Source organism: Lacicoccus alkaliphilus DSM 16010, from assembly GCF_900142805.1.
Taxonomy (GTDB): Bacteria; Bacillota; Bacilli; order Staphylococcales; family Salinicoccaceae; genus Lacicoccus; species Lacicoccus alkaliphilus.
On sequence record NZ_FRCF01000003.1, the window covers coordinates 1 to 115,343 of the forward strand.

Below are 115,343 nucleotides of genomic sequence, written 5' to 3' on the forward strand. Positions count from 1 at the left end.
CCCAGGCCCGACGCACGCTTTCAATGAAAGAGAACCGGATGATCTATCAGCAGAGGAAGATCGATATCGAAACGGTTTTCGGCAATTTGAAGGCGAATTTGGCGTTCAAACGATTCTCGGTCCGGGGCGCACGCAAGGTCAAAATTGAAACCGGCCTTGCGTTACTCGCCTTGAATCTGCGAAAGTTCCGGCAGATTCAGGGCGACCCGTCTGCAGGCATCTAGAAAAAGCGGCGATCCATCTGTAAACCCAGATGGATCGCCGCTTTTCTTAGCTGTCGAAGGGCTTTATGTCCCAGCCCCCTTGTCTTGTTCATTTTCAAATTGAGTCACATCATGCCGCAGCCGCTTCTTTCTTCCTCCATTTAATATAATTGAACGCGAACACGATCAGGATGATCACTATACCAGCCACATCCGTGATAGTTTCCGGTACGACGGAAAGTACCGCGGCTGAGATCAAAACGATTCTTGAGATCACATCCAGATGGGTTTTGAAGAAACCTTCAAGGCCCGCTGACAAAGCCGTCAAACCAATGATGGTGGTGAGGACGACGACGCCAATGTCAAGTATGCTTGCCAGCGGATATTCTCTGGCGTTCGTTGCAAGTCCCTCCACGTCAACCATGAGCAGTGCCGGTTCATAGATGAATATGAACGGGATGAGGAAACCTGCGATCGACAATTTCAAAGCCTGGAAACCTGTCCGCATCGGGTCGCCGCCTGAGACGCCTGCGCCGGCAAAAGCTGCCAGTGCAACCGGAGGTGTGACGTTTGCAAATATACCGAAGTAGAATACGAACATATGTGCAAGCAGTATCGGTATCCCGAACTCTGCAAGGGCAGGTGCTGCCATCGTCGCTGTGATGATATATGCGGGAATTGACGGCAGGCCCATGCCGAGCACCATTGAAGCGATCATCGTAAAGAACAGTGTCAGGAAGAGTGAGCCTCCTCCGATGTTCGCGATTGCAGAAGTCAGTACAGAACCGAAGCCTGTCAGGGAGACGACCCCGATGATGATGCCGACCACCGCACAGGCAATCATGACGGAGAGTGCCTGCTGGGCACCGTTCGCCATGGCATCGAATATATCCCTGAACGACATGCGGGTCGTTTTTCGGAGTGTGGCAATGAGTATTGTGAGGCCAATCGTATAAATTGCTGCCCTTGGAATCGGCATATTCATGAATAACATGATGATCAGACCGATGATTGGAATGAGTAGATGGCCTCTTTCTGCAAGCACCTCTTTGACCCTCGGCAGATCGGCTCTCGGTATACCTTTCAAGTCGCGTTTTCCGGCGCGGTAATGGACCTGCAGGATGACGGCGAAATAATATAAGATCGCCGGGAGGACGGCCGCAAGTGCAATCACCCCATAGTTGATGCCTGTCGTTTCAGCCATGATGAATGCACTGGCACCCATGATCGGCGGTAAGATCTGACCGCCGACGGAGGCGCTGGCCTCCACCGCACCGGCGAAGTTCCTGTGATACCCCACTTTTTTCATGAGGGGAATCGTAAATGCCCCGGTACTCACGACGTTGGCGACGGCTGCCCCGTTGATGCTCCCCATGAAACCGCTGGAGACGACGGCCACTTTGGCCGGGCCCCCCTTATTGGCACCGGCAAGCGCCATGGCCAGGTCATTGAAGAATTGTCCCATCCCTGATTTTTGGAGAAAAGCCCCAAAAAGGATGAACAGGAAGATGAAGTTCACTGATGCAGCGATTGCCGTGGAGTATAACCCTTCGGTGCTCAAGTATAACTGGCCGAATATATCGCCCACGCTGTAAGGTCTTGTCAGCATCATATTGGGGAGGAAATCCATATGGCTGAAAAACGGATAAGCTAAAAATACAAGTGCCAGCACCGGTAAAATCAGCCCCGTCACCCTTCTTGCCGCCTCAAGTATCAGCAGGACCGTCATGATCGCAACAGCAATATCCATATTATTCGGTATACCGCCGCGTTCTGTCATGATGGCCTGGTACTCCACCATGATGTATCCTGCCGTAAACAGGCTCAAACCAGCGAATAACCAGTCAAGCAGCGGCAGCTTTGTCCGGTCCTGTTTCTTGAACAGCGGATAGAGCATATAAATCAGTGCCAGACCGACAGCGACGTGGATGGAACGCTGTTGAAGGGCCGGCATGGGATTGAACACCATATAAAGATGGTAGACTGAATAGAGCACTGCAATGATGGTCACCAACCAGAAGATTGACTTGCTGTCGAACTTTCTGGTGACCGAATCCTTGTCGTATTTTTCCAGAATCTCCCGTGTGTCCGGTGCCACTTCCGGTTCTTTTGTCATATTAACCCCCCTCTGAATTGCAAAATAGTGGTTTGTCTCCGATACTGATCTCCACTGAAGTGTTCGTCTCAAACATTTCGTATAGAAGATGTTCATGATCATTTTGGACGATTCTCGTCTTCACATTTTCCGACACATTCATGTACAGCTCGGAATAAGTGTCATTCACCGTAAATTCCACGAACCCGTCATCTGTGATTTTGGGCGGGGTTTCCGAATCTGTCGGCACCCCTGCCCCGAATGTCTTGAAATAAGTTTTGGTGAGCAGCAGGTTCCCGTCATGGATTTCGTATACTTCATACCACTCCTCATGCTCAATGGAGTGAATCCAGTGCAGTTCAAATGTTTCAGCTTTCAGACACAACGGCGCATAGCCTTCTGCTTCTATGACCAGGGCAGATCTCGGCCAAAGGAAAAATAAGAGGAGCACTGTAAAAATGCTCCCCGTGGTCAACCATAGTTTCCTATTGTTCATCGTAGTAGCGCTGAGCACCCGGATGAACTTCTATAACCATACTTTCCATTGAATTTTCAACACTGATGTCTGATGCAGCCTGGTGGGAGTTCTCAAGGGACTCCAGATTTTCAAACATATACTGCGTCATGTTATAAACATCATCTTCGCTGAGATCCGACCTTACCACCAGGGCGTTCATGATGGCGACTGTAGGGACTGCTTCCTCGTTACCGTAAGTATCTTCCGGAATATCAAGTGCTTCGAAGTAGTCTTCTTCCATGGTCTCCACCACTTCCGGTTCGATTGGAACGATCTTCAAGTCCACGGAATTTTCAAGTTCCATCACTGAGGCATTCGGCAGACCGCTTGTCAGGAAAGCCGCATCCAGCTGCCCGCCCCTCATGGCTTCGGCTGCTTCTGCGTAACCCAGGTAATCCACATTGATATCATCGTATGACATATCATGTGCATCCAGAACTGAGCGCGTGGCGATTTCAACGCCTGAGTTTTGGTCGCCTACTGCGACGCGCATACCCTCAAGGTCTTCAACACTTTCGATGCCCGAGCCTTCAGTGGTGATGAGTTGTACGAAGTTGGGATACAGCGCCGCCACCTGCTGTACATTCTCGATCGGCTCACTGAACGTCTCTTCGCCGTTCACTGCCTGGACAAGTGCATCACTCATTACGAATGCCATCTCCACGCTTTCCTGGGCCATGAGATTGAGGTTCTCCGCAGATGCCCCGGTGGTTTCCGTTCTGGAGTTCACTCCAAATTCACTGCTGTACCCGTCAGCCAGCGTCGTGGCAATGATGTTATAGGGCCCGGATGAACCGCCGGTCGCAATTGTGACGATATTGGTTTCCAGCTCTGCCGAGCCGCCGTCACCCTCTTCTGAAGATTCTTCACCTTCGTCAGCAGATTCGTCATCCGCCGGCTCTTCTTCAGCTGTATCTTCTTCGCCTGTATCTTCTGCAGCGTCATCCCCGCAGGCAGACAGGAAAAGCGTTGCACCAAGAATTAAAACCAAAAACAATTTGAAGTTCATGATAAAAGCCCCCTTTTATACTTTATAAGTAAAATTATATCAGAGGTTCAACCAAATGAAAACGCTAACTTTTAAAGTAGTCGTTTTATTCCGACTTCTTCATGCCGAGACTCATATAAAAATAACCATGCCTCAACTACAATGAGTGAAGCATGGTTTGAGCGCCGGCATCAGACGTCGATGATGGCGACCGGGTTGCATATGCTGGCATCCCTGCCGGTGATCCTTAAAGGGGTGCAATAGATCTTTTTGATGGATCGACCCACGACCGGCGCGAGGTTGACATCTTCATAAATCAGGATGGTGTCGTTGGGTCTTGCGGGATCCAGAAATGCTTTATGTGTTCTGAAGTTGTTGGTCTTGCCTGCAGGAATGTTCTCGATGCTGAGCGTATCGATGGCGACGGCTTTCACTTTAGGCAGTTTTTCCCTGATGTATTCTGCGGCTTCAGGGCTGACTGTGCTGAAACCATTGGAGTAAGCTTCAAAATCGACATCCCTTTTCTCATGGGAATGCGTGTTGAATATCAGTATGTCAGCCTCATGCAATTCCTCACCGTACGCTTCGAGCTGTTTGATGGTGATCAGATCATTTTCTTTTTGTGCAGGCACATCCAGAACCAATGGTTTGTCATAAACGAAATTTTCCACGGGTATGCTGTCTATGCCGAGGTTTTCACCGCTGAAATGATGAAAAGGCGCATCAACATGCGTACCTGCATGCAGATAGGTGGTGAGCACACTGCCGTTCCAGTGGTCCCCTTCCTCGAGGTCCTCCCTCAACTCGACTTTCACTTCCGGCAGACCCGGAAACACGGGCATGCCTTCATAAATCGGATAGCCCAGCTCCACATATTTTTCGGACATCAAAATTCCCCCTTGTGTATTGAATATACCATTGATTATACCTCCCCTCCCTTTTTTGTTAAATGGATGAAGACTTCATGAGAAGATGATGTTAAAATTCAACTGACGAAAAACGGGTTTTACGTAAAGCGTGGAAATGTATATCATTGAAGGAAAGGGTATACTTTATATGACGAATGACTACTATCCTTAAAGGAAGTTATATGAATGACCAACAGGTATAAAGAGGCTCAGAGGGCCACAATCATCGGAATCGCCGTCAATCTCCTCCTGGCGGTCATCAAGGGGATCGGCGGCGTCATGGGCAACAGCCGGGCCCTTGTGGCGGATGCTGTACATTCCGCTTCGGACGTCGTAAGTTCGATTGCCGTCTACATCGGCGTCAGAGCTGCACAAAAGCCGCCCGACAGGGAACATCCATACGGGCATGGGAAGTCGGAGAATGTCGCGACACTGATCGTGGCCATACTGCTCGTAGTGGTCGGCTTTGAAATCATGTACAATTCCATCACTTCAATCTGGACAGAGACGGCCAATGAAGTCACATCAATCATGGTGCTGTACATCATCATCTTTTCGCTGATCGTCAAAGAGGTGCTCTTCCAATATAAATTCCGCCTTGGGACCAGGATAAACAGTCCTGCGCTTATTGCTGACGCCTGGCATCACCGCACGGATGCGATATCATCAGCAGTGGCATTGGCCGGTGTCGGACTCACGCTCATCGGTGCCCGTTATGATATCCCCTACCTGAATTATTTCGATCCGCTTGCCGGTGCGGTGATCGCGGTCATAATCATGTATATGGGCTTCCAGCTGGCCAAAGAAGCGGTGAGCATGACTCTGGAAGTGGTGCTTAATGAGGAGGAGACGGTGGAGCTGATGAAGACTGCGACCTCCGTGGATAAGGTGGTGCAGGTGGATGCACTCAGTGCACGCTCCCACGGCTCCTACGTGATCGTGGATATAAAAATTTCAGTCGATGCGAATATCAGCGTGGAGGAGGGGCACAGGATAGGCAGGAATGTGAAACAGAAATTGATTAGGGAACATGACATGGTGAGGGATGTCCATGTGCATGTTAACCCTTATGATTTTGAGAACAGGAACGATTAGAAAATCAGTGATTTTAAAGGAGGCAGGATCCACCATGGCGAATCCCTGGGATGAAAGATTTAAGGAAGAAGGTTATATTTACGGTGTTGAACCCAACGAATGGGTCCGTGCGGTTTTTAATGAGGAAGGAAATTTGAAGATGGCACTGCTCGCAGAAGGGGAAGGAAGAAATGCTGTCTACCTGGCAACGCTCGGGCATGAAATAACAACTTTCGACTACTCCAGGGAAGCCATTGAAAAAACAAAGCGGCTGGCTGCTTCCAAAGGGGTGGAGGTCACAGCCAATCTACAGGATCTCACAACCTGGGAGGCACTTCCCCGGGAAACTTATGACGTAAGTGTCAATGTGTTTGGCCATGTTCCAAAAGAAGGCAAAGCAGCGATGTTTTCCAATATGATCGATTGTGTCAGGCCGGGCGGACGGATCATTTTCGAATTCTATTCGAAAAGGCAGTTGGAATTCATGACAGGGGGCCCTCCAAATCCCGATATGCTGTATGCTGTCGATGAAATCAAAAACTATCTGGGAAAATTCCCTGTAGAAATCATGAACTTGGAAGAAGTGATTACAGAGCGGCATGAAGGCAGGATGCATCAGGGGAAAAGTGCCGTGATACAAGGGGACATTAAAAAGATATGAAAAATCACTGACACATGTTTACTGCTGCGTCAGTGATTTTTCATTTCCCATGAAGTTTCCGGGCACCCGGTGTCATCAGGATGACTATTGACCTGGTGTATGATTGAGCGCCTGATCCAAGTCCTGTTTCAGATCTTCGGCATTTTCGAGGCCGATGGAAAGGCGCAACAGATTTTCAGGTGCTTTTGTCAGCTCTTTCTCAACAGAAGCGCGATGCTCAATATAAGTATGTGTGCCGCCGAGGCTGGTCGCCTGTGTGATGATATTCACAGCGTTTGCGACTTTCAGGGCCTCTGTTTCCCCGCCTTTCACCTTGAAAGACAGCAATCCGCCGAAGTCGCTCATCTGCCGGGCTGCAATTTCATGACCGGGATGACTTTTGAGGCCCGGATACAGGACGGATTCGACCTTGTCGTGTGAGTCCAGGAACTCGACGACCTTTTTGGCATTGCTGCACTGCATCGTCAATCTGGCGGAGAGCGTCTGGACGCCTCTCAGCGCAAGCCAGCAATCGAATGATGACGGTACGGCACCTTTGGCGTGCTGCCAGGTGCGCATGTTCTTGAGCATTTCATTATCCTCTTTCGCAATGACCGCCCCGAGCAGCAGGTCGCTGTGGCCGCCGATATACTTCGTCACGGAGTGCAGGGAAAAATCCACGCCGAGCGCGAGCGGTTGCTGCAGCATCGGTGTTGCAGCCGTGTTGTCGATCACCGTATAGGCACCCGCTGCCTTTGCGATTTCTGTAACGGCTTTTATATCGATGATTTTAATCTGCGGGTTTGACGGGGTTTCCATCCAGATCAGGCCGGTAGGTGCACTTTCAACCACAGTCTTAAGTGCTCCGGGATTCGTCATATCAACTGTCACAATATCATATCTTCTGCCGATATCCGTCTCCATCAGCATGGTGCGGACACCAAAGTACATGTCATCCGCCATGACGATCCTTTTCGGCATATTCTCCGGCAGTGCCTCGATCAATGATGAAATGGCGGCCATACCTGATGCATAAGTCACACAACCATACCCATTTTCAAGTGCCGTCATGCATGACTCCAGTGAGCGGCGATTCGGATTGTCCCCCCTGCTGTACATGTAACCATCGGTGTAGGAACCATCCTCAGCCCTCTCATAGGTCGTCGACAGGTGGATGGGCGTGGTGACAGCGCCAGTCACCGGATCGATCCCGCGTCCGGCGTGGACGGCTTTCGTTTCAAAATGCATATATATCCCTCATTTTTCTTATTATAATGATCATTATATATTTTATTGACTGAGTAATCATTAAATTCACATAAAAAGAGCCTTGAGAAGGCTCTTTTCCCTAAAAATCATGCCGATCAAATATTGAAGGCCAGGCCGGTTTCAGCCAGCTGTATATCTGCCGCACTGTGCTGCGTTGCGCTGTCGAGCAGAGCTTCGAGCGCCCCCCGGTGGGGCAGGTTGGTCAACACGGTCTGGGCTGCATCTGACTTCGCAGCAAGGCGGCCGGCTTCGCTTGCATTCATATGACCTTCAACGCGTGCATCGAAGCCTTCATAAAAGCTGCAGTCGGTGAAGAGGAGGTCGGCCCCGAAGGCAAAACGCACAAGACTGGCATTATAGCTCGAGTCTGAAGTGTATACGAATATCGCTCCGGTATCATCAGTGACCCTGACTGCATAAGTTTCCACCGGATGCGCATTGCGGTGGAACTCAAACTTGAGGGGACCGATCTGAATTTTTTTCTTGGGCTTTAAAGGATGGAATTTGCTGAACCTTGCCCTTCTCATTAATTTGACAGGGTCGCCGGTTTCAGGCCCGTACAGATTCAGGTTTTGTTTTCGGTACTTGAATCTCCTCGCCAGCCGCCGCGCCTGCATGAAAGCTTCCAGGTCCCCTGCGTGATCATGGTGATAATGCGTCAGTATGATGTGGTGGATATCGTGAATGCTCTTATAATCCTGGACATGCGCTGCAACGCCGCTGCCGGCATCAATCAGCACGCTGATGTCATCTTTTTCAACCAGGTAGCCGGAAGACGGCTCATTATTTTTAGGGAAACTGCTCCACATGCCTACGATAGTGACTTTCATCATCTCACCTCCGGCTTGTTTCTAATCTATACCCTCATGAAGATGAAAACAAGCAGATGATTCAAAATTGTGTGATTATTTAATGGGAAAACAGCCCCTGCATCCGATGTACAGGGGCTGTGGATTGAGGTTTTTACTTATCCGATTTCTCATCTTTCATTTTATCTATCAACTTCTGCATCTCTTCAAGATGATCTTCCCGTGACGTCCCATCATCAAATTCTTCAATTTTCGGGGCATCCTCATCATCCGTACCTTGATAGTCATCATCTGAATCTTCCGTTGGGTCCGGTCGCTCTGCCTTACGTTTGTTGGCGTCGATTTCCTTCTGGGTGATGACCTGGCCGTCCGGCGTCACATACTTTTTATGCATGTGACGGGTCTCCTTATCGATATAACTGTAGAAGATGGGTATGACGAACAGTGTGAATATGGTGCTGCTCACAAGTCCGCCGATGACGACCGTACCCATTGGTGCAATCATATCCCCGCCTTCCCCGAGTCCGAGTGCAAGCGGAAGCATACCGAGTGCAGTGGTCAGGGCGGTGATGACGATCGGTCTGAAGCGGTGCCGTACGCTCAGTTCAAGTGCTTCCAGTGTAGGCATGCCCTTTTCCTTCTGCTGGTTCGTGTAATCCACAAGCAGTATGGAATTGTTGACCACGATGCCGAGCAGCAGGATGATACCGACGAAAGCAACCACGCTCAAAGGACTGTCTGTGATGAACAGGGCCGCCATGACCCCGATGATGCTGAGCGGCATGGCGATGATGACGATGAACGGATGCCTGAATGATTCAAATTGGGCCACCATCACAAGGTATATGAATATGATTCCAAGGATCAGGGCGAGCAGCATCTGCGGCAGGGCATCCATAAGCATTTCCAAATCTCCGCCGATTGAGTAGGATGTCTCATCGCTGAAGTCCGCGTCAGCTACGATATTCTCCACATGGTTGCCGGCCTGATCAAGTGACATGGCTGAAGAATAGCTCACCAGCAGCTCGCTTGTCTGCTCTCCGTCATTACGGTTGATGACTGGAAGGATTTCGGCCTCCTCTAGGTCCGCCACTTCGCTGATTGCCATGTACTCGCCTTCATTGTTCGGTATTTCAATATCTTCGAAATTCTCAAGGTTTTCCCGGTATTCGCGGGGATACATGACGATGACGGAAAGGTAATCACCGTCCATTTCCACAGTGGAAGCGGAGACACCGTTTGAAGCATCGTAAAGGGCCGAGCCGATTTCAGCGGGCTGGATGCCGTTCTCCCTTGCCGCCTGTCTGTCCACGACGACCTGCATCTCTTCGACCATATCTTCACGGCTGGACGACACGCTGCCTATATCTGCATCGTCCTCCAATTCCCCGATGATGATCTCCTCTGATTCAATAAGACGTTCCGGATCATCATCCGATATATTCAATGTCAGTGTATCCGGCTCAGAGCCCATCCCTGTCTGGGACATCGGGCTCACATTGATTTCGGCTGATTCATCCAGGGCTTCTATGTCATTCTCAATACTGTCGATGAATTCATTCGTGGTGATGCTGCGGTCCCCCGCACTGACGAGTGTCGCAGTGATCATGGCCCTGTGCGGTTCTTCCGTCATGGACATCATCTGCTGGGATCCGACATTGCTCAGATAAATATCCACTTCATCGTGACCGGCGAGTTCCTCCTCGATGTCTTCGACAAGTTCGAGGGTCTCAGAATAAATCGTGCCCTGCTCTTTTTCGACTTCGATTGTCAGCGCGCCTTCATCGCTTTCAGGCATCAGTGTCAGCCCTTTGACATATATGCCGTAGATTCCGGTGGCGAGCAGCAGGCCAGTGGCGATCAGCACGATCAGGCGATGCTGGAGCGTCCAGTGTGAAAGTCTGCCCAATAATTTCATATATGGTCTTTGACTTCTTGCTTCTTCAAGGTCTTCCTTTGGTGCAGTCAGCACGCGGCTTGCAATCATCGGTACGACAGTCAGTGCAACGAAGAGCGATGCGAATAAACTGAAGACCACCGTGATGGCCAGCGGGGTGAACAACTGGCTCACCAGACCGGTGACGAATACGACAGGCACAAAAACGGCACCTGTGGTGATGGTCGCTGCAGTGATTGCGGAGGCGACCTCTTTTGTCCCGTCTCCCGCCGCCTTTTTGGGATTCTTGCCCATTGAAAGGTGACGGTATATGTTCTCGATGACGACGACCGAATTGTCGATGAGCAGCCCGATCCCAAGGGCAAGGCCCCCGAGCGTCATCAAGTTGATGCTGATATCAGTGAAGAACAATAAGGCGAATGTCGTGATCACCGAAAACGGTATGGCCAGGCCGATGATGAGAGGTGCTTTCAGGTTTCTCAGGAAAGCGAATAAAACCCCCATTGCGAGCACTGCACCAAGAATCAGTGATATGAAGACACTGTTGATTGCAATGTCGATGAACTCACCTTCATCATATAGAACTTCGACATTCAGGTTGCTGAATTCGTCTTCTTCCAGCTTCTCATTCAAAACCTCATTGAATTCGTTATTCACATTCGATGCATTCGCATCGGAAGAAAGCATCACATCGATGGATAAGGCATCTTCCTGGTTCAACCTTGTAATGATGTTGTTCTCTTCTTCACCAATGGAAACCTCAGCCACATCCTCTACAGCAAGTGACCCACCATCAGGGAGATCGGTGATGACAAGTTCCTGCAGCTCTTCGACCCCGTCGATGGTGCTGACTGTCCGGGTGGTGATCGCCTGTCCGGCCTCTTCATCCATTATCGTCGTGTTGGGTATCGTCATGTTGTTGGCTTCGATGATTCCGGCCACATCACTTTGTGAAAGGCCGACTTCGGAAAGTGCATCAGTATCGAGCACGACCTGGATTTCCTCGGTGACTGCACCATTTTCGCTGATTGATGCGACCCCTTGAATATTTTCAAGTTCCGAAATCAAATCATCGACCTGGTCCTGATACTCAATGATCTCTTCCCCGGCTGATGTGGCAGCCAACTGGATACTCGGCAGCATTGATATGTCGAACTCGAGGAATACAGGATCCCCTGCCTGTTCAGGAAGATCGACCCCGTCCAGTGCCCGGGTGATATCACTTTCAACTTCATCTATCGTCATATCGTAGCCGAACTCCATGATGATGACGGAAGAGCTTTCCTGTGACTGGGAGGATATGTTGGTCAGTCCGCTGAGGGACGACAGCTCCGATTCTATCGGTACAGTGACATCCTCCATCACTTCTTCAGGGCCTGCGCCCTGGTAAGTCGTTGCGACTGCGGCAACGGGCGGATTGATATCCGGCATGAGCTGCAGGGGCAGCCGTGTAAATGATACGGCTCCGACCAGCAGCAGGATGAGCATGACTACGATGGTGAATTTGGGGCGCCTTATGGAAAAATCCGATATTTTCAAAATGTTTCTCTCCTTGTATATATGCGGTAGTTTATTTTAAGTAATAGCCGACAACGTGTTGTACAATACTAAATAATAAGCAAATCACCGGCGGCTTTCAATAAACAATCTTCGGTGATATGTCGAAAGGAGCAGAGTTATGTCGAAAATGAGTCAGACTGAAGTGACACGAAGTAATTTGATGGAAGCATTTTGGGAATTATATAAAGAAAAGCCGCTGGCCAAAATCACGGTCAGGGAAATCACGGACAGAGCAGGGTATAACCGCGGCACTTTTTATGCCTACTTCTCTGATGTATACGAAATTCAGGAAGTCTTCAAGAATTCCCTGATTCCGGAAAGGGATATGATCATCGGCCACCTTAAGCACCTGGATGAAGACAACGCAGGGGTATTTGAATCCTTTGATAAGACGAATGAATATATCAGGAGGAACTGGGAGAAGATTGCGGTCATGGTCGGGCCGGAGGGCGACCCCGGATTCATATATGAATTCAAAAAGGAGATCAGGGAAATGATCATGGGTTACGTAGAGGAAATCGGCATCCGGGAACCGGAGAAGTTCGAATATATCATCGAGTACCAAATCTCCGCCTATATCGGCATATTTCAGCTTTGGATTGAAAGGTGCGGCCGATTTGATGAAAAGACACTTGCAGAAATCATGGATGAAGTGGCAAACAAGGGTGCCAAAACGCTGATGGAAAGTATGTTGAATGACAAATCATGAAAAATCCCTATCCGGTGAGCATCCGGAAAGGGATTTTTCATAACAATGGTTCGATCAAGTTTGCGACGCCTTCTTTGAATTTGATCCACAGGCTCCTCTGTTCGTACCTTTCAATCGTCAGAGGCTCGCAATCCTTAATATCCTCCTCAAAAATCTTCCTCTGCCGCACCGCTTCCCCGGAGTCATATATGAAAGCATTGATTTCGAAGTTGAGCAGAAAACTTCTGTTATCTATATTGGTTGTACCGACAGAAACGATTTCGTCATCAATCATGACCATTTTGGGATGAAAGAAGCCGGGTGTATACAGATAGACATCGGCGCCCATCTTTGCCATGGCGCCCGCATTCGAGTAGGACCCCCAGTATACAAGCGGGTGGTCAGTAAAACTTGGCATCATTATATTGACTTTCACGCCGCTCAGAATCGCGACATGGAGCGCTTCGGTCACAGCCTGATCCGGTATGAAGTAAGGCGATTGGATGTAGATGCTGTCCTGTGCACTGTAAATCATCTTTAAATAACCATATTTTATTTCCTGGTGCGTTTCGTCCGGACCGCTTGAGGAGATCTGCATCGCGGTATTCCCGTCGTGTGTATCGTCCGGAAAATATTTTTCTTCATATTCCATCGGCAAGTGGTTGTTATGCGAGTTCCAATCCATCATGAAACGGAGCTGCAGAGCCTGGACGGCGCCTCCCGTCACTCTCAGGTGGGTGTCCCGCCATGCCCCCATCTTCGGGTCCCTGCCGAGATACTTGTCCGCAACATTGCTTCCGCCGATATATCCGATTTGACCGTCGATGACGACGATTTTACGGTGGTTCCGATAGTTCATGCGGGGGTTGATGAGCGGCATCCAGCTTGAAAAAAAAGCCTCCACGGCACCCCCGGCCTCTTCTATGTCCTTGAAATGCCTGAGTGCAAGTGACCTTGACCCGATGTCGTCATATAAGATCCTGACCCTTACCCCTTCCCTCTGCTTCTTCAGCAGGGCATTGTAGATCCGGGTTCCGATATCATCAAGCTTGAAGGCATAGTATTGGAAGTTGATATGATCTTCAGCAGCTTCTATATCTTCCAGCATGGCATCGAACTTATCATGCATGTCGGTAAAAGTCGTAATCTCATTATTAGTGGTGATGAAAGATTGATTGTTGTGAAGGAGCATATGAATCTGCTGCTTATGTTTTTCAGCCACGGGATCCGTAAAATCGAGAGCATCGTCACTGATTTTTTCCAGCTGCTCGGTAACAAGATCTTCAAGTTCAATTTCCTGGGATTTATCCATTTTGAAGATTTTATCACTGCGGATGGTGCCGCCGAACAGGAGGTAAAGTAAGAATCCGATGACCGGCAGGAAAAATAGTACGAGCAGCCATGCCCATATACTCTGGGCACTGCGCCGCTCAAGGAAAATCATACCGATGGCCAGTACAAAGTTGATGCCGAAAACCAGGATCGTTACGACGGTCACGATCAGGGGACTGTCAAGTAAGCTGTATAAAACTCCTGCATCCATGGGCTGCCCACCCTCCTTAAGTATGAGACGTGCATCATTCAAAATTCCATCATTCCACTTATACCCTTTTTATGAAACACGCATGTATACCGGCAAGATGGACATCCATCCGGCATGACGAAAGGCCGGGGTCGAACCCTCCGGCCTTTTTCACCAAATCATCCGTTCAGCCTGGGAAGAGGATAAAATCCATTATAAAGCTGTTCCCATAAAGCCACCGGCAATTCGTACCGGTCTTCCCGCTCCGGGTCGAAAATGTTGTTTATCCTGTCTTCCCTGCCGGCCTTGATTTTGCCGACGAAGTTGTGATCGAGAAGCAGGGCCCTCCCGAGCCCGATGAGTTCCATATTACCGCTCTCAATCGCACCAAGTGCCTGATCGGCTGTGAAGACCGAGCCGATGCCGATCAAAGGCATGCGGCCGTGGGTCCATTCATGGAGGAGTGCGATGCGTTCTTTTCCTCCGTACTTTCCTGTACGGACCTTTGAGTGCACGTCCCCGAGGGAGGCGTGCAGATAATCAAGCGGCTTTTCAGTCAATTTCCTGATGAGCACTTCCGTGATTTCCATGTCGATGCCCGGTGACTGTGATTCTTCGGGTGAGAACCTGTAACCGATGATGAAGTCCTCATCAGCATATTCCTCCTTCGCTTCCAGCACCTCATCCGTCACCGCCATCGCAAACGCATAGTGGTCCTCCCCCCATTCATCGTTGCGCCTGTTGAAATGGGGGGAGACGAACTGATGGATGATATAGTGGTTTGCACCGTGGATTTCGACGCCGTCAAAACCGGCTTCGACTGCCCTTTTTGTGGCATCACCGAAAGCTTTGATCGTTTCCTGGATTTCTTCTTCCGTCATTTCACGTGAGTGATGCGGCTCGGTTTCATCAAAACTCCGCATCGTGATCGGGCTCGGCCCGGCAGAGTCCGAGTCCGGGGTCAGCTTCGGCTGCGCCTGGACGCCGCCGTGATGAATCTGGAGGATCGCCTTTGCGCCGTTCTTCTTCATTTCATCCGCTAAATTTTTCAGCCCTTCGATATCCGAATCGCGGACGACCGAGGGCTGCCCGGGGAAGGATTTACCCAGGTCGGTCACATTGGATGCGGCTGAGATGGCCATCCCGACATCTTTGGACCGCTTACCCATGTATTCGATCTCCTCGACGGAAGCGGTGCCGTCCTCATGTGAGGACACGTGTGTGAGCGGTGCGAGTACGAATCTATTTTTAAGTTCAGCCCCGTTCGGGAGCTGCAGCGTTTTAAACAATGGCTTATATTTATCGTTCATTTTATCATCGTTCCTCCTCATTGAATTTTCATGGTCATATACTTGTACTACCATTACATACCCGCATAGCTCATACTCAAAAACACCGCCCCCCGGCAGGGGGAGCGGTGTCCTCTGTTTTGCATCTTATTGTGCGGGCTCGAGATCTTCAATGGATTCGATGTCCATATATTCAGGTACCACGATACCATTCATCGTATCGGTCGAATTAGGGCCGAGGTCTTCAAAATCACCTTCATGTTCTTCATAATGGTGGCCCTGCGTCACAGGCAGCCATGGGGCGACCGTTGCATCGGCTTCACCATTTGCGATGGCCTGGAAAACCACTGCCGGATCCACGTCGGTGACGGTCACATCATAACCGATTTCTTCAAGGACCGTACGGACCACCTGTGCCGAGGCGACTTCGGATTCCCAGGACATTGAAACCAGCTCAAACTGCTCGCCGTCTACCATTTCAATCCCTTCAACCCATTCTTCCACAACCTCACGGTTGTCATCCACCCAGGCTTCGGCAGCTTCGGGGTAGGTGCTGTCTTCACCGTCGTACATGACCTGTTCCATATCTTCAAGCTCCCAGTGGAATCTGTCGAGCATCTGATAAGCTTCAGGCATATCCTCATCCAGCCCGAGTCGGACGATGGTATGTACATCTTCAGTTTCACCCATTGCGCCTTCAGGATCTTCAAGGTACTTCAAATCAAATTCCACGAATTTGTAGTGCGGAGACCAGCCCGTGATCAAAATGGGAGCCTCATTCTCGATGGAATCCCGGAGGACTGACATCATCCCGCCGGTGGAACTTTCTTCAAGGGTCCACCCGTCCAGGTTGTCATAAGTATCCAAAGTGTTGTAGGCAAGCTCCGTGATGCCCGCCCCGGGCTCTATGCCGTGGATCGTGTAGTCCACCGCTTCACTGACGCCTGCCTCTTCACCGTTGCCGCCCCCGTCTTCCCCGGCACCTTCATCACCATTGCCGCAGGCTGCCAGTATCAAAATTGATGCGAATGCTGTAAACAGACTGAAAAACTTTAGGTTACTAATCAAAAACCCCTCCATGATCTGAAAATTTTTTAAAATTTGTATACACCAATCAGACTATCATAATGAGGTCTGCCGTCAAGCTGGCGGAATCTCTTCCTCCATTTCATGCAGGAAGAGATGAGACGTTACAAACCATGCCGGGATGATATAATTCCGGTAGTGGTCCAATGAGCACAAATCATAAAAAATTGCAGGTGATGCGGCATGGCAAAGATTGAAATTGGAAAAAATGACTTTATGGTTGATGAACCATTGAATATCAGGGTGTATACTTCAGAACCAGGACAGCAGATCACCATACGGATGGAGATGACCGACGATGAAGGCAAAACCTTCCTTTCCCAGGCAGATTTCATCTCGGATGAAAGTTCTGTAATAGATTTGAACACGGCAGTACCGATGAACGGCAGTTACAATCAGGCCGACGGCAGCGGTCTGCTCTGGTCCATGACGGGTAAAAAAGGGGGGCAGGATGATTATTTCGTCAAAAAGTCGGATGAAGATCTGGAAGCCGGTATATATGTGATGACGGAGGACGAAATCCTGGCGACGGCAGTCCTCACATTACAATTTAAAAATGATTTGACCGAAATGATTGAAATTGAAGACCCTGATATCAAAGGGAGACTGTATGCGCCTGCAGAGGACGGCAATTACCCTTCCGTCATGATCCTGGGCGGTTCGGACGGCGGAAACGAGGCACATGCAGCATCTTTTCTTGCAGGCAAAGGATACCTGGTCCTCGCTTTATCCTACTTTAATGACGACGGATTGGGTGAACACCTTGAAAAAGTGGATATGGAGTATTTTAAGAAGGCGTCCGATTTCCTCGCCGGGCACGCAAAAAGCAACGGTAAAGTGAATCTGATCGGATACTCGAAAGGCGGGGAGCTCGCCTTGCTGCTCGGCCGGACATTCAATGCATATCAGTCGATCGTCGCCGGTGCAGCATCGAATTATGTCACTTCGGGTATGAAGGGCGGTATATTCGCCCCCGTTCCCGGCTGGATGCTGGACGGTGAACCGCTGCCTTATTTAAAGATGAAGTTCCCGGTCAGCTTCATGATCTCCACGATCACCAACTACATCAGGAAGCGGCCGATGTATTTCCTTGATATATGGAAGAGGTCCCTCAGCAGGAAAAAAAGCTCTGAATATAAAATTGAAGTGGGTGAAATCAGCGCACCCCTCATGATGATTTCAGGCGGTGAGGACAAGTTATGGCCCTCTGCCGTTTTCAGCGAAGAAATGATGAAAGAAAGGGAGAATGAAGGTGATGTTTTCCTGACCTATGAAAATGCAGGCCATTTCATTGCCTTCCCCTACAGTTTTCATCAACTGCCATCAATAGTCCATATGAACCTCGACGGCATGGTGATAGACTTCGGCGGCACAAAGCAGGATAATGCCGAGGCGGCGAAGAATACGCTCACAGAGATACTGTCATTCTTAAAAAAGAATAATTCCGGTAAAAGTGATTTTTCGAAGTGAATGGGATGGGGACATACGTCCTGAAAAGATATGATGTTTCACACAGAATAGATGAAATCCGTACGTCAGACTCCTTGGGGAACAACATCAGCGTAAGACAACAGGCTTACGCGGTGCCCCGGAAAAGCTGACGTACGGATTACCTTTTGTGAGATATTTATGTCCCGGCCCCCGTCTATGTGAGCTGGGATTTGAACATGTTGTCATAACGTGCCAGCGTGAATGCGGCATAGAATGAGACCAGGGGTTTTTCGACGAGCTGATCTTTCCATGCTTTTTCAAAAGCGTTATCAATATTGTAGTTCAATACTGTTTCATAGTATGTGTCATCGTATACCTTGCTCAATATATGTGGGTTATCATTCACAAGGACCCCCATCACCGTCTGGAACGTTTCGTTGAAATCGCCTGTTTGCTTTTCGATCAGCTGGAGGAACGGCTCGATACTTTTGGTGAATTCGATGATTTTATTTCTGGTTTCCATGCTGATTCTCTCCAGGTCTTCAGGAAGCTGCAGCTCATGGAAATCGATCCCGCTGTCATTCAAAGTGAATTTATCGAGCACTTCATGTTCCATCGGGTAATAAGGCTTTTCGCCGTCAGAAAAAATGCCGTGCGTGCTTTGCATGAGTGACAATTTCATCAGATCCACCCTGATGAATGACCGGCAGAGTTCGACCGCGGAAAGGTGGTTGAACCCTTCCTCCCTGTACGTCTCCTGAATATCCTTGAAGTGTGCGGACTCTTTATCCAGCATACCGGGCAGGTATCTTGAGCGCACTGCAAAACTTCTATAATCCTCTGCTTTGAGCAGATCCTCTTTCGCCTTTTTATAACTCTCCATGGAAGCACCCATCCTTTTCATATCGTTGACAGTATTTTAACATACCTTTTGAGAAGGGATGAAGCCCTGCGTCCATACGACTCCGTCAATTGACAAATTATTTCGCGAAGTAACAATATTTCGTCAATCAAGGTCGATAGGGTTAATTTATTTATCTTAATGCATTTTATAAAGGGAGTGTATATAATTAATTTTAGATTAAGATTATAAACAAAATATTGATTATGCTTAGATAGAGTAAAGTTCAGAGTATCATAGTGGAGGAATGAAAATGGAACTTAGCCCGATGGAAGTGCTGTTCATGTTTTTAGGTGGACTCGGTATATTCCTATACGGTATCAAAAGTATGGGGGATGGTCTGCAGGCTGTAGCAGGAGACCGCCTGCGCGAAATATTGAACCGCATGACCACCAACCCTTTTCTTGGAATATTGGCGGGTATCATCATCACTGCATTACTGCAAAGCAGTTCCGGCACGACGGCAATAACGATTGGTCTGGTTTCTGCCGGATTCATGACATTGAGGCAGGCGATCGGCGTCATCATGGGTGCAAATATCGGTACCACGATCACGGCTTTTGTCATCGGTCTGGATATCGGAGCCTACTCGCTGCCTATACTGGCCTTTGGTGTGATACTGCTCTTTTTCTTCAAAACACCTAAAATCAATAATTACGGACGTGTCATTTTCGGATTTGGCGCCTTATTCTACGGTCTGGAATTGATGGGGGATGGTGTGAGGCCGCTTGCGGACCTGGAAGCATTCTCCAACCTGATGCTGATGCTGTCGGATAATGCATTCCTCGGGTTCGGGGTGGGCACCGTGCTGACGGTCATCGTTCAGAGTTCCAGTGCGACGGTGGCGATCCTCCAGAACTTCTACATGAATGATTTGGTCGACCTGAATGCTGCCTTACCGATTCTTTTGGGTGACAACGTCGGCTCTACGGTCACGGCAGTGCTGGCAGCCCTGGTCGGAACGATTGCAGCGAAACGTGCAGCAGCTGTACATGTCGTATTCAATCTGCTTGGAGCCGCAATCTTCATGCTGATACTGCCGTTCTTCACGATGTATGTGGGGTACCTTGAGTCGGTTCTTGATTTGAACGGGCGCATGACCATCGCATTTGCCCACGGTTCATATAACGTGGTGAACACTCTGATACATCTTCCGTTGATCGGTTTCCTGGCATGGATCGTCACGAAAATCGTGCCGGGGAAAGATTTTTCAGAAGACTATCAGCCTGTGCATCTGGATGAGGCCCTGATGAAGCAGTCACCTTCACTTGCACTGCAGGGTTCCCAGAAGGAGATCCAAAAGCTTGCACAGCTGACGCTCACGATGCTTGAAGACGCCAATGAATTCACCTACAAAAATGATACGAAACTGGAAAAGCAGATACGTGAAAAATCAGACGTGGTCGATGGGTTGAATGAGAGCATCAGGAAGTATCTGCAGGAATTATCGAAGTATGATATTTCAAATGAGGATGCGATCAGACAGACGAATCTGCTGGAAATCAACCGCATGTTGTATAAGGTCAGTGAACAGATCGTTGAATTCACCAACCTGAACGTCAAGAAGTACAGGAAGAATATTTATTTATCGGAATCGGCCGAAAAAGGTTTGAATGATTTCATCAAACACGTGGGGAAATCATACAAAAAAGCTGTGAACGCCATAGATATATATAACCCTCAGGATGTCGAAGTGATTCTCGAGATGACACAGAAATCGACGAACATCGAGAATAAATTGAGGAAGCAGCATGTGAAACGGATGAATAAAGGCATCTGTTCCACAGACGGCGGACATTTATATGTGGATCTGATCAGTACGCTGGAGAGGATCGGTTATAACACCCGTAACATCACAGAATTGAACCTTGGTGATGACGGTTCAGATCCGGATTCAGAAGAAGAACAGAACATTTTGGATCAGTAAGATGAAAACCCGGATATGGAACTGAGGTTCCAGGTCCGGGTTTATCATTTTGAGCACTTCTGCCGGCCGCATCGCCGCTGTATGGTACAATCAGGTTAGTATTAAAAGTGATGTGAGGAAATGTTAATGAATCAATTAATGGATGTATCAGAGGTTGATAAGGTCAGGTTCACCGCCGTCTCTTTCATCGATGATATCGTCGGTCTCGGCGAGAAGAAGATTGCCATCAACATCGAGCATTTCAAACGCCTCGATCTGGAGCGCAATCAGGTGGAACTCGTCATTGACCGTAAATCATTATCCGATTACATGGAAGGACGTAATGAAGTCCTGCTGGAGCATGAAAATTACTCTGAATTCGATCATGCAAACAGCATGATCGTCATGCTGGAGTACGATTTCAACAGCATCGACAGGATCAAGCTGTTTTATAAGGATGCAGACAACCTGTCAGGTGAGTATGTCATCGACACTTCCGATGAGGAATGCGTCGGGATGAGCAGCGAATTATGTGACGGAGCGCTGATCTTGAAGATAAGTTCCAAAAAAGGATGAAGCCATCTGCTTCATCCTTTTTTATATGGTTCAAACCCTGATTTTTTGCGTGTATCTGTTTTCTTTGAATTTCAGACCGAGCTCTCCGCGTAATGTGTCCGTTTCGTACGCCGTATCATAATAGCCCTTTTCAACGAGGATTGGAATCACCTCATTCAGGAAATCATCATACAATTCTCCGAGTACGTGGGGTGTCAGCACGAAACCGTCGGCGGCACCTTCGTCGATCCACGTGATGATGGTTTCAGCAACTTCCTCGTAAGTGCCCATGAAGGGTGTTTCCCGGGTCGTTTCCTGGAGGGCGACTTCACGCAAAGTCAGATCATCTTCTTTTGCTCTCCTTTTGATTTCGTCGGTGGTCGACTGGAAACTGTTCTTACCGATGTCCCCCAGTTCCGGGAACGGGGCATCCAGATCATATTGGGAAAAGTCATGATGATCGAAATAACGCCCCAGGTATGCGAGCGCTTCTTCCACCGTCACAAGGTTTTGGATTTCCTTATACCTTTCCCTGACCGCTTCGCGGGTTTTACCGACAATCGGTGACAATACCGGGAAGATTTTGATATCGTCACCATTTCTGCCCGCTTCAACCGCCTTCTGTTTCATATCCTTGTAGGCGTCTTTGGCCTGCTTCAGCGTACCGCCGTTGGTGAATACTGCATCTGCGTGTTTTGCTGCAAACCCCGATCCTTTTTTGGAAGCCCCTGCCTGGAAAATGATCGGCTGGCCCTGATTTGAACGGTCGATGTTCAATGGTCCCTTCACCTGGAAGAAATCACCTTCATAATTGAGCTCATGCATTTTATCTTTGTCAAAATACTGATTGTTCCCGGCGTCACGCACGAATGCATCATCCTCCCATGAGTCCCATAGACCTTGAACGACTTCGAGGTGTTCTTCTGCGATATCATACCGCAGACTGTGCTCGGGGTGTTTATCTTTGCTGAAATTATCCGCACTGCCTTCAAGGGGGGAGGTCACGACATTCCACCCTGCACGCCCTCCACTCATCTTATCGATGGAGGCAAGTTGCCTAGCAACCGTGAACGGCTCACTGTATGAAGTTGAAATGGTCCCCACAAGGCCGATCCTCGAGGTCATTGGTGCCAGTGCTGCGAGTATTGTCAGCGGCTCGAAGCGGCTCAGGAAATGAGGGATCGACTTTTCATTGATATAGAGGCCGTCCGCGACGAAAACAAATGAAAATCCCGCCGCCTCTGCGCGCTTCGTCACACTCAGGTAATGTTCGAAGTTCGTGCTTGCATCTGAGGGAACATCAGCGCTGCGCCATGCATTCATATGTCCCCCGGGCCCGTGGAGCATCACGCCGAACTGTACTTTCTTCCTCTTCATACTATCCCTGCTTTCTTTGTGTGATGAACTGTTTTGACGGGAGCCAGTGCTTCTAAAGTATGTTCCCGGACTTCGGCATCGGTGGTCGGAAGATGGAACATGAACTCATCGATATCGTTGTTTCTGTTGAGTTCAGCAAGCTTCTCCAGCACTTCGTCGGCACTGCCCATGATGATGCTCGGCTTTTTTCTGCTCACTTCGATTTCCTCATCGGAATTCCTGACGAAATTCTCCGCCTGTGCTTCATTGATGACACGGAGTTTCCTGCCGTCCTTGAACTTCAGCTGATAATATTCATTTTCTTTAAGGGTCGCTTCCCTCATCCTCTCGTCCTCGATGACAAGGACGGACAGCGCGACTATGAATTTGCCGCGCCTGGCACTCTCTTTATACCTCAGGGCGACATCATTCAGCAGGGTGACATCATTATTGATGAAATGTGCAAACATGTAATTCACATTCTGTTCCGCTGCAAAAAGTGCGGAATCCATACTGCCGCCAAGAAGGAACAGTTGTGGCGGATTGGATATATCCGGTGAAACCTTCAATTCTGCAGCTTCCTCATGCGTGTTGTTCAAATATTTCTTCAACGCAACGAAACGGTCATTGAATGGTGCCACATCCCCCCTCAGTTCATGCTGGAGCGCCCTGGTTGCCAAAGGGGTGCCGCCGGGCGCCTTGCCGATGCCGAGATCCACCCTCCCCTCTGCAAGGTGGTTGATGAGCTGGAACTGTTCGGCGACATGGAAAGGGTTGTGATGGGACAACATCACCCCGCCCGCCCCGATATGAATTTTATGCGTATGTGCTGCAAGGTGGGAGACAAGCACTTCCGGTGCAGTGCCGATCAACGTATCGAGGTTATGATGTTCCGAGACGAAAAACCTTTTATAGCCCAGGTTTTCAGCCAGGACTGCGAGCTGGATCGTATTCTGTAGTGATTCTTTGACGGTATGGCCTTTTAAAATGGGGCTTTGATTCAATACACTGAATTCCATATCTATCACCCTTATTATATAACATACTATGTAACTATGGATTAAATCCATACTAACACGATATGATTAATAATCAAGACTTTTTGAAAGAAAAGTCGGAAAATTGGGTGGGGGAACATAATAAAACCGTCATCACATTCCGGGATTCGGAAGCGATGACGGTTATTGCCATTATATTCTTGTAGGTTCAGCCGCTTTCCCGTCGGAGTAGGATTGTTCGCTCTTTTCAGCAGGTACTTTGCCGAATATCAAGCTGCCTCCCACATAAATGACGACGTTGACCATCAGACCCCATACGCCGCTGAATATGCCGAGCGGCGTCAGTCCGAGGAAGGTGAAAGCCGCTGCAACCAATGCACCGATCAGCATCCCCGTAAAAACGGAGCCTGCATGGCTGCGCTCCCAGTACAGTCCGAGTATGATTGCCGGTGCCACCTGGATGAGGATCTCCAGTTTGAGGACGAAAATCTGATACAGCGTACCGGGCGGGTTCCATGCGATGAGGAGCAGGAATGCAACTACAACGACGCCGATGATTTTTCCGACGTGTATTTTCTTCGTATCCGATGCTTCCGGATTGATGTATCTGCCGTAGATATCCTTTGAAATGATGGAAGAAAACGTCAGCAGTACTGAATCCGCTGTTGAAACGATCGCTGCTATGATCCCTCCGAATAAAAGTATCATGGCAATATAAAATATGATGTTCTGATTGGCGATTGTACTTGCCATAATGCCGACAAGCTGTTCCGATTCAGCAGCGGACAGGTCCGGGTAGGCTGTAAATGCCAGGATACCGATGAAGAAGACCACACCCGCCGTCAAAAATGGCATCCAGGCCATCTGGGTGAACGAGCGTTTCAGGGCACGTTCATTTTTGGCTGAGAATATCCTCTGTATGGCGTTCGGATACACAGCAGCCCCGATGCCGACGAGAATCAGGAAGTTGCTCCATCTGACAAGGCCGCCCCCTTCGGGCACCCCAAGATTCTCAGGGGAATAAGTGCGCATGTAGTCCCCTGCAGCAGGCAGCCCGCCGAAGTAGAGGATCGTTCCGATCAGAAGCATGAAGACACCGACAAGCAGGGCGATCCCCTGCATCGTATCCGTATAAGCCACGGAACGCATGCCGCCAAGCCAGCCATATGCAATCATGATGATGATGAAGAATATCACTCCGGCCTGGTAAGGCACGGTGCCGCCGGTCAGTCCGGAGACCCCCTGGCCGATGGCGACGAACTGCTCCAGCAGGAAGTTTCCAAGCGCATACAGCATGATGATCGCCGCAAGTATTGAAACGGCCTTCGACTTGAATTTCATCTCCAGCCAGTCGACCGGTGTCACGATATTATGTTTTTTACCGAGCTTGTACATCCGCGGCGCAAAGCTTAAATAAACCAGAATGATCATGATGAAGAACGGTATGGTCACGAGGTTCGCGTAACCGACACGGTACGCCTCGGCTGAATAGCCGACCACCGTATTCCCACTGTACTGGGTGGCGAAGAATGTGAAGAAGAGGACCATGGTGCCAAGCCCCCGGCCGCCCAGATAATACTCGTCCAAACTGCTGTGGACTTTATTATTTTTCATATATGTAACGACGCCTATACCAAGCATGATCAGGCCGTAAAACAGCATGATCAGAATGCCCGACATTCCTGAAAAAGCCAAATCCATATCCATGATCACTTTTCCTCCTCCACAGTGTCTTCTTCATCCAGCGTATCCCAGTGATACCTGATGACGTATGTGATATATAACGATAAGACCATGCTCATTAAAATGATGATGATTGCCCAGAGCGGCACACCGTAAATCAACATCGTCTCGCCGCCGGTCGGGAAATACCATGGTGTCAGCATGATGAATATGGCAAGAAAGCCGAGCCATATCTTTTTGTTCTTGATGGGTTCCTTCATTACTTCTCCTCCAAATCTTGTTTTATCACCTGCTGCCAGGGCCGGCAGCAAGTATAATTATCGATACATTATCATGTTTCAACAGAACTTTCTATACTTTCAGAATTTTAAATGAATGAATGCGCTTACAAATGGAAGAGGTCAAAATTCAAAAATTGGGGGATGTTCAGCATTCCTCCCCGGCCTTGATTATTCCCCGGCAGCAAAGGGAATGTGAATATAAACGAAATGAAGGGAAGGAAGCTTATGAAGACAGCAGCGGATGTGGTCATCGATCTCATTGAAATGTTTGATTTACATGATTCCGGCTCAAAGCGGGCGCATGGTGCTGGGGAATACCACAATGCACATGTGGAATTGAATGGCGAAGGAAAACAGATCTTCGGGAAAACGGAACAGGCACTCGTCAGATTGTCGAATGCCTCCACTTCCCATAAAATACCGGATCGGCTGGTCAATATCAAAGGGTGTTCAGTCAGGTTTAAACATCCCCTCCGGCCGATTGATATCGTCGGGGTCAACTTCCCCTACTTTCCAACCGACTCGGCTGCCGGTGTCCTGGATATCCTCTACAGCATCAATATATATCTAGGCGATAAAAATTTTCGCCGTTTTGTGGATATATTCAGGGCGGGCGGTTTGTACAGGCATATCGGCCGTCTCCTCAAATGGATGCCGAAGCGGACGGATATGGACCATACCTACTACTCGGCCCACAGCTACGGCGGGGCGCATTATAAGATGAAGCTGGATTATCACCCGGGAAATGACCGCATTGAAATATACGCAGAAAAAGATGAGCACCTCACCGATTATCATCCGGGACCGGCGGTGCACCTCGGTTCGATATTCATCAGTCCCCGTTCGACAGGGAAGGAAGTGAAGTATTTTGATGTACTCAATGCGCCTTTGAACATGCCGCCGAACGGGGAGATACCACTGCTACGGCATTACATCTATAAGCGTTCTTTCCTCCGGCGTATGGAAGAACAGCGGATGGACGGTAAAAATCTCGGCCTGCTTGAAGAATTCTGGGCTGAAGAGAAGTATTTCGTCCTTTCGAAAAGCCAGCGGATTTATGATGAAATCCGTGAGCTGATCAAAAAAGGCACGGACATGTCCCCCACACGTTTCAGGGAATTGATTGATGAAGCCTATGCCTTGAAATACGAGGAGAAGCACCTGCGGAATTACCTGCAGCACGTGTGGGGGCATTTCAAGGATGAAGCGGATGAAAGAGAAAAGGAATATTACACGAAGCTTTCGGAACATCCAGATCCCGAAGCGGTCAACACCTTCATCCATGATCTTGCTTTAAAGTATGAAGAGCCTTATATACTCGGCACGACCATGGTGAAGACAAAAGGGCGGTCATGACAATAGGATGGAGGCCACAGCATTTTGACGCTGCGGCCTTTATTTTTTGTGTTTTAATTTAATATTCGGGCAGTTTAACTTACAATATGTGCCGGAAGTTTCATATAATGAAACTGAAGGGGTGCATTTTGTACATATTGGGGCCGCATCCTATACTATAACAGCGAGGTGGGAGCACATGACTAAAAATCATTCGGCCACATTAAAAAAAGGGCTTCGTGTACTGGAGCTGATCAAGAAAAAACCGGGGACGACCATGCGCGGTGTCCAGGAGGCATTCAACCTGAGCAAATCGACCGCGTTCCGTCTGCTGACGACTCTGGAGGACATGGGTTATATCTATAAAATCCAGACGCAGTACTATCTTGATCCGAACAACTTCATAGAGAAGGCGGAGAAGCAGTCCATCCGGGAATGGACATCATTGAATTCCATCTATCAAGTCGCCAAAAATCTGCAAATGAGCACTTACCTCGGGAAAGTGGAAGGGACGGACCTGGTCATGTCACAAGTTTTGCATGCGCCTTTCGAAGAAAAAACTGTAGATGAAATCGGCAACCGGACCGGACTCCACCAGACGGCGCTCGGCAAGGTCATACTTGCGCATTATGAAGAGGATAAGAGAGTATCACTGATGAAAAGGATGAAGCTTGAACCAAAGACGGAAAACACATTCCAGGATCCTCAGTTGTTTTTCTATCATTTAAAGATGATCCGGGAAGATGGGTATGCATTCGATGATGAAGAGGTCGCGATCGGTATCCGGTGCATTGCGGTACCGGTTTACCGTGATGATGAGGTGATTGCCGCGCTCGCCGTGGCCGCCCCGCCGGAGGACATCACCAAAAGCAATATCAGGGAAATCGTGTCAAAATTACATCAGGGAAGCAAAGCAGTCACCGGGGAAATCGAAGCTTTGGATAAATAAAATAATAATCAATCATGAAAGAGGAATTATATAAAATGAGTAAAGAGTACAAGAATTTATTTCAGGATTTTACATTCAAAAGTGGTGTACATGTCAGAAACCGACTGATGATGCCGCCGATGACGACATTTTCAGCGGATGAAAATGATTTTGTTTCGGATGAAGAGCTCGCCTATTATGAAGAGCGGGCGAACGGCGTCGGCACGATCATCACCGCATGTGCCTATGTTTCAGACAATGGCAAGGGCTTCGAAGGCCAGATGAGCATTGCGGGTGATGAGACGATCGGCCGGCTCAGGGCGCTTTCCGATGTGATACATGAAGGCGGTGCGAAAGGTATCGTCCAGCTGTACCACGGCGGTCGCCTTGCAGTACCGCACCTCACTCCGGGCGGGGAGACCGTCAGTGCGAGTGCTGTCGTACCTTTATCCGACCGTGGCTTCTACAGCATCGACCAGACACCGCGGGCACTTGAGACTGAAGAAGTGTATGAAATTATAGAAGATTTTGCCCAGGCGGCCCGAAGGTCGATCGAGGCAGGATTCGACGGCGTCGAACTGCACGGCGCAACAGGCTACCTGCTGCAGCAGTTCGTCTCCCCCCACTCTAATCTGCGGACGGATGAATTCCAGGACAGACATCTGTTTGCATTGAAACTGATCGAAGCGGTCAAACAGGTCGTGGCGGAACATGCAGTGAAACCATTCATGGTGGGCTACCGCTTTTCCCCTGAAGAGCCGGAAACACCGGGCATCACAATGAAGGAGACTTTCGAATTCCTGGATGCACTGATTGAAACGGACGCACTGGATTACCTGCATATGGCGGCAACTGATGCATGGTCCCCGGCAAGGCGTGGTGTGGACAGTGAAAAGTCACGTACGGAATTGATTGCTGGACATGTGGATGGACGCCTGCCTGTGATCGGTGTGGGCAGCATCCTCACTGCCCGCGATGCATCGGCTGTCCTTGAAAAGGGCGGCATGGACTTTGCAGCGGTGGGACGTGCGCTTGTGGTCGATCCGAAATGGGTGGATAAGATCCGTGACGGCGAAGAAGAAGCGATCATAGATCATCTGACGGAGCACGACCGGACGAAAGCGGTCATACCGGCACCATTATGGAAACACATCATGGAAGTGGAAGGTTGGTTCCCGGTCAAGCGGAATGCGGACATCATGAAATAAAAAACTATACTAAGCACCTCCAGACCCAGAGCAGCAGTTCCGCTTTCCGGTCTCTTGAAATCTGACCTGTCAGCAGTCCCTCGCCAAGCGGCGACCAGAATGTATTTCCGATGCCAAGTGCCTTATCTGCAGGAAGAAGTTCATATTCCGATTCACGTGCTTCCGGCGTGTAGTAAATTTGATGGGCAATCGACGGTGCGTAATTATTTCCCACAGCATATGTGTGGGTATCAGCAAGCGGCCACCCACTGTAGTTGGATACCCACCAATAGCGGATGTCCTTTATGGTATAATTTTGTAGCATATCTTTTGATGAGGAGAATGACGATGTCGGCAGCGGTCATACACGGGGTTTTATTATCCATCGGACTAATCATGGCGTTTGGCGCCCAAAATGTCTTCATATTCAATCAGGGCGCATCGCATAAGAAATTGCGGTCCAGCCTGCCTGCTGTCATCACAGCTTCCGTCTGTGATACTATTCTGATCATACTCGCGGTCCTCGGTGTATCGCTGATGGTGATGACCGTCCCCGGATTGCAGATTACACTGTTTGCAGCAGGCTTTTTATTCCTTTTGTACATCGGCTGGACAATCTGGTCGAGCGACCCGGTGAAAGTGAATGATAAGTATGGTGCCATGCGTGCAGATAAGCAGATCATGTTTGCGATCTCTGTATCACTATTGAACCCCCACGCCATTCTCGATACCATCGGGGTCATCGGTGCGAACTCCTTAAGGTATTCCGGTGTCGCCGAACTGGTTGCTTTTGCCGTGGCCTGCATCATTGTATCCTGGATCACTTTCATTATGCTGGCTGTCATCGGCAGAAGCATCCGCTCGATTGACCGGGAAGGGAAGATCGTCATGACGATCAATAAAGTCTCCGCGCTGATGATTTGGGGCGTTGCTTCATATATCGCGTATCAGCTGTATATGCTTGTCTAAACCGGAAACATCTTCAAACTCCCCCATGACCTCAAGGTCATGGGGGAGTTGTTAATCAATATATTCATCCCGCGGGGCGCATTTTAATCAAAATCAATCGGCCTTGAGACTTTATTGATTTGTCCACCGTCGACCATCAGTGTCTGTCCGCTGATGAATGCAGAATCGTCCGAGGCAAAGAACAGGCATGCTTTGGCGATATCTTCCACAGTGCCGAACCGACCCATCGGAATGAATTCGAGGGACTCTTCCATTGCTTTTTCCGGGTTTTCAAGGCTGTCGAATGTTTTTTGGAGCATCGGTGTATCCACGGTGCTCGGTCCGACGGCGTTGACACGTATCTGGTCCTTGCCATAGTCGAGGGCCATCTGGCGTGTCAGAGCAGCGAGCCCGCCCTTTGCACTGGCGTAGGCGGCGAGCCTTGTGATCGTCGTCTCCGCATGCCAGGAGATGATGTTGATGATTGAGGCCCCGTCCTGCTTCTGCATCTCGGGAATGGCATATTTACTGCAGAGGAAAGCACCGGTCAGATTGACATCCATCAAACTGTTCCATTCGTCCAGAGAAGTTTCGTGGACTGCCTTGCGATAATTGACCGCGGCATTATTGACGAGGACATCCACGCTGCCGAACCGTCCGGCGGTAAACCTGATCAGTTCCTTCACATCATCTTCATTACCGACGTCCGTCCGGTGAAAAGTGACTTGCAGATTTTCCTCCTGTAATTCCGTCTCCGTCAAATCCCCTGTTTCGCTGTTGATATCGGCGATGACGACTGTCGCCCCTTCCTCGGCAAACATTTTTACAATTCCCCTGCCAATGCCCTGGCTGCCGCCGGTGACGATGGCCACTTTATTTCTCAATCTCATCTTATCATCCCCCTAAATATCTTTAATCACAATTGTATCATCATCCTCTCCCTCAATGAAATGCAGGTGGTGATGATTTTTTACAGTAAAATAACAACGTTGAACCAGTAGGTCCTCCAGAGAACTTTCGGAAATTTTCAAATACTTGTTGACACCGCTTTCATTTTGCTGTTAAATACAGTGTACGTATAAGATGATTATGTACTATATGCGTACAAAAAATATGGACAGTTATTGAGATGACGAAAAAGGGGAAGATTCAAGTGTCACTAATCTCGAAATTCAGCGATGCAGCATGGAAAGACCATTCCCGATCGAAAGATTTATTTCTTCTGAGGAGGGGCAGAAAAAACAATCAAAATGGAGGCGGCCAGGATGTAAGACAGCCCTCTTATTCAACCTCTCAATTAATCGGACTTTTTCTGGGTCCTCTGGCATTTTTAGCTTTGATGTTCCTTGTACCTCTTGAAGGGTTATCAGGAGAAGGAAAAGCAGTCCTTGCTTTTGCTGCATGGCTGGCAATATGGTGGATTTTGGAAGCGATGCCACTTGGAATCACTTCATTATTGCCTCTGGTGATGATGCCGGTCGTGACTTCGATCACCAGTGCCGAAGTGGCTTCGGCATTCGGGGACCCATTAATCTTTCTATTCCTGGGTGGTTTTGCCATCGCTCTGGCTATGGAGAAGTGGAACCTGCATGAGAGAATCGCTTTGACTATAATCAGCGTGGTCGGTACAAGTTTATCCGGCCTGATTCTTGGCTTTGCCCTCGCTACCGGTTTTCTATCAATGTGGGTCTCCAATATGGCGACGATCATGCTGATGATTCCGATCGGAACGGCAATCATTGCAAAAGTGGTCGAATTAATGAAAGAAGATGGCGTACATACGGCTGAAGAAGAAATCAAGTTTACGAAATCAATCATCTTTGCAATCGGTTTCGGAGGAACCATAGGCGGCAGTGCCACATTGATCGGCACTCCCACCAACCTGATTCTTGCAAGCATGGCCGGGGAACTACTGGGATATGAAATTCCATTTGGAACGTTCCTGATTTTTGCATTCCCGCTCACTCTGATATTAATGGCAGGGTTCATCTTTTATTTGACGAAGATAGCCTACCCGATGAAGGTCAAAACAATCAGCAAAGGGAGGGAACTTGTCGAAGAACGGAAGTCCCTGCTCGGGAAAATGTCCTATGAAGAAAAAGTCGTAATGGCAATTTTCACATTCACAGCTTTCATGTGGTTGACGAGGACATTTATATGGACGGATATCATACCGGGTATCAATGACACGATGATAGCCATGATTTCAGCCATGTTATTATTCTTAATCCCTTCTAAAAATAAAGAAGGCGGCCGCATCCTTGAATCGGATGCGCTTACGAAGATGCCGTGGGGTGTATTGTTGCTTGTAGGTGGGGGTCTTGCGCTTGCTGTAGGGTTCACCGGCACCGATCTCGCCGACTGGATGGGCGGACAACTGATGAACCTGGAAAATGCACCATTGGTCTTCATTATTGCCGTAAGTGCATTACTCGGTATCCTGATGACTCAGATGGCACCAAATACAGCAACGGTGACGATCCTTTTACCAATCACCGCAGCCCTGGCTACAGCGATAAATGTAAATCCACTTCCTATAATGACTGCGACTGCCATGGGAGCGGGCTTTGCATTCATGCTGCCAATCGGTACACCGTCCAATGCACTCATATATGCGACAGGTAAGATCACCATCGTGGATATGTTGAGAAAAGGTACATGGTTGACGATTCTCTCAGTCATCTTAATAGTGGTATTCACGTACTACGTCCTGCCTTTCATATTCAATATTGATAAGTTTGCAGCTTAGAGTATTAAATCAATCCAGATCGACACATGAAAAACCACACCCATCCAAATGGACGGGTGTGGTTTTTTCTTTATAACAAGTGTGATCAAAGTATTTATAATCCGTCCTCAAACATATTTACCCCCATAGATTTTAAGGATGGCAGAAACTGAGTATGTAATGGAAGGTGCAAGCAGCTGGAGCATATTGAATGTTATGAACGCCTCGGCGGCATCGGTTGTGAACCGGGCGGCATCATACGTGAGGACGAGCAGGACTGGGAATACCGTGACCAATGTTGCCATGTAATACGTGATTATCCGTTTCAAAGGGCTCCAGTTTGGGACATGGTAAATCACACTTCCACATCCCAGGAAAAAGGCGATGAAACCATAATAAAGAAAAACCCTTACATTGTCAGCCGGCCCTATGAAAAGACTCCATACAGAAAAAAGAACAAAGATTGAAAATAATGCAGCACCCCTGAAGAACCCCCGTACAAATAAGTTGATAAGAACCCCTCCTTTTTGAATAATTTAACAATTGAGAATCTTTATTACATTATACACTTCAAAGTCTTAAAAAAGCACCCTACTTTCAGCAAATTTTTTCAAATAAATACTTATTCTCACAAATGATGACCTCTGTACTTAATGCTGCCAGGCATTTTGAACGCTCGGTTCGACCCCTTCTGCCGGTTTCAGGGTCAACGTTGCGGCACTCCCGCCACAGCCCGTCACCTGCGATGCCCCACCCGGCCCAAACTTGCCTCCCCCGCCGTGCTTTACTCCCGGTGAAAATGATTGACCATGCACTGCCGGTGGTATACATAAGTTGAATACATCAACTGAAGAGGTGAAATATATGGAACAATCAAAAGCGATAGAACGCATCACTGAAATTTTGGACGACTCCAAAATCGGCATACTGTCAACGGCGAAAGATGATGTGCCGAATGCACGCTATATGTGGTTTTATAATGACGGCATCACCCTGTATGCCAAGACGAGTGATGAATCCCCGAAGTTCGAAGAGATAGAGGAAAATCCGAAAGGATTCGTGCTGCTGGGTTTCCATGACGAAAAGAATCATGCATTTGTAGAATATTACGGTGATATTGAAGTCGTCAGGGATCAGGAGACCATCGACTGGCTGTGGGAAAATCAGGATCAGACTTATTTCGATAATAAGGAAAACCCTCATCTGGTTGCTTTGAAGATCAATCCAAGTGCAATCAAAATCATGAATGACGATGAATTCCAGGATGTGGAGCTGTCATTGTAGATGGTGTTTTGGAGGCGGGGGATCCCACTTCTTTTTTAATAGAAGGCACCTGCCGGGTTTGAAATTATTTGTGAAGATTTCGGGTAAAGGGAACAATGATCATCATTTAGAAGTGAGGAGAGATTTTAATGCTGGCTTTTGTCTGGGCTGAAGATGAAAATAAATTGATCGGTAAAGGTGACGAGCTGCCGTGGCGTCTGCCGGCGGATGTGGCTTTCTTTAAAAAAGTCACGATGCGCGGGGATATTGTGGCGGGCAGGAAGACATATGAAACGATTCCGAGGCGGCCTTTGCCGGGACGTGAGAACATCGTCCTCACGACTCAGAAGGATTACGAGGCGCCGGGGGCGACCGTGGTGCATTCGAAAGAAGATATATTGGCACTGGAAAAGAAGAATGATAAGGGTCTGTATATCATCGGCGGCGAGTCTTTATTCAGAATGTTTGAAAAGGATGTGGATGAGCTTTACAGAACCGTCATCCATGATACTTTTGAAGGTGATACGTACTTCCCGAAAGACTTTGACTACGAACCTTTTGAGTTGATCGAATCGGAAGAGGGCCCTGTGGATGAAAAGAATATTTATGAGCACACTTATGAGCTTTGGAGAAGGAAATAATGACAGTAAAACCCGCACATCACTTGATGTGCGGGTTTTGAACGGGGAAGGACCTGGTTACTTCTTACTTTCCTCTATCATATCTTCAAGGGAAGCTTCGAGCATTTTCAAAACGTGCTTTGCAGCCTTGTAATCTCCTATGCTCACATCATCCGGCACACACCTGGATATCGCGACCGATATTTCATGGTGCGTCTTCACGGATGTTTCCGTAAGACGGACGACAAGTTGCCTTTTGTCTGCTTCATCCCTCCCGCGCACTACCCAGCCTGAGTCCTCCAGACGTTTAAGCAGGGGCGTCAGCGTGTTGCTCCCTAAACTCAATTTTTCCCCAATCGAGTGCAGTGTCTGAGGCTCTTCACTTTCCCATAAAATGGACAAGACCAGGTATTGGGTGAAGGTCAGATTGAATTCGGACAATGCACTTTCATAAAATTTTGCGAAGAGGCGGCTGAGGTGATATGCAGAGAAACAGAGTTGATCTGCAATTTTGATACTTTCGGTCGGTATCATCAATTATCCTCCTAATGTGAGTCTCGCACGATTGACTTTGAGGTCAAGGACTATATAATAAACATAACAACTGATAATTGGAAAAAAGTAGTATCTTTTATATAGCTATGATAATTCATTATTAAGTGCAATACCAGTTTATGATGCTTTGCAGTCCATAAAATTGCAGTAGAGGAGACTTCCCTATGAGAAAAGAAATCCATCAGCGCAGTCAAAGGAAAAATGAGCATGTAAAACATGCCATGCACCAAAAGACCGGCGAAGTCCTGTCGGATTTCGAGCGGGTCACTCTCCTGCACCATTCCCTTCCCGATTTGAACCTGGATGAAATCGACCTCTCCACTATGATTGCAGATCATCATGTCCCGATCCCCCTGTATATCAATGCAATGACGGGGGGCAGCGAGTGGACTGAATCCATCAACAGAAAGCTCGCCGGTGTCGCCGCTGCAACCGGTATCCCCATGGCGGTCGGCTCCATGCATGCTGCACTGCGGCATGAAGAGCTGAGTTCCTCCTACAGCATAGTCAGGGAGGTCAACCCTGACGGGCTCATATTTGCCAATGTCGGTGCGGATGTTTCATTGGAAGGTGCCCGTAGGGCGGTCGAAATGATTGATGCCGATGCCCTGCAGATACACATCAATGCCCCCCAGGAATTGATCATGCCTGAAGGAGACAGGGACTTTAAAAGTTGGCGCGCGAATATTGAAAGTATCATAGGGCACATGGAGGTCCCGGTCATAGTCAAGGAAGTGGGTTTCGGGATGAGCAGGAAAGCGCTCCTGACCCTGAATGCGCTTGGTGTCCGGCATGTGGACATCAGCGGCAAAGGGGGCACGAACTTCGCAAGGATAGAAAATGCACGGAGGAAAAGCGGGGATATGTCATATCTGGGCGACTGGGGCATCTCCACGGTACGCGCCCTGCTCGAGTCCCAAAGCGTCCAGTCTGATATGTCGGTGATGGCAAGCGGGGGCATCAGCACCCCCCTGGACGCAGTGAAATGCCTGGCGCTCGGCGCCCGTGGCGTCGGGATGTCCCGGATGCTTTTGAAAAGTGTGGAAGACGCAGGGGTCGATGAAACGATCGGGTATGTAGACACCTTCCAAAACCAGATGAAGCGGATCGCTGTCATGGTCAATGCTGCAACAATCGAAGAATTAAGAAAAACACCGTTGGTCCTCGACCCTGAATTATTATCCTGGATGTCACAGCGGCAGCTTGTTTTGAATGAGAGGGAAATATGATGAAAAAGACGGTTACAGTGATAGGTGCAGGCGTCGCAGGACTGGCAAGTGCCATCCGTCTGCAGAATGAGGGTTATGATGTCACCATCATTGAGAAGGACAGACTGCCCGGAGGGAAGATGAACCGCATCGACCTGGATGGTTATCAGTTCGATCTCGGTCCGACGATTGTCATGATGCCTGAATTGTACAGGGAAGTGTTTGAAGAAGCGGGCCGGAACCCCGATGACTATATACCGATGCAGCGCCTCGATCCGATGTACAGCAGTTATTTCGATGAAGGTGAAGTGCGGTACGATGTTTCGAACGACCTCGTGAAGAATATCGAGATGTTCGAGAGCATCAGCAGTGAAGATGCAGAAGGCTTCCTTAAATATTTGAGCGACCTGTACCACCGCTTCAATATTGCCAAAGACCATTTCCTTCAAAGGCCGTTCAGAAATTCAAAAGACTTCTACAATCCATTCGTAATCAGTCAGGGACTGAAGCTTAAGACTTTGAACAGCGCCGATGATCTATTGAAAAAATATATAAAAGACACGCGCATGAGACAGATGATCAGTTTCCAGACACTGTATATCGGCATTTCCCCGGCCAAAGGGCCGTCATTATATACAATCATCCCGATGATTGAATTCCTCTACGGCATCTGGTTCATCAAAGGCGGGATGCATACCATGGCTTCAGGGATGGAGCGTCTGTTCCGGGAGCTCGGAGGCAAAATTGAATATGAAACGGAAGTCGAACAGATTGTCATAGAAGATGGGAAAGCCACGGGGGTCTTATTGAATGAGGGCGTCAGACATTCGGACCTTGTGATGTGCAATGCGGACTTCCCGTATGCAATGAAGCACCTGATCAAAGAGCCGGACTACAAGGGAAAGTACACGAATAAAAAAATTGACGGGATGGATTATTCATGTTCATGTTTCGTGCTCTATCTGGGGATGGACAGAAAATATCCCGAGCTCGAAAGCATTCACAATTTCGTTTTCTCGGAAGATTTGGATACGAACATCAAACAGATCTTCGACGGTGATATCATCGAAGATCCATCGATGTACATGTATATGGCCTCCAAACTGGAACCATCCATGGCACCAGAGGGGAAAGACGGAATTTATGTGCTGATGCCCATTTCAGACCTCGATACGATGAAGTATGAGTGGACGGATGAGGTGGCAGCCATGTACCGCCGGAAAATGCTCGCTAAATTGAAGCACCTGCCGGGCCTTGCCAACATCGAAGATGAAATCCTCACTGAAACGATGACGAGCCCGCGGGATTTTGAGCAACAGTTCAATGCTTACAAGGGGGCGACTTTCGGACTCAGGCCGACGCTCACCCAAAGCGTCCATTTGAGGCCGCAAAGCAAGGCGACACATTGTGACAACCTGTACTTCACAGGCAGCAGCACCCACCCCGGCGCCGGAGTCCCGATTGTATTGTTGTCTTCCAAAATTGCAGTCGGTGAATTGTTGAAAGACGAAAGTGAATCCAGGAGGTAAAAGTATGAAAAATCCAGCTCCTTCATTAGTCGGTGATTATAAATATTGCCAGTCGGTCATAAAGAAGTATTCCAAAAGTTTCTACTATGCTTTTTCGGCGTTGCCTGAAGAAGACGCCCGGGCAGTCTATGCAGTCTATGCTTTCTGCCGAATGGCAGATGATGCGATAGATGAAGCGGACAGTAAAGAAGAAGCGACGGATAACCTCCTGGAACTGAGAGTGCAGCTGGACGGCTTCTGTAACGGTGAAGTGCCCGAGACCCCGATGTGGCGGGCGCTGAATGACGTCAGGAGCCGGTACGATTTGGATCTCTCCATGTTGTATGCCCAGATTGAAGGACAGGCATCGGATGTTCATTTTGAGCAGCCTGAAACATTCGAGGAACTGATCGATTACAGCCGGAAAGTGGCCGGATCGGTCGGGAGGCTCCTGCTGCCGATCCTGTCCGAAGACACATCGGCGGAAAGGCAGTTACATGCCGAGAATCTGGGGGTGGCCATGCAGATCACCAACATACTGAGGGATGTCGGAGAAGATGTGGACCTGCATGACAGGGTCTATATTCCAAAGTTTGTGCTCAGCCAATTTGGATATTCGAATGAACAGCTGAGGAACGGGGAACTGAATGTTGATTTCATTGATCTGTGGGAACACCTGGCGCGTGAAGCTGAAGTACTCTACGATGATTTCCAGGATGAAATCATCCATTATAAAGAAGAGGCGCGCATCCCGCTCCTTTTGTCAATGTCCGTCTACCGTGAAATTTTAACGGAAGTGAGAAAAAATGGTTACGATTGTTTCAAAAGGCGCAACTTTGTATCCATGAAACGCAAGATGGAAATAAAAGAACAGGTGAAACGGGATTTGAAAAGTCTTGAAAGATGATGGGCGCAGGCATATCCCAAGCAAAGAAAGTAATTGTCATCGGAGCCGGCATGCCGAAGGTGACGGTGAGCGTCCAACTGGACAGTGCGAAGGTCACCGGATCAACAAATGAATCATCGAATACCCGGCGGGCTGATGAGGTCCGCCGGGCATTTTCATGTCTTCCGGCTGGGAGTGCCTGAGTCCGTCTGCTTTCGGGAAGTCGAGGCTTCAGTCTTGCCGTGTGAATCGGGGGAGACTGTTTTTTCATCTTCAAACAAGGGTAAATGGGAAATATGTGATTCAATACCGAATGATAAATCAGGAGGAATTTTTAATGACTGAAGGAACAATCCTTGTAACAGGTGCAGGCACAGGCTTCGGTAAAGGCATTGCATTCAGCCTTGCGGAAAAAGGTGAGTCGGTGATTGCAAGTGTAGAAGCGATGTCGCAGGTCTCCGCTTTGGAAAAAGAAATCCGGGAGCGTGGACTTGACATGAAAATAGAGAAGTTGGACGTCACCAGTGAAAAAGACAGGGAAAAAGCATGGACATGGGATGTCGATGTACTGGTCAACAATGCAGCAGTCAAGGAAGGCGGCTCTTTGGTCGATATACCGGAAGCGAACCTCCGGCATCAATTTGAAGTGAACACATTCGCCCCGATCCTTTTGACACAGGGGTTTGCGCGGAAAATGATAGAAAAGAAAAAGGGTCGGATCGTGTTTGTATCTTCCATCTCCGGACTGACGTCCACACCGTTGTCGGGGCCATATAATGGATCCAAGCATGCGCTTGAAGCATTTTCAGAGGCACTCAGCCAGGAACTGCAGGAATTCAATGTAGAAGTCGCAACGATAAATCCCGGACCTTATTTGACAGGATTCAACGACCGTGAATTCGAAACATGGAAGAACTGGGTGGAAGTTGAAGACACTGTATATGATTATGAAAAACTTGCCTTTCCGATGGAGCAGTATGATCCGGAAGAAGTGATCGAACCATCCGTCAAAGTGATCCTTGGGGAGACGAAGGATTACAGGAATGTCATCCCTGAAGATATGGTTTCGATGATCAAAGATATGAGGGCAGCCTTATGGGATAAGAAAACTGATGAAAATCTGGGTGAAAGACATGAAACGGTCCAAAAATCATATGATATAGCGCCCGGAACAAAAGCCGAATAATATGAACGGGAAGTGAGTAATCACTTCCCTCAATTTTTAAGGAGTGAGGACATGTCCACACACAAAAAATGGGTCATCGGATATTTTGTCACCTTCATACTGATGATCATCACGAATTATACTGCAGGACAGATGGGCTCGGATGTCGGCGGCACGGCCAATGAAAATGAGGCCCTCATCCAACCTGCAGGATTTGCGTTTTCAATATGGGGTCTGATCTACACCCTGGTGTTCATATGGATCATTTACCTTTTCTTTTCCAGGAAGGATAAATCATACATTACGGAACGTTTGAAATTCTGGCCGATCGCCAATTTCATATTGAATGGCTTATGGATATTCGTTTTCACACAGGAATGGCTGTTCGCTTCAATTATTGTGATTGCTGCGTTGCTGTATACTCTGGCAGAGATATACTCGTCGATCAGTGAAACGAACCACGGCTGGTTCGACAGATTTCCATTTGCAATATACTTCGCATGGGTGACACTGGCGACGATCGTCAATATCTTTACGTGGACGACCGGAAATGATATAGATACGGTCCTTGGCATGGACGAACTGACATGGACCCTCATCGTGCTGATTGTCGCGGGTCTCATCGGTATCACAATCGCACTATTCTTTAAAGACTGGGTCTACCCGCTTGTATTGATCTGGCCGCTGTTCGGCATTTACGCAGAAAGCGGCGACGTCTCCACTGGTCTCAACATCACACTTCTTGCAGTCGCTGCAGCACTCTTGATCACAGCGGTGATGGTCATCGTCCAGCAGGTGAAAACATTCAAGAGAGTATAAAAAAGAGCGGATTTCCGCTCTTTTTTCATTTCAGGTTTTTTATTTTCATTACGCCATTTGCCACCGCAAGGTCGAAATAACCGGCGCCCACGCATTTGTACAAGGTGATTTCATCTTCCGAATGCCTTAAGAAGCCCTTGTCGAAAATATCGGCCAGTGTGCCTTTGATATCATCCCAGGAAATGACGCCTTCTTCGACCGCTTTGATGATTTCACCTGCTTCTTCCATGGCGCCGTCCATATCATCGAGGTAAATCTGTTCCGCTCTCCTGATGGTTTCCATATCCATCTCGATCATTTCAGGAGTGAATGAACCGACACCATTTATATGTGTCCCTTTTTTCAACTCCGAACCGTCAAACACAGGTGTTTTGGATTGGGTGGCGCAATTCAGGATGTCGCTCCCTGTAACCACCCGGTTCACGTCATCGGCGACCTCAATGCCGCTTTCCACTCCGAATGCTTCAAGGTCCTCCTTGAATTTTTCAGCTTTGCTCCGGGTCCGGTTGAACAATATGATCTTTTTTATGTCACGGACTTCGAGTACGCCCAAAACCTGTTCAAAAGCCATTCTGCCTGTGCCGATCACACCGAGCACAGTGGAATTTTTCCTTGCGAGTTTGTCCGTTGCGATGGCCGTCATCGCTCCAGTACGCAACCTTGTTAAATAGGAGGCTTCCATGGAAGCGATATGCCTGCCGTCCTCCAGGTTTGATACAAGGATGTTCCCCTGGGTCGTCGGCAGATCTGCATTTTCCGGGAAAATCGAAACCGTTTTGATGATGGAGACTTTCTGCTTGGTGCTGATGCACGGCATGTACAGCATGGAGGAGCTGGCACTGGCAGGCAACACGATCCTGTTGGCCTCCACCAATTCATCATTCCGGTGATCATTCAGCACGAGCCTCACATCTTCAATCGCGTGATGGATCTTATAAACTTCCTGAATCTCTTTATCCTTTAAGAAATGCATTGACCATTCTCCCTTTCAGAAATGAATTCTGTATTTCCTTCATTGTAGCACGGAAGAAATTGAATTGAATCCCCAGGTCTTTAATCATACAGTGCATCTCTCGTAATGGAGAATTCCGATATATCATGTTCGGTACTGCCTTCAGTGATGAGCTGGGTGAAAATCTCCCCGATCACCGGAACATACTTGAAGCCGTGACCGGAGAATCCGCCGGCGATATAGATGTTACCGTATTTCGGGTGCTGATCTATGATGAAGTCTTCATCGGGGGTGTTGGTGAATATGCAGGTGACACCTTTGTTGAGTTTGCCGTTGGCCCCCTCCATGTGATCATCAAGGTAGGTCCGGACGTCGCCTTCATCTTTTTCATAGTCGCCGAACTGCCTGTTCATATTTTCGGGTGCATCATCATCTTCTGCGTTTCCATTGTACCTGCCGACTTTGACGCCGGTACCGTCTATACTTGCGAAACCATAGTATGAGCCATGTCTGGCACGCCCGATGAATCCGGGGAAATTCTCGGAGCTGTACAAGTCTTCATCCGCCTTGAACCAGGCGATGGTACGCCTCGAGGGCTGCAGTTTTATATCCAGGCCGAGCGCTTTCAAAAACTTCCCTGTCCACGCGCCCGCAGATAAAATGACCTTATCTCCAGTGAAAGTGTCATGCTCTGTTTGAACGGTCACCTTATCTTCACCGGGATGAAGACTTTTTACAGGGGTGTCGATCAATAATTCGGCACCATTTTCAAGTGCGAGCCTGCGGTAGGTCAGGATGGCATTCTCACCCATGATGACACCGCCGTCATCTTCGTAATATCCGATTTCGAGATCTTCGCCGTGGAGGCCCGGCCATCGCTTCCGAATCTCTTCTTTTGTCAGCGTTTCAATATCCAGGTCGAAGGCCTTTGCCCCTTCCAGGGTGTTTTCAAGAAATTTTGAACCTTTATATCCAAAGTTGAGGATACCGATCTCCCTGAAGATTTCATCATCGGAATGGGCCTGAAGTTCATTCCACATTTCCTGTGCACGCAGGGCGAGCGGAACATAGTGCAGGCCTTCCCCCACTGCATGCCTGATCAGCCGCGTGTCACCGCCGTGGCTCCCGTGGTCATGAGGTGGATCGTTTGCATCGATCATCAATACTTTTAACCCTTTTTTGGATAAATAATACCCTGACGACATTCCCATTGCTCCTGCACCGATGATCACCACATCATAATGTTTGTTGTTGATAAGATCACTCCTAAAGATTTATCAGATGTAAAAAGAATTCTTATGCCGCTTTTTCCCCTCTCTACCACGAATATAAAACAATTAATCATAAAATAAAGAAATCGCTTTCAAATGAATGGATATGATGATACTGAATTTTTTGAAAATGGTATCATTCATGAGATAATGAAGATAAGCACGGGATGTACAGAAAAATCCATTATGGAAAGGAGGTGGACATCTGATGGGCAAAAAAACGAAATTGATTACGGCAGCGGGTGTCACGGCAGGTGCCCTTTATGTGAGTGCCAATACCGAGAAAGTGAAGCAGGGCATCGATAAGGGGATGGAGATGGCAGTCAGCCAGGTCGGAAAGTGGACGAATGACCCGTACGTCAAAAATCTCGGGAGACCTGAGGATTTAAGGGACTCGAATATGGTGGATGAAGGCGCCATGACAAGCGTGCAGTATTATTATGACCTGAGGGAAGCCTCGCGTAAAAAAGCGTAATACAAATGAAGCGCAGGGAGATCAGTCCCTGCGCTTCATTGATCGTTCAGTTTGAATGTCGTATACCTCAAATGATCTGTATAAATGATTTTCAAACCGGCAGTCCATGCAATATGCTCAAGCGTTTTCGGCGTATAAAATGAGATATGGGTCGGATCCCGCATGTAATGCCATTTGTGGAAGTGCACCGGGTCATTTTTGTGGAACTGGGTCATGACTGCCAGTATGCCATCTGCCCTCAGGTGTGCAGCGAATAGTTTGAAGTAAGGGACCGGATCCGCGAGGTGCTCCACCACTTCGGTCACAGTGATGAGATCATACTTTTTATGTTCGTATATTTTTTCGGAAGCATAAAATTCATCGTATATATCCATCCGGTAACGGGCGCGTTCCAGGAGCTGTGCAAGGACGGGGGAAGGGCCGCTCCCGAAATCCAGTCCATCCTTTCCGGCCGGCACATAGGGAAAGACGGCCGCATTCAAAAATTTATAAAAATAATCGACGTAGCGCGGATCTTCTATCGAATTCTCATGTAAGTCATAAGTTTCCTTTTCAGCGGAGCGCGAGAGCCTCTGGTTGATGTTCCTTGAAATATACTCACAATCCGGGCAGTAATGGAACGTTTCCTCCCCCGACAAACCATAGGGGAGGATGGCTTCCGAGCGGCAGATCTTGCAGAAATGATTCATGATAAGGCCCCCATTTAAAGTTATTGATGGTGCACAATGCCGATGTATAAAAATTTCCCGCGGCATCTTTGGCATCTGTACCGTTTCTCATAGCCTTTCATATTTTTGCTGAAGCGGTATCTGCACTTCCTGCATTCATAGAGAAAAGCCTCACCTCTGTATTTGTAGCTCCGGGTCCTGGAAATGCTGAGTTTCTCCAATGTCCGGACGAATGTCACATCGGTGTCCCTGTAGGGCTGCCCTGTCCTGTACAGGGCATAATGCACACACTCATGATGCAGCACATCGAGTACAGCCGTCCTGTCGTTATTCAGGATGAAACTTTCCGATATGACGATTTCACTGCCGGTGACTGTCCCGCCGTAATATTTGACGGTGAATACACCAAGTTTTGATTTCATGCGTCTGGATATCCGCACGGGAATATCCAGACTTAAGTTGAAGTTATCACGCAGGAATGCTTTCGCATGGCCCTCTAATTCTTTTTCGTTCATCTTGATCACTCTCGATCATCATGTACTTTCAATCACATCATTCATATATGAATGATGTGATGTATTGTAATCATCACCCGGGAAATATCTTTATTTTAAGCCGGGCAGCACTCTGCCGCCGATCTTCGAAAACAGGAACGTTCCAAGCAAAGTCATGATCAGCGTTGAAATGGTGATGGTGACGAAGCTGAACCAGAACGGCACACCGAGCACCATAAGCAGCATCAGTCCGACGAAGATGCCGCACAGCACACTGTACTGAATGGCATTAATCCATACGTTTCTGATGAAATAGCTGATGGTGTATGCGATTGCTGCGATACCGACCCCTGTGGCGACATCAATCAGACCGAGCGGTGAAAAGAAATTCGCTATGGCCAGACCCAAAATCATGCCGGGTATGAATTGACGGTTGAAAAATGGTATTACAGCGAGCATTTCGCTCACCCTGAGCTGTATCGCCATCGTACCGATGGGGTTGATCACCGTGAGTGCGACGTAAACGGCTGCAAGCACCGCATTATAGACCAACATCTTATTTTTGATAGTCATCATTCTCCTTAGTTTTTTATACAGGGAGTTTGCGAACCTGTGGGGTGGAACCAATACAAACTGCCATATCATTATAGCAGATGCGCCACTTTCATGACATCATCAAAGTGACAGAAAGATGATAATACTTATTTCTCGTGTTTCATCTCCCTGTCCTTCCATTTCACGGTCTTCCTTATCCGGATCTGATACAGCGATAATGCATAGACGAAGAAGAAAAAGTATTGGTACACCGGGAAGAATAAACTCCCGAATCCCGATAGATCAATCAATGGCCGGCACAGGCGGTGAAACTGGAAGCTGCTGATCAGATATGCCGAAACCACTGCAGGCAGCAGGAACACTTCATATATCAATGTATACAGCAGGAATATCGGGTATATCAGTCCGGCAGACAGCCATATCATGATGGCGGCCATCACCGGCCCGGCAGTGTTTTCAGAGCCGATCGAAATATGCTTCTTCCATCCGTCCACCATTGATTGAAAGCCTTCACTGTACATCCTGAAATGTACGGTCCGCTTTCCAAGATAGTGGGACACAGGCATGTCCCCGGCGGTATAGGCCCGATACAATCCTTCACCTTCGATGATGTATCCTGCCGCTGCCATGTGGCCTCCTGCTTGCTCATAATCTTTTTTATTGGTCAGTATCACAGGACCAAAAAGCGTGCCTGACTGGTATTTATTTTTGAAGACTGAAAAGATATTGATGCCGGCGACCGTCATGAGATTGAAGACCGCAGATAAGGTTTCATGACTTTTCCCCGTATGATGGAAGGGCTGAACCGACAAGGCACCTCTCCCGCCGTCGCGCGTGTATTGAGCGCACAGCCTCGACACTGAATGATCATCCGTGAAATGAGTGTCTGCATCAAGGAAGAGCATGAGGGGGTGGCCCGCATGCCTGCTGCCTGTGAAACATGCGAAGTATTTCCCGGGCAATTCCGTTTCGGGAACGGAAATGACGTCTGCACCGAAGTGACCGGCAATTTCTGCAGTCTGATCCGTGGAGCCGTCATCAGCGACGATGACATCTGCATCGACACCCTTCTGCGTCCGGATGCTCTGCAATAAGACCGGCAGGTTGCCCGCTTCGTTCCTTGCAGGAATGATGATGCTTACCGCATGCACTTCATCGCCCCCGGCATCATCTATGAGCTTTTTATATTTGAATATCAAAGCACCGCATATGAGCGTGATGATGATCCATATTGTAAAGCCGGTGAATATGATCATTGGTCCTCCCCCTTCACTCTTTCATCACCCTTATCCGGTTACCTGGGTCAGTATTGCCTTCGGTATTGAACAGCAGCACTTTTGAGGATTCATCCAGCGCCATCTGTTTTTTCAGTTCCGAATGCTTGTCACTTGTCATCACTTCGGCGAGGAAGCCGAGGGGCACTGCACCCGAGGCGCCTGAAATGATGGATGGATCTTCCCCGTATGGTCTGCCATACATCCTCATCCCTTTGTCACTGATCGAATCATCGCAGGAAACGAAGTGATCGGCCGTCGATTTCAGTATATTCCATCCGATCGGACTCGGCGCCCCGCAGGACAGTCCTGCCATCACCGTCTCCATTTCGCCGTGCACCCTGATCGGTTGACCGGACATACTGTCAGCTGAACGGAAAATCGGATCGGCCGCCTCAGGTTCGATTATGATGATTTTCGGGGGATTCCCATCAGTCATCCGGTAAAGTGCAGCCGCCATTGCGCCGGCGAACGATCCAACCCCGGCCTGAAGCACTACATGTGAGATTTCAGCCGATGAGCTTCGGCCAAGCTGCTCATGGACCTCGGAAATGATGGTGGTGTACCCCTGCATTATGTTGAGGGGTATTTCCATGTAACCTTCCCACGCAGTGTCCTGCATCAGGATCCAGCCATTACGCTTTGCCTGTTCAGCAGCATACTGCACGGTATCATCGTAATTCATCTCCGTGACCTCAGCATCAGCGCCGAGATCAGTGACGGCCTGTACCCGCGCCCCGGCAGCGCCTTTCGGCAGGAACACCTTGCCCTGTTGTCCGAAGATCTTCGCGCCCCACGCGACACCTTTCCCATGGTTGCCCTCCGTTGCGGTCACAAAGGTTTCAAACGGATGGCCCTCCAGGGCGGCGGTCAGGCTGTTGAAAGACATGCCTCCGACATCCTGATTCAACCTCCCGGCGAAGTGCCGTGCCATGGCATAGGCAGCGCCGAGACCTTTGAAGGCGTTCAAGCCGAACCTGGTCGATTCATCCTTGATGTATAAGGCACCGAGCCCGAGTGACTGTGCACGTCCCCGCAATTCATGCAGGTGGGTGCTTTCATATTGGGGCATGGATGTGTGAAAATCATAGGCATTTTGAATATCCGCCCGGGAAAAGTCCCCTGTAAACCTTTCAGCATCCCCGGCATTCTTGAACTTGTTATCAATCCATTCCATTGAACTGTCCTCCCGAAATGTTGGTTACCTCTATCATAACTCAAATGACGGCGATGTTAAGACATCGGGCGGCCTGACGGGCAAAAAATACAAAAACAGGTTCCCCCGTCATTTTGTCTGGATATAAAACCCTTCAGTCTCATTCCACTCTGCTATGAAGATGTCCTTGATACTGGCTCCGGCATCTTCTTCGATATTACGCTTCAGCCAGTCCTCGTCGAATCCTGCAGCCTTGAGTGCCGTGTACTCGATCTCCCCGCCGTCTATGAACAGATATGAAATCGAATTTTCCCTGTAGTCCGTCATCACCTGGCTGCGGTTCGGCGGTTCTTCATCAGCATATCTGATGATGGAGAGCAGGCCGCTCGTTTCCATGATCGCGTGCTTCACCTCACGCAGTGAGAATACGCCCTTCATCCTGAGCAGCTCCCTGACCTCATCTACGTCCATATTATTCCTGTCCAGTACTTTCTTGTCGATTTTCCCGTCGTTGATCAGCATTTGAGCACTCCCTTTGGTCAGTCTCCTGAAACGTTCATTCTTCATGGCGAACCTTTCAATCACATAAATAAGCAGTGCCCAATAGCCCAGCATCATCAGCATATGGTAAAAAGGGGTATCCGTTTCATAGAGGGATTCTTCGACAATGCTGCCTAAAATCAAGGCATATACAAAGTCGAGCGGTGTGATCTGGGCCAGTTCCTTCGGTCCAAGCAACCTGAGGATGATCATCACACCAATCAGCCCTGCGGTCAATTTTATGAAATAAGACATGATATCTTCCATTCTACATACCTCCGGATAAAATTGAGTTTCAAGTTTATAATTTTTATGATTTCCATTTCATAGAAACTAATACCCGGTTTCCAAGGTTAATAACTTTTCCATAGCGTTAAGCGGAGGATATAAAAAAGCCTGTTTGTAATAAAATTACAAACAGGATGAGGGAGTTAATTTATATTGTGTTTTTGAATACTTTGCCGTCTTTGGCAACGACTTTGATTGCATCATTGTTTTTCAGTATACCGATATCGTCAAGCGGATTCTCTTCAGTCAGGATGAAGTCCGCGACATAATCTTCCTTGATCAGTCCAAGATCTGTGTAGCCCATGCATTCGGCAGCAGTTTGGGTGGAGGCGACGATTGCATCCATCGGTGTCATGCCGCATTCGACCATGAGTTCGAGTTCACGGAGATTGGTCCCGTGTTTGAAGACGCCCGCATCGGTGCCCATCGCGATTTTCACACCTGCTTTGTAGGCCCTTGTAAAGCTTTCCCTATGAATTTCAATGACTTCCTTTGATTTATCGATGGAGGTCTGCGCCATGCCGAGCTCATCGGCGAACTCCAGCACAGAGACCGGCGCAAGGAGTGTCGGGACAAGATAAGTGCCCTCATCCTTCATCCTCCCGCATATTTCGTCATCCAGATAAATGCCGTGTTCTATCGAGTGGATGCCCGCCTCCACACATTGTCTGATACCTTCCAGGCCCTGGGCATGGGCCATCACTTTCACACCATTCCTGAACTGTGCTTCTTCAACAATCACCTTCAATTCTTCGAGGGAAAATTGTGTGAATTTCGGATGATCCGTCGGGCTGGACACCCCGCCTGTCGCGTGGACTTTAATGACATCCGCACCGGCCCGCAGCATTTCGCGTGTTTTCTTCCTCACTTCCTCCACCCCGTCACAAACACCGGAGGGCATGCCGGGATGAGGCTGCAGCAGATCCGCCACCACGCCTGAATAGTTGTATCCGTCGCCATGCCCGCCTGTGATGGTCAGGGCATTGACACTGATCTGCATCCTCGGGCCATCCACCAGACCGTCCTCAATGGCCTTCTTCAGCCCAAGATCACTGCCGAGCGCATCACGTACCGTCGTCACCCCGGCATTCAGGACGGTGTTCAGATACTTCGCCGCTTCATAGAAATTATAGGAAAACGGTGTGGTGAGACGCTGTTCAAGAGGCTTCAGCTCCATCATCATATGGACGTGTGCATCGATCATACCCGGCAGCATGTAGCGTCCGCCGCCTTCAATCACCTCTGCATCACCGGCATCGGAAGCATCCAATGATTTGAACCTGCCGTCTTCTATCAACACGTCCGTGTTGATGATATTATCCGAACCTGTACCGTCGATCAGATTGATGTTTTTAATTAAAAGTTGACTCATGTCAATTCCTCCCAGTTATATTAAATCATGTTCATGATGATGCTCGCTACGAAAATAGAAGCTACGGTGACTGTGACAAAACCTCCGATCAGCATCGGTGTCACCAGCTCCTGGAACAATTTATCCTCATCTGCAGGATTGTTGGTCGCACTGCGGGCCACTTCCTCACAGATGATATAGTCCGCCGGGAAACCGAGCAGGGCTGTCAATGCCACAGGCATGCCTTTATAAGGATGCCACCCGACAAGTTTTGAAGCGATGTAACCGCCGGCAAGTATTCCGAATGTACCGATGGCGAGTATGGCGAGGACGCTCGGAATATTGCTGATGACGTCCTGCGGTGTGACATCAGCCATCGTACCGATGATGACGAAAATCAGCGCCACCATCATGAAGCTGAATGAGTTTGCTGATACAAGCACACTTTTCGGAAAGAAGCCCATATTCAGGGCCAGTATACCGAGGATCAGACAGAATATCGTGAAATGTATGCCGGTGACATCACCCAGGAACACACCGACCGCAGCCAGAAGGAAGACGAAAAACAGCTTTAAGATGCTGTTCTCCATGAATTTGTATTTTACAGGCGCTTCCTCCAGGGACACTTTGGCCGTGTCTTTGACATTCACCTGTCCGGTCATGAATAAATGGCCGTATCGCTTCATGAAGAAGGTGGAGATCGGCATGCCGACGATACCCTGGAACGCATAAACGAGCACAGGGACGACCACCAAAGAACTGAGCCCCAGTTCGGTCAGTCTTTCATTCGTGATCAGGAGCGCCACGACCCCGCCGGACAGCGGGCCCACGCCACTTGCAGCCGTTGTGAAGTCGAACATCAAAGTGACCAGTACCAGCACCAAAGTCAACGCGCCGAGGAGTCCCGACAAGGCGATCACGACGGCTTTCCATTGTGATTTAAGTATATCGAAACGCATGAGTGTCCCCATATGTACGATCAGTGGACCGATTAATATCGCACCGAGGGCAGGGAGTGTGGATAATTCCAGAATGTTTTCAGGGAACACCCCGACCCATGTAAAGATGAGGAAACCGAGCATCGCAGTCATCAAAGTCGGAATGCGTGCCCGGGTCAGGACAGAAATATATTCACCGAGAGCAAGCAGGGCAAATATGGCGACCGTTGCTATAATGGGTTCTTGCCACATATATAAAACTCCTTGTTTTTCAATTTAATGAATGCATTATACAAGGAACGATAAAAGAATAATAGTTATATTCAGAAAAAAATAAGTTTTCCGTCAAAAAAAGCGTTTTCTTTTTATACTGGAGCACCGTATGTAAATGAAACCTGGTAAATGATTCCCTCAATTGTAAGTCATTTACCAGGTTATCAATCAATCCCAGATCACCAATCAATCAGTATCTTTTTTGAATTTCACGAACATCACATGTTCGAATGTCGAGTCCCTCATGTTGCCTTCTTTGTCCTTCTCGACCAATTTCAGTTCCTGGCCGGGAAGGCCCCCGACGGGGATCACCATTTTACCGCCGGGTGCAAGCTGATTGATAAGATTTTCCGGTATTTCTTCGGCTGCAGCGGTGACCATGATCTTGTCATATGGCGCATGCTTCTTCCAACCTTCGTGTCCGTCACCATAATGAAAGTATATGTTTTTGTAGCCCAGGTCCATCAACCTCTGTTTGGATGATTCGTGAAGCGCCCTGATACGTTCAACTGTATAAACCGAACGTGAAAACCTTGAAAGCAGTGCTGTCTGGAAGCCGGATCCCGTCCCTATTTCAAGGACTTTATCATCAGAGTCCAGTTCAAGTTTCAATGTCATGGAAAGCACCAGGGAAGGTTGTGAAATCGTCTGGCCGTGACCGATGGGGAGCGGCCGGTCGAGTGCCGCGAGCGTCTTCTGCTCATCGATGAAGCGGCTGCGGTCTAGCTTCATGAAATATCCCCTGATTTCCTCGTCACTGTATTTCATATCCATCACCTGCCTTATAGGAGATTTGATGCGTCATAAAACCTATACCCTCATCAGCCGGGTTTGATTTCTTGGTTTAATGTTAATATATAAAGAATGGATAAAATTATTATATGGGGTGAAACTGATGGATCATATACATATTAAAGGTGCGAATCAAAACAATTTGAAAGATATTGATGTGGATATTCCCAAACACAAATTGACGGTGTTCACCGGACGTTCGGGTTCGGGCAAGTCATCACTCGTGTTCAACACGGTTGCGGCGGAATCCGAGCGGCTGCTGAATGAAACCTACTCCACTTACGTTCAGAATCAGCTGACCCAGTACGAAAAACCTGACGTCGATCAGATTTTGAATCTTCCGGTGGCCATGGTCATCAACCAGAAGCGGCTCGGAGGCAATTCCCGCTCCACAGTCGGTACGATTTCAGATATATATGCATCCGTCCGTCTGCTCTGGTCACGTCTGGGCACACCGTTCGTCGGATACTCGACCATTTTCTCATTCAATAATCCCGGGGGCATGTGTGAAAGGTGTCAGGGGCTGGGATATGTGGAGGATATCGACCTGAATGAACTGCTTGATTTTGACAGGTCGCTGAACGAGGATGCGATAAGATTCCCGTCATTCCGTCCTGACAGCTGGCGGGGGAAACGTTATTTGTACAGCGGGTTGTTCGATAATGATAAGAAGCTCAGTGATTATACGGAAGAAGAGATGGAGACCTTCCTCTACACCAAGCCGAAGAAATTGAAAGATCCACCGGAGAACTGGCCGAGGACCGCAAAATTTGAAGGGCTGGTCCACCGTTTCAGGCGCTCTTTTTTATTGAACGATAACTTTGAAAAGAAGCGGTTTCTGACTGATGTGGAACGTGTCGTGACTTCGAGGAAATGTCCGGTGTGCAATGGGCAGAGGCTGAATGAAAAAGTGCTGTCCTGCAAAATAGAGGGTTTGAATATCGCGGATTTCACTGCCCTGACGATTGAAGATGCGATCCCCTTCCTGGAATCACTGGAAGATGAGAAAGCACAATACATCATAGAACCGTTGCTCAAGCAGCTGAAAGCTTTGAAGCACGTCGGCTTGAATTATTTGACGCTTGACCGGGAGACACCTACGCTCTCAGGCGGTGAGTCCCAGAGGATCAAGTTGATCAGACACTTGAACAGCCCGCTGACCGACCTCGTTTACATCATTGATGAACCGAGCATGGGGCTGCATCCCGAGGATATCGACAAGATCAATGACATCATGATTTCCATACGTGACAAGGGTAACACTGTACTGATCGTCGAACATGATCCGGATGTGATCAGAATTGCCGATCATATCATCGACATCGGTCCCGGTGCGGGGAAAGCCGGCGGTGAGATCACCTTCACCGGCACGTATGGTGAACTGCTTGAATCCGATACGGCGACCGGCCGTGCACTCGTTGAAAAACATGGGTTCAAAAAAGTGGGAGGTGATCTGAAGGACTGGCTACATCTTGAAGGTATCACGAAAAACAACCTGGATCATGTGAGCGTCGACATACCCAAACGGATGATGACTGTATTTACAGGAGTGGCAGGGTCCGGCAAGAGTACACTGCTCAAGGAAGGCTTGAAATCGAAGGAAGAAGTCATCTTCATCGACCAGAAGGGCATCCATGCATCGAACCGCTCTAACCTGTTGACCTATATGGATGTCTTCGATGATATACGCACCTTTTTCAGTCGGAAAACCGGACTTGGGAAAGGGATGTTCAGCTATAACTCGGAAGGTGCATGCCCTGAATGCGGCGGCAAAGGCATCATAAAGACGGAACTCGCATTCATGCCGGATATGAGTCAAATCTGTGAAGTGTGCGGGGGAACGAGATACCGGAAAGAAGTGCTTGAAGCGAAAGTTGAAGGATATTCCATTGCGGATATACTGGCCCTCACCGTTGAGGAGGCAGTGGAACTGTTCGAAGAGAACAAGACGGTCAGGGAGCGTCTGTATCATCTTACAGAGACCGGTCTGCAGTATATGACGCTCGGCCAGTCGCTGGATACGCTGTCCGGCGGTGAAATGCAGCGCCTGAAGCTCAGCTCCCACCTGGGCGGTGACGGCAGCGGGCTGATCTATGTCTTCGATGAGCCGACCACAGGACTGCATGAAAGAGACATACCGACCCTTTTGAACTGTTTTGAACAGCTGATTGAAGCGGGCAATACTGTCCTGATCGTGGAGCACAATCTGACGATGATGACACATGCGGACTGGCTGATCGACATCGGACCGGGTGCCGGGAAAGCCGGTGGACAGGTGTTGTACAGCGGTCCGCCGAAAAGTATCTTCCAAGTGGAGGAATCGTTGACAGGAAAACATTTGAAGCGTTATATCAGCGATGGAAAATGACGGGGTGAAAAATGATGAGGAATATCAGGGTGACGGATTATGATGAGCAGTGGCTTTATTTTATGGTACCTGGCTTTCAGGGATTATTTGGAATCTCATGAAGAAGCACGTGAACAGTATGGGAAGTTGAAAGAAGCCCTTGCCGAACAGTTTCCACATGATATCGACGGGTATATGGATGGTAAAGATGATTTCATCAAAGGACGGAACGTGCTGCAATGAATTGGTATCGTGAATGACGAGTTGAGAATACGGGGAATAGATATTTTATAACGCATAGTGTTATGAGCTTGTGAATCCTGACGCTATTGTGTTTCAAGGAATTTTAAAACTTGCGGAGTAATGCCCATAAAACGTTGGTATATAAGTGTAAACGGGAATGGTTCAATAAGTATCAACTGATGAGGGATGAGGAAAATGACTGATGTTAAAATCATTTTAGCCAAACGTGCGGGTAAAGTCGGACAGTCATACAAAGATTTTATCAACAACCCTTTCCAGGAAAAAACCGTGCATAAGCTGAGAGTGGATTGCCGTAAGCTCAGAGGAATTATGAATCTCCTTAAAAAAACCATGTATAAAGAAGACTACGAAAAATTGAACCAGGAGCTGAAAACCATTGCTTTGATGCTCAGTGATCTCAGGGAAATTGATGTACTGATCGGTCTGTGTGACGCAACGGCGAAACGTCATCCGGATATGAGTGATCATTTTCAGGAGATGTTCTTTTATTTGAATGATGAGCGTCTTAAGAAGATGAAGCAGTCACTGGAGGACATGGAAAAGGAAAACTCTGAAAGTAAGGTTGAGGACGTCATCTCAAGGATTGAAAAACTGGAATTCAAACAGGACTACAGGGCTGCAGCGGATATGGCTGCCTTCCTCCATGTAAGAATGGAAAAGAAATATCAAAAGCTGATTGCAGCCTATGATGTGATCGAGCTGAAAGATTATGAGCATGTGCATGAAGTGCGGAAAGATGCCAAGAAGTTGAGGTTCGGTGCCAGATACCTCGGTAAACTGACAGAGCTTGATCACAAGGCGATCAGTAAAGAGGCAAAAAAGATACAGGATGAATTCGGAGCAGTCACCGACCATCATGTGAATGCGGCAATGCTCGAAGATTATGCAGATGCAGCTGATGATGAAGCAATCGGGCATTTATTCTTAAAGATCAGTAATCTGGAATGGAGCAAATAAAGAAAACTCTGTACAGTCGAGTTAACTGTGCAGAGTTTTTTATAATCATCCGATTTGTTTCCGATTAAACAAGCCTTCAAATCGAATTCAGGCACGGGAATCGATTTGCGGGGCCTAATCTCCCGGTTCAAATCGAATTTAGGCTCGAAAATCGATTTGTAGAGTATTAAAAGCCTGTATAAATCGGAAATCGTTATGGAAATCGATTTGAGGCAGGGAAAACCAAAAATCAAATCGAAACCTAATTTCGAATTAAATGGAAGGTATGCCTGAGGTTGTCTATGAGATCGGATGCTGTGATGGTTTCGACGCCGATGCCCGCTTCCGATATATAATCAGCTGTAAAGCCGTGCATGTACACCGCACTGGATATCGCCTGCTGAGGTTGATCATAACGGCCGAGGAAGGCGGCAATCATTCCGGTGAGTACATCACCGCTTCCTCCTTTGGCCAGGCCGGCGTTGCCTGTATCGTTGATGAAGATTTCCCCCTCAGGCGTGGCGACCAGTGTGTTCGGGCCTTTCAATACTACATGCATCCCGTATTCCATTGCTATTTCCCGGGAAATGCGGAACCTGTTTTTATTCACTTCCCCCGAGGAGGAATCAATCAAACGCGCCATCTCCCCCGGATGGGGCGAAATGACGACAGGCGCTTGTCTCTTTTTGATTTGCATCTTTAACTGTTCCAGCCTCGTAAGGCCGTCGGCGTCGATGACGAGCGTGCCTTCATATTCATTGACCAGGTATTCCACGGTGCGTGACGTCTCGCCGTTCACACCGAGGCCCGGGCCGATGGCGATGACATCTTTGCCTTCGATGAAGGATTCAAGGTCATCTTTACGGTCGAAAAGTGTGGCTTCCGGAACATGATTCACTACAGATCCAAAAATATTTCCATGCGTATTCAATTGGGTCAGGCCTGCCCCGCTTCTCACTGCTGCGGAGGTCGTGAGCACTGCTGCGCCCGGCATACCGGCACTGCCAGCAATGATGCCGACTTTCCCGTGGGAGCCTTTATGGGAGTCATCAACTCTTGCCGGCCAGTGATTTTTTGTGTCTTCGTGCGACCAAAGCATTATGTTCGACTGTACGGTTTCATCGATCGCTTTCTTCGGTAAGCCTATATGAATCACTTTTGCCTCCCCGTAATACTTGCGTGCCGGGTAAGTATAATAGCTTAACTTTGGCAGGCCGATGATCAGTGTATAATCGGCCTGCAACGCATGTTCCGGTACCGGGGATTCATCTGCCGGGACACCACTGGGAAGGTCTACAGATATAATTGTGTTATCCATTTTGTCCAATTCCCCGAAAATTTCTTTATAGGGTGACCTGATTTCTCCTTTGATGCCGGTACCGAGCATCGTATCGACGATGATGTCCGCACTTTCTGCCACGTCCTGATCATATTGTGTGAAACTGAAACCTGAGTTAAGGTAAATGTTCATATGGTACTCTGCATCGCCCTTGATTTCATCTCTTTCAGGAATAACGCATACGCTCACATCGTAATCATTTTCCTGCAGCACCTTGGCGATGACAAAACCGTCCCCGCCGTTATTGCCGCTGCCGATGAGGACGCAAACCTTTTGCCTCCCGAAGTTTTTCATAATGTTCTTTGCGGCGACACGCCCTGCATTTTCCATCAGTATCCGGCCGTCGATGCCAATTTTTTCGATTGCGTATCGATCGACGGCTTTCATTTCTTCGCCTGTGACAACTTTCATGAATACACCTCCGTTACGAGTCAGTTTATATATCGGTACGCCAGCAGTTCCTTGAGTGATTTGATCTCTTCTTTCAATTTCACACCGATATTGGTATCGCGGACTTTCTTCCTCTCAAGTTCTTCATCCACGACCCTCCTGACAGAGAGTGCATCAGCCCCGTCCCTCAGCACCTTTTCCTTCGAATTGAAGTGCTGATGTGCCACCAGCTGCATACCGTAGGAGTTATATAGTAATGTATAGCCGGCGATGCCGGTCGTCTTTTGATACGCTTTTGAAAAACCGCCATCGATGACGAGCATCTTGCCGTTCGCTTTGATTGGGTCTTCACCGTCGATTTCCTTCACCGGCGTATGGCCGTTGATGATCCTCCCCTGCTCCGGATCGAGGTCGAATTCCTCGAGCATCTTGCGGCACATGTCGACATCTTCCCTCAGGTGGTAGTAAGGGTTCTTCTCTTCTTTATGGGAGGCTTTATCTGTTATGAAGTATCTTTCAAAGGTCGTCATGGCACGTTTGCCGAATAAAGATGAATACTTCCCCGTCCACAGATACCATACCAGGTCGGTGGCGAGATCATCGGTACTTTCTTTGTATGCAAAGGACTGGCGCAGGTAATTTTCAAACTTGTCGAGCAACTCCCGCCCCTTGAAAGACTCCCCATCGATTTCCATCGATTCCATATCACCATTTTCATTCACCGGGATACAGCCGTGGATCAGCAGGTTGCCATTATATTTCAAATAGAGGCTGCCCTTTTTCATCAGGAAGTTCATATGCCTTTTCAGCTTTTCGGACTGCTGGATTGAAAGGAGCAGTTTATTGATGACTTCCTCCTCCTCCGGAAGGAGCCTAGTCGGATCATTCCGGTCCACCGTCTGGAAGCATGTGTTTTCCAGTTTGTAAGTATTGCCGTAGACCGTCAGTTCATTGTCATCATAGTCGACTTTCTCAAGAACAAGACGTTCTTCCATCTCGAAGAATGGACGGCGCTTGATGATCGGCGCTTCAAGTTTGAACTGTATGATGGCGATCGCCTGGTGGATCTTCGTGATCTGGAGCTTTTCAATCCCCGTCAGTTCTTCGCCGGAAGTCACTTTAGGGTGGAAAGCCGGATTATCATCGTAATATTTTTCTGCGAGGTTCACGAGCGGCCTCAGGTTGATGCCATAGGCGTCTTCAATGATATTCAGATTGTCATACCTCGCACAGATCCTCAAAATATTCGCAAGGCATACTTTGGAACCCGCGTAGGCGCCGATCCACAGGACATCATGGTTCCCCCACTGGATGTCAAGGGAATGGTAGTCGATCAGAGTATCCATGATCTTATCCGGCTCAGGCCCCCGGTCGTAAATATCACCGACGACATGGAGGTGGTTGACGATCAGGCGCTGGATGGAATAGGACAGGCCTACAATCAGTTTATCCGCCTGCCCGAGCGAGATGATCTGTCCGACCAGCTTCTCATAATACGTCTTCTTGTTGGCATCCTCATCCGTTTTGTAAAGCAGCTCTTCAATGATGAAGACGAACTGCTCCGGCAGCGCTTTCCTCAATTTGGAACGTGTATATTTAGTGGATGAAAATGCAACCAGATCGATCATCCTGTGGATGGTTGCGATATACCACTCATCCAGGTCTTCCTTTGCCTCGAACTCATTTTTGATCAGCTGCAGCTTTTCTTCCGGGTAATAGATCAATGCCGCAAAGCTGCTGATCTCCTCCTCCGTCAGTGAATCTTCGAACAGTGCGGCGATCTTCTGCCTGACATTTCCGGACCCGCTCCTCAGCACATGCTGAAAAGCCTGGTACTCACCATGCAGGTCGCTGACGAAATGTTCAGTGCCCTTGGGCAGGTGGAGTATGGATTCAAGGTTCATGATTTCAGTGGCCACTTTTTCTTCATTATCGTATTTTTTGGAAAGCAGGTCCAAATATTTCGCTTTCAGATCTGTATCGTAAGTCTCAACCATATAAGACACTCCCATTTTATATTACTTTTCATTATACTAGATTTTCCTTGTATATAAATCACATATTGCTGAAAAACTCCGGGACTTCTGCAAGGCCTATTGAATAAAAAGTCCCAAGTGTAATACTCCTTTTATTTAATAATTATTCCATAGATGGTATAGTGAGGAAAAGGGGCCTGGCCACTTTTTTAACAGCACGAGAATTCAAGAATAGATAATATGTAAGCGTTTACAAAGGGGGAGTATGATTTATGAAACAGCAGGTGAACCGTGCAACGGAAGCAGTTTGGGCTGGTGAGAAGGATTACAGGGCACATGGTGCCAGTCAGGTGCCGGTGGTCAACAGTGTCTCTTATGATTATGAGGACCTGGATTACTGGTACAAAGTGTCGACAGGGGGAGCGGAAGGTTACATTTATTCGAGGAACACGAATCCGACGGTCGCAGCGTTTGAGGAAAAGGTGGCGGCTCTGGAAGATGCGGAGGCGGCAACGAGTTTTGCGACAGGAATGGCGGCCATCAGCGGAACATTCTATACTTTCCTGAAGCCCGGCGACCGTGTGGTGAGCATTAAAGATTCTTACGGCGGAACAAACAGGTTGTTCAGTGATTTTCTGCCGCATATGAACATTGAAGCGACGTTGTGTGACACGGATGATCATGAGGCGCTGGAAGAAGAGATCGGGAAAGGATGCAGGCTGGTCCATCTTGAATCCCCGACGAACCCGACGGTCAAGATCATCGATATAAAACGGATTGCGGAAGCGGCGCATGAAGCCGGGGCCCTTGTGGTCGTCGACAATACGTTTGCCACTCCAATACTTCAAAACCCTCTGGAACTCGGGGCGGACCTCGTCATTCACAGTGCCACCAAGTTTTTAGGGGGGCATGCGGATGCACTTGGCGGTATCCTGTGCGGCAAAAAGGAATTGGTGGCCGAAGTCTTCCACTACAGGGAAATCAACGGGGCGACACTTGATCCACATGCGGCATATATGCTTTTAAGAGGCATGAAGACCCTGGACCTGAGAGTGAGGAAGCAGACTGAAAACGCCGAGAAGCTTGTGGAGTATTTATCGCATCACCCTGAGGTGGAGGATTTATTCTATCCGGGTCTGGAAAGCCATCCGCACCATGATATCGCCAAGGCGCAGATGAGGGGATACGGCGGGATTTTCAGTTTTTCATTGAAAGGCGGTCAGGAGGCAGTGAGGAAAGTGCTCCCTCTATTAAAATATGCAAACCGTGCAGCCAACCTCGGTGCTGTGGAAACTACGGTCGGTCCGGCAAATACGACGAGTCATGTGGAATCCACGGAAGAAGAGATGAAAGCACTCGGAATTCCTTCAAGCCTGGTCCGTTATTCTGCAGGAATTGAAGATTTTGATGATCTGAAGAATGATTTGGCCCAGGCACTCGACAGCGTGAAAAACTAATTCCCTACAGAGGAGGAGAAAGTGCATGTTCTCCAAAAAAGAGTATAAGACAAGAATCAATAAGACGAAACAGAGTATGCTGCAGCATGGTGTGGAAGTACTGGTGCTCTCGAATCCTTCCAATATGTGCTATTTGACGGGATACAATGCATGGAGCTTTTATGTCCATCAGGCGGTCATCATCTGTATTGATGAAAAAGAACCGATTTGGATCGGACGTGGGATGGATGCCAAAGGGGCGGAACTCACGACATGGATGAAACCGGAGAATATCATCACCTACCCGGATGATTATGTCCAATCCTCCATCAAGCACCCTTATGACTTCATTGCTGAAGTGCTGATTGAAAAGGGCAAGGGTGACCGTAAAATCGGAGTGGAGCTGGATGCTTTTTATTACACCGGTAAATGCCATGAAAGGATGATGATCGGACTGCCTGAAGCGGAATTGAAAGATACAGGCAGACTGGTCAGCTGGGTGAGGCTCATCAAAAGTGATAAAGAAGTTGACTACATGAGGAAGGCGGCCTACATTGTCAAACAGGCGATGAGTGCAGCCTATGAAAAAATTGATGTGGGTGTACGGGAAAATGATGTGGCCGCTGCGATCTATAATGCACAGATATATGGGAGTGATACGTTCGGCGGAGATTATCCGTCGATCGTCCCGATGATGCCGACAGGGGAACAGACCGGCAGCCCCCATCTGACATGGACGGACAAGAAGTATGAAAAAGGGGACCTGGTGACGGTGGAAATCGCAGGTGCATACCGGCGTTATAATGTCCCGATGGCACGCACAATCTCCCTCGGAAAAGCCGAAGACCGCGTACTGGATGTTGGAAAAGTCGTACAGGAGGGCATCGAAGAGACATTGGCTTTCATGAAGCCTGGACATACAGCAGCTGAAGTCAGCAATGTATGGACGAATGTCATCGCCAAATATGGATACACAAAGGAGTCGAGAATAGGATATTCAGTCGGCTTGAGCTACCCGCCCGACTGGGGGGAGCACACGATCAGTATCCGTAAGCACGATAATTCGATATTGGAGCCGAACATGATATTCCATTTCATGCCGGGAATGTGGTATGACGACTTCGGCGTCTCAATCACCGAGTCGATTTTGGTGACGGAGACGGGAATTGAGAGATTGACCGACTTTGATCGTGAAATTTATGAGAAGGATGTCGACTAGGTCGGTTGAATTCCGGATATGCCCGGAATTCAGGCCACAAAAATGTGCATGTCCTTACAAAACTCATCGGTGATCGCACGCTGAAAAAGGGCGGCATCCAGATCTGGATGCCGCCCCTTCTCTTTCAATATCGATTCCACCTTATGCCTTCAGTACATTATCGGTCGCCTTTGCACCGGCGACATCTTTTTCGGTCAGTTCCTTCTTCGAGAATGTCGTCCATGTGATGGTCACGTTGGTGTGGTTGATTTTAACGCCGGGGTGGTGCTGCACACTTTCGGCGTATACTCCAAGTTTGCTTACGAATTTTATTCCGTCGAGGTATTTGTCGAATTTGTAAGTTTTCTTGAGCTTTTCCCCGTCGAGTTCCCACCCGTCCAATTTTTCAGCTTGTTCTTTCACGTCGCTCATTGATCGGTCACCTCCATAGAATGCTTATTCCACTTTACCTTTTGTGCCGGTCTCTTAAACACGCTGCCGAGAATCAGTCGAGCCTGTCGATGACCCGGTGGTAGCCGTCACTGCCGTAATCGAGGCAGCGTTTGACCCGGGAGACGGTCGCGCTCGAGGCGCCGGTCCTGTCCTGGACCTTTTGGTATGTCTGCCCTTCCTTGATCATTTTGGCGACCTGGAATCTCTGTTTGAGGGCGATCAGTTCATTCGTTGTGCACAGGTCGTCGAAAAAATGATAGCAGTCATCCAGGTTTTCGAGTTTTAAAATACCTTCGAACAGGTCGTCAAGCTCCTGACCTCTAATATTATCTATTTGCATAAAGACTCCCTCCATTAATAAAGTCATCTTAACAAAATACTTTAGCGAATTAAAGTGTTAAACAATCTTTCCTGGAACCCTTGCATCTTTCCGGTATATTTGTTATTATCAGATTTATTAGTTATTCTTCACTACGCTAAAGTGTTAAAGGAGATTGGATATGGAGAACACATTGATCATCAACCGCTTGAAGCTCGCGCAGGATTATACAGAGCTGCTTGACCGTGAAGGTTATCACCTGGTCGATATGAACATGGTGGAGCCTTTTTATATTGAAGATAAAGAACATCACCCGTCGACGATCATTTTTGAAAGAAATGAGCAGCTGATGTCGATCCGCAGCGACTGGACACGTTCTCTCTTGAATTACAATGAGAATTTCTATCTCAGCCAGCGTTTTTTCGGCTACTTCGGTCCGGTGGTCCGGGGTTATGAAACATTTTACCAGGCGGGTGTCGAGCTGTACGGCCCGGGTGAAGATGAAGTCTTAAAAAGCATTGATATGCATCTGTCGTTCTTCAAAACCAAGACTGCTGATACTTACAGTGCAGTCGTGGTGAACAATGACAAGCTGATTGATTTATATATGGAAAAGTATGGGCTGGATGCATCCATAAAGGAGCTCATATACGAGAAGAACATATCCGAGATCAGGAAGGTCCTGGGCGGGGACCACCCGCTCACGGTGCTGATGACGGCCAAAGTGAGCGATCAGATCGATATCATCAACGATGAATTCCAGGAAAGCGAAGCACTCGATTTCATCAATCATTTGAGGAGTCACCTCGCAGATTATAATATGAAATTCATCCTCGACCTCTCGTTCCGATCGCCCCAGTCATACTACAACGGCTTTTATTTTCAGGTGTTCCTGAACCACGATTACCCGTTGCTGAGCGGCGGCGAATACAACAGCAGTGCATTCGGCATCGCTGTGAATCTTTCGAATGGAGGTTTGTTATGATTACTGTAGCGTTGACAAAAGGCAGATTATATAAGGATTTCACAGCTTATCTGGAAGATAATGATTTGAATCAGTACATCGACCCTTTGTCGGAAGATACCCGTTCGCTTTATACGGTCGTCGATAATGTGAAATTCATCTTTGCGAAAGGTCCCGACGTGCCGACTTACGTTGAAAGCGGTGTGGCTGATATCGGGATCGTGGGATCTGATATCATAGAAGAGGACACATTCAACATACTGAACGTCTCACAGCTCCCTTTCGGCGACTGTCACTTTTCAGTGGCCGGCCTGCCCGATCAGACGGAGTTCAGGACCATCGCCACGAAGTATACGAATGTCGCTTCGAAATACTTCCGGGATAAGAAGACGGATGTCTCACTTGTGCATTTGAACGGTTCCGTCGAGCTCGCCCCGCTGCTTGGGCTGACCGACGGCATCGTCGATATCGTCCAGACGGGCAACACATTGAAGGATAACGGCCTGATCGAGTATGAGAAGATACTTGACATCCATGCCCGTCTCATAGCGAATAAAAGGACCTTCTATACGAAGGAAGATGAAATCTATAAATTTCTGACAGAAATCGGGGTGTTCTGATGGATGCTTTGGAATTCAAAGAAGTGTTCGAGGAAAAGTACGTTCAGAACCAGAGCTTTGAAGGCATGAACGACGTGATCAAAATCATTGAAGATGTTAAGCGGAATAAAGATGCGGCACTGAAAGAATACACGGCGAAGTTCGATGGTGTGACCCCGGCGGATTTCAAAGTCCCTCAGGAAAACCTCAGGAAAAGTTTCGAGTCGCTGCCGGATGAAGAGAAAAAGGCACTCCGGACGATCAAAAAGCGGATTGAAGACTATCAGGAAACGATAAAATATTCCGATCAGGATGACGGGGAATTCAAATACGTCTACCATCCGATTGAGAAAGTCGGCGTCTATGTGCCCGGCGGCCGCGCGCTCTATCCATCGAGCGTGCTGATGACGGTCGTGCCCGCCCTTTCAGCAGGCGTTAAGGAAATCCATGTGGTGACCCCGACGTTCGAAGAAAACAATATCACTTTTGCGGCATTATATTTGTGCGGTATTGAAAATGTCTACACGGTCGGCGGCGCCCAAGCGGTGGCCGCCCTCGCCTACGGTACTGAAACGATACCCAAAGTCGATAAGATCGTCGGGCCCGGCAATTATTACGTGGCCCTTGCAAAGAGGCTGCTGTTCGGCCAGACCGGCATCGATATGATTGCGGGGCCGAGTGAGATCCTTTTGTATGTGGATGAAACGGTGGACTTGGACTCGATCGTCTATGACATCTTTGCACAGGCGGAGCATGATGCGAATGCGCGTACATTCCTGCTCAGTGAGGACGCAGGGATCATCGGCCGCATCGAGGACAGACTTCAGGAAATGCTGGACGATCAACCGAGGGTGGAAATCATGAAGGAATCCATTGAAAATAATCATTATGCGGTGGTTGATTACAGGGAATCACTGCTCGATCTTATAAATTACATCGCACCGGAACATGTTTCCGTGCAGCACCGGGATTCTGATATGATCATCAGGAACATCAAATATGCAGGCGCGGTTTTTGAAGGCCATCATTCGCCTGAAGCGATCGGTGATTATGCAGCGGGGCCATCCCACGTGCTGCCGACGGACCGCACCGGACGCTTCAGCCACGGCCTCAACGTCAACGATTTCCTCACAAGCCACGCAGTGATTTCCCTTGAAAAGGCAACGTTTGACGAAATCGCAAAACCGGCAATGACGGTGGCGAAACGGGAAGCACTGGATGCACATTATCAGTCATTGAAAATAAGAACGGAGTGATTTCATGATCATCATGGACAGGAATACGAGTCCAATATCACCATTGTCGGAAGAAGCGATGGTGGATGTATTATCCAAAACGAAGATTAATGAGTATCCAGGTGCGGAAATCGACCACTTCAAACAGTTATATGCAGATCATTACAACATCAGTCCGGATTACATCGAAGTGGCGAACGGGTCGGATGAGTGGATCCAAAAGACGATCATGACACTGGGGCAAAACGGGGTCATGACCGTTGCACCGGATTTCGTGATGTATAAGGAATACGCGGATCAGATCGATGTGAAATTCAACACGGTGCCATGCAACACCGATTACCGGTTCGATTTCGACGAAGTCCTGAAGAGGATAGATGAGGAGAGGCCCTCGTTATTCCTCATATCCATGCCGCATAACCCCACCGGCCAGCTGTTCGATTATGAAGAGCTGGAGAAGCTGGCCGGGGCGATGAAAAGTATCGGCGGTCATCTCGTCATCGATGAGGCATATGCCGAATTCGGGCCGGAATTCGATAAGCCGGCCGGGGAGCATGTGCTCATCATCCGTACTTTGAGTAAAATGTATGGTGTGGCTGGCCTCCGGGTCGGAGTGGTGATTGCTGAAGGTGAAACTTTTGAAAAAGTGACCCGCATCAACCACCCCTACCCCGTCAATTCCCTGTCATTGAACATGGCTTCCAAAATCTTCGAAGAGAAGGAAGCACTGGCAGAGTTCGTCGCTTACCAGAAGCGGTCGAAAGAAATGCTGGAAACGGCATTCAAAGCGGTCAGTGAAAAAGTCAATGTCATGGAATCCTATACGAACTTCGTATTCACATACGGCAAAGAGGCAGTGTCGCTCGGTACATACCTCATGGGGAATGGGTTCAGATGCAGAATGTACAATGATGACTCCTTGAAGGACGTCGTCAGATATTCGATCATCAGGCACGAAGACTATGATGGTTTGAATAAACTCATTAAAGAATGGAGCAATCAGCATGTATGAAAAAGAAAGATCCACTAAAGAAACGAAGATAAAAGTCGTATTGGATGATGAAAAATCATTCAAGGCATCCAGCATCTCCACTAAAGTCGGTTTTTTCGACCATATGCTGACACTGCTCTCCTTCCACTCCGAACTGTATCTGCATATTGAGGCGGATGGTGATATCGAAGTGGATGATCATCACACAGTGGAGGACGTCGGCATCATCCTCGGTCAGCTGCTCAGGGAACTGTATGTGGACAAAGCTTCATATCAAAGGTACGGCACGACATACATCCCGATGGATGAGTCCCTGGCACGCGTCGTCCTTGATCTGTCCGGACGGCCGCACCTCAATTTCCAGGCGGAGTTTTCACGGGAAACAGTCGGTGCCTTCGATACGGAGCTCGTAATGGAATTCTTCAATGCCGTCAGCATGAACAGCCGTATGACACTCCATGTGGACCTGCTCAAAGGCGGCAACACCCATCATGAAATCGAGGCCATTTTCAAAGCCTTTGCCCGGAGTCTGAAAGCGGCGCTGCAGGAAAGCGAATCAGGCGTGCCGTCTTCCAAAGGGGTCATTGAATGATAGGTATCGTCGATTATTCCCTGGGAAATATACAGAATATCAAAAATGCACTGGAAAAACTCGGTGAAGAATATATTTTATCCGGTAATAAAAAAGACTTGATGGCATGTGACACAGTCATCCTGCCCGGTGTCGGCCACTTCGGGGAAGCGATGAAGACGATCGAGGCACTGGGGATCAAGCAGGACCTGATTGAACTTGCTGAAACGAAAAGGATGGTCGGCATCTGCCTCGGCATGCAGCTGTTGTTCGAACACAGTACGGAGGGTGACGCAGACGGGCTTGGGCTCATCAGGGGCGCCGTGGAGCGGATCGATACGGGCTATCCCGTACCGCATCTCGGATGGAACACTTTGGAAAGTGAATATGAATCACTCGATCAAAAGGATGTTTATTTCATCCACAGCTTCATGGTGACCGGGTCGCCGAGCATCATCGCAACAGCGGAATACGGCTCGGATATACCGGCCGTGGCACAGTACGGAAACGTGACAGGCATCCAGTTCCATCCCGAGAAGTCGGGGGCGGCGGGCCTTGAAATATTAGAAACGGCAATCAAAGGAGGATTTTGATGAATATCATTCCGGCAGTGGATATTATAGATGGTCAGAATGTACGTCTCACGCAGGGCGACTACGACCAGAAGACGGCGATGAAACGGACGCCGGAAGAAGCGGTGCAGTTTTATTCGACATTTGAACAGGTGGGAAGGATCCATATCGTGGATTTGATGGGGGCTCTCAAACAGAACGCACTTGAGACGACCATCATTTCCAAGCTGAAAACCCTGACCGACCGTCCGCTGCAGATCGGCGGCGGTCTGAGGAGCATCGAGACGATAGAGGTATATGACGGCATCGGCATCGATTATTTCATCCTGGGCACACGGGCGATCATGGACATCGACTGGCTCAATGAAGTCACGGCACGTTACCCGAACAGAGTCTTCGTCGGTGTGGACGCACGGGAAAATGACATCTATGTCAACGGCTGGACCGAGAACAGCAACATCACGATCGACGACTACCTTGAACAGGTGGAAGGCCTGGACCTTGCTGGCATCATCTACACGGATATCAACAAGGACGGCATGAACCAGGGACCGAACTTTGAGAACACGAAACGCATCAATGACTTGACTCGGCACACCGTCATTGCGAGCGGCGGCGTGCGCAATAAAGAGGATCTTGAAAAGCTTGAATCCATGGGGATTGAAAATGCGATCGTCGGCAAAGCAAGCCATAGTGATGAATTCTGGGAGGGGATCAGATGATAAAGAAGAGAATCATCCCCTGCCTCGATGTCAAAGACGGCCGCGTCGTCAAAGGCGTGAACTTCGTCGGTTTGAGGGATGTCGGCAATCCCGTCGAACTTGCCAAACGCTATAACGCTGAAAATGCGGATGAGCTCGTCTTCCTGGATATTTCGAAAACACAGGAGGGGCACGACCTGATGCTGGATGTCATCCGTGAAACGGCAAAGGAACTGTTCATACCGCTCACGATCGGCGGGGGCATCAAAAGCGTCGGTGACATCAGGCAGCTCCTTAATGCAGGGGCGGACAAAGTCAGCATCAATTCGGCAGCCATCAAAGCGCCCGGCTTGATCAGGGAGGCGTCGGACATTTTCGGCAGCCAGTGCATTTGTGTGGCAATCGATGTGAAGTACGACGATGCGCGGGAAGATTACTATGTCCATACACACGGTGGCAGTAAAGCCACAGACATAAAAGCATTCGAATGGGTGGAGCAGGCAGCGGACCTCGGTGCCGGTGAGCTGTTGATCACGAGCATGGATCACGACGGTGTGAAGGAAGGGTTCGACATCAAATTCCTTAAGAAAGCGGTCGGACTCGTCGACATCCCGATCATCGCAAGCGGCGGTGCCGGAAATATCGGCCATTTTGTCGAGCTGTTCAAAGAAACCGGCATTTCTGCAGGCCTTGCAGCATCGATCTTCCACAACCAGGAAGTCGGCATCAACGACCTCAAAGAGACACTGAAAGAGGAGGAGATCGAGGTGAGGCTGTCATGACACCGGATTTCGACAAAGGAAACGGACTGCTTTCCATCATACTTCAGGACCGGCGCACCGGCCAGGTGCTGATGAACGGCTTCATGAACGAAGAAGCTTACGAAAAGACAGTTGAAGAAAAGGTCGTATGGTTCTATTCAAGAAGCAAAGGCCGCTTATGGAAAAAGGGAGAAACCAGTGGACATATCCAGGCGGTGAAGGGTATGGCGCTCGACTGCGACAATGATGCACTGCTCATCCAGGTCGAGCCCCACGGGCCGACATGCCACCTGGGCACGCAGAGTTGCTTCGGCGATGACCATTTCAGCGTGCAGAGCCTTGAAAAAATCGTCGAAAGAAAAATCGCACATCCGGAAGAAGGATCATACACCAAATACCTGACTGATGAAGGACTGGATAAGATCCTGAAGAAATGCGGGGAAGAAATGACTGAAATCGTCATCGCCGCGAAGAATGATGATAAAAAGGAAATCATCGATGAAACGAGCGACCTGATGTATCACCTGCTCGTCATGCTGCAGCATCAGGGCGTCTCCTTGAAAGAGGTTGAAGATAATCTGAAAGAACGGCATGGAGAGAACCTGACTTACAAAGTGCGGGAAGATATAGATGAATGGTAAATGAAAAAGCATCCGGGCAACTTGCCCGGATGCTTTTTGATGCAAAATATCTCTACCCTATCCCCTGTTCTTTCTCTCTCTTTCTTATATCTATGAACACCTTAGTTTCGGCTGCAACGACACCTGATAGAGCGACAAGTCCGATCAAGTTCGGAACAGCCATCAATGCGTTGAAGATGTCTCCAAGGTTCCATACAGTTTCAAGTGACATCGTTGCACCAGGAATGATTGCCAGTACAAAGATCGTTCTGTATACCATTGTAAGTTTTGACCCCACAAGGTAAGTGAAACATTTTTCCCCAAAGTATCCCCAGCCGAGGATCGTCGAGAAGATGAATGTCAGTAAAGTGATGGCGACTACGTAGTTGCCCACACCCGGCAGGAAGAACTCGAATGATTGTGCAGTCAGTGCTGCACCTTCCACACCTGTGGTGTACATGTCAGCCATTACCAGAGTGATACCTGTAATCGAACATACGATGATCGTATCGATGAACACCTGTGTCATGGAAATCAACGCCTGGCGTGCAGGTACATCCGTTTTTGCTGCGGCTGCTGCGATACCGCCCGTACCCAGTCCGGCTTCGTTTGAGAAGAGGCCGCGGGCAACACCCATACGTATCACGGTACCCAGTGCACCACCGGCAACAGCATTACCTGTGAATGCGTCAGTGAATATCAGGCCGACGGCTGCAGGTATCAGATCAAAATTCAGAATCATGATGGCAAAACCGGCCACAAGATAAAAGACGATCATGAACGGTACGAGTATACCGGCTGTACGGCCGATACTTCTGATGCCGCCCAGCAGTACAAGGCCGATCAGTACTGCCATGATCACACCCGTCAGCCAGGTAGGTACGTTGAAGACATCAAGTGCCACACCTGAAGCGGCGTTCGCCTGTATCATATTTCCTATGCCGAAAATCGCTGCAAAGACTGCAAAGAACGCAAACAGTACGCCCAGCCATTTTTGGCCGAGCCCATGTTCCAGATAATACATCGGTCCGCCCGACATTTCCCCTTTGGCGTTCTTCTGTCTGTATTTGACCCCGAGTATACCTTCGGCATATTTAGTTGCCATACCGACGAGCGCTGTCATCCACATCCAGAATACGGCGCCCGGCCCCCCGATCACTACAGCAGTGGCCACACCGACCACATTACCGGTACCGACGGTCGCTGCAAGTGCAGTCATCACCGCCTGGAAATGTGAAATATCCCCGGCGCTTTTATCATCCTGTTTTGTAAACAGCATCTTCAAAGAATGCGGTAACATGCGAAACGAGAAGAAAGAAAGCCTGATCGTTAAAAATAAACCTGTGCCCACTAAAAATATGATCAGTGGAAGACCCCAGACGAAACCACTCAATTCAGCAGTAATATCTGCAAACCATTCACCCATTGTAAACATCCCCTTTATTATGTATTCATCACAAATCTATATAAATATTCTGACAATGTCAACATTCTGGACACAATTAAAATGTACAAAAAAGTGTATTATATCTCAATATGAAATATAATTACGATATTATCATCATAATATTTCATATCGATTCTTCAAAAGCGCTTATTATATAGAGTGATGTAAATAAATTACATGTATATATATATCGAATTCGAGAGTAAAAATATAATTCATAATATGTTTATTAGTAATTTTCAAAATATTCATTGACAACGCTTTCAACCACCAATACAATGTAATTATGTTCGAATAACATATCTTAGTACTAATATCGTACAAAGGGGGTGCTGAAATGGATAACGTCTATATTGATGAAGTCGAAACTTTCATAGTGGACCTGCCGGTGAAAAGGCCACATCAACTGGCAATGACTACGATCACCACGCAGGCGATTGTAATCGCAATCATCAAGGATAAATCAGGAAGAACAGGGGTCGGTGAAGTGGCGACCATCGGCGGGGCTTCATATGGAGACAGCACTGTGGAAGCGATCAAGGCGAATGTGGACAAATACATCGCCCCACATCTGATTGATCAGAGCCCGATTCGATTCAGCAAAATCATGGCTATGGTCGGTAAACATGTGAGAGGCAACCTTTTCGCCAAAGCAGTTATTGAAATGGCCTTGATCGACCTGGCAGCCAAGCAGCGTGAAATTCCTGCCTATCAGCTTTTCGGCGGTAAAATCCACGATTCGCTTCCATTGGCATGGACACTTGCCAGCGGAGATACAGCGAAGGACATCGAAGAAGCGGAAGAGATGCTGCACAAAAAAAGACATAATATATTCAAGCTGAAGATCGGCCATGGAGACCCGGGGGCGAATGTCAGGCATGTCGGTGAAATCGTCAAGGCCGTGGGAGGCCAATCCAGAATCACGGTGGATATCAACCAGGCATGGGATGAGTATATCGCAGCCAGACAAATCAGGGCGCTGGAAGAGATGGGTGTATCAATGATCGAACAGCCGCTTCCTGCATGGAATTATGAAGGCATGAAACGGCTGACCGAAAAATTCGACATCTCGATACTTGCAGATGAGTCGACGACCTCTTTGCATGATACATACCGCATCATCAAAGAGCGGGCGGGAGATGCGGTCGCACTGAAACCTGCCAAACACGGCGGTGTTCTCGAGACGAAGAAGATTGCAGGCATCGCGGAAGGTGCAGGTTTCGGCATCTACGGCGGCACCATGATCGAATCCACAGTGGGGAATGCGATTGCTGCAAGTGTATACTCGACGATATCCGAATTCAAATTCGGAACGGAAATTTTTGGTCCCCTGCTTTACCGGGACAGGCTGACGCTGGAAGAAATCAAAGTTGAAAACTTTGAGATACAGATACCGGATGACATCGGCTTTGGCAATACACTCGATTACGACAAACTGCATCACTATAAGAGATAAGCTCAATGGCAATCGACCGCAAAGCGGTCATAATATAAAAATTATCAATGGGAGTGTTGAATATGACAGTAAACAATCAATTACCAACCAGCAAAAACGATCGTGTGGAAGAGGTCTTCGACCTTTTCATCAAGCATATGCAGGGTTTCTTTGATGAAGCGCAGCTGAATCATGAGGAGTACACGAACTTTGTAAACTGGGCAGACCGCCTGGGTAAATCCGGAGAACTTCCATTATATGCAGACGTATTTTTAGAAACACATGTACTGCAGGCAATGTATACGGAACTTCCGGGCACCCAGCCTTCTCTGCTCGGCCCGTATTACGTTCCTAATGCCCCTTTCGTTGAGCCTGATGAGAATGGTGTAGTCGAACTGCCTCAGCGTGAAGATGAAGAAGGCGAGTTATTCTACTTCAGCGGCACGGTCAAAAATGTTGATGGGGAAATTCTTAAAAATGCAGAAGTCGACTTCTGGCAGAATGATTCATCAGCCAAATATTCGAACTTCGATTCTGATGCACCTGACTTCAATTTACGGGGACGTTTCGTGACAGATGAGGAAGGCAAGTTTACAGTGAAGACATTCTTACCGCTGCCATATTCGATTCCGGATCAGGGGCCGACAGGGGAATTCCTGGGCTATATGGACCAGCACCCTATGAGGCCGGCCCACCTGCACATCATGTTCAAATCGGAAGGGCATGAAACTTTGATCACCCAGGTATTCTTTGAGGGTGACGAGTGGATGGAAACGGATGTTGCTCAAGGTGTGCGTGACGAGCTCATTACAGACCCTGCAGATAAAGGCGACTACAAAGAATCACACCTGGAATTCGTACTTCGCAAGGAAAATTAAATCAAATCAGGGCATGGGGACATGCCCTTTTCATATTTAAAACGGTATATGGAGGAAAGAATCATGAAGGAGTTACCTGAACCGAAACTATCATTACTGGGGCATATGGAATTGTCCGTGGCCAAACCACATCTGCCCGAAAAGACACCGGTCGGCAATCGCAGGATCATCCAGGTGACCGGCGGTAAATTTGAAGGTGAATACTTCAATGCAAAAGTGCTTCCCGGCGGGGATGACTGGATCACTGTGCGCGAAGACGGCACCATCATCCAGGATGTGCGCATCACATTGGAAACTGATGACGGTGAAATCATTTTGATGACTTACAGGGGCATCAGGACCGGTGAGCGTGCCGTGCTGAATCGTCTGGACCAGGGGGAAGCAGTCGACCCGGATGAGTACTACTTCCGAACCAACCCTGTTTTTGAAACCGGAAGCGAAAAATATCACTGGATGAATAACAGAATCTTCATATCCAACGGCATCCGTATGCCGGAGGGCGTCAGTTATTCCATTTATACAGTTGAATAGGCGGTGGAATCATGAAAGTGATCAATACGAAAGATAAACAGATGAATGCAAACATCACTCAACATGCGGAAAGTGATGTCCTGATGATCTTCATCCATGGTCTGACTGGTAATTATCTGCAGATGCATCATTTCCAAAATCATTTTAAAGATAAATACAATACAATGAGCTATGACTTGAGCGGCCGCGGCGACAGTACAATGCAGAAGGATCCGTCGGGCATCGCTCAGCATAGTGAGGATCTGCTTGAAATGATCGAGTCGCTGGGTTATGACAAGATCATCCTCGCAGGATATTCCATGGGCGGATACATTGCCATAGATGTCGCAGGCCGGACTTCGAAAGTGAAGAAAATCGTGCTGTTGGACGGCGGCGGCGAAGCGGATGGGAATACGAGCAAACTGGTCATCCCGTCACTCGGCAGACTGGAGAAGACTTTTGAATCCAGGGATGAGTATCTGGAAATGATGAAGCAGTCATATGGCGCGATGGGCATAGAATGGAGCGGCGTCATGGACCGGGTGATCGACCACGAAATCACACAAGTGGAAGACAAAGTGATGCATAAATCGGATTATCATCTGACTAAACAGGATTTCGGGAGCTTTTATGAGTTCCCTTATGAAGCTGCATATAAAAAGGTCCGGGTCCCTGTCTTCCTCGTCATTTGCACCGGTCCCATCAAAGATGATACAGCGCTGTTCAGCAAAGAAGGCTATGATAAGATGCTGGAAACGATTGAAGAGATAGACTCGACAGTGAAAGGTATCAACCATTATGAAATAGTATTCAATGCCCAGGAAGATTTGAACGAAAAAATAGAGAAATTTTTGGATGAGGAGTAAACGAAGATGGAATCGAAAATCACAGATATTAAATCTGCCCTTCAACCGGTCAAGGATGGCGACACCCTTATGGTCGGCGGATTCGGGCTGGTCGGCGCGCCTTTGTCCTTGATAGATGAGCTGACAAAACTCGATGTGAAGGAACTGACGGTCGTGAGTAATAATGTAGGTGAAGCAGGAAAAGGTCTCGGTATTTTATTGGATCAGGGGAAGTTGAAAAAAGCGATCGGCTCATATTTCACAAGCAACAGGGAAGTCGCCAAATGGTACAATGCCGGCAAACTTGAACTCGAGCTCCTGCCACAGGGCACTTTGAGTGAAGCCATACGTGCCGGAGGTGCGGGCATCGGAGGTTTCTTCACCAAGACAAGTGTCGGTACGGATCTTGCCAAAGGTAAGGAGACCAAGGAGATCGACGGTGAGGAATATGTGTTTGAAAAAGCACTGAAATCAGATGTCTCGCTCGTGCGTGCCCATAAGGCCGATAAGCTCGGCAACCTTGTTTATTATAAAACCGCCAGGAACTTCAATCCCATGATGGCGACTGCCGGAAAATATGTGGTGGCCGAAGTCGATGAAATCGTCGAAGTCGGAGAGCTGAGTCCGGAAGAAATAGCGACCCAGCATATATATGTGGATAAAATCATATTGGCCGAACAAGTGCTGACGAAGGAAGGGGTGGTCCAGAAATGAGTATGAAGGACATGATTGCAGAACGTGCCGCACAGGCCCTGGAAGAGTATTCGGTGATCAACCTGGGCATCGGCATACCGACGCTGGTTGCGAATTACCTGGATAAGGAGAAGTATTACCTGCATACCGAGAACGGGCTTCTCGGCGTCACCTCCGTGGCTGAGGAAGATATCGACCCGGATATCGTCAATGCAGGCAAGCAGCCGGTCGGTGAAGCGACAGGTGCAAGTTATTTCCACAGTGCGGATTCATTTGCGATGATCCGCGGTTCACATGTCGATGTTGCGATACTCGGCGTCCTCCAGGTGGATGAAGGCGGCCGGGTTGCGAATTGGGCGATACCGGGCAAAGACATCATAGGCGTCGGCGGTGCGATGGACCTGCTCGTCGGGGCAAAAAAGGTCATTATTACAACGAATCATACTGCAAAAGACGGCTCCCCGAAATTCCTGAAGGAATGTACTTTCCCGATCACCTCGACCCGACCGGTGGATATGATCATCACCGACCTTGCAGTTTTTGAAAGAAAAGATGATAAATTTGAACTGATCGAATTGATGGGCGATACGACGCTTGAGGAAGTGGCAGAAAAAACGGAAGCGGATTATACAGTGTCGGAAGCATTGAAAAGGAGAGCGGTAGAATGAAAGAGGTAGTGATTGTGGACGCGGTAAGAACGCCGATCGGCAGGTATAAGGGCGCATTGAAGTCAGTCAGGCCGGATGACCTCGGCGCAATCGTCATCAAGGCACTTGTCGAAAGGAATCCGAATCTCGATGTAAACGGTATAGATGAAGTGATTTTCGGTAATGCGAACGGTGCCGGGGAGGAGAACAGGAACGTTGCAAGGATGTCCGCCCTGATTGCCGATCTGCCCGAGAGTGTGGCGGGTACGACAGTGAACAGGCTTTGCGGCTCAAGTCTTGATTCCGTCTCCATGGCAGCGCGGTCGATCATGACCGGTGAAATTGACATCGCCATCGCCGGCGGGACTGAAAGCATGTCGAGAGCGCCTTTTGTCATGCTGAAGCCTGAAAAGGAATTTCCTAGAGGCAACATGGAGTTCGTGGATACAACAATTGGCTGGAGGTTCCCGAACGATAAAATCAAATCCGGGCATGGTATCGATTCAATGCCGCAGACGGCGGAAAATGTAGCGAAAAGATATAACATCAGCAGGGAAGAACAGGATGAGTTCGCTTATGAAAGTCAGCAGCGTGCCAAAGCGGCCGTTGAAGCGGACCGGTTCAAGGAGCAGATGGTTCCCGTCACGATCACTGACCGTAAAGGCAATGAAACCATTGTCGATAAGGATGAGCATCCAAGGCCGGAAACCACCCTCGAAAAATTGTCCGCACTGCGTTCGATTTTTCCTGATGGGACTGTGACGGCCGGTAACGCTTCAGGTGTCAACGACGGTGCGAGTGCCCTGCTCATCATGAGCAAGGAAAAGGCGGATGAATTGGGGCTCTCACCTCTCGTCAAATATACATTCTCTGCGACTGCAGGTGTAGAACCTGCAGTCATGGGTCTCGGGCCGATCGATTCAACAAAAAAGTTGCTTGAAAAGACAGGACGTACAATTTCCGATGTCGGCCTGGTAGAGCTGAATGAGGCATTTGCTTCCCAGTCGATAGAATGCATCAACCAGCTGGGCCTGGACAGGGAAATCGTCAATGTCAACGGCGGTGCCATCAGTTACGGGCACCCGCTGGGTGCAAGCGGTGCACGCATCCTGACGGATTTGATCCATGAAATGAAACGGCGTGGCACAGAAACGGGTCTGGCCACGATGTGTATTGGTGTCGGCCAGGGTATATCATTGATGGTGGATAATATAAAATAATTCAAAAAGGCTGACCGGATTTTTCCGGTCAGCCTTTCTAAAATGGTAATTCTATCTCTGTGTTGCGGCTGATCAGATCAGCTGTTTCAAGAAGCGGGCCCAGAAAATCATCTTCCATTTCACGACGGGTGGTCTGTGAAGAGTTGGCTGAGCAATTGATGGCTGCGATGATATTCCCCCGCATATTGCGGATGGGGGCGGCTATGGAAATCAGCCCGACTTCCAACTGATCCTCACTGATTGCCCAGCCCCTCTCACGTATCACTTCGAATTCTTTCCTCAGATCATCTTCTTTATAGACAGTGTGGGGGGTAAGGGCTTTTAAGTCCGCCTGTGCAAAGTACTCTGCCATTTCCTCTTCATTCTTTTGGGCAAGCAGCAGTTTACCCATTGAAGTGGCGTACGCTGGAAGGTGTGTGCCGATATTCAATGAAATCTTCATGATTTTATTGGCGGGCACACGGCCGATATAAACAATCTCCCCGCCGACGAGCTTTGCAATCGAACTCGATTCATTCGTCTTCTTCGAAAGTTCCCGGAGCAGGGTCGTCGTAATTTCCCAACTGTCCCTTGCAGTCATATATGAATAGCCGAGTGACAAAACTTTGGGGGTGAGATAAAAACGGTTGTCGAGCATCTGCGCATATCCGAGGTTCACCAGGGTGATGAGCACGCGCCTTGCGGTCGGCCTCGATATATTTGTGAGCTTTGCCGCCGAGGATATGGTCAGGTGCTCGTGCCCGTTAAATGCTTCTATCACTTTCAAACCTTTCTCAAAGGTTTGGAGGTGATCCGCAGGATTAAATTCTTCGGTCATAATCATTCCTCATTTGTACGATAGTCAAAAATCTGTACTAATATCATAACATTTTATTTGCGATAAATCTTCTTTTCATCTTCATGGCCAAAAACCGATCAATGGCCAATAAAGATATGCCACCCCGGTGATGATGATGATGCTGGCGACAGTGGAAACGATGCCGGGCAGCAGGAAATCCTGCTGCTCCACCCTTCCCGTGCTGTGCACGACGACATTCGGCATGGTTTCCACGACCAGGATGAATCCGAGGAGCAGGGTTACAGCAGAGAGCACCGAAATCACAACGGGGTCCTGGCCCGATTGGGCCGACAGGCTGATCAGCACCGGCAGTAATGTGATGACTGCTGTTGAAACATTCGTCACACCAAGATGGTATATATGGGAGATGAGTACAGTGATCGGTATTGCAAGCCATGGATTGCTGAATACATCGACGATGACCTGAGGTGATACGAGTACTTCAAGTAAATCGACCGCACCGGATTCGATCAGTGAATAACCGAGCGATAATGTCGCACCGATGAGCAGGACGATGCCGAAGTTGATTTTAAGCAACTTCTGCCACTCTACAAAACCGACGACAGGCAGAGCCATCATCATGACAGCAAACAAGGCACCGAAAGTCGGGTGGTAACCGTGCCATGACTCGGTCAGCCAGATGAGGATGGTCGCAATGAGTATGAAGATGCATTTCATTTCCCCTGTCGTCAGCTTCCCGATCTCTTCATTCTTCTTTTTCATTTCCTGCTGCAGCGTATCGAATGAACGTTCACGCGGGGTATACATTTTCCACAGTATGAACATGATGGCAACGGTCAGAAGAATCCAGATCGGTGCGGTATATATGAACCATTCGAGATATGAGATGGACACCCCCACATACAGCCTCAGAAGTTCCACGGTCAGTATATTGCCTATCGCTGCAGTCAGGACGGCGACCCCGCTTATGCTGATGCCGAAGGCTGTACTGATGTAAAGCAGTTTATTGAAATTCGAGTCCCGTTTTATATCCGCTTCCCTGATGATTCCATCGAGGACAGGCATCATCAGGGACGCCCTGACGGCTGTGGCCGGGATGAAGAAGGCCTGGATCTGGTTGAGCAGGCCCACCCCTATATAGATGCCTTTGGAAGTGGAACCCATCGTTGCCAGAAGGGAGAAAGTCATGCGTTTGATGAGCGGGGTTTCGTTGACGCCGATGGCCATCATCATCCCGCCGATGATCAGAAAAACTGCCGGAGATGAGAATCCGCTCAGCACAGTTTCGATCCCGACCGGCCGGAGGAGCATCAGCAGCACCAGCACAATTATAGATGTCAATCCGATTGGAACCGGTGCAAAGGCCCATAAAATGAGTCCATAGAGCATGATTGAAATCGTCGCCCTCTCCGACCAGCCTATTTCTTCAGGCAGGAACAACAGCACTGCAACGAACAGTACAGTCGCCGCCAAAAAGATGATGATCCGGCGCAGACCGGGTGTATGATGATCTGTATTTATCATATGCCGCCACTCCATTAATTGTATGAATATTAAAGGAATACAGCATCGCATGCTGTATTCCCAAAAAAACATCAGGTTGTATTGAAGTTATTCCCATTATCGGATGAAAGCTCTTTTTGGTGCGGCCGGTCCTTATTGACGAATTTTTGGATCAGGGCCGCGGCTATGATGAGGCCGAGGGCGATGCCATCGGTCATGATATCCGCCACCATGAGCAGCAGGGCGATGCCGAGCAGCACGACCCTCGTATACCATGCGGCTCTTTTCCTGAAGAACCAGCCCTGCACGGCTGCCGACAGGAAATAAACGCCGAACAGCGCAGTGATGACTGCAAGGACGATGGCAAGCGAGTCGTCACTCAGGAGCAGGAGTTCCGGACTGTAGAACATCATGAAAGGCACGATGAATGCAGCCAGGCCGATTTTGAAGGCCTCCACGGCGGTCCTCATCGGATCGGTCCCGGTGATGCCTGCAGCAGCGAACGCTGCCAGTGCGACAGGCGGTGTGATGGCCGATAACACCGCATAATAGAATACGAACATATGCGCAAGGAGCGGGTCCATCCCCATCCTGACGAGCCCCGGGGCGACGACGGACGCGGCCACGGCATATGCAGCCGTCGTCGGCATCCCCATCCCGAGGATGATGGATAAGAGCATTGCAAAGATCAGTGCAATCAGCATGTTGTTGTCTGCAATCGTCAGAAGCATGGTGCTGAATCTCTGTCCCACACCGGTCAGGGCAATGACACCGACGATGATGCCGGCAGTGGCGACGATCGCGATGAGCTGCAATGCATTTTTCATACCCAGTTCCAGCGCTTCCAGCACTTTCATGAGCCCCATACGCGTCTCTTTACTGAACAGGCTCAGGACAAAACATAAGATGATGCCGACCGTACCGGCGAACACTATGCTGTATCCGGCAACCAAAAGGTAGACCAGTACGATGATCGGAATGAAGAGGTAGGCCTTCTTCACCAGATCTTTGATGTTGGGCAGCAGGTGGCGCGGTACGCCCCTCAAGTCTTCTTTCAAAGCCTGGAAATCGACCATGAAATAGACGGAGACGAAGTATAACAGTGCCGGTATGATTGCTGCAATGATGATATCCGAATAAGGGATCCCGGTGATTTCTGCCATGAGGAAGGCACCTGCACCCATGATCGGCGGCAACAGCTGGCCGCCCGTCGATGCCGTCGCTTCCGTGGCAGCGGCGAACCTTGGCCGGTAGCCGGTCTTCTTCATCAACGGTATGGTCAATGAACCGGTGGCAACGACGTTCCCCGCCGATGTGCCGTTGATGGAGCCCATGAGGGCTGAAGCGAATATGGCGACTTTCGCCGGCCCGCCGCGCATCCACCCTGCCAGCCTGAAGGCCACATCGATGAAGTACTGGCCGACACCCGACATCTGGAGGAATGCCCCGAATATGATGAAGAGGATGATGTATCTGGAAGAAACATCCGTCGTCACCCCGAACACCCCGTCAAGACCGTAAATATAAGTGACGAACCTTTCGAAGGAATAGCCGTTATGATTGAAGATGCCGGGCATATAAGGCCCCAGGAATGAATACGCGATGAAGACGCCTGCAAGTATCGGCAGTGTCCATCCGCTTGTCCTTCTCGTGATTTCCAAAACGAGCAGGACACCGACTGTCGCCACCACAACATCCAGGGTGGTCGGTGTGACCCCGAAACGGAACACCAGCGTCGTCAGGTTTTCCGCTATGTAGTAGCCGATGAATATTGCGGCTGCTATCAGAATCCAGTCCACTATAGGAATGCTGTTGGACTTCGTCTTCCATCCCTTATAGAACATCAGTGTCAGCACTGTGCCGAAAACGATGTGTGTACTTCTGAAGACCCAGGGGTCTATAGGATTGAAATTCAGGATATACAGGTGATAAAGGGCGCCGAAAACGGCAATGCCCATGAATAAATATCTTTTCCAGCCTGTAAGATTCCTGGTGCTCTCGGATTTTTCCAGAGCATCTTCAACAATTTCCGTATCGAGTTTACCCTCTTCATCCAATTCGGATTCAAGGGAAAGGTCATCATTATCGTCCGGTTGTTCTTCCGATCTTCTCTTTCTGTTTACTTCAACTTTTTCAGCATCTTCGTCATGAGTGTTTTTATTCAAGCGCTTCCCCCCCTTTATACCTGCATTAATACAGCCGGTTTCAACCGGCTGTATCAATAAGCAGAGCTAGCCTGTAAAAATGGTGTTACTCACTGTCATCCTCGTCGCTCCACTCTTCAGGATACACGTCATCAGCCAGTTCGATGCCGATTTCCTCATAGTAGCGGATTGCGCCCGGATGCATTGGGTAATCCGTGTTATTTGTGATGACTTCAGGATCTTCCGCTTCTGAAGCCGAGTTGTGGGTATCGATCATCTGATCGATGTTTTCGTGATATGCTTTTACAAGATCATAGACGAAATCCGAGTTTGCTTCTTTTTGAACTACACCGTAATTGAACTGTGAAACGGTTTCAATATCTTCATCCATTGAGTCATAAGTGCCGCCCGGGATGGTGAATTCCTGGAAATACGGGAGTTCTTCCATCACCGTCGAACGCTGCTCTTCCGTGAGGCCGTAGATGTTGATATCTGCCTGGGTTTCAGCTTCAACTACCGCTGAAATCGGGAGGCCTGCAGAGAAGCCGATATGATCCAGCTGGCCGTCAAGCATTTGTGAAACCATGTCACTTGCACCGGCTGCAACCTGGTCCCCTGTTTCAATGCCGAGGATGTCATAGATTATCGGGTTGTAAGTGCCTGGTGTACCGCCTGCAGGGCCGATGCCGACACGTTCACCCTCGTGGTCTTCAAGGCCTTCAGCACCGGTTGATTCCAATGAGAACCAGTTGAACGGCGTATCATACATCGGGAAAATGACGCGGATGTCATCATATTCCTGATCCGCCCATTCACCTTCGCCTGTATAGCCTTCATAAAGAGGGCCTTCCGTGACCATTCCGAGCTGAACATCATCTGCATCCAGAAGCTGTATGTTATGCACCGGACCACCTGTCACTTCAATGTTTGAAGAGATGTCGAGGTGTTCTTCAAGCAATGTCGAGAGGCCGCCGCCCCAGATGTAATAAGTACCGCCCTGCGAGGCTGTACCGACGGTTACGGTTGAAGGATAGTCATTTTCTTCAAAATCGGCTTCCGCTTCACCATTGCCGTTTTCTTCCCCGCCTTCATCAGTGCCTCCATCGTCACAAGCTGCCAAAACCAAAGCAAGAACCATCGTGCTGAACAATAACCAAAATTTCTTCATAAATAAAATCCCCTTTGTCATTATTTTATATTGACTGCCTAGTATGACCTTGGCATACCAAGCACGTGTTGCCCTATATAGGAAAGAATCATGTTGTTGTTCACCGGTGCGACCTGGTACATCCTTGTCTCCCTGAATTTGCGCTCGATATCATATTGATCGACGAAGCCGTTTCCGCCGTAAGTATTGATTGCGACGTTTGCAGCTTCCCAGCTTGCCTCACTCGAAATCAGTTTCGCAGTGTTGGCTTCCTCCCCGCAATTCTCGCCGGTGTCGAACTTCTCGGCGGCCTTGTATCTCAATGCATCGGCAGCCTTGATTGACGCATAAGCTTTCGCGATGGGGAACTGGACACCCTGATTTTCCCCGATCTTCCTGTTGAACACCTCCCTTTCGCTGGCATATTCGACCGCACGGTCGATGAAGAAATAACCATCGCCGATGCTTTCCGAAGCAAGCAGGATCCTTTCGGCGTTCATGCCGTCCAGCACATATTTGAAACCGCTGCCAACTTCGCCGATGACACTGTCTTCAGGCACCTTCATATCTTTGTACCAGATTTTATTGGTGGCATAATTGAACATCGTGCGCACGGACTCGACAGCCAGGGCGTTTGGCTGATTCTGCCTGATTTCCCTGAGGTCCACCAGGAATAAAGTCATCCCCCGGGACTTCTTTTCCACTTCTTCAAGCGGTGTGGTCCTTGCGAGCAGGAGCAGCAGATCTGATTGTCTGATCCGGCTCGTCCAGTTTTTGTGTCCGTTGATGACATAACCGTCATCCGTTTTTTCGGCAAAAGTTTCAATGGCTGTAGTATTTGAGCCTGCTTCAGGTTCCGTTATCGAGAAGGCCTGCATGCGGATTTCACCACTTGCGATGCCCGGCAGATATTTTTCTTTCTGCGCCTTGTTTCCGTGTCTGAGGAGGGATCCCATCGTATACATCTGGGCGTGGCAGGCCGCTGCATGGCCGCCGGCCCTATGTATCTCTTCCAGGATGATGGTGGCTTCCGTGAGGCCGTACCCTTTTCCGCCATATTCTTTTGGAATCAGCACCGATAAGTATCCGGCGTCCGTCAATGCATCGACGAATTCCTGCGGGTATTTCCTGTCGGGATCCAGCTCCCTCCAGTATTCATTACCGAATGTCTCGCACAGTTCCCGCACTTCCTTGCGCAGCTGCAGTCGTTCTTCTTCACTGAGTTTGATCGTTTCCGATTGTAATAGATCGCTCATCGTTATCAAGTTCCTCCTGATATTAAAGTTGGTCAATCATTGGCGAAAGACTGTTGTGAACTTTCATAAAAATCATTTCCCGCACTGTCATTGATGACGATGCAGGGGAAATCCTCCACTTCAAGTCTGCGTATGGCTTCAGTTCCCAGATCTTCATAGGCCACGAGTTTGGAAGCGGTGATCTTGCGGGCGAGCAGTGCGCCGGTCCCGCCGATGGCCACCATATATACGGCCTTATTCTCCTGAATGGCATCGGTGACTTCCCGGCTGCGGTAACCTTTCCCGATCATCCCCTTCAGGCCGTGTGCCAGAAGCGCTGGTGTATAGGCATCCATCCGGCTGCTGGTCGTCGGGCCGGCTGAGCCGATGACTTCGTCCGGTTTGGCCGGCGTTGGGCCGACATAGTATATCACCTGGCCTGTCAGGTCGACCGGAAGGTCTTCACCGCGCTCCAGTGCCTCAGCCATGCGTTTATGTGCCGCATCCCTTGCTGTATAGATTGTACCGGAAAGCAGTACGGTATCACCGCTTTTCAATTTCTCGGCAGCGCCGGGTTCAAAAGGCACCTTGATACGTATCTCGGACATATGGACCTCCTTAAATGACGAAATGCTTGTGTCTGCTGGCGTGACAGTTCAGATTGACTGCGACAGGGAGCGCGGCGATATGACAGGGCGCGGTTTCCACTTTGATATCCAGTGCGGTGGTGTTCCCCCCGAGCCCCTGCGGCCCGATGCCGAGCTGATTGACAGATTCGTGCAGTTCCATTTCGAGTGCGGCGATCCCCTCATCGGGATGCCTCTCTCCCACAGGCCTGAACAATGACTTCTTGGCAAGATAGGGCGCCACTTCAAAGTTGCCACCGATGCCGATGCCGACGACGAGGGGCGGGCATGCATTGGGACCTGCTTCCCTGACGGTCTTCATGATGAAATCCTTCACGCCTTCCAGACCTGCCGAGGGGGTGAGCATCTTCATTGCGCTCATGTTTTCAGCGCCCCCGCCTTTGGCCGACATCTGAACATCCAGAGCATCCCCCTCGACAAGTTCGATGTGGATGACGGCAGGGGTATTGTCCCCGGTATTGCTGCGTGTGATGGGATCATCCACAATCGAATATCTCAAATACCCTTCGTCATACCCTTTTCTGACCCCCTCGTTGATCGCATCTTCCAATTTTCCGCCGGTGATGTGACAGTCCTGGCCGAGCCTGACGATGAAGACCGAGACCCCTGTATCCTGGCACATCGGTACGCGGTTTGACGTGGCGATGTCCGCGTTCTCTATCAGTTGATTCAAAATGCTTTTTCCTGCTTCGGAGGTTTCGGTTTTGACCGACTCTTTAAAAGCATTGACCACGTCTTCACCAAGGTCAAAATTCGCCTCCTGGCAGATTCTTGAAACTTCATCGACGATTTCAGTGTATTGGATCACTTTCATAAGCCCGCCTCCATTGTTACTGTTTTTGCTGTTTGAGCACTTCTTCCAGTAATTCATTCCGTTGGTCCGGCGCGTGGGATTTCTTGTAGACCATCATCGTCCGGTCAAAGGAGATGACGATTTCGGCACGCTGATTGTATCCGTATGTCCTGACGTTGACGATGCCCACATTCGGGCGGGATTTGGACTCGCGCAGTCCTGTGACTTCAGAATAAGAGTAGATCGTGTCGCCTTCAAACACCGGTTTTGGGAGCTTGATATTATCCCAGCCGAGGTTCGCCATGGCATTCTGTGAAATGTCGGTGACGGACTGTCCTGTGACCAGTGCCAGTGTGAAGGTGGAATCGACGAGCGGCTTGCCGAATTCGGTATTCTCCGAGTAATAATCGTCAAAATGGATCGGATTGGTGTTCTGTGTCAAAAGCGTCATATAAATATTATCTGTTTTGGTGACCGTTCTTCCGAGTGGGTGCGGATAAATGTCCCCTTCAGTGAAATCTTCGTAAAATCGGCCTGTCCAACCTTCCTGTACACTCATTGAAACTCCTCCTGTTGTTCTGATTTAAGATTTTGTTGAAACACCTAATTCTTCCAATATCTTATCGGTGTGTTCCCCCAGAGCCGGGACATTCTTCATCACCGGTTTGTAATCTTTGGAAGTCACCGGTGGAAGCAGTGAAGCGATATTGCCTCCAGGCGTTCCGATTTCCCTCCAGCGGTCTCTGGCTTTCAGCTGTGGATGGTTGAAGAAATCCTTCATGGTATTCAACCTGGCGTTCGCTATCTTCGCTTTTTCCACCCGCTCTATCACGACATCCGAAGTGAGGTCGGAAAATGCTTCCTCTATGATCTCCTTAAGCGCTTTCCTGTTTTCGGAGCGCAGGTAATTCGCATTGAAACGTGCATCACGGGCCAGTGCTTCATCATTCAGCACTTCTTCGCAGAACTGTGCCCATTCCCTTTCGTTCTGAAGGCCGATGAAGACGGTTTTGCCGTCGCCGCATTTAAATGGGCCGTAAGGGTATATCGTGGAATGGCTGGCGCCTGTACGGTTTGGTTCCTGACCGCCGTATTGTGCATAATATGCCGGGTAGCCCATCCACTCTCCCAGTGCCTCGAGCATGGAGACTTCAAGGACTGTGCCTTTACCGGTTTTCATGCGGTTCATCAGTGCGGTGAGGATGCCGGTATATGCATACATGCCTGCAGCGATGTCCGCGATGGAGATGCCGGCTTTGGACGGCTCATCCTCGGTGCCTGTGACGGATACGAGGCCGGCTTCGCACTGCACCAGCAGGTCATAGGCTTTCTTCTGTTCATACGGTCCGCCTTTCCCATAACCTGATAAACTGCAGACGATCAGTTCAGGTTGCTTTTCAACCATCTCCTCCGGCACGAATCCCATGCGTTCAATGGCTCCGGGGGCAAGGTTTTGAATGAAGACATCCGCTTTTTCCAGCAGTTTGGAAAGGACTTCTTTATCATTATCATCTTTAAGATTTAATGTGATGGATTCTTTGGAACGGTTCGTCCAGACGAAGTGGCTCGACAAGCCGTTGACGGTGGTATCATAACCTCTTGCGAAATCCCCGACGCCGGGTCTTTCAACTTTGATCACCCTTGCTCCGAGATCTGCGAGCTGCCGTGTTGCAAAAGGGACGGCAATGGCCTGTTCCAAAGAGACGACTGTAACACCTTCCAGTGGTAACATTGAATTCCTCCTATAATAAACCGCTTACATTTTGAGTAATTTTTTAGCCCGTTCATAAACAGGCGGATCGATCATTTTACCTTCGACGGCTACTGCACCATCACCATCGTCGATTGAAGCTTCAAAGGCATCGACTATCTTCTCCGCCTCTTCGACTTCCGAGTGTGTCGGTGCGTAGACCTCATTGACGGTCTCTATTTGTTTTGGATGGATGACAAGGCGGCCCTGGAAACCATATCCGCGGCTCATGGCGGATGCTTCCTTCAAGCCTGCCTCATCTTTGAAGTCGGTGAAGACCGAATCGACCGGCTGGCTGATGCCTGCAGCGCTGGAGGCGGCGGCGAGTGTCGACCGCGCATGCAGAAGTGCATGGTCGTCGTCGCCAGGTATGCTTACGTCCAGCATATAGTCTTCGGCCCCGAATGCCATCGCTTCGACACGTGGGGAAGCGGAGGCTATTTCCAGGGCGTTCATCATGCCTTTGCCGGTTTCTATCAAGGGTGCAATTTTAATATCATTTAACTTCAGGTCATTTTGTTTTTCAAAAGTGGTGAGCAGATAATCCAGGATTTTTATATCATCGGCCCCGCCGGTCTTCGGTAAGACGACGCCATCCAGATGCTCACTGACGAGCGCCTGCAGATCATCGATGAAATAAGTGCTGTGGATTTCATTCACCCTTATATATTTCTTCGAATGGATATCCGGATGGTTCAACCATGGCATTATCTTTTCCCTGGCTGATGCCTTTTCAGTCGGCACCACACTGTCTTCGAGATCGAAGATGATGATGTCTGCACTCAGCTCTGTTGACTTGGATAGAAATTTATCTTTGCTGCCGGGTATGAAAAACCAGCTTTTGTCCATATAGCTTCACCTAAACCCTTCTTAATTTAGGATATTGTCGATTGGATACAATCCCAGTTTAAAAGAACTCTGCCTGTTTGTAAACAGAATTTTTAGAATTAATCAAATTATTGTTCGTCAAGGTTCAATAAAGGAATCAGATCCTCGTGCGTCCTCTTGATATGATGGGCATATTCCAAGCATGCTGCCTCGACGTCCCCCGCTTTGATGGCGTTCAAGATTCCGGCGTGTTCAATGTTCGACTTTTCAATTTGGTCCGGTATGACGTAAGGTGTATCTTTGGCGATTCCGTGTGAAACCCTTGCCATCAGTCCGTGGAGCCTTTTACTGTTGGAGCCTGACAATGAAAGGTTATGGAACTTGTTGTTCAGTTTCACATACGATTCGATATCCATCGTTCCAAGCATTTCGTCATGGAGTTCCTCGAGGCTGGTTATAGCCTCCACTGTCAGATTGGGGATGCTCTTCTTCAAGGTTAACGGCTCAAGTAACGTACGCAGTTCATATATTTCATCGATGTCTTCGAGGGTCAGTGAGTTGACGATCGCCCCCTTATGGGGTTCCAGACTGACCAGCCCCTCAAGTTCCAAGGTTTTCAATGCTTCCCTCACAGGCATTCTGCTGACACCGAGCTGTTCAGCAATATCCGCCTGTACGAGCCTTTCATTCGGCTTCAAGTCCCCTTTTAAAATCGCCTGCCTCAGAATGGTGGTCACCGAGTTTGGGAGCACGTCCCTTTTAACGCTCTTCAATTTCATGCTTATCATCCTTTTTTCTCCGTATGCAAAGAAGGCAAACAGAGATTTTACTTCACTGTGACATTATAAGGGAAAAGCGAGCTTAAATCATCCGCATTTTCAAGTGAAAGTATGTTTGCAGCAACTTCTTCTGCCTGAGATTTATCGATAGCCTTGGCAAGTACCATGAACTTCTCATAAAGGTCATCTTCCGTTACATGGTTTTCGGGATCCCCTTTAGGATATTCGGTGGTGAGCGTCACTGTTTCCCCATTCTTCAAATGGATGTCGACGTTTGCGCCCCATTTCCCGGGATAGGCGTGATCCACCGCCTCATCAGTGAAGATGGTGACTTTATTCATCATGTGGCGGATTTCTTCATCCCACAGGTTTTCTTCAGTGAATGTATCAAGGTTGCCATTTTGCTTGACCAGTGCCAGTGCTGTGCAATACTGCAGGCTGAATTTGCCCTGGTAGACGGTCTGGGGATCATCATTATCGGTGATGTTGATTGCGACCGCGTAAGTCCCGACCTCTATCTTCTCCACTTCATCCGGATCCAGGTTTTCCTCTCTGGCGAAATCCGAAACCAGATCCATCGCATGATGTGTATGCCTGCATGAAGCATGGACTTTGAATGAATTTTCCATGATTTTGAACTCCCGGCCCAGGCCGTTTGTGATTTTATCTGCATCGTACTCATCACTCATCGCTTCAAAGAAACCGCGTCTGCCTTCCAAAATTTTGGAAGCGGCCGAGAAATCCTTCTCTGCAAGCAAACCGGCGATTACACCGTTCATAGCGGCTTTGCCCGGATGCAGCTGTTTCGACATTGCACCGTCTTCGATGAATTCCCAAAGCCCTGCAGCCTGAGTGCCTGCACTGCCAAGTGCATGCACCGTCTGTTCGACGGACAGGTCCAGCAGTTTTGCGGTTGCGGCAGCCGAGCCGAACGTTCCGCATGTTGCCGTATTATGCCAGTAGTAATAATGTGACGGAGAGACTGCCTCACCAATCCTGAAACAGACTTCATAACCGATGACGACTGCCGTGATCAAGTCTTTACCGTCCAGCTTCTTTGATTCACCAATCGCGAGTGCAGCGGGGATAACGACGGTCGCAGCATGGATGATGGAACTTTTATGGATGTCATCCTGCTCGACGATATGGCTCGCTGCCCCGTTCAATAATGCAGCGTTGGTGACGGAGGATTTCCCCCCGTTGATCAGGGAGGCCTGTTCATTTCCACCGAGCATCTCCACCATTTCTTCAACTTTCCGGATCGGCGGGGTATCTTTACCGGCAATGGCGGAACTGAAATAATCCAGTATGCAAAGTTTCGTGAACGCCACCACCTCCCCGGGTATGTCGTCATACGTCGTCTCGACGACGTATTCAGCCAATCGTTTACTTAAGGACAATATATTCAACCTCCTAGTATCATTTGACACCTATTATATTGGATACAATAGCCAAAAGCAATTCATTTCTGAAAAATCAGTAAATTGAGAGGTCATTTAGGCCTGGGGGAGGGCTGGTCAGACGAGGGAATAGATTTGATATCGTCATATGCTCGTATGATGACCGTGCAAAACTAACGATTTTGATATAGTAGTATTAAATGCCATGAGGAGGATAAGATGATTACAGAAAAAGACAGGAAGTATTTAAGGAAGTGTGTGGCACTTGCTGCGGCTGCGCTAGAAAAAGGAAACTCCCCGTTCGGATCGATACTTGTTTCAAAAGACGGAGAGGTTTTATTCGAAGACCATAACAGGGACGCCGGGGGCGACAATACACGCCATCCCGAGTTCGAAATCGCCAAATGGGCGATTGCCAATTTAACTGAAGATGAAAGGAAGGAAAGCGTGGTATACACTTCGGGCGAGCACTGTTCGATGTGCGCCTCGGCCCACGGTCTTGCCGGTCTCGGCCGGATCGTCTACGCCACTTCAAGTGAGCAGTTGCAGGAGTGGAAGGAGGAACTTGGGGCGGAACGGGGCATGTTGAAGGGACTCGCGGTTACAGAGGTTTTGAGGGATATCCAGCTCGACGGCCCGGAACCTGAATTAGCGGAAGCAATAAAAGCATTGCATTATGAATATCATAGAGGCAGGACCAAACTGTGATGATGTCGGACAGGCAAAAGGGGATCGTGCTCGCCATCACGGGCGCCTTCTTCTGGGGCGTCGGGGGCGTGGCCTCTGACTGGCTCTTCACCGGCAGGGGGATTTCCGTCGACTGGTATGTCACCGCGAGGCTGCTGGTCAGCGGGGTGTTCCTGGTGGCGGTGCACAAGTTCATGTCCAAAGGCATGCCCGTCTTCGGCATTTTCAAAGAAAGGTCCGTCATCATCAGACTCATCATCTTCAGCATGCTCGGGATGTTGCTTGTCCAATACTCGTATATGGCTTCCATCGATCATGGTAATGCGGCGATCGCGACCCTGCTTCAGTACCTTGCGCCCATCTACATCATTTTATGGTATTTACTGCGGGGACAGGAGAGGACGACGGGCTTTGATGCTCTGGCGATCTTCCTGACATTGACCGGTACGTTCCTGCTGCTGACGAACGGTTCTTTCGGACAGCTGTCCGTCCCGCTGCCGGCCATCATATGGGGGGTGGTTTCCGGATTTTCACTTGCCTTCTATACAATCTATGCAAGAGGGCTGCTCACCCGCTTCCCTTCCCTGCTCGTCGTCGGTTGGGCGATGATCATCGCCGGCGGAGTGATGAACTTCATCCACCCGATTTGGGTAGTCGAGGCAGAGATGATCGATGCGGCGGCCGTGCTGACCCTGCTTTTCGGCATCTTTGCGGGCACAGCCATCGCCTTCTGGTTCTTCATCAAGAGTCTAGAATACATCACGGCGAAAGAGACGACGCTTTTCGGCACCATCGAGCCCCTCGCTGCCATCGTAGCAAGCGTGCTTGTCATGAATGTCGCCTTCCAAAGCTGGCAGTTGTTCGGGATGTTTTTAATACTGGTGCTGATCACCATGTTGTCCCTTAAAAAACAAAGTGAATGAAATAATGAATCCCCTTAAAAAAAGAGATTCCACGGATGCTGATCCGGCGGCGGGCACTCCATCTCCACCATTTCATCCTTCGTCGGGTGCTTGAAGGACAGGAAGTATGCCCACAAGGCGATCTGCTGGCCTGCTTTATTATGCTGCCGGCCATATTTCTGATCTCCGAATAAAGGATTGCCGGCATTGGCGAGCTGGACCCGCACCTGGTGGGAGCGTCCGGTTTCCAGCCTGACCCCGAGAAGGGTCAGGTCCTTCACTTCCTCCCTGGCGGTGACTTTGTAGTGCAGGATCGCTTTTTTGGCACCATTCACATTTCTGCCCACTACATCCACCTGGTTTTTCCTGCGGTCTTTAAGCAGATGATCCGTCAGCTTATCTTCATGTACCGGCATCCTGCCGCGCACAATCACTTTATATTTTCTTATGATTTGATTCTTTCTCAGCTGATCGGATAATCGGGAAGCGGCTTTGGAAGTCTTGGCGAAGACGATCACCCCGCCGACCGGACGGTCCAGCCGGTGGACAAGACCAAGATAGACATTGCCGGGTTTATTTTCTTTCACCTTTATGTAACTCTTAAGCATATTCAGAAGGTCTTCATCCCCGGAAGCATCGCCCTGGACGGGGATATTGACAGGTTTTTCAACGATGAGCAGATGATTGTCTTCATATAATACGTTGATACTCACGATTCAAACTCCTTGTTAAATGATCAATAACATACGATTATACCATCTGCCTGTTTTTATGAAAGGAAAAGACGGACAAGCCATATGGCCTGCCCGTCTTTTAATTGATGGATATGAGTTTTTAATAAAAATGGCTCCACGGCTTTTCGTCAGGCGGACTGGATTCCACAGTCACCGCCTCTTCTTTTTCAGGGGGTATCACACTGACGGAATAAGACCAGAGCGCCACCGGCTGACCAATCTTATTATAGTGCTGGCCATGGTCGGTATCGCCGTGGATGGTATTGCCCACATTGGCAAGCTGGACCCTGATGAGGGAGGAGTAGCCTTTCTCCAGTTCGATATCCATTAGTGTGAGGTCGTTATCTTCATCCCTGTCGATGACCTTATAGTGGAGTTGACTTTTTATCGCATCCTTGTCATCCTCATCGGTGATGACATACAACTTATTCCTTTCATTCTGTACAAGATGGTTGGTCAGGGTGTCCGCCCCGCTCGGCATCTGACCACGCACAATCGCCCTGTAGTGCCTGGAGACATTACGGTTGCCACTTTCATCCCCAAACAGTCCGGCTCCTTTTCCGGACTTCGCGAAAACAGCTGCGCCGCCGATCGGGGTATCCAGAATCTCCTCTGCCTCAGGATATAATTCATCGTCGCCCCCGATATACTCTTTGAGCGACTTCATCAGGTCTTCCCCTTCAGTACCTTTTTTATGCGAGGGGATGACGGCGGGTTTCTCGATGATCAACAGATGGTCGTCTTCATATAAAACATTAATGTCCATGATGCAGTCTCCTTTACTCTAAACGTCTTTTATATCAATATTAAATCAATTCCCCATTTTATGGCCAATCTAACATGAAGTGCGAATCATTATCATATAGTAAGGATGAATGTGAATGCTCGACCGGTCATCTCCAATATTAATATTAATCATGATGGTGCTCGGGCTGTTCCTCGGACAGTACGAATGGCTGGCTGATATCACGGCCGTATCAGTGGTACCTTTGCTGATGCTGCTGTTGTTCCTCATCTTTCTCGACGTCCCATTCAGGGAAATACCGGCATCGGTCAAAAATTATAAATTCAATTTTTTATCACTTGTTGTAAATTTCATATGGACACCGGTGCTCGCTTACATGCTGGGCTATATGTTCCTTTCGGATCAGCCTGTGTTATGGCTTGGTCTCTTCATGCTGCTGGTCACACCATGTACGGACTGGTTCATCATATTCACCAAAATTTCAGGGGGCAATACGGCACTCTCAACCACCATACTCCCTGTGAACTTCATACTTCAAATCATACTGCTGCCGGTCTATATCTATATATTTTTCGGCGTTTTCGAATGGGTGTCCCCAAACATCATATTCTCAATGATTTTAACATTGCTGATCCCCTTAACGCTGGCCATGGTGATGAAACTGGTATTTCCAGCGCAGCATTTGAGCAGGCTGTCCTCATGGAACCCGGCCATACTGGGGCTTGCAGTACTCTCCATATTCGCTTCCGAAAGGGAAGTCCTCTTCGGCAACCTGAACTTGCTGCAGATGATCCTGATACCGATCATGTTATTCTTTGTGATCAACTTTTTTCTCGGCAACTTTGCAGCGAAAATGTTCAAATTTAATTATCCCGATACAGTCAGTCTCATCATGACGACAATGGCGAGGAATTCCCCCCTGGCACTTGCGATTGCGGTCGTCGTGTTTGATGAGATGCCCGTCATCACACTCGCCCTCATCATCGGCCCCTTGATAGAAATACCCGTGCTGGCCATTACGGGCCGGGTCATGCAGGGAAAGGCGGGTCGGACTTGAAGTCCGGCTTTTTTCGTCCCATGAATGTAGTTAAAGAATACTGAATAGTGTGATAAGATAAGAGCACAAATATGAAATTTAGGGGGAGACGCATGAAAGTGAGCAGATACTCCGAGAATTCCGTAACCGTTTACCTCGGAGACGACATCAGTGAAGAGACCAATAAAAAACTGGTGAACTTAAAAAAGGAACTTGAAGATCAAGCGCATGAAGGAGTGACGGAGATCGTCATCTCCTACACCAGCCTGATTGTTTATTTTGATGTGTTCAAAACCTCAGGGGAAGCGCTTGAAAAAGTGTTGGGGGAAATCGACCTGGAAGCACTCCAGGGCAAACCCTTCGAATACCGGCTTGTAGAAATCCCCGTCTGCTACGGCGGAGACTATGGACCGGACCTTGGACGCTTCGAGGAAGATGGTTTGTCGCCGGAGGATGTCATCGATATGCACAGCGATACCGAGTATTTGGTATACATGCTCGGTTTCATGCCGGGCTTCCCCTATCTTGGCGGATTGGATGAGAAACTGTTCAAAGCACGCCTTGATGATCCAAGGACGAGCATCCCCGCTGGCTCGGTCGGCATCGGAGGCAAACAGACGGGCATGTACCCCTTCACTTCACCCGGGGGCTGGAACCTGCTCGGCCGTACCCCGATTCCTTTATTCGATGAAGAAAGGGACCCTCAGATCCTGTATGAAGCGGGTGACAGGATCGTCTTCAAATCGATTGATGAAGCCGCGTATAATAAGCTTGAAGAGCAGGTGGCGAGCGGTGAATATGAAGTCAATATTACGATGAGGGAGGCGGAATGATGACGTTCAAAGTAATGAATCCGGGATTGTTTTCAACCATGCAGGATGCCGGGCGCTTCCATCATCAGGCATACGGCTTCTCCCCTTCCGGTGCCATGGATTACAGGGCGCAAAAGCTGGTCAATAAATTGCTCGGCAACGATGAGAATGCTGCCGTGCTGGAAATGACACTGCACGGGGTGACGCTTGAAGTATTGCAAGATACGGTGGTCGCGACTGCCGGGGCTGAAGCAAAGATCTTCGTGGATGATGAAACGTACGCCCCGGGTGTACCCATCAGGCTGATTAAAGGTGAAACGCTGACCATCGGGAAAGCTGAAAAAGGTTCAAGGATCTACCTGGGTGTGGCCGGCGGCTTCGATGTGCCGGAAGTGCTCGGCAGCCGATCCACACATACGAGGAGCGGCATCGGTGGTTTCCGGGGACGGACACTGAAGCCGGGTGACGTCCTGAAGTCTTTTGACGATGCTTTCCAAAGCCATGGGAAGAAAATAAAGTCCTTTGAAGAAGACGCCGTGATACGGATCATCCCCGGACAGCAGTACGAAAACTTTGATGATGAGGCACGGAAGAAGTTATTCGGCTCGGAGTATGAAATCACCAAGGACAGCGACCGGATGGGCTTCCGGCTGAGCGGACCGGAATTGAACGCCGGGGGCGGACATGATGTGCTCAGTGAACCCACCCAGCTCGGCAGCGTCCAGGTTCCTAAAAATGGTCAGCCGATCATACTGCTGAATGACCGTCAGACAGCCGGCGGCTATGCGCGCATCGCCACCGTCGCCCTGGCGGATATACCCAAACTCGTCCAGAAATCGCCGGGTGAAACACTCACATTTGAAGAAATCGATGTGGATGCTGCTTCTGGTTTGTACAAGGAAGAATTGGTGCGGATCGATTCAGATGAGTATTTCGAACCCCTCACCGACTTCACTTCATTAAGAAGAAAGTCGGCATTAAAAATATCAAAACTGATGGGAGTATAGATAATGGATATCAACAATATCAGGGAACTCGTTAAACTCTTCAAGGAAGAGGGATTGACCAGGCTTAAAGTTGAAGATGGAGACGTTAAAATTCATATAGAGGAAAGTGCCGGGGAGACGGCGGTGATGCCGAAAGAACAGAGCACAGAAAGTGACGGTGCCGGTGGTTCGTCATCGGATTCAGGCCTGACGGAAATCAAAGCACCACAGGTTGGCACCTTTTACCTTCAAAAGGAGGAAGGTTCCGATGAAAACTTTGTCAATCCGGGCGACCGAGTGGAGGCCGGCGATCAGATCGGCATCATCGAGGCGATGAAAGTGTTCAATGATGTCACGACTGAGCATGCCGGCGTGATCGAAGAAGTCCGCGTCGAAAATGGTGATTCGGTGGAATATGATCAGGTGCTGATGACACTCCGCGAAGAGGGTGAATGATTATGAAGAAAGTGTTGATTGCAAACCGCGGGGAAATAGCCGTGAGGATCATCAGGACGTTGAGGGAAATGAATATAAGAAGTGTTGCCGTCTATTCTGTTGCCGATAAGGACAGTCTGCATGTGTCGCTTGCGGATGAAGCATGCTGCATCGGTCCGGCCAAGAGCAGTGAGAGCTATTTGAACATCGAAAGCATACTGGCTGCCGCGGAAATCAGCGGTGCGGACGCCGTCCATCCCGGCTATGGTTTTCTGTCGGAAACGCCCGGGTTCGCAAGACGCTGTGAAGAAGAGGGCATCATCTTCATCGGCCCCACTTCCGAGATGATGCAGAAGATGGGTGACAAGGCCGAGGCGCGCGCCACGATGAGGGCGGCGGGCGTCCCTGTCATACCGGGCAGCGACGGACCGGTCGAAACACTGGATGAAGTCAGGGCAGTGATTGAGGATGTCGGCTACCCTGTCGTCATCAAGGCAGTTTCGGGCGGCGGCGGCAAAGGCATGCGGTTTGTCCATGATGAATCATCACTAGAAAAGTCCTATAAAGAAGCGAAAAAAGAAGCGAAAAATGCATTCGATGATGACAGGATCTATGTGGAGCGGTATATACCGAAAGCAAGGCACATAGAAGTGCAGGTTGTCGGGGACGGCAACGGAAATGCAGTACACCTTTACGAGAGGGACTGCTCGATCCAGCGTAATAATCAGAAGCTGATCGAGGAAGCCCCGGCGCAGATCTTAACGGATGAGTCGAGGAAATCCATCACTGAAACGACGAGGGATGCGATTGCCAAACTGAAATACGGCGGTGCCGGGACGGTGGAATATCTTTATGTGGAAGAGGAAGATGAATTTCATTTCATAGAGATGAACACCCGCATCCAGGTGGAACACACTGTAACGGAGCAAATCACCGGAGTCGACATCGTCCGGATGCAGGTGGAAGTGGCCCTGTTCAATGAGCTGAACATCAGCCAGGAAGAAATTGAGATCGACGGGTTTGCAATCGAGGTCCGGATCAACGCTGAAGATTCAGGAAACAATTTCATGCCTTCGCCCGGCCCGATAAATATGTTGCATTTTGCACTCGGCCGCAATGTCCGTGTCGATACGGCAGTCTATCCGGGGTATAAGATACCGCCGAATTATGATTCCATGATCGCAAAGCTGATAGTGAGTGGACGTGACAGAAGTGAAGTCATCAATAAGATGACCCATGTGCTGGATGAGACGGTCATCGGCCCGCTGAAGACGAACCTGGATTTCCAGTATTACTTGATGCAGCATCCGAACTATAATGAAAATATCGTCGATATCAAGTTTTTGACGCGCAACGAAATCATAGAAGAATAGGAGGATGACCATGTATAAAGTGGATTTGAATGCAGACCTGGGTGAAAGCTACGGCAATTACACAATCGGAAACGATGATGAGATCATCCCTTTGATTTCATCCGCGAATGTGGCATGTGGTTTCCATGCGAGTGACCCGGTCGTCATGATAAAAACGGTGGAAATGATCAAGGAAAGCGGCAGTACAGGGCTCGGTGCACACCCCGGCTTCCCTGACATGATGGGTTTCGGCAGGCGCTATATGGATATGACGGCGGACGAAGTGAGGGCGATTGTCCTGTATCAGCTCGGTGCGCTTGAAGGCATCGCTAAAACATACGGGTTGGGATTGAATCACGTCAAGCCCCATGGTGCGTTATACAACGCCACTTTTAATGATTATGACCTGGCCGTCACGATCGCAAATGCGGTGAAGGAATATGATCCGGCACTGAAACTGATGGGGCTCAGCAACCAAAACCTCGTCAAGGCGGGACTTGAAGCAGGCCTCGAAGTCAGGCACGAAGTGTTTGCAGACCGTGCGTATGAAGATGACGGCACCCTCGTATCCAGGCGGAAGGAAGGTGCCATGATCACCGATACGGCCGAAGCCGTCGAACGCGTTGTAAAGATGATCAGGGAAAACAGGGTGGAGAGCATCAACGGCAATATGATCGACATCCAGGCGGACAGCATATGCGTCCATGGGGATGGCGAAAATGCTCTGGAATTCATCAGGGAAATCCGTAATGCTTTCAAGGAAAATGACATCCGCATAGAAACGATGTAATCGTCATTTAAAAACAAGGGGGAGTAAAGGATGGGACAGGAAAAGCCGAAAATTACAGCGGCCCAGCGGCGGCTGATGTTCGGTTCGATATTTCTTATGGCCACCTCGGCAATCGGACCGGCGTTTTTGACACAGACGACTGTATTTACAGAACAATTCCTGGCGAGTTTTGCCTTCGCGATCGTAATTTCCATCATCATTGACATCGGTGCCCAGCTGAATATCTGGAGGGTGCTGAGTGTTTCGGGCAAGCGCGGGCAGGAAGTGGCGAATGAAGTTGCCCCGGGCCTCGGCTACGTTGTGGCTTTTTTCATAGTGCTCGGAGGCCTCGCTTTCAACATCGGCAACGTGGCCGGTGCGGGCCTCGGCTTCAATGCGATTTTTGGACTGGATCCAAGGATCGGTGCAGCCATCGCCGGTGCATTTGCGATTTTCATCTTCCTGGTGAAGAACGGCCGCACAGTGATGGATGTGGTCACCCAGGTGCTTGGCGCTCTGATGATCATGATCACCGCTTATGTGATGATTCAGTCAAGCCCGCCTTACGGCGAGGCGGCATACAGGACTTTTGTGCCTGAGGAGCCGCTTGCGATGTTCATTCCGATCGTGACGATCGTCGGGGGTACGGTCGGCGGTTACATCACGTTTGCAGGTGCACACAGGCTGATTGAAGCGGGCATGACGGGCAAAGAGAACATACGGTTCGTCAGCCATGCAGCAAACTACGGTATATTGACCACCGGTGTCATGAGGGTGCTTTTATTCCTGGCGGTCCTGGGCGTCCTGTCCCAGGGTGCAATATTGAGCGACGAAAACCCGCCGGCGTCAGTTTTCCAGTTTGCCCTCGGTGATATCGGGATGCAGGTGTTCGGTGTTGTATTACTTGCGGCGGCACTCTCTTCCGTGATCGGTGCGGCTTATACGAGTGCATCGTTCCTAAGGTCGTTCCATGACTTCTTCGATAAGCATAATAACACCGTGATTGTCATATTCATTGTATTTTCCACATTGGTGTTCACGTTTGTCGGCCGCCCGGTGACACTGCTCATTCTTGCAGGCGCCTTCAACGGACTGATTCTTCCGTTGACGCTGGGCGCAGTTTTACTCGCTTCAAGGAAGAAAAAGCTGGTCGGGGATTACAGGCACCCGACCTGGATGATCATCTGGGGGGTCATTGCCGTGATTTCCACCTTGATCATCGGCATCCTGTCCCTCGGCGGGCTGGCTGAATTATGGACAGGTTAATCGGAAAGGATGATTGAAATGGATGCAGCTACTATTCGTGAGCGGATCAGAAGCGGCGAACATCAGGGCACGACATCAGGCATCAGCGGGGATAAGGTCCAGGCGAATGTCGTGATATTACCCAGGAAATACGCCTTCGACTTTTTGCTTTTTGCCATGAGGAATAAAAAGGCCGTGCCCATCATTGAAGTGCTGGAGGATGGACGTTATGAAAGTGTCTATGCTAAAGGCTCAGATGTCAGGACGGATGTCCCGAAGTACAATATTTACCGGTACGGTGAGCTCATCGAGACGGTGGATGAAGTGGAATCATACTGGCAGGATGATTTCGTCACCTTCCTGATCGGCTGCAGCTTCACATTTGAGCAGGCGATCATGGATGGCGGGATTGATATCAAGCACATTAAAGAAGGTAAGAATGTGGCGATGTACAAGACTGATATACCTGCCGAACCTGCCGGCCTTTTCCATGGCCAGGCAGTCGTATCAATGCGGCCCTTCAAAAAAGAGGACATCGACGATGTCATCGCCATCACCGAAAGGTTCCCGGATATGCACGGCGGCCCGGTCCACGTCGGTGAGCCCGGGGAAATCGGCATTGCCAATATGAAAGACCCGGATTATGGGGAGGCAATCGATATCGCGGACGATGAAGTGCCCGTCTTCTGGGCATGTGGAGTGACGCCTCAGAATGTGGCCCTGAATGCAAAGCCTGAAATCATGATCACCCACCTGCCGGGCCATATGTTCATCACGGACATCAATAATGAAGAATTCAAGGCCTGATTTTTGCATATTTCGATTTGGAAGCAGCAGGATGGATGTGCAAATCGGAATTAGAGCCGAAAATCGATTTGAATCTACTAATATCAAAGGGCAAATCGGATATAGCACCCTGTTTCGATTTGAACCTTCTGAATCCATGGATCCAATCGAATTTGGGCAGCAAATCCGATCTTAAGGCTTAGAATCGAAGGCTGTAATCGGATGAAGGTTGAATAACGAGAATAAAAGCCGCTGAACATCAATGTTCAGCGGCTTTTCACAATTGGAAAATGCTTCATAGGTTTTTAGATCATCATAAAGGCAAGTGCGGATAAAGCGACGGATACGATGATCATTGCCATAAGCGGCCTGAATGCCTTTGTTTGCAGATCCCTGAGGCTGACGTTCAACCCCAGGCCGACCATCGCCATCGTCAACAGGAACGTCGATAAGCTGTAGACGCTTTCCACCATCGCTTCAGGGATGAAAATCACAGGGCCGATGATGTAGGTGTTGATCAGGCTCATCAAAATGAAACCCAGTAAAAACCATGGAAACTGGATGGTGACACCGTCCGGAGCAGATTTTTTCTGGTGGCGCCTTACAAAATAGATGATGATGAAACATAACGGAATCAATAATAAGACCCGCCCGAGCTTCGCGAGCAGCGCTATCGCAAGTGCGTTGCTTCCCGCGGGCTCAGCGGCTAGCGCCACGTGTGCAAGCTCATGAAGGCTCATCCCGGCCCATGCACCATATTCGGTGTTGGTTATATCCAGCAGTGGGCGCATGAAGATGTAACCGATCGAGAAGATCGTCCCGATCAGTGCTATGATGCCGACACTGATGCCCGTATCTTCATCCTTTGCTTTTATGATGGGCGCGACAGCTGCTATGGCTGCGGCACCACAAACGCCTGTCCCCACCCCGAGGAGCAGGGAGAGTTTGAAGTCGGCTTTGAACAACCGGGCGAGTGCAATCATCGATAGGACGGCAAAAGCGATGACCACCGTATCTTTGATCAGGAACTCCAGCCCTTCACCAAGTATGATGTTTATATTCAGGCGCAGGCCATATAATATGATGGCCACACGCAACAATTTCTTTGATGAAAAAGTGATGCCGCTGTTATACGCGTAAGGAAAACCGAAAATCTGACGGTAGACGATGGCAAGGATGATTGCACTGCCAAGGGGGCCTATGAAAGAAAATCCGGGGACCATGGCAAGGATGTATCCTGTGGCCGCCACGACGAATGTGATGCCGACTCCGATCAGCCATTTTAGACGCGTGTTAGCAGTTGTTTCTGGCCCATTCACGTTTATACCTCCATCCGTTTGATATCATTTATACAGATTTTTATATTTTACCATATCAAATGCCGGTCTGCCCCCTTTATCCGATGGAAAATCAATCGTGAAGTAATAGTTTTTCGTATGATAGTGTAAAAGTTGACCATCTCTCCCGGATGACGATCTGGCGGGGAAGGGATGTCCATCATCCTTTGAATAAAATGACAAGGTGAATATATCTTTACATGATTTGATTTTTGTTTTTTCCATTAATGTTAAGTTTCAGGTTTAAATGTTTGTGCCGAGGTTATATTTATAAATAAGGATATGTATTGTATAAATGATGTGTATTCATAAAACGAAATTTAAGGAGCGTGTGTGATTCAATGGCTGAATATTCACGAGAGGATATTCTTAATAGTGTTGAAGAGGAAGGTGTCCAATATGTAAGACTCCAGTTCACTGATGTATTGGGTGCGATAAAAAATGTGGAGCTGCCTGTCAGTCAGCTGGATAAGGCAATAGACGGGGAAATGATGTTTGACGGTTCTTCAATCGAAGGTTTTGTCCGGGTGGAAGAGTCTGATATGTACTTGAAGCCTGACCTGAATACATGGGTGGTGCTGCCATGGACGGAAGGTGTGGATAAGACTGCACGTTTGATATGTGACATCTATGGCATCGACGGTAAGCCATTTAATGGAGATCCGAGATCGAACCTGAAAAGGGTGATCAAAGAGATGGAGGCACTCGGGTACGATAAGATGCACCTCGGTCCCGAACCCGAATTCTTCTTCTTCAAATTGGATGAAAACCGAGATTACACAACAGAACCGAATGATTACAGCGGTTATTTCGACCTCGACATCACAGATACAAGCGGTCGCTGCAGAAGGGAAATCACGAGAGCACTCGATAAAATGGGCTTTGAAGTGGAGATGAGCCACCATGAAGTCGGCCCCGGGCAGCATGAAATAAGCTTCAAGTATATGGATGCCCTTGCAGCAAGTGATGCATTGCAGACATTCAAGCTGGTGGCTAAAACGATTGCGAGAACATATGATCTGCATGCAACATTCATGCCGAAACCTTTATACAAACAGCCGGGAAGCGGCATGCATTATAATGTCTCATTATTCAGGGACGGGGAAAATGTCTTCTATGACGAGAATGATGACTTTGGCCTGAGTGAGGAAATGCGACGCTTCATGGCGGGCTTATTGGAGCATGCGAGAGGTTACACGGCAATATGCAATCCTCTGGTCAATTCTTATAAGCGTCTTGCTTCCGGGTTTGAAGCGCCGAGGTATATCGCATGGAGCGGCCGAAACAGGACACCGTTGTTGAGGATCCCTTCAAGCCGCGGACCGGGCACACGCGCCGAAGTGAGGTCCCTCGATCCATCTGCAAACCCTTATCTTGCAACTGCAGTCATTCTGGCAGCTGGTCTTGATGGCATTAAAAATGAGACGGATCTGACGACACCGGTCAATGAAAACATTTATGAAATGACACAAAAAGAGCGTCAGGCTGAAGATGTGGAAGACCTCCCGACGACGCTTTACACAGCTTTGAAAGCGCTGAGGGAAGATGAAGTGATCAAGGAAGCCCTTGGTGACCACATTTATGACCACTTCGTTGAAAATAAAACATTTGAGTGGAAAGACTATAGTGCCCAAATCACACCTTGGGAACTCGATGAATATTTAGGGAATTATTAAGATATGAAAAGCACCCCTGCAATTATGCAGGGGTGCTTTTCATTCTCATTCAGCTGCAGCAGACTGATCCGGATCTTTCCATCCCCTTGTTTCGATATAAGTGCCTATGACAAGAGTAAGTACTGTGACAGGTATGCCGACCAACACTGGATCGACCGTCCATACAAATACGACTCCGCCGTCTTCCGTCCCCAGTTGATTTCCGAGGATGACCATGGTAATGGTTGTGGCGGCTCCGAGCAGCATGGCAGTAATTGTACTGTAATAAGCCCTTCTTGCACGTTTCCAGAACACGATAGCAAGAAGCACCGGAGAAAGTGAAGATGCCATGATGCGCCCGCCTGTCAGCAGGAGTTCCAAGATGTAAGGGAGGGAACGGGCAATCAGGGCCCCGGTGATTGCTACAACGACCACGGAAATCCTAGAGACAAGAACGACGTTTTTTTCTGATGCGTTCCTGTTGATCCATTGCTTATAAATATCATTAGCAATATTGGATGATGTGGTCAGCACAGTTGAGGACAATGTCGATATGCAGGATGACACAATGATTACTGCAAACAACAGGCTGCCAACTGCTCCAAAGAGCTGTGTCAGGCTCAGGAAGGCGTCATCCGGTGCAATGTCCGGGAAAATAACCACCGCAATTGTCCCTATGAAGAAAGGTACCATATACCAAATGATTGTGATGATACCGGCATAAACGAAACCGTCCTTTGCTGCTTTATCGGATTCTGCCGATAATCCGCGTTGAATCAAAGTCTGATATGCGAGAGTAGTCAGTGCACCGAGCAGTACCCAGCCAATAATTTGCGGGCCGCCTGCAAACCACATATCACTATGGGTCTCGGGAATGGCATTGACCAGGGCCTCCCACCCACCCACGTGGGCGATAGCCAGAGGAATCATGATTGTCGTACCGACTAAAAGTATCACTGATTGGATGGTGTCAGTGATCATAACCGCCCACATGCCGCCAGTGACGGTGAAGAATAATGTGACGAAGACGGTGATTAAAAGCGCGAGGTCAATGGAGATATCGAAGACTGCGCCCAGGACGACCGCCATACCAATCGCAGCACCTGCAGTTACCCCCATATCCCTCGCCATGACCAGCAGCACCGAAACAACTTTATGCTGCCAGCCGAACATTCTTGAGAACAGCTCTGGAATGGTGACTATATTTGCCCTTCTGAGCTTGGGTATGAAGTAATAACCCACCCAGATGAGTATCGCAACAAAGCCCATTGCAGAGAAATATGCGGTAATGCCTAACGAGTAACCGCTGCCCCCGTAACCAAGCAGTGTCGCGGAGTTAATCAAAGTTGCGACGATCCCCCCGGTCACCAGCCATGTGGGGACCGAGCGGCCAGCCAGTATATAATCGCTGGAGTCTTTCTTCTTCATCAGTTTCGCCGATAACGGACCGGCAATCAGGAGTCCCCCAAAATAGATGATAAATATAGTTAAAGCCATAACTTCCTCCCATGTTCACTTATATTGTTAATAATGCCTGCCATAAAAATACATACAACAGGGCAATGCCGTGGATGAGTAATGCGAGTCCAATTACTTTACCAGCGGGTGACTTGACTGTGTCCATTTCATCAAAGTATTCAGGTTTATGTTCATATTTTTCCATAGCTCAGCACCCCTTAATATTTGATCATTTTTTATAGTAATAATCATTTTCGGCTTGTTCTTTTGAGATGAAACCGAGTAAGATATCTCTTTCGATGGCATCCTTGTTTCTTTCTTTCGGGTCACCGTAACCACCGCCCCCGGCAGTCTGTAATCGGATTGAGTCCCCTTTTTGAACATTTCTCGTCTCTTTCGATTTAATTTTTATTTCCTCGCCGTCACTTGTGAAGAGTGTGCATAGTGAAGTCTGCCCACCTTTGCCTTCGAAGAGCCCCCATGGTTTATGTTTGGCACGATCAGCGGTCAGAGTAAATGAAAACCCGTCTTCCAACAGTTCTATTTCACGTTGCAGGCCTGAACCGCCCCGATATCTGCCCGGACCTCCGCTGCCATCAATGTAACAGTAGTTTTTAACACTGAAGGGGAAGCTCTGTTCGATGACTTCGACAGGTGTGTTCAATGTGTTAGTCATATTCGTGTGCACGCCGTCCATCCCGTCGATATCATCGAGTGCCCCCTGTCCTCCACCGTATGTTTCCACGTAGGAGAAGTATTTCTCTTCTTCCTGGTTGTATCCGCCGATTGAGAAGCCTGTCATCGTACCAGAGCAAGCAGCCATCGAACGCTCAGGCAGTACCTCCGCCATTGCACCGAAGATAGTGTCCGCAATTCTCTGGGATGTATTCAGGTTGGCATTTGAAACAGGAGCGGGGAATTTAGGATTGACGATTGTGCCCTCGGGGGCTATTATATTAAGACATTTGTAAGTACCTGCATTCGGAGGCACATCCGGTTCAAGAAGAGATTTGACTGCATAATAAACACATGCGCTAGTCACTCCGATGGTTGAATTCATCGGGCCTGTCGTCTGTGGGTTTGACCCTGTGAAATCTACTGTGACTTCGTCCCCGTGCACTATGACCTTCGTCTTCACGATGATTTCATCTTCGGTGATACCGTCGCCTTCAAGGATATCCTCAAATGAGTACTCCCCATTGGGCACTTCCTTCACGGCAGCGCGCATGCGTCTGTCTGAGTAATTGATGATTTCTTCCATGCTGTTGAAAATATGTTCAAGCGAGTATTTATCAATCAGGTCTTTCAGGCGTTGCTCTGCAACGGAGTTTGCGGCGAGCTGGGCATATATGTCGCCAAGTACCTCATCGCCGGTACGTACGTTGGATTTGAGCAGGCGGATGATCTCAGAATCGAGTTTGCCTTCCTTACGTACCCGAACGCCTGAGAGACGCAGCCCCTCCTGGAATATTTCCGTCGCTTTCACCGACATACTTCCGGGCGCAAGGCCGCCGACATCCACATGGTGGGCCACATTCGAAGCGATCGCAATCAGTTCCCCTTCGTGGAATATCGGACTGATCATGAATATGTCAGGGAGATGCGACCCACTGATGTAAGGGTCGTTGATAAGGATAGCATCGCCCGGCTTCAAACTTTCTTCCGGGTACATCTTGAGTACTTCTTTTACTACTGAAGGCATAAGACCGAGGTGAAGCGGGACATGTTCCGCCTGCGCTACCAGTTCGCCTTTTTTAGTATAGAGTGCCGTTGAACAGTCTACACGGTCTTTTATATTTGTGGAAAGTGCAGTTTTGATGAGTGTGACACCCATTTCTTCAGCGATTGTGTAAAATGAGTTCTTCATGACTTCCAAAGTGATTCCATCTATTTTAGTCATCAATGGCATCCTCCTTATCTTCCGCAGTGGCATTTTCAATTATCAGGTTGCCGAAACTGTCCACCCGCACCCTTTGACCGGGATAGATGACAGCAGTGGAGTCCAGCTGTTCAATGATCGCCGGGCCTTCGAATTCATAGTTCATATACAAGTTGGGGCGCTGATAAATTTTAGTTTCATGAAACTCTCCGTCAAAATAAACATAGCGGGTCGTGTACTCTACTTCCGCCCCACTTCCTTCTTCGAGCTTCCTGCTTTCAAGCTTCTCAATCAGTCCGAAAGAAGAAACCCTGATATTGACCGTCTCAAGACTTTCTTCCCTGCGGCTGAAACCATATATTTTCTCATGGATGTCGTGGAAGTCCTGTATCGTTTTATCGAGTACATCGGCGTTCACTTCCACGCTTGCCAATTCAACATTGATATCATATGCCTGACCGACATATCGAAGGTCAATGCTGTGGTTGATCTGTGTATGTTTGTCATCGAATCCCTGTTGCTTCAAGGCAGATCGTGCATCGTCTTCAAGCACTTTCAAAGACTGTTGCAGCTTTTCATAATCGATATTGGTCGTAGTGGAGATGAATGCACTGACATAGTCATGGCGGACATCGGCAATCAACATGCCTGCAGCACAGTTGATGCCCGGGCTCGGAGGCACAATGACATTCTTGCTTTCGAGTTCATGTGCGATATCAACGGCATGAAGTGGGCCTGCCCCACCGAATGCAAGGAGTGAGAAATCTCGTGTATCATGCCCCTTTTCCACTGATACGACACGTATTCCTCTCACCATATTCGCATTGACGACCTTCAGTATACCTTCAGCGGCTTCTTCGACCGACAGACTGAGAGGTTCTGCAATTTTCTCTTTGACGATTTTCCTTGCCCCTTCCAGGTTCATCTTCATTTTGCCACCGAGGATGGAATCGGGATTCAGTCTGCCTAGTATCGCATTGGCATCGGAAACGGTCGGCTCCGTGCCACCCTTGTCATAGCAGACAGGGCCGGGGTCTGCACCTGCGCTGTGAGGGCCGACCCTCAACGCCCCGCCAGAATCAATCCATGCGATACTGCCGCCTCCGGAACCGATGGTGTGCATCTCGACCATGGGAACATTGATTGGGAAATTGTTGATTTGGCTGTTGGTCGTATATTGCGGCTCGCCATTTTCAATCAATGCAGCATCAAGGCTTGTACCTCCCATATCGATGGTGATTAAATTGCCTATGTCGGTCTGGAAGGCAATATCCGTGCCGGCTATAACTCCGCCGGCGGGTCCTGAGAGAACGGTTCTCACCGGTTGTTCAACAGCAGTATCCGTAGTTATGATGCCGCCGTTGCTCTGCATGATGTAAAGACTACTCTTAACCCCATAATCTTCCAATGAATTTTCCAAGTCCCTCAGATAGAAATTCATTTTCGGCATGACGTATCCATTGACGGCGACTGTACTTGTCCGTTCGAATTCCTTGATCTCAGGCAGTATTTCAGCTGAAATTGTAATGGATAATTCCGGAAATGCCTCCCTCAGCATCTCTTTCAATTTCACTTCGTTGTCCTTGTTTAGGAACGAGTTAATGAGGCAGATGACCAGGGATTCTATTTCCTCCTTTTTTATCATTTCAGCCAGTACATTGATGTCTTTCCTGTCGAAGTCTTTGATGACTTCACCTCGGGCATTGACCCTCTCATCAATCTCCCATCTTAAATCCCTCGGAATCAGGGGTTTCGGCCGACGTGCTCTGAAATTGTACAAATCAGGGCGTGTCTGGCGTCCGATTTCTAAAATGTCTCTGAACCCTTTTGTAGTGATCAGTGCAGTTTTTGCACCCTTACGTTCAAGCAGTGTATTCGTGGCAACTGTGGAGCCATGGGTGAAAAAAGTTATATCACCCGCGGAAATACTATTTTCTGATAAGATTTGTCTCACTCCATCCATAACTCCGATGGCACTATTGTGTGGTGTGGAGGGGACTTTTGTAACCGTGATATCACCGGTGCCTTCAGCAAGCAATGCGACATCGGTGAAAGTTCCCCCTGTATCGACGCCTATTCTATATTTCATGAAGCTCCTCCTTTTAGTTTCAACTGAATATTCATAATTCATGAAAAACATACCATTTTAAATACTTTAAGTAAAATACATGTCTGATTTTAAAAATCAAGTTCAAGGTATAAATGAACTCATTATTAGTGATAATATGATGCATAAGAACGCATGACAGTGACAGGGGGATATTATGGACTACAAAGCGATCATCAATCAGCACAAAGAAAGCTATCTTGAAGAATTGTTTGAAGTCATCAGGCAGAAGAGCATCAGCGCTGAAAATGTCGGCATCGAGGCATGTGCGGAACTGGTGGGTGAAAAGATGGCGGCGGCGGGTGTCCGGCACGTGGAAATTATCAAGGGCGATCATCATCCGGTCGTATACGGCGAACACATCGTCTCAGAAGATGCGATGACGCTTCTGATCTACGGCCATTATGACGTACAGCCGCCGGATCCTCTGGAAGAATGGGATTCCGAGCCGTTTGAACCGACGATCCGGGACGGAAGGATTTACGCCCGTGGGGTCGGTGACAATAAAGGACAGTTCATGGCGCAGCTCCTCGCCTTCAAGACTTATATGACAGCACATGGAAATCTGCCCATCAACATCAAATTCCTGATCGAAGGTGAGGAGGAAATCGGCAGTAGGAATCTCGAGCCCTTCATCCGCACCCATAAAGATAAACTGAAGGCGGACCTTGTCTATACTTCCGACGGGCCGATGCTGTCGAACGGGCACCCTTACATACTGCTTGGTGTAAGAGGCATGCTGTATGTGGAGTTGAATGCCGAAGGTTCCGCTTTCGACAACCATTCAGGCAATAAAGGTAACATCGCCCGGAATCCCGTTTGGGAACTTGTGCACCTGCTGGGGACTATGAAAGATTCGGCCGGCCGGACTCTGATCGAAGGTTTCTACGATGAAGTGAAGCCGCCGACTGATCTTGAAAAGGAATTGTTGATGCAGCTCCCGTTCCACCTCGAAGAAATAAGAAGGGACATCGGTGATGATACACTTGAGATGACGAAAGAAGAGTATTACCGCAAACTCTGTTTTGAGCCCACTCTGAATATTTCAGGGCTGGTCAGCGGATACGGCGGCGAGGGAGCAAAGACGATCATCCCTTCCACTGCGAAACTGAAGCTGGACATGCGCCTTGTGATGGATCAGGACCCTGAAAAGATATATCAATCATTGGAAGATCACATTGAGGCACACGCCCCCACGTGACGATGAAACGCGTCGGCATGATGTTCCCATCCAGGACATCGGCAGAGCATCCTTTCATTGAACCTTTGCGGCAGGCCGTGGAAGAAGGTTTTGGCAGAAAAGCGTATATCCAGCCCAGCATGGGCGGCAGTCTGCCGGATGCAGTGTGGACAAAGGTGCTCGGTGCGCCTTCTGTGGTGGTCCCCTATGCCAATGCCGACGAAGCGAATCATTCACCGAATGAAAACCTCGTCATTGAAAATTTTTATGACGGCATTGCAAGCACTTGCCTCGTGATTGATGCGTTGAGTGGACAGTGATGAAGGCTGGACGGCCCATTCAGCCAGGCCGGCCTTCAAAAAACTGAAAATAAAAGGCGTATGGACATGTCCATACGCCTTTTTAATATTTAATTTAATTTATTTATGACCGCTTCTGCGACCGCCTGGGAGGAAGCGGGGTTTTGTCCAGTGACGAATTTGCCGCTCGACACCACATTCTCCTCCATCGAAGTGCCGACGACAAATCCGGCACCATTGGACTCGAGCTTGGACTGGAGCAGGAAGGGCATCTCTTCCGTCAGGTTCATGGCTTCTTCCTCAGCATTGGTGAAGCCGGTCAATTTGATGCCGTCCACGAGATATTTGCCATCTTTCGTCTTGGCATCGGCGAATGCCGCCGGGCCGTGGCATACGGCACTGATGACTCTGCCGTCATCTTTATAGTAGGCGATGATGTTCTGAATATCCGGGTCACCCGGGAAGTCAAACATCGCACCGTGGCCGCCCGCAAAGAATATGGCATCATAGCCTTCATAAACGATGTCCCTGATACGCTGAGTGTTCTGAAGTATTTTGGTCACTTCGGTGAACTTCTCATCATCATTGCCGTTCTCTATGGAATTCGGATCTATCGGCACACTGCCGCCCTTCGGCGAAGCGATATCGACCTTGAAACCGGCACCTTGAAATGCAATATAAGGCTCTGCTGCTTCGGACAACCATACGCCAGTCGGTTTATCCTGATCTCCAGCGATTGTATCATGACTTGTAACCACTATAAGTACAGATTTACTCATATAGATATCCACTCTCCTTTCCATTGGTTTACCCTAAAGATGAATTCAATAATCTTATATTATCGATTAACCCGTAATGAAACGTACTAAAAAACCCTAAATCTATATAGACAATTGACTATATAGATGTTAATCTATATAGAGTTGGGAGAGGATGAAATGACATATGAAAAATTAAGTAACTTATTAAAGGTGATTGCTGATCCAAGCCGGTTGGAAATTTTAGATTTGTTATCCTGCGGAGAATTGTGCGCCTGCGATCTGTTGGAGCACTTTGATTTTTCCCAGCCTACATTGAGCCATCATATGAAGGTTCTGAAAGACACCGGACTTATAGTCTACAGGAAGGATGGCAACAAGAAGATGTATCAATTGAATAATGAGGTATTGAAGGAAGCCGGAACATATATCGGGCTGATCGCCCGTGATAATGAGGCATGTGTGTGCAAATCGATGGGCAAGGGTGAGTGTGTGTCATGACGGTGCTTGCGATACTGATATTCATTGCAACTTTGATATTCATCATCTGGCAGCCGAGGGGGCTTGATATCGGCATTACGGCAACCATCGGGGCTGCCCTCGCGATCATAACCGGGGTCGTATCATTCAGTGATGTCGTGGAAGTGGCGGATATAGTATGGAATGCCACATTGACTTTCGTAGCTGTCATCATCATCTCTTTGATTTTGGATGAAATCGGCTTCTTCGAATGGTCCGCAAGGCACATGGTCAAGGCGAGTAAAGGCAACGGGATCAAAATGTTCATATACATATCTTTGCTGGGCGCGGTAGTTGCAGCATTCTTTGCCAATGACGGTGCCGCACTGATTCTTACTCCAATCGTCCTTGCAATGGTGCGGAATCTGAAGTTCGAGGAACAAGTGGTCTTCCCCTTCGTCCTTGCGAGCGGGTTCATCGCGGATACGACTTCACTGCCTTTGATCGTAAGTAATCTGGTCAATATCGTCTCGGCGGACTTCTTCAATATCGGGTTTTTGGAATACCTGACCCGGATGTTCATACCGAATATATTCTCATTGATTGCGAGCATCGTCGTCCTGCTGATATACTTCAGGAATTCCATACCGAGGAAGTTTGACGAAGGGAAACTTGCAGAACCGTCGGAAGCGATCAAAGATTTGAAGCTGTTCAGGATATCCTGGTTTATTTTGGCGATACTGCTTGTCGGGTATTTGGCAAGTGAATTCGTGGCCGTTCCTGTTTCATTCATTGCAGGAAGCATCGCCATCGTCTTTTTGCTCCTGGCAAGAAAGTCGACGGCTGTCAACACAAGTGCCGTCATCAAGGGCGCACCGTGGAACATCGTCATCTTCTCCCTGGGCATGTATGTCGTCGTTTTCGGTTTAAGGAATGCCGGGATCACCGACCTGCTTGCTGATGTACTGGTCTATGTGGCCGGTCAAGGGTTATTTGCAGCAGTCATGGGTATGGGCTTCATAGCGGCGATATTGTCCTCCGTCATGAATAACATGCCGACGGTGATGATTGATGCCATAGCGATAGAACAATCCGGTGTCGAAGGCATACTGAAAGAGGGATTGATTTATGCGAATATCGTCGGGGCCGACCTGGGCCCGAAAATCACACCGATAGGCTCGCTTGCGACGCTGCTTTGGCTGCATGTGCTGACACAGAAAGGCATGAAGATTTCGTGGGGTGTCTACTTCAAGGTGGGGATCGTCATCACGATACCTGTACTGATATTCACCCTGCTTGGATTGTATTTGACACTGCTTTTAATTTAAATGGAGGTGCTTCAGTTGGATAAAAAAGTGATATATTTCATATGTACAGGCAATTCGTGCCGTTCGCAGATGGCTGAGGGCTGGGGGAAGGAGATACTCGGCGGGGGCTTCGAGGTTTATTCCGCCGGTATAGAGACGCACGGGGTGAACCCGAAGGCGATTGACGCCATGAAGGAAGTGGACATCGATATATCCTCCCAGACATCGGACCTGATCGACGGAGATATTTTAAAACGTTCGGATTTTGTGGTGACGTTGTGCAGTGATGCAGATGAAAATTGTCCGGTCATCCCCCATGGTGTGGCAAAAGAACACTGGCCATTCGATGACCCTGCAGGAAAAGAATGGGCCGAATTTCAAAGGGTCAGAGATGAAATCGGTGAAAGAATCAGGGACTTTAAAAGGACTTTCTAATGAAAGTCCTTTTTTTATATATTGATTCTGTTGAGTATCGGTCATCTGCCTAGTACCAGACCAGATAAACGATGGTTGAGGTCATGGCCATGGTCAACAATACGAGCGGGGCCCCCACTTTTATATAGTCACTGAACTTATAACCGCCGGGGCCGTAGACGATCAGGTTCGTCTGATAGCCGATGGGTGTGATGAAACTGCATGAAGCAGCTATGGCAATGGTGATGATGAGCCCCATATAATCCACGTCCAGCTGGCTGGCTATTTCAAATGCTATCGGGAACATGAGGACAGCCGCCGCACTGTTGGTGATCAGTTCCGTAAATATATTGGTTGCCAGATAAACGATGAATATGATGCCCAGTATACCCAGTGGCTGTGCGAAACGCACCATGTTTTCAGCGAGGAACAGTGCCAGTCCGGACTGCGTCATTGCCGCCCCGATCCCAAAGGCGCTGGCAATCAGTAAGATGACATCGAATTGGATATAGCTCAACGTTTCCTGCCAGTTGATCAGTCTTGTTACGAACAGCAGAATCACTGCAATCAGCATCGCTTCGAACATCGACAGGAACCCGAGCGTCACAGAGAGTATCATCACGAGCAGCAGCCCCAATGCCAGAAAGCCTTTCAAATTGCTCTGTATCAAAGTTTCCGGCGGATTCACCGTGGAGACGACATAAAAATTCTGTGAATGCTGGTGCTCCTGGACGAAACTGTCTTCGGCGAGGAGCAGCAAAGTGTCACCCGGCTTCAGCATGATATCTCCGACCCGGCTCGTGATACGCTGATTATTCCTGTGGACGGCGATCACTCCGGCATTATACCTCGATCTGAACTCCGCACTCCTGATCGTTTTATTGACGAGGGAGGAGTTGTGTGAAATGACAGCTTCGACGAGATGATGATTCTCATCCTGAAGGACTTCCAGGCTTTCATTGGTGCCCGTTTCCAGTGAAATGCCCTTTAATTTTTCAACTTCCGCTATTCTGTTGAGTGTGGCAGAGAAAATCAGGTTGTCGCCTTCTTTAATATATGTTTCAGCCCTGACAGGAAAAATGCGTGTGCCGTCTTCCCGTATGATTTCGATGATATAAATTCCCTTCAAGGAATTCTTTGAAGCGTTTATGATCGTCTGATTGAGGTGTTCAAACCGCTGACCTATGGTCGCTTCCGCCAAAAATTCCTTTGCTTCTTTACGTATGGTATCTTCCGCTCCCAGGGTGTTCGGCAGAATTTTATGGCCGATGGTCAGAATATAAATCAGCCCGGCAATGGTTATCGGCAATCCGACGACCGTCAAAGTGAAGAATGAAAAACCTTCCACTCCCGCATTGATCAACAGCCCGTTGACGATGAGGTTGGTGGAAGTGCCGATCATAGTGATCGTCCCGCCCAAAATTGTGGCATATGAAAGGGGGATCAAAATTTTAGACGGGGAGAAGCCGTTGTCCCGTGCCCAGTCCCTCAGGATTGGAGTCAGTGTCACAACTATGGGTGTGTTGTTCAAAAAACCGGAAGCGATTGAGATGGGTGCCAGTAATTTCACCATCGACAGACGCAGCGATGTGGTCTTCCCGAGTATGCCGTATATGAAGTTCTCAATGATTCCATGCTTTTGTATCGCACCAGCCACGATGAACAGCAGCAGGACAGTGAGCATCCCCTCATTTGAAAAGCCGCTCAAAGCCTGTTCTGTCGTTATCACCCCGCTGAGCAGAAATATGACGAGGAATATGAATATGATGAAATCGGCCCTGATCACTTCAAAGAGC

General features: G+C 48.8%; 112 protein-coding genes, 1 pseudogene and 1 riboswitch (1 of these 114 running past the window's edge). Of the genes and pseudogenes, 57 read left to right on the forward strand and 56 right to left on the reverse strand.

Annotation, left to right across the window (positions count from 1 at the left end):
• Positions 1-224, forward strand: a 224-nt coding sequence (locus tag BUA12_RS04690) for a transposase (protein ID WP_143146091.1), incomplete at its 5' end; no start/stop codon positions are given.
• A gap of 109 nt (positions 225-333) precedes the next feature.
• Here BUA12_RS04690 and BUA12_RS04695 read toward each other — a convergent pair.
• From BUA12_RS04695 to BUA12_RS04710, 4 genes are all read right to left on the reverse strand, one after another.
• Positions 334-2,319: a TRAP transporter permease gene (locus tag BUA12_RS04695; RefSeq protein ID WP_072708950.1), complete on the reverse strand. Its 1,986-nt coding sequence runs from the start codon at positions 2,317-2,319 to the stop codon at positions 334-336.
• Position 2,320: 1 nt separating this feature from the next.
• The gene (locus BUA12_RS04700; RefSeq protein ID WP_178138223.1) at positions 2,321-2,749 is read right to left on the reverse strand and encodes a DUF1850 domain-containing protein; all 429 of its coding nucleotides are present in this window, start codon (positions 2,747-2,749) and stop codon (positions 2,321-2,323) included.
• Between the two features lie 34 nt (positions 2,750-2,783).
• Positions 2,784-3,824: a TAXI family TRAP transporter solute-binding subunit gene (locus BUA12_RS04705; protein ID WP_072708954.1), complete on the reverse strand. Its 1,041-nt coding sequence runs from the start codon at positions 3,822-3,824 to the stop codon at positions 2,784-2,786.
• 170 nt (positions 3,825-3,994) lie between these two features.
• Positions 3,995-4,690 (reverse strand): cyclase family protein, encoded by a 696-nt coding sequence (locus BUA12_RS04710; protein WP_072708956.1) that lies wholly within the window; start codon positions 4,688-4,690, stop codon positions 3,995-3,997.
• A gap of 207 nt (positions 4,691-4,897) precedes the next feature.
• Here BUA12_RS04710 and BUA12_RS04715 point away from each other — a divergent pair, with 207 nt between their 5' ends.
• Both BUA12_RS04715 and BUA12_RS04720 read left to right on the forward strand, forming a co-directional pair.
• Positions 4,898-5,806, forward strand: a complete 909-nt coding sequence (locus BUA12_RS04715) for a cation diffusion facilitator family transporter (protein ID WP_072708959.1) — start codon at positions 4,898-4,900, stop codon at positions 5,804-5,806.
• A gap of 34 nt (positions 5,807-5,840) precedes the next feature.
• On the forward strand, positions 5,841-6,446 hold the full coding sequence (locus BUA12_RS04720; protein ID WP_072708960.1) for a class I SAM-dependent methyltransferase: 606 nt from the start codon (positions 5,841-5,843) through the stop codon (positions 6,444-6,446).
• An 84-nt stretch (positions 6,447-6,530) separates the two neighbouring features.
• On the opposite strand, the gene BUA12_RS04725 is transcribed toward BUA12_RS04720, so the two are convergent.
• From BUA12_RS04725 to BUA12_RS04735, 3 genes are all read right to left on the reverse strand, one after another.
• Positions 6,531-7,673: a trans-sulfuration enzyme family protein gene (locus tag BUA12_RS04725; RefSeq protein ID WP_072708961.1), complete on the reverse strand. Its 1,143-nt coding sequence runs from the start codon at positions 7,671-7,673 to the stop codon at positions 6,531-6,533.
• Between the two features lie 116 nt (positions 7,674-7,789).
• On the reverse strand, positions 7,790-8,524 hold the full coding sequence (locus BUA12_RS04730) for an MBL fold metallo-hydrolase (protein WP_072708962.1): 735 nt from the start codon (positions 8,522-8,524) through the stop codon (positions 7,790-7,792).
• A gap of 133 nt (positions 8,525-8,657) precedes the next feature.
• A complete protein-coding gene (locus BUA12_RS04735; RefSeq protein ID WP_072708963.1) occupies positions 8,658-11,939 on the reverse strand; it encodes an efflux RND transporter permease subunit in 3,282 nt (1,093 codons plus the stop codon).
• A gap of 139 nt (positions 11,940-12,078) precedes the next feature.
• Here BUA12_RS04735 and BUA12_RS04740 point away from each other — a divergent pair, with 139 nt between their 5' ends.
• Positions 12,079-12,669 (forward strand): TetR/AcrR family transcriptional regulator, encoded by a 591-nt coding sequence (locus tag BUA12_RS04740; protein WP_072708964.1) that lies wholly within the window; start codon positions 12,079-12,081, stop codon positions 12,667-12,669.
• Positions 12,670-12,706: 37 nt separating this feature from the next.
• Here the strand turns inward: BUA12_RS04740 and cls are convergent, their stop codons facing one another.
• From cls to BUA12_RS04755, 3 genes are all read right to left on the reverse strand, one after another.
• On the reverse strand, positions 12,707-14,191 hold the full coding sequence (cls, locus tag BUA12_RS04745) for a cardiolipin synthase (protein WP_072708965.1): 1,485 nt from the start codon (positions 14,189-14,191) through the stop codon (positions 12,707-12,709).
• A 158-nt stretch (positions 14,192-14,349) separates the two neighbouring features.
• The gene (locus BUA12_RS04750; protein ID WP_072708966.1) at positions 14,350-15,480 is read right to left on the reverse strand and encodes an NADH-dependent flavin oxidoreductase; all 1,131 of its coding nucleotides are present in this window, start codon (positions 15,478-15,480) and stop codon (positions 14,350-14,352) included.
• A 126-nt stretch (positions 15,481-15,606) separates the two neighbouring features.
• Positions 15,607-16,527 (reverse strand): glycine betaine ABC transporter substrate-binding protein, encoded by a 921-nt coding sequence (locus BUA12_RS04755; RefSeq protein ID WP_245772750.1) that lies wholly within the window; start codon positions 16,525-16,527, stop codon positions 15,607-15,609.
• Positions 16,528-16,728: 201 nt separating this feature from the next.
• Here BUA12_RS04755 and BUA12_RS04760 point away from each other — a divergent pair, with 201 nt between their 5' ends.
• Complete coding sequence (locus tag BUA12_RS04760) at positions 16,729-18,015, forward strand: acyl-CoA thioesterase/bile acid-CoA:amino acid N-acyltransferase family protein (protein WP_072708968.1); 1,287 nt, start codon at positions 16,729-16,731, stop codon at positions 18,013-18,015.
• Positions 18,016-18,190: 175 nt separating this feature from the next.
• On the opposite strand, the gene BUA12_RS04765 is transcribed toward BUA12_RS04760, so the two are convergent.
• Complete coding sequence (locus BUA12_RS04765; protein ID WP_072708970.1) at positions 18,191-18,859, reverse strand: hypothetical protein; 669 nt, start codon at positions 18,857-18,859, stop codon at positions 18,191-18,193.
• Between the two features lie 271 nt (positions 18,860-19,130).
• On the opposite strand from BUA12_RS04765, the gene BUA12_RS04770 reads away from it, so the two are divergent.
• A complete protein-coding gene (locus BUA12_RS04770; RefSeq protein WP_072708972.1) occupies positions 19,131-20,804 on the forward strand; it encodes a Na/Pi cotransporter family protein in 1,674 nt (557 codons plus the stop codon).
• Between the two features lie 126 nt (positions 20,805-20,930).
• Positions 20,931-21,359: a hypothetical protein gene (locus BUA12_RS04775; protein ID WP_072708974.1), complete on the forward strand. Its 429-nt coding sequence runs from the start codon at positions 20,931-20,933 to the stop codon at positions 21,357-21,359.
• Positions 21,360-21,389: 30 nt separating this feature from the next.
• Here the strand turns inward: BUA12_RS04775 and BUA12_RS04780 are convergent, their stop codons facing one another.
• From BUA12_RS04780 to BUA12_RS04795, 4 genes are all read right to left on the reverse strand, one after another.
• Positions 21,390-22,715 carry an LLM class flavin-dependent oxidoreductase gene (locus BUA12_RS04780; protein ID WP_072708976.1) on the reverse strand — a complete coding sequence of 442 codons (1,326 nt, stop codon included), beginning with the start codon at positions 22,713-22,715 and terminating at the stop codon, positions 21,390-21,392.
• A complete protein-coding gene (locus tag BUA12_RS04785) occupies positions 22,712-23,713 on the reverse strand; it encodes an MsnO8 family LLM class oxidoreductase (RefSeq protein ID WP_072708978.1) in 1,002 nt (333 codons plus the stop codon). Before BUA12_RS04785 ends, BUA12_RS04780 begins: the two co-directional genes overlap by 4 nt.
• Before the next feature lie 171 nt (positions 23,714-23,884).
• A complete protein-coding gene (locus BUA12_RS04790; protein WP_245772751.1) occupies positions 23,885-25,399 on the reverse strand; it encodes a sodium:solute symporter family protein in 1,515 nt (504 codons plus the stop codon).
• 2 nt (positions 25,400-25,401) lie between these two features.
• Complete coding sequence (locus BUA12_RS04795; RefSeq protein WP_072708979.1) at positions 25,402-25,635, reverse strand: hypothetical protein; 234 nt, start codon at positions 25,633-25,635, stop codon at positions 25,402-25,404.
• Between the two features lie 246 nt (positions 25,636-25,881).
• On the opposite strand from BUA12_RS04795, the gene BUA12_RS04800 reads away from it, so the two are divergent.
• The 3 genes from BUA12_RS04800 (at position 25,882) to BUA12_RS04810 (ending at position 29,127) form a co-directional block, all read left to right on the forward strand.
• Positions 25,882-27,012 carry a DUF1722 domain-containing protein gene (locus tag BUA12_RS04800; RefSeq protein ID WP_072708981.1) on the forward strand — a complete coding sequence of 377 codons (1,131 nt, stop codon included), beginning with the start codon at positions 25,882-25,884 and terminating at the stop codon, positions 27,010-27,012.
• Positions 27,013-27,190: 178 nt separating this feature from the next.
• Positions 27,191-27,940, forward strand: coding sequence for an IclR family transcriptional regulator (locus BUA12_RS04805; protein WP_072708984.1), 750 nt, complete (start codon positions 27,191-27,193; stop codon positions 27,938-27,940).
• Positions 27,941-27,975: 35 nt separating this feature from the next.
• Positions 27,976-29,127, forward strand: coding sequence for an NADH-dependent flavin oxidoreductase (locus BUA12_RS04810; protein ID WP_072708986.1), 1,152 nt, complete (start codon positions 27,976-27,978; stop codon positions 29,125-29,127).
• Between the two features lie 37 nt (positions 29,128-29,164).
• On the opposite strand, the pseudogene BUA12_RS12940 reads toward BUA12_RS04810, so the two are convergent.
• A pseudogene (locus tag BUA12_RS12940) lies at positions 29,165-29,404 on the reverse strand (aldo/keto reductase); the annotation flags it as partial.
• Between the two features lie 50 nt (positions 29,405-29,454).
• On the opposite strand from BUA12_RS12940, the gene BUA12_RS04820 reads away from it, so the two are divergent.
• Positions 29,455-30,075: a LysE/ArgO family amino acid transporter gene (locus BUA12_RS04820; RefSeq protein WP_072708988.1), complete on the forward strand. Its 621-nt coding sequence runs from the start codon at positions 29,455-29,457 to the stop codon at positions 30,073-30,075.
• Between the two features lie 83 nt (positions 30,076-30,158).
• On the opposite strand, the gene BUA12_RS04825 is transcribed toward BUA12_RS04820, so the two are convergent.
• A complete protein-coding gene (locus tag BUA12_RS04825; protein WP_072708990.1) occupies positions 30,159-30,944 on the reverse strand; it encodes an SDR family NAD(P)-dependent oxidoreductase in 786 nt (261 codons plus the stop codon).
• A gap of 263 nt (positions 30,945-31,207) precedes the next feature.
• Here BUA12_RS04825 and BUA12_RS04830 point away from each other — a divergent pair, with 263 nt between their 5' ends.
• Entirely contained in the window at positions 31,208-32,803 is a 1,596-nt protein-coding gene (locus tag BUA12_RS04830; RefSeq protein ID WP_245772752.1) for an SLC13 family permease, read from the forward strand.
• A 107-nt stretch (positions 32,804-32,910) separates the two neighbouring features.
• On the opposite strand, the gene BUA12_RS12855 is transcribed toward BUA12_RS04830, so the two are convergent.
• Positions 32,911-33,318 carry a DUF3021 family protein gene (locus BUA12_RS12855; RefSeq protein ID WP_084669940.1) on the reverse strand — a complete coding sequence of 136 codons (408 nt, stop codon included), beginning with the start codon at positions 33,316-33,318 and terminating at the stop codon, positions 32,911-32,913.
• Between the two features lie 328 nt (positions 33,319-33,646).
• On the opposite strand from BUA12_RS12855, the gene BUA12_RS04840 reads away from it, so the two are divergent.
• Positions 33,647-34,066, forward strand: coding sequence for a pyridoxamine 5'-phosphate oxidase family protein (locus BUA12_RS04840; RefSeq protein ID WP_072708996.1), 420 nt, complete (start codon positions 33,647-33,649; stop codon positions 34,064-34,066).
• Positions 34,067-34,194: 128 nt separating this feature from the next.
• Complete coding sequence (locus tag BUA12_RS04845; RefSeq protein WP_072708998.1) at positions 34,195-34,686, forward strand: dihydrofolate reductase; 492 nt, start codon at positions 34,195-34,197, stop codon at positions 34,684-34,686.
• Between the two features lie 57 nt (positions 34,687-34,743).
• Here the strand turns inward: BUA12_RS04845 and BUA12_RS04850 are convergent, their stop codons facing one another.
• Complete coding sequence (locus BUA12_RS04850; RefSeq protein ID WP_178138234.1) at positions 34,744-35,196, reverse strand: MarR family winged helix-turn-helix transcriptional regulator; 453 nt, start codon at positions 35,194-35,196, stop codon at positions 34,744-34,746.
• A gap of 188 nt (positions 35,197-35,384) precedes the next feature.
• Between BUA12_RS04850 and fni the strand changes: the two genes are divergently transcribed.
• The 5 genes from fni to BUA12_RS04880 all read left to right on the forward strand — a co-directional run bounded on the left by fni (position 35,385) and on the right by BUA12_RS04880 (position 40,806).
• Positions 35,385-36,449: a type 2 isopentenyl-diphosphate Delta-isomerase gene (gene fni / locus BUA12_RS04855; protein ID WP_072709002.1), complete on the forward strand. Its 1,065-nt coding sequence runs from the start codon at positions 35,385-35,387 to the stop codon at positions 36,447-36,449.
• Complete coding sequence (locus BUA12_RS04860) at positions 36,446-37,957, forward strand: phytoene desaturase family protein (RefSeq protein WP_331463067.1); 1,512 nt, start codon at positions 36,446-36,448, stop codon at positions 37,955-37,957. The genes fni and BUA12_RS04860 overlap by 4 nt, the downstream gene beginning before the upstream one ends.
• A 4-nt stretch (positions 37,958-37,961) precedes the next feature.
• Positions 37,962-38,843, forward strand: a complete 882-nt coding sequence (locus tag BUA12_RS04865; RefSeq protein ID WP_072709004.1) for a phytoene/squalene synthase family protein — start codon at positions 37,962-37,964, stop codon at positions 38,841-38,843.
• A gap of 316 nt (positions 38,844-39,159) precedes the next feature.
• A complete protein-coding gene (locus BUA12_RS04875) occupies positions 39,160-40,008 on the forward strand; it encodes an SDR family oxidoreductase (RefSeq protein ID WP_072709008.1) in 849 nt (282 codons plus the stop codon).
• A gap of 51 nt (positions 40,009-40,059) precedes the next feature.
• Positions 40,060-40,806, forward strand: a complete 747-nt coding sequence (locus BUA12_RS04880; RefSeq protein ID WP_072709010.1) for a TspO/MBR family protein — start codon at positions 40,060-40,062, stop codon at positions 40,804-40,806.
• A gap of 25 nt (positions 40,807-40,831) precedes the next feature.
• Here BUA12_RS04880 and BUA12_RS04885 read toward each other — a convergent pair whose 3' ends face one another.
• Both BUA12_RS04885 and solA read right to left on the reverse strand, forming a co-directional pair.
• A complete protein-coding gene (locus tag BUA12_RS04885; protein ID WP_072709012.1) occupies positions 40,832-41,779 on the reverse strand; it encodes an ornithine cyclodeaminase family protein in 948 nt (315 codons plus the stop codon).
• An 80-nt stretch (positions 41,780-41,859) separates the two neighbouring features.
• Positions 41,860-43,032 carry an N-methyl-L-tryptophan oxidase gene (gene solA / locus BUA12_RS04890; protein ID WP_331463070.1) on the reverse strand — a complete coding sequence of 391 codons (1,173 nt, stop codon included), beginning with the start codon at positions 43,030-43,032 and terminating at the stop codon, positions 41,860-41,862.
• A 205-nt stretch (positions 43,033-43,237) separates the two neighbouring features.
• On the opposite strand from solA, the gene BUA12_RS04895 reads away from it, so the two are divergent.
• Entirely contained in the window at positions 43,238-43,504 is a 267-nt protein-coding gene (locus BUA12_RS04895) for a YbyB family protein (RefSeq protein ID WP_072709016.1), read from the forward strand.
• Between the two features lie 35 nt (positions 43,505-43,539).
• Here the strand turns inward: BUA12_RS04895 and BUA12_RS04900 are convergent, their stop codons facing one another.
• From BUA12_RS04900 to BUA12_RS04940, 9 genes are all read right to left on the reverse strand, one after another.
• A complete protein-coding gene (locus BUA12_RS04900; RefSeq protein WP_178138225.1) occupies positions 43,540-44,193 on the reverse strand; it encodes a class I SAM-dependent methyltransferase in 654 nt (217 codons plus the stop codon).
• A 20-nt stretch (positions 44,194-44,213) separates the two neighbouring features.
• Positions 44,214-44,687 (reverse strand): SprT-like domain-containing protein, encoded by a 474-nt coding sequence (locus tag BUA12_RS04905; RefSeq protein WP_072709018.1) that lies wholly within the window; start codon positions 44,685-44,687, stop codon positions 44,214-44,216.
• Positions 44,688-44,777: 90 nt separating this feature from the next.
• Positions 44,778-45,242: a QueT transporter family protein gene (locus BUA12_RS04910; RefSeq protein ID WP_245772753.1), complete on the reverse strand. Its 465-nt coding sequence runs from the start codon at positions 45,240-45,242 to the stop codon at positions 44,778-44,780.
• Positions 45,242-45,285: riboswitch (PreQ1 riboswitch) on the reverse strand. (Overlaps the previous gene by 1 nt.)
• A gap of 82 nt (positions 45,286-45,367) precedes the next feature.
• The gene (locus BUA12_RS04915) at positions 45,368-46,477 is read right to left on the reverse strand and encodes a glycosyltransferase (protein WP_072709020.1); all 1,110 of its coding nucleotides are present in this window, start codon (positions 46,475-46,477) and stop codon (positions 45,368-45,370) included.
• 13 nt (positions 46,478-46,490) lie between these two features.
• Positions 46,491-47,672 carry a diaminopropionate ammonia-lyase gene (locus BUA12_RS04920; RefSeq protein ID WP_072709022.1) on the reverse strand — a complete coding sequence of 394 codons (1,182 nt, stop codon included), beginning with the start codon at positions 47,670-47,672 and terminating at the stop codon, positions 46,491-46,493.
• A 108-nt stretch (positions 47,673-47,780) separates the two neighbouring features.
• A complete protein-coding gene (locus tag BUA12_RS04925) occupies positions 47,781-48,458 on the reverse strand; it encodes a DUF421 domain-containing protein (protein ID WP_084669945.1) in 678 nt (225 codons plus the stop codon).
• Positions 48,459-48,627: 169 nt separating this feature from the next.
• Positions 48,628-49,851 (reverse strand): metal-dependent hydrolase family protein, encoded by a 1,224-nt coding sequence (locus tag BUA12_RS04930; protein WP_072709024.1) that lies wholly within the window; start codon positions 49,849-49,851, stop codon positions 48,628-48,630.
• A gap of 20 nt (positions 49,852-49,871) precedes the next feature.
• Complete coding sequence (locus BUA12_RS04935; RefSeq protein WP_072709026.1) at positions 49,872-51,020, reverse strand: hypothetical protein; 1,149 nt, start codon at positions 51,018-51,020, stop codon at positions 49,872-49,874.
• Between the two features lie 207 nt (positions 51,021-51,227).
• Positions 51,228-51,815, reverse strand: a complete 588-nt coding sequence (locus tag BUA12_RS04940; protein WP_281248123.1) for a protein-L-isoaspartate(D-aspartate) O-methyltransferase — start codon at positions 51,813-51,815, stop codon at positions 51,228-51,230.
• Positions 51,816-51,936: 121 nt separating this feature from the next.
• On the opposite strand from BUA12_RS04940, the gene BUA12_RS04945 reads away from it, so the two are divergent.
• The 3 genes from BUA12_RS04945 to BUA12_RS04955 all read left to right on the forward strand — a co-directional run bounded on the left by BUA12_RS04945 (position 51,937) and on the right by BUA12_RS04955 (position 55,401).
• Positions 51,937-54,201 (forward strand): ATP-binding cassette domain-containing protein, encoded by a 2,265-nt coding sequence (locus BUA12_RS04945; RefSeq protein ID WP_072709030.1) that lies wholly within the window; start codon positions 51,937-51,939, stop codon positions 54,199-54,201.
• Positions 54,202-54,243: 42 nt separating this feature from the next.
• Positions 54,244-54,423 carry a GrpB family protein gene (locus tag BUA12_RS04950; protein ID WP_245772754.1) on the forward strand — a complete coding sequence of 60 codons (180 nt, stop codon included), beginning with the start codon at positions 54,244-54,246 and terminating at the stop codon, positions 54,421-54,423.
• A 195-nt stretch (positions 54,424-54,618) separates the two neighbouring features.
• Entirely contained in the window at positions 54,619-55,401 is a 783-nt protein-coding gene (locus tag BUA12_RS04955) for a CHAD domain-containing protein (protein WP_072709034.1), read from the forward strand.
• Between the two features lie 241 nt (positions 55,402-55,642).
• On the opposite strand, the gene BUA12_RS04960 is transcribed toward BUA12_RS04955, so the two are convergent.
• Both BUA12_RS04960 and BUA12_RS04965 read right to left on the reverse strand, forming a co-directional pair.
• Positions 55,643-57,130 (reverse strand): bifunctional ADP-dependent NAD(P)H-hydrate dehydratase/NAD(P)H-hydrate epimerase, encoded by a 1,488-nt coding sequence (locus BUA12_RS04960; RefSeq protein ID WP_072709036.1) that lies wholly within the window; start codon positions 57,128-57,130, stop codon positions 55,643-55,645.
• 20 nt (positions 57,131-57,150) lie between these two features.
• A complete protein-coding gene (locus BUA12_RS04965) occupies positions 57,151-59,082 on the reverse strand; it encodes a fructose-1,6-bisphosphatase (protein ID WP_218587332.1) in 1,932 nt (643 codons plus the stop codon).
• 275 nt (positions 59,083-59,357) lie between these two features.
• Here BUA12_RS04965 and BUA12_RS04970 point away from each other — a divergent pair, with 275 nt between their 5' ends.
• Together BUA12_RS04970 and BUA12_RS04975 are read left to right on the forward strand one after the other, a co-directional pair.
• Positions 59,358-60,542 carry a cystathionine gamma-synthase family protein gene (locus BUA12_RS04970; RefSeq protein ID WP_072709040.1) on the forward strand — a complete coding sequence of 395 codons (1,185 nt, stop codon included), beginning with the start codon at positions 59,358-59,360 and terminating at the stop codon, positions 60,540-60,542.
• Between the two features lie 25 nt (positions 60,543-60,567).
• Complete coding sequence (locus tag BUA12_RS04975; protein WP_072709042.1) at positions 60,568-61,740, forward strand: M24 family metallopeptidase; 1,173 nt, start codon at positions 60,568-60,570, stop codon at positions 61,738-61,740.
• Between the two features lie 141 nt (positions 61,741-61,881).
• Here the strand turns inward: BUA12_RS04975 and BUA12_RS04980 are convergent, their stop codons facing one another.
• Both BUA12_RS04980 and BUA12_RS04985 read right to left on the reverse strand, forming a co-directional pair.
• Positions 61,882-62,151, reverse strand: a complete 270-nt coding sequence (locus tag BUA12_RS04980; RefSeq protein ID WP_072709044.1) for a 4a-hydroxytetrahydrobiopterin dehydratase — start codon at positions 62,149-62,151, stop codon at positions 61,882-61,884.
• A gap of 73 nt (positions 62,152-62,224) precedes the next feature.
• Positions 62,225-62,512 (reverse strand): YerC/YecD family TrpR-related protein, encoded by a 288-nt coding sequence (locus BUA12_RS04985; RefSeq protein WP_072709046.1) that lies wholly within the window; start codon positions 62,510-62,512, stop codon positions 62,225-62,227.
• Between the two features lie 160 nt (positions 62,513-62,672).
• On the opposite strand from BUA12_RS04985, the gene BUA12_RS04990 reads away from it, so the two are divergent.
• Genes BUA12_RS04990 through hisIE form a run of 9 tightly spaced genes read left to right on the forward strand, consistent with a single transcriptional unit; the run spans position 62,673 to position 69,526 of the window.
• Positions 62,673-63,476, forward strand: a complete 804-nt coding sequence (locus tag BUA12_RS04990) for an ATP phosphoribosyltransferase regulatory subunit (RefSeq protein ID WP_072709048.1) — start codon at positions 62,673-62,675, stop codon at positions 63,474-63,476.
• The gene (hisG, locus tag BUA12_RS04995) at positions 63,473-64,075 is read left to right on the forward strand and encodes an ATP phosphoribosyltransferase (protein ID WP_072709050.1); all 603 of its coding nucleotides are present in this window, start codon (positions 63,473-63,475) and stop codon (positions 64,073-64,075) included. The genes BUA12_RS04990 and hisG overlap by 4 nt, the downstream gene beginning before the upstream one ends.
• Positions 64,075-65,310: a histidinol dehydrogenase gene (gene hisD, locus BUA12_RS05000; protein ID WP_072709052.1), complete on the forward strand. Its 1,236-nt coding sequence runs from the start codon at positions 64,075-64,077 to the stop codon at positions 65,308-65,310. Before hisG ends, hisD begins: the two co-directional genes overlap by 1 nt.
• A gap of 4 nt (positions 65,311-65,314) precedes the next feature.
• Positions 65,315-66,301, forward strand: a complete 987-nt coding sequence (locus tag BUA12_RS05005; protein WP_072709054.1) for a pyridoxal phosphate-dependent aminotransferase — start codon at positions 65,315-65,317, stop codon at positions 66,299-66,301.
• A complete protein-coding gene (gene hisB, locus BUA12_RS05010; RefSeq protein ID WP_072709056.1) occupies positions 66,294-66,872 on the forward strand; it encodes an imidazoleglycerol-phosphate dehydratase HisB in 579 nt (192 codons plus the stop codon). Before BUA12_RS05005 ends, hisB begins: the two co-directional genes overlap by 8 nt.
• The gene (gene hisH, locus BUA12_RS05015; protein ID WP_072709058.1) at positions 66,869-67,444 is read left to right on the forward strand and encodes an imidazole glycerol phosphate synthase subunit HisH; all 576 of its coding nucleotides are present in this window, start codon (positions 66,869-66,871) and stop codon (positions 67,442-67,444) included. Before hisB ends, hisH begins: the two co-directional genes overlap by 4 nt.
• Positions 67,444-68,145: a 1-(5-phosphoribosyl)-5-[(5-phosphoribosylamino)methylideneamino]imidazole-4-carboxamide isomerase gene (hisA, locus tag BUA12_RS05020; RefSeq protein ID WP_072709060.1), complete on the forward strand. Its 702-nt coding sequence runs from the start codon at positions 67,444-67,446 to the stop codon at positions 68,143-68,145. Before hisH ends, hisA begins: the two co-directional genes overlap by 1 nt.
• Positions 68,142-68,906, forward strand: coding sequence for an imidazole glycerol phosphate synthase subunit HisF (hisF, locus tag BUA12_RS05025; protein WP_072709061.1), 765 nt, complete (start codon positions 68,142-68,144; stop codon positions 68,904-68,906). The genes hisA and hisF overlap by 4 nt, the downstream gene beginning before the upstream one ends.
• Complete coding sequence (gene hisIE, locus BUA12_RS05030; RefSeq protein ID WP_072709062.1) at positions 68,903-69,526, forward strand: bifunctional phosphoribosyl-AMP cyclohydrolase/phosphoribosyl-ATP diphosphatase HisIE; 624 nt, start codon at positions 68,903-68,905, stop codon at positions 69,524-69,526. Before hisF ends, hisIE begins: the two co-directional genes overlap by 4 nt.
• A gap of 52 nt (positions 69,527-69,578) precedes the next feature.
• Here hisIE and BUA12_RS05035 read toward each other — a convergent pair whose 3' ends face one another.
• Positions 69,579-70,931, reverse strand: coding sequence for an alanine/glycine:cation symporter family protein (locus BUA12_RS05035; protein WP_072709063.1), 1,353 nt, complete (start codon positions 70,929-70,931; stop codon positions 69,579-69,581).
• A gap of 358 nt (positions 70,932-71,289) precedes the next feature.
• Here BUA12_RS05035 and BUA12_RS05040 point away from each other — a divergent pair, with 358 nt between their 5' ends.
• From BUA12_RS05040 to BUA12_RS05070, 7 genes are all read left to right on the forward strand, one after another.
• Positions 71,290-72,408 carry a muconate/chloromuconate family cycloisomerase gene (locus tag BUA12_RS05040; protein ID WP_072709064.1) on the forward strand — a complete coding sequence of 373 codons (1,119 nt, stop codon included), beginning with the start codon at positions 71,290-71,292 and terminating at the stop codon, positions 72,406-72,408.
• Between the two features lie 62 nt (positions 72,409-72,470).
• A complete protein-coding gene (locus BUA12_RS05045; RefSeq protein ID WP_072709065.1) occupies positions 72,471-73,265 on the forward strand; it encodes a dioxygenase family protein in 795 nt (264 codons plus the stop codon).
• A gap of 63 nt (positions 73,266-73,328) precedes the next feature.
• Positions 73,329-73,796, forward strand: coding sequence for a DUF3237 domain-containing protein (locus tag BUA12_RS05050; protein ID WP_072709067.1), 468 nt, complete (start codon positions 73,329-73,331; stop codon positions 73,794-73,796).
• Positions 73,797-73,807: 11 nt separating this feature from the next.
• Complete coding sequence (locus tag BUA12_RS05055) at positions 73,808-74,641, forward strand: alpha/beta fold hydrolase (RefSeq protein WP_072709069.1); 834 nt, start codon at positions 73,808-73,810, stop codon at positions 74,639-74,641.
• A gap of 6 nt (positions 74,642-74,647) precedes the next feature.
• A complete protein-coding gene (locus BUA12_RS05060; protein WP_072709071.1) occupies positions 74,648-75,334 on the forward strand; it encodes a CoA transferase subunit A in 687 nt (228 codons plus the stop codon).
• Complete coding sequence (locus BUA12_RS05065) at positions 75,331-75,981, forward strand: 3-oxoacid CoA-transferase subunit B (protein WP_072709073.1); 651 nt, start codon at positions 75,331-75,333, stop codon at positions 75,979-75,981. The genes BUA12_RS05060 and BUA12_RS05065 overlap by 4 nt, the downstream gene beginning before the upstream one ends.
• Entirely contained in the window at positions 75,978-77,180 is a 1,203-nt protein-coding gene (locus BUA12_RS05070; RefSeq protein ID WP_072709075.1) for a thiolase family protein, read from the forward strand. The genes BUA12_RS05065 and BUA12_RS05070 overlap by 4 nt, the downstream gene beginning before the upstream one ends.
• A 37-nt stretch (positions 77,181-77,217) precedes the next feature.
• On the opposite strand, the gene BUA12_RS05075 is transcribed toward BUA12_RS05070, so the two are convergent.
• From BUA12_RS05075 to BUA12_RS05130, 12 genes are all read right to left on the reverse strand, one after another.
• On the reverse strand, positions 77,218-77,997 hold the full coding sequence (locus tag BUA12_RS05075) for an IclR family transcriptional regulator domain-containing protein (RefSeq protein WP_178138226.1): 780 nt from the start codon (positions 77,995-77,997) through the stop codon (positions 77,218-77,220).
• 81 nt (positions 77,998-78,078) lie between these two features.
• On the reverse strand, positions 78,079-79,503 hold the full coding sequence (locus tag BUA12_RS05080; RefSeq protein WP_072709077.1) for an SLC13 family permease: 1,425 nt from the start codon (positions 79,501-79,503) through the stop codon (positions 78,079-78,081).
• 71 nt (positions 79,504-79,574) lie between these two features.
• Positions 79,575-81,647: a TRAP transporter permease gene (locus BUA12_RS05085; RefSeq protein ID WP_245772755.1), complete on the reverse strand. Its 2,073-nt coding sequence runs from the start codon at positions 81,645-81,647 to the stop codon at positions 79,575-79,577.
• An 85-nt stretch (positions 81,648-81,732) separates the two neighbouring features.
• Positions 81,733-82,794, reverse strand: a complete 1,062-nt coding sequence (locus tag BUA12_RS05090; RefSeq protein WP_072709079.1) for a TAXI family TRAP transporter solute-binding subunit — start codon at positions 82,792-82,794, stop codon at positions 81,733-81,735.
• 38 nt (positions 82,795-82,832) lie between these two features.
• Positions 82,833-84,029 (reverse strand): acyl-CoA dehydrogenase family protein, encoded by a 1,197-nt coding sequence (locus tag BUA12_RS05095; RefSeq protein ID WP_072709081.1) that lies wholly within the window; start codon positions 84,027-84,029, stop codon positions 82,833-82,835.
• A gap of 32 nt (positions 84,030-84,061) precedes the next feature.
• Positions 84,062-84,616, reverse strand: a complete 555-nt coding sequence (locus tag BUA12_RS05100; protein ID WP_072709083.1) for a Fe-S-containing hydro-lyase — start codon at positions 84,614-84,616, stop codon at positions 84,062-84,064.
• Between the two features lie 10 nt (positions 84,617-84,626).
• The gene (locus BUA12_RS05105; RefSeq protein ID WP_072709085.1) at positions 84,627-85,469 is read right to left on the reverse strand and encodes a fumarate hydratase; all 843 of its coding nucleotides are present in this window, start codon (positions 85,467-85,469) and stop codon (positions 84,627-84,629) included.
• 16 nt (positions 85,470-85,485) lie between these two features.
• A complete protein-coding gene (locus BUA12_RS05110) occupies positions 85,486-86,007 on the reverse strand; it encodes a MaoC family dehydratase (RefSeq protein WP_072709087.1) in 522 nt (173 codons plus the stop codon).
• 24 nt (positions 86,008-86,031) lie between these two features.
• Positions 86,032-87,180: a CaiB/BaiF CoA transferase family protein gene (locus BUA12_RS05115; RefSeq protein WP_072709089.1), complete on the reverse strand. Its 1,149-nt coding sequence runs from the start codon at positions 87,178-87,180 to the stop codon at positions 86,032-86,034.
• Between the two features lie 24 nt (positions 87,181-87,204).
• Positions 87,205-88,047, reverse strand: coding sequence for an HpcH/HpaI aldolase/citrate lyase family protein (locus tag BUA12_RS05120; protein WP_072709091.1), 843 nt, complete (start codon positions 88,045-88,047; stop codon positions 87,205-87,207).
• Positions 88,048-88,154: 107 nt separating this feature from the next.
• Positions 88,155-88,805 (reverse strand): GntR family transcriptional regulator, encoded by a 651-nt coding sequence (locus BUA12_RS05125; RefSeq protein ID WP_245772756.1) that lies wholly within the window; start codon positions 88,803-88,805, stop codon positions 88,155-88,157.
• 47 nt (positions 88,806-88,852) lie between these two features.
• Positions 88,853-90,205, reverse strand: a complete 1,353-nt coding sequence (locus tag BUA12_RS05130; RefSeq protein WP_072709095.1) for an MmgE/PrpD family protein — start codon at positions 90,203-90,205, stop codon at positions 88,853-88,855.
• Positions 90,206-90,424: 219 nt separating this feature from the next.
• On the opposite strand from BUA12_RS05130, the gene BUA12_RS05135 reads away from it, so the two are divergent.
• Together BUA12_RS05135 and BUA12_RS05140 are read left to right on the forward strand one after the other, a co-directional pair.
• Entirely contained in the window at positions 90,425-90,913 is a 489-nt protein-coding gene (locus tag BUA12_RS05135; protein WP_072709097.1) for a nucleoside deaminase, read from the forward strand.
• Positions 90,913-91,815: a DMT family transporter gene (locus BUA12_RS05140; RefSeq protein WP_072709099.1), complete on the forward strand. Its 903-nt coding sequence runs from the start codon at positions 90,913-90,915 to the stop codon at positions 91,813-91,815. The genes BUA12_RS05135 and BUA12_RS05140 overlap by 1 nt, the downstream gene beginning before the upstream one ends.
• A 14-nt stretch (positions 91,816-91,829) precedes the next feature.
• Here BUA12_RS05140 and BUA12_RS05145 read toward each other — a convergent pair whose 3' ends face one another.
• Both BUA12_RS05145 and BUA12_RS05150 read right to left on the reverse strand, forming a co-directional pair.
• On the reverse strand, positions 91,830-92,507 hold the full coding sequence (locus tag BUA12_RS05145; RefSeq protein ID WP_072709101.1) for an RluA family pseudouridine synthase: 678 nt from the start codon (positions 92,505-92,507) through the stop codon (positions 91,830-91,832).
• 121 nt (positions 92,508-92,628) lie between these two features.
• Positions 92,629-93,294 (reverse strand): pseudouridine synthase, encoded by a 666-nt coding sequence (locus tag BUA12_RS05150; RefSeq protein ID WP_072709103.1) that lies wholly within the window; start codon positions 93,292-93,294, stop codon positions 92,629-92,631.
• A gap of 115 nt (positions 93,295-93,409) precedes the next feature.
• Here BUA12_RS05150 and BUA12_RS05155 point away from each other — a divergent pair, with 115 nt between their 5' ends.
• The 8 genes from BUA12_RS05155 to BUA12_RS05190 all read left to right on the forward strand — a co-directional run bounded on the left by BUA12_RS05155 (position 93,410) and on the right by BUA12_RS05190 (position 100,715).
• The gene (locus BUA12_RS05155; RefSeq protein ID WP_084669951.1) at positions 93,410-94,330 is read left to right on the forward strand and encodes an arsenic resistance protein; all 921 of its coding nucleotides are present in this window, start codon (positions 93,410-93,412) and stop codon (positions 94,328-94,330) included.
• 92 nt (positions 94,331-94,422) lie between these two features.
• Positions 94,423-95,142, forward strand: a complete 720-nt coding sequence (gene pxpB / locus BUA12_RS05160; RefSeq protein ID WP_072709105.1) for a 5-oxoprolinase subunit PxpB — start codon at positions 94,423-94,425, stop codon at positions 95,140-95,142.
• The gene (locus BUA12_RS05165; RefSeq protein ID WP_245772757.1) at positions 95,142-96,128 is read left to right on the forward strand and encodes a 5-oxoprolinase subunit C family protein; all 987 of its coding nucleotides are present in this window, start codon (positions 95,142-95,144) and stop codon (positions 96,126-96,128) included. Before pxpB ends, BUA12_RS05165 begins: the two co-directional genes overlap by 1 nt.
• A 3-nt stretch (positions 96,129-96,131) precedes the next feature.
• Complete coding sequence (locus BUA12_RS05170; RefSeq protein WP_072709109.1) at positions 96,132-96,563, forward strand: acetyl-CoA carboxylase biotin carboxyl carrier protein; 432 nt, start codon at positions 96,132-96,134, stop codon at positions 96,561-96,563.
• 2 nt (positions 96,564-96,565) lie between these two features.
• The gene (locus BUA12_RS05175; RefSeq protein ID WP_072709111.1) at positions 96,566-97,915 is read left to right on the forward strand and encodes an acetyl-CoA carboxylase biotin carboxylase subunit; all 1,350 of its coding nucleotides are present in this window, start codon (positions 96,566-96,568) and stop codon (positions 97,913-97,915) included.
• A 10-nt stretch (positions 97,916-97,925) separates the two neighbouring features.
• Positions 97,926-98,684 carry a LamB/YcsF family protein gene (locus BUA12_RS05180; protein ID WP_072709113.1) on the forward strand — a complete coding sequence of 253 codons (759 nt, stop codon included), beginning with the start codon at positions 97,926-97,928 and terminating at the stop codon, positions 98,682-98,684.
• Between the two features lie 30 nt (positions 98,685-98,714).
• Positions 98,715-99,929 carry an NRAMP family divalent metal transporter gene (locus tag BUA12_RS05185; protein ID WP_072709115.1) on the forward strand — a complete coding sequence of 405 codons (1,215 nt, stop codon included), beginning with the start codon at positions 98,715-98,717 and terminating at the stop codon, positions 99,927-99,929.
• A gap of 18 nt (positions 99,930-99,947) precedes the next feature.
• Complete coding sequence (locus BUA12_RS05190; RefSeq protein ID WP_072709116.1) at positions 99,948-100,715, forward strand: putative hydro-lyase; 768 nt, start codon at positions 99,948-99,950, stop codon at positions 100,713-100,715.
• Positions 100,716-100,999: 284 nt separating this feature from the next.
• Here BUA12_RS05190 and BUA12_RS05195 read toward each other — a convergent pair whose 3' ends face one another.
• A complete protein-coding gene (locus BUA12_RS05195; protein WP_072709119.1) occupies positions 101,000-102,013 on the reverse strand; it encodes a YeiH family protein in 1,014 nt (337 codons plus the stop codon).
• 359 nt (positions 102,014-102,372) lie between these two features.
• Here BUA12_RS05195 and glnA point away from each other — a divergent pair, with 359 nt between their 5' ends.
• Positions 102,373-103,707, forward strand: a complete 1,335-nt coding sequence (glnA, locus tag BUA12_RS05200) for a type I glutamate--ammonia ligase (RefSeq protein WP_072709121.1) — start codon at positions 102,373-102,375, stop codon at positions 103,705-103,707.
• A gap of 45 nt (positions 103,708-103,752) precedes the next feature.
• Here glnA and BUA12_RS05205 read toward each other — a convergent pair whose 3' ends face one another.
• Genes BUA12_RS05205 through BUA12_RS05215 form a run of 4 tightly spaced genes read right to left on the reverse strand, consistent with a single transcriptional unit; the run spans position 103,753 to position 109,112 of the window.
• Entirely contained in the window at positions 103,753-105,183 is a 1,431-nt protein-coding gene (locus tag BUA12_RS05205) for a sodium:solute symporter family protein (protein ID WP_072709123.1), read from the reverse strand.
• Between the two features lie 19 nt (positions 105,184-105,202).
• A complete protein-coding gene (locus BUA12_RS13025) occupies positions 105,203-105,349 on the reverse strand; it encodes a hypothetical protein (RefSeq protein WP_178138227.1) in 147 nt (48 codons plus the stop codon).
• 24 nt (positions 105,350-105,373) lie between these two features.
• Complete coding sequence (locus BUA12_RS05210) at positions 105,374-107,044, reverse strand: hydantoinase B/oxoprolinase family protein (RefSeq protein ID WP_072709125.1); 1,671 nt, start codon at positions 107,042-107,044, stop codon at positions 105,374-105,376.
• On the reverse strand, positions 107,037-109,112 hold the full coding sequence (locus tag BUA12_RS05215; RefSeq protein WP_072709127.1) for a hydantoinase/oxoprolinase family protein: 2,076 nt from the start codon (positions 109,110-109,112) through the stop codon (positions 107,037-107,039). Before BUA12_RS05215 ends, BUA12_RS05210 begins: the two co-directional genes overlap by 8 nt.
• Before the next feature lie 175 nt (positions 109,113-109,287).
• Between BUA12_RS05215 and BUA12_RS05220 the strand changes: the two genes are divergently transcribed.
• Both BUA12_RS05220 and BUA12_RS13185 read left to right on the forward strand, forming a co-directional pair.
• Positions 109,288-110,331, forward strand: a complete 1,044-nt coding sequence (locus BUA12_RS05220; protein WP_245772758.1) for a M20/M25/M40 family metallo-hydrolase — start codon at positions 109,288-109,290, stop codon at positions 110,329-110,331.
• Entirely contained in the window at positions 110,328-110,630 is a 303-nt protein-coding gene (locus tag BUA12_RS13185; protein ID WP_331463068.1) for a hypothetical protein, read from the forward strand. The genes BUA12_RS05220 and BUA12_RS13185 overlap by 4 nt, the downstream gene beginning before the upstream one ends.
• Positions 110,631-110,719: 89 nt before the next feature.
• Here the strand turns inward: BUA12_RS13185 and BUA12_RS05225 are convergent, their stop codons facing one another.
• Positions 110,720-111,388, reverse strand: a complete 669-nt coding sequence (locus tag BUA12_RS05225) for a type 1 glutamine amidotransferase domain-containing protein (protein WP_072709495.1) — start codon at positions 111,386-111,388, stop codon at positions 110,720-110,722.
• A gap of 159 nt (positions 111,389-111,547) precedes the next feature.
• Between BUA12_RS05225 and BUA12_RS05230 the strand changes: the two genes are divergently transcribed.
• From BUA12_RS05230 to arsC, 3 genes are read left to right on the forward strand one after another with little or no spacing between them, the layout of a single operon-like run.
• Positions 111,548-111,868 carry an ArsR/SmtB family transcription factor gene (locus BUA12_RS05230; protein WP_072709129.1) on the forward strand — a complete coding sequence of 107 codons (321 nt, stop codon included), beginning with the start codon at positions 111,548-111,550 and terminating at the stop codon, positions 111,866-111,868.
• Positions 111,865-113,154, forward strand: coding sequence for an arsenite efflux transporter membrane subunit ArsB (arsB, locus tag BUA12_RS05235; RefSeq protein WP_072709131.1), 1,290 nt, complete (start codon positions 111,865-111,867; stop codon positions 113,152-113,154). The genes BUA12_RS05230 and arsB overlap by 4 nt, the downstream gene beginning before the upstream one ends.
• A 15-nt stretch (positions 113,155-113,169) precedes the next feature.
• On the forward strand, positions 113,170-113,568 hold the full coding sequence (gene arsC / locus BUA12_RS05240) for an arsenate reductase (thioredoxin) (RefSeq protein WP_072709133.1): 399 nt from the start codon (positions 113,170-113,172) through the stop codon (positions 113,566-113,568).
• Between the two features lie 49 nt (positions 113,569-113,617).
• On the opposite strand, the gene BUA12_RS05245 is transcribed toward arsC, so the two are convergent.
• A protein-coding gene (locus BUA12_RS05245) for an SLC13 family permease (RefSeq protein ID WP_072709135.1) crosses the window boundary here: on the reverse strand, positions 113,618-115,343 show its 3' portion. It continues 56 nt past the right edge of the window; the window shows 1,726 of its 1,782 coding nt (coding positions 57-1,782); the start codon falls outside the window, past its right edge — the gene reads right to left on this strand; the stop codon is at positions 113,618-113,620.

Coding starts and splice junctions, on each gene's coding strand:
- BUA12_RS04695 (WP_072708950.1), bottom strand. CDS start 2,319: ATGACAAAAGAACCGGAAGTGGCACCGGACACACGGGAGATTCTGGAA.
- BUA12_RS04705 (WP_072708954.1), bottom strand. CDS start 3,824: ATGAACTTCAAATTGTTTTTGGTTTTAATTCTTGGTGCAACGCTTTTC.
- BUA12_RS04710 (WP_072708956.1), bottom strand. CDS start 4,690: ATGTCCGAAAAATATGTGGAGCTGGGCTATCCGATTTATGAAGGCATG.
- BUA12_RS04715 (WP_072708959.1), top strand. CDS start 4,898: ATGACCAACAGGTATAAAGAGGCTCAGAGGGCCACAATCATCGGAATC.
- BUA12_RS04720 (WP_072708960.1), top strand. CDS start 5,841: ATGGCGAATCCCTGGGATGAAAGATTTAAGGAAGAAGGTTATATTTAC.
- BUA12_RS04725 (WP_072708961.1), bottom strand. CDS start 7,673: ATGCATTTTGAAACGAAAGCCGTCCACGCCGGACGCGGGATCGATCCG.
- BUA12_RS04730 (WP_072708962.1), bottom strand. CDS start 8,524: ATGAAAGTCACTATCGTAGGCATGTGGAGCAGTTTCCCTAAAAATAAT.
- BUA12_RS04740 (WP_072708964.1), top strand. CDS start 12,079: ATGTCGAAAATGAGTCAGACTGAAGTGACACGAAGTAATTTGATGGAA.
- cls (WP_072708965.1), bottom strand. CDS start 14,191: ATGGATGCAGGAGTTTTATACAGCTTACTTGACAGTCCCCTGATCGTG.
- BUA12_RS04750 (WP_072708966.1), bottom strand. CDS start 15,480: ATGAACGATAAATATAAGCCATTGTTTAAAACGCTGCAGCTCCCGAAC.
- BUA12_RS04760 (WP_072708968.1), top strand. CDS start 16,729: ATGGCAAAGATTGAAATTGGAAAAAATGACTTTATGGTTGATGAACCA.
- BUA12_RS04765 (WP_072708970.1), bottom strand. CDS start 18,859: ATGGAGAGTTATAAAAAGGCGAAAGAGGATCTGCTCAAAGCAGAGGAT.
- BUA12_RS04770 (WP_072708972.1), top strand. CDS start 19,131: ATGGAACTTAGCCCGATGGAAGTGCTGTTCATGTTTTTAGGTGGACTC.
- BUA12_RS04775 (WP_072708974.1), top strand. CDS start 20,931: ATGAATCAATTAATGGATGTATCAGAGGTTGATAAGGTCAGGTTCACC.
- BUA12_RS04780 (WP_072708976.1), bottom strand. CDS start 22,715: ATGAAGAGGAAGAAAGTACAGTTCGGCGTGATGCTCCACGGGCCCGGG.
- BUA12_RS04785 (WP_072708978.1), bottom strand. CDS start 23,713: ATGGAATTCAGTGTATTGAATCAAAGCCCCATTTTAAAAGGCCATACC.
- BUA12_RS04790 (WP_245772751.1), bottom strand. CDS start 25,399: ATGGATATGGATTTGGCTTTTTCAGGAATGTCGGGCATTCTGATCATG.
- BUA12_RS04795 (WP_072708979.1), bottom strand. CDS start 25,635: ATGAAGGAACCCATCAAGAACAAAAAGATATGGCTCGGCTTTCTTGCC.
- BUA12_RS04800 (WP_072708981.1), top strand. CDS start 25,882: ATGAAGACAGCAGCGGATGTGGTCATCGATCTCATTGAAATGTTTGAT.
- BUA12_RS04805 (WP_072708984.1), top strand. CDS start 27,191: ATGACTAAAAATCATTCGGCCACATTAAAAAAAGGGCTTCGTGTACTG.
- BUA12_RS04810 (WP_072708986.1), top strand. CDS start 27,976: ATGAGTAAAGAGTACAAGAATTTATTTCAGGATTTTACATTCAAAAGT.
- BUA12_RS04820 (WP_072708988.1), top strand. CDS start 29,455: ATGTCGGCAGCGGTCATACACGGGGTTTTATTATCCATCGGACTAATC.
- BUA12_RS04825 (WP_072708990.1), bottom strand. CDS start 30,944: ATGAGATTGAGAAATAAAGTGGCCATCGTCACCGGCGGCAGCCAGGGC.
- BUA12_RS04840 (WP_072708996.1), top strand. CDS start 33,647: ATGGAACAATCAAAAGCGATAGAACGCATCACTGAAATTTTGGACGAC.
- BUA12_RS04845 (WP_072708998.1), top strand. CDS start 34,195: ATGCTGGCTTTTGTCTGGGCTGAAGATGAAAATAAATTGATCGGTAAA.
- fni (WP_072709002.1), top strand. CDS start 35,385: ATGAGAAAAGAAATCCATCAGCGCAGTCAAAGGAAAAATGAGCATGTA.
- BUA12_RS04860 (WP_331463067.1), top strand. CDS start 36,446: ATGATGAAAAAGACGGTTACAGTGATAGGTGCAGGCGTCGCAGGACTG.
- BUA12_RS04865 (WP_072709004.1), top strand. CDS start 37,962: ATGAAAAATCCAGCTCCTTCATTAGTCGGTGATTATAAATATTGCCAG.
- BUA12_RS04875 (WP_072709008.1), top strand. CDS start 39,160: ATGACTGAAGGAACAATCCTTGTAACAGGTGCAGGCACAGGCTTCGGT.
- BUA12_RS04880 (WP_072709010.1), top strand. CDS start 40,060: ATGTCCACACACAAAAAATGGGTCATCGGATATTTTGTCACCTTCATA.
- BUA12_RS04885 (WP_072709012.1), bottom strand. CDS start 41,779: ATGCATTTCTTAAAGGATAAAGAGATTCAGGAAGTTTATAAGATCCAT.
- BUA12_RS04895 (WP_072709016.1), top strand. CDS start 43,238: ATGGGCAAAAAAACGAAATTGATTACGGCAGCGGGTGTCACGGCAGGT.
- BUA12_RS04900 (WP_178138225.1), bottom strand. CDS start 44,193: ATGAATCATTTCTGCAAGATCTGCCGCTCGGAAGCCATCCTCCCCTAT.
- BUA12_RS04905 (WP_072709018.1), bottom strand. CDS start 44,687: ATGAACGAAAAAGAATTAGAGGGCCATGCGAAAGCATTCCTGCGTGAT.
- BUA12_RS04910 (WP_245772753.1), bottom strand. CDS start 45,242: ATGATGACTATCAAAAATAAGATGTTGGTCTATAATGCGGTGCTTGCA.
- BUA12_RS04915 (WP_072709020.1), bottom strand. CDS start 46,477: ATGATCATATTCACCGGCTTTACAATATGGATCATCATCACGCTCATA.
- BUA12_RS04920 (WP_072709022.1), bottom strand. CDS start 47,672: ATGGAATGGATTGATAACAAGTTCAAGAATGCCGGGGATGCTGAAAGG.
- BUA12_RS04925 (WP_084669945.1), bottom strand. CDS start 48,458: ATGGAAGATATCATGTCTTATTTCATAAAATTGACCGCAGGGCTGATT.
- BUA12_RS04930 (WP_072709024.1), bottom strand. CDS start 49,851: ATGAGTCAACTTTTAATTAAAAACATCAATCTGATCGACGGTACAGGT.
- BUA12_RS04935 (WP_072709026.1), bottom strand. CDS start 51,020: ATGTGGCAAGAACCCATTATAGCAACGGTCGCCATATTTGCCCTGCTT.
- BUA12_RS04940 (WP_281248123.1), bottom strand. CDS start 51,815: ATGGATATGAAATACAGTGACGAGGAAATCAGGGGATATTTCATGAAG.
- BUA12_RS04945 (WP_072709030.1), top strand. CDS start 51,937: ATGGATCATATACATATTAAAGGTGCGAATCAAAACAATTTGAAAGAT.
- BUA12_RS04950 (WP_245772754.1), top strand. CDS start 54,244: ATGAGCAGTGGCTTTATTTTATGGTACCTGGCTTTCAGGGATTATTTG.
- BUA12_RS04955 (WP_072709034.1), top strand. CDS start 54,619: ATGACTGATGTTAAAATCATTTTAGCCAAACGTGCGGGTAAAGTCGGA.
- BUA12_RS04960 (WP_072709036.1), bottom strand. CDS start 57,130: ATGAAAGTTGTCACAGGCGAAGAAATGAAAGCCGTCGATCGATACGCA.
- BUA12_RS04970 (WP_072709040.1), top strand. CDS start 59,358: ATGAAACAGCAGGTGAACCGTGCAACGGAAGCAGTTTGGGCTGGTGAG.
- BUA12_RS04975 (WP_072709042.1), top strand. CDS start 60,568: ATGTTCTCCAAAAAAGAGTATAAGACAAGAATCAATAAGACGAAACAG.
- BUA12_RS04980 (WP_072709044.1), bottom strand. CDS start 62,151: ATGAGCGACGTGAAAGAACAAGCTGAAAAATTGGACGGGTGGGAACTC.
- BUA12_RS04985 (WP_072709046.1), bottom strand. CDS start 62,512: ATGCAAATAGATAATATTAGAGGTCAGGAGCTTGACGACCTGTTCGAA.
- BUA12_RS04990 (WP_072709048.1), top strand. CDS start 62,673: ATGGAGAACACATTGATCATCAACCGCTTGAAGCTCGCGCAGGATTAT.
- hisG (WP_072709050.1), top strand. CDS start 63,473: ATGATTACTGTAGCGTTGACAAAAGGCAGATTATATAAGGATTTCACA.
- hisD (WP_072709052.1), top strand. CDS start 64,075: ATGGATGCTTTGGAATTCAAAGAAGTGTTCGAGGAAAAGTACGTTCAG.
- BUA12_RS05005 (WP_072709054.1), top strand. CDS start 65,315: ATGATCATCATGGACAGGAATACGAGTCCAATATCACCATTGTCGGAA.
- hisB (WP_072709056.1), top strand. CDS start 66,294: ATGTATGAAAAAGAAAGATCCACTAAAGAAACGAAGATAAAAGTCGTA.
- hisH (WP_072709058.1), top strand. CDS start 66,869: ATGATAGGTATCGTCGATTATTCCCTGGGAAATATACAGAATATCAAA.
- hisA (WP_072709060.1), top strand. CDS start 67,444: ATGAATATCATTCCGGCAGTGGATATTATAGATGGTCAGAATGTACGT.
- hisF (WP_072709061.1), top strand. CDS start 68,142: ATGATAAAGAAGAGAATCATCCCCTGCCTCGATGTCAAAGACGGCCGC.
- hisIE (WP_072709062.1), top strand. CDS start 68,903: ATGACACCGGATTTCGACAAAGGAAACGGACTGCTTTCCATCATACTT.
- BUA12_RS05035 (WP_072709063.1), bottom strand. CDS start 70,931: ATGGGTGAATGGTTTGCAGATATTACTGCTGAATTGAGTGGTTTCGTC.
- BUA12_RS05040 (WP_072709064.1), top strand. CDS start 71,290: ATGGATAACGTCTATATTGATGAAGTCGAAACTTTCATAGTGGACCTG.
- BUA12_RS05045 (WP_072709065.1), top strand. CDS start 72,471: ATGACAGTAAACAATCAATTACCAACCAGCAAAAACGATCGTGTGGAA.
- BUA12_RS05050 (WP_072709067.1), top strand. CDS start 73,329: ATGAAGGAGTTACCTGAACCGAAACTATCATTACTGGGGCATATGGAA.
- BUA12_RS05055 (WP_072709069.1), top strand. CDS start 73,808: ATGAAAGTGATCAATACGAAAGATAAACAGATGAATGCAAACATCACT.
- BUA12_RS05060 (WP_072709071.1), top strand. CDS start 74,648: ATGGAATCGAAAATCACAGATATTAAATCTGCCCTTCAACCGGTCAAG.
- BUA12_RS05065 (WP_072709073.1), top strand. CDS start 75,331: ATGAGTATGAAGGACATGATTGCAGAACGTGCCGCACAGGCCCTGGAA.
- BUA12_RS05070 (WP_072709075.1), top strand. CDS start 75,978: ATGAAAGAGGTAGTGATTGTGGACGCGGTAAGAACGCCGATCGGCAGG.
- BUA12_RS05075 (WP_178138226.1), bottom strand. CDS start 77,997: ATGACCGAAGAATTTAATCCTGCGGATCACCTCCAAACCTTTGAGAAA.
- BUA12_RS05080 (WP_072709077.1), bottom strand. CDS start 79,503: ATGATAAATACAGATCATCATACACCCGGTCTGCGCCGGATCATCATC.
- BUA12_RS05090 (WP_072709079.1), bottom strand. CDS start 82,794: ATGAAGAAATTTTGGTTATTGTTCAGCACGATGGTTCTTGCTTTGGTT.
- BUA12_RS05095 (WP_072709081.1), bottom strand. CDS start 84,029: ATGAGCGATCTATTACAATCGGAAACGATCAAACTCAGTGAAGAAGAA.
- BUA12_RS05100 (WP_072709083.1), bottom strand. CDS start 84,616: ATGTCCGAGATACGTATCAAGGTGCCTTTTGAACCCGGCGCTGCCGAG.
- BUA12_RS05105 (WP_072709085.1), bottom strand. CDS start 85,469: ATGAAAGTGATCCAATACACTGAAATCGTCGATGAAGTTTCAAGAATC.
- BUA12_RS05110 (WP_072709087.1), bottom strand. CDS start 86,007: ATGAGTGTACAGGAAGGTTGGACAGGCCGATTTTACGAAGATTTCACT.
- BUA12_RS05115 (WP_072709089.1), bottom strand. CDS start 87,180: ATGTTACCACTGGAAGGTGTTACAGTCGTCTCTTTGGAACAGGCCATT.
- BUA12_RS05120 (WP_072709091.1), bottom strand. CDS start 88,047: ATGGACAAAAGCTGGTTTTTCATACCCGGCAGCAAAGATAAATTTCTA.
- BUA12_RS05125 (WP_245772756.1), bottom strand. CDS start 88,805: ATGAAATTGAAGAGCGTTAAAAGGGACGTGCTCCCAAACTCGGTGACC.
- BUA12_RS05135 (WP_072709097.1), top strand. CDS start 90,425: ATGATTACAGAAAAAGACAGGAAGTATTTAAGGAAGTGTGTGGCACTT.
- BUA12_RS05140 (WP_072709099.1), top strand. CDS start 90,913: ATGATGTCGGACAGGCAAAAGGGGATCGTGCTCGCCATCACGGGCGCC.
- BUA12_RS05150 (WP_072709103.1), bottom strand. CDS start 93,294: ATGGACATTAATGTTTTATATGAAGACGACCATCTGTTGATCATCGAG.
- BUA12_RS05155 (WP_084669951.1), top strand. CDS start 93,410: ATGCTCGACCGGTCATCTCCAATATTAATATTAATCATGATGGTGCTC.
- pxpB (WP_072709105.1), top strand. CDS start 94,423: ATGAAAGTGAGCAGATACTCCGAGAATTCCGTAACCGTTTACCTCGGA.
- BUA12_RS05165 (WP_245772757.1), top strand. CDS start 95,142: ATGACGTTCAAAGTAATGAATCCGGGATTGTTTTCAACCATGCAGGAT.
- BUA12_RS05170 (WP_072709109.1), top strand. CDS start 96,132: ATGGATATCAACAATATCAGGGAACTCGTTAAACTCTTCAAGGAAGAG.
- BUA12_RS05175 (WP_072709111.1), top strand. CDS start 96,566: ATGAAGAAAGTGTTGATTGCAAACCGCGGGGAAATAGCCGTGAGGATC.
- BUA12_RS05180 (WP_072709113.1), top strand. CDS start 97,926: ATGTATAAAGTGGATTTGAATGCAGACCTGGGTGAAAGCTACGGCAAT.
- BUA12_RS05185 (WP_072709115.1), top strand. CDS start 98,715: ATGGGACAGGAAAAGCCGAAAATTACAGCGGCCCAGCGGCGGCTGATG.
- BUA12_RS05190 (WP_072709116.1), top strand. CDS start 99,948: ATGGATGCAGCTACTATTCGTGAGCGGATCAGAAGCGGCGAACATCAG.
- glnA (WP_072709121.1), top strand. CDS start 102,373: ATGGCTGAATATTCACGAGAGGATATTCTTAATAGTGTTGAAGAGGAA.
- BUA12_RS05205 (WP_072709123.1), bottom strand. CDS start 105,183: ATGGCTTTAACTATATTTATCATCTATTTTGGGGGACTCCTGATTGCC.
- BUA12_RS13025 (WP_178138227.1), bottom strand. CDS start 105,349: ATGGAAAAATATGAACATAAACCTGAATACTTTGATGAAATGGACACA.
- BUA12_RS05210 (WP_072709125.1), bottom strand. CDS start 107,044: ATGACTAAAATAGATGGAATCACTTTGGAAGTCATGAAGAACTCATTT.
- BUA12_RS05215 (WP_072709127.1), bottom strand. CDS start 109,112: ATGAAATATAGAATAGGCGTCGATACAGGGGGAACTTTCACCGATGTC.
- BUA12_RS05220 (WP_245772758.1), top strand. CDS start 109,288: ATGGACTACAAAGCGATCATCAATCAGCACAAAGAAAGCTATCTTGAA.
- BUA12_RS05225 (WP_072709495.1), bottom strand. CDS start 111,388: ATGAGTAAATCTGTACTTATAGTGGTTACAAGTCATGATACAATCGCT.
- BUA12_RS05230 (WP_072709129.1), top strand. CDS start 111,548: ATGACATATGAAAAATTAAGTAACTTATTAAAGGTGATTGCTGATCCA.
- arsB (WP_072709131.1), top strand. CDS start 111,865: ATGACGGTGCTTGCGATACTGATATTCATTGCAACTTTGATATTCATC.